This window comes from Janthinobacterium sp. BJB301, from assembly GCF_002735685.1.
Lineage (GTDB): Bacteria > Pseudomonadota > Gammaproteobacteria > Burkholderiales > Burkholderiaceae_D > Janthinobacterium > Janthinobacterium lividum.
The window spans coordinates 2850504-2963486 of record NZ_PDZJ01000001.1 but is presented as its reverse complement, the minus strand read 5'-3'; the positions used below and the strand labels follow the sequence as shown (position 1 = coordinate 2963486).

The window sequence follows — 112983 nt, the reverse complement described above, 5'->3', positions numbered from 1 at the left end:
TGCGCGTGGGGCGAACGGCACCAGCCAGCCTGAGGCGGATGCGCATGGCCAAACGTCTTTCCACGGCCTTGTAGCTTACTTTTCTTACTGTATGAGTGGTAAATGTGCGTACTTGTGAAAAGTACTCGGCATGGTTATGCTGTTTTTGCCCCTGCAGGCGCGCGGCCACATGCCGCGTGCCACGGGGCAGGGTACCGGCTTGCCTGCTTTCCTGTGCAGGCGGGCCGGTGCGTCCATCCATTTTCAGGAAAGCAGCATGATGAAAACCCTCGTTATCGTCTTCCATCCCGCCATCGACACGTCAGTCGCCAACAAGCGCTGGCTGCAGGAGCTGGCGCAGTATCCCGACCGTTACACCATCCACGACGTGCACCAGGCTTATCCGGATGGAAACATCGACGTGGCGCGCGAGCAGGCGCTGGTGGAGGCGCACGCCAATGTGGTCCTGCAATTCCCCATGTACTGGTTCAACTGCCCGCCCTTGCTGAAGCGGTGGCTCGACGAGGTGCTGGCATATGGCTGGGCTTACGGCACGGGCGGCGATGCCTTCCGGGGGAGATAGGTGGCGCTGGCCGTCACGGCCGGCATCCGCGAGGAGGATTTCACGCCGGAAGGCAGGTGGAACGTCACCCTGGCGCAGCTGCTGGCGCCGTTCGATGTCACCCTGGCGTACATCGGCGCCGACAACCGCCGCTTCTTTGCCTTCTATGGGGCGGAAGACGGGCTGAAGGAAATGGGCTATGCCGAGCGGCTGGCGCGCAGCGCGCAAGAATACGAGCGCTTCCTGGGTGCGTTGTAGGGCAGGCCTGCGTCGTGTCAGTTGAAGGCCGCTTCCAGCTGGCGCAGGGCGACGTGCCGGCCTTCCAGTTGCAGGCTGTCGCCTTCATAGGGCTGGGGCATGACGATGCGGTGCGGGGCATTGTGCTTGAGGATGCCGCCCCAGTGGGCGACCCTGGCGCTGGCCTGGCGGCGAATCGCCTCGACCGTGGCGCCGCTGGCGAGGATGCGGGCCTGCGGAAAGGCTTGTTGCAGCACGCCCAGGCCGAAATAGGCTTGCGGTTCGGCCGCGCTGATATAGATGGTGGTCAGGCGCTTGCCGCTGGCGGCGATGGTGTGCGCTAACTGCGCTGCATCGCCGCGCAGGAACTGGGTGTTGACGAGGATGGCGTCCGCCATGCCGCTCAGCAGCAGCGAAGTGGACGGTGCGCGGCCCAGCACATCCAGGCGGAAGGTCTCCAGCGTGCGGGAGGGGCGGGCGGCGCGTGCAAACATATTATTCTTTCTGCATTGGATGCTCTTGTCGCATATTATCCTTTCGACCAGGCGCGAGAAATAGGGTAGATTGCAATACTTAGTTGCATGGATCGGACGAATCAAGGGAGCACCGCATGGACCGCATCACCGCCGCACAAGTATTCGTCGCCATCGCCGAGCGTGGCAGCATGGTGGCCGCCAGCGAAGCGCTCGACATGTCGCGCGCCATGGTGACGCGCTACCTGGCCGAAATGGAACAGTGGGCGGGCGCGCGGCTGTTGCATCGCACCACGCGCCGGCTGAGCCTGACGGATGCGGGCGATGCCACCCTGGCGCGCTGCCGGCAGATGCTGGAAGTGGCTGGCGCCATGGCCGTCACTTCGCCCGAGGGCCTCGATACGCCGCACGGCTTGTTGCGTATCACCTGTTCGCAATCCCTGGCGCAGACGGCGCTGGCTGGCGCAGTAACCGCTTACCTGCGGCGCTACCCGCGCGCCGCCGTCGACCTGCAGATGGAGAACCGCGCCGTCAACCTGGTGGAGCAGCGCATCGACCTGGCGATCCGCATCACCAACGCGCTCGAACCAAACCTGATCGCGCGCCAGTTGGCCAGCTGCGCCTCGGTGGTGTGCGCCGCACCATCGTACCTGGCGGCGCACGGCACGCCGCGCCGGGCGCAAGACCTGGCCCTGCACAACTGCCTGACGTACACGTATTTCGGCAAGAGCCTGTGGCAGTTTACGCATGACGGGGAAGCACTCACTGTCCCCGTCAGCGGCCGCCTGTCGGCGAATGAATCGCTGGTCCTGCTGGTGGCCACGGTGGCGGGGGCGGGCATCGCCATGCAGCCGCGCTTTTCGGTCACGCCGCTGATTGCCAGCGGGCAGCTGGTGGAGCTCTTGCCCGCGTACCAGCCGCAGGACATGGGCATCTACGGCGTCTACACCTCGCGCCAGCACATGTCGCCCCTGCTGCGCACCATGCTCGACTTCCTGGTGGAGTGGTTTGCCGGCGATCCCGATTGGCTGGCGGCCATCGCGGCGGCGCCGTTGCTGGGCAGACCAGTTGGACGCAAGCGGCACGCCGGCAGGGCCGCCGATGTGTTGTAAGCATAACAGTGACAGGCTTGCAAGCCCGGGAAAATCAACAACACAGCTTACATTTGCTTGCCAAATAAAATTCAACTAGGCGTTGTTGCGTTACAATACCGCGTGCTATTCTAAATGACGGTATGCAGAATGCTGGTGCAATAAAAAAGCCCTTCCCCACAACTTGATGTGCAATCCGCTAACCGGTCAGGCCGTGTCGCGGAAGGTTAGATTAACCCGCTAATTCCTCGCGAAGCGCGAAGAAAGGTGAGCAATATATGCAGCAATTAACGACCAACTCCTACCTGTTCGGTGGGAATGCTCCGTACGTGGAAGACCTGTACGAGGCGTATCTGAACAATCCAGGCTCGGTACCCGATAACTGGCGTTCCTACTTCGACGCAATGCAGCACGTGCCTGCCGTCGATGGCACCAACAAGCCTGACGTGGCGCATGCCTCCGTCGTCGCCTCGTTCGCCGAGCGCGCAAAAGCAGGTCCGATCCGCACAGTGACCGCTTCCTTCGATGCTGAAATGGGCCGCAAGCGCGTCGCCGCCACGCAGCTGATCGCCGCTTACCGCTACCTCGGTTCGCACTGGGCCAACCTGGATCCGCTGCAACGCCAGGAACGTCCGATGATCCCGGAACTGGAACCGAGCTTCTACGGCTTCACCGACGCGGACATGGACACCGTGTTCAACATCAGCAATACCTATTTTGGCCCCGAGACCGCCACCCTGCGCGATCTGCTGAACTATCTGCGCGATACCTACACGCGTTCGATCGGCGCCGAATTCATGTACATCTCCGACCCGGCCGAAAAGCGCTGGCTGCAAGAGAAACTGGAAGCGATCCGCTCCACCCCGAATTTCACCCCAGAGAAAAAAATCCACATCCTCGACCGCCTGACCGCGGCTGAAGGCCTGGAACGCTATCTGCACACCCGTTACGTGGGCCAGAAGCGCTTCTCCCTGGAAGGCGGCGAAACCTTCATCGCCTCGATGGATGAAACCATCCAGCGCGCCGGCGAAAAAGGCGTGCAGGAAATCGTTATCGGCATGGCCCACCGCGGCCGCCTGAACGTGCTGGTGAACACCCTGGGCAAGGCGCCGCAGGAACTGTTCGAAGAATTCGAAGGCAAGCATGGCGACGACCTGCCTGCCGGCGACGTGAAGTACCATCAAGGCTTCTCGTCGGACATCTCCACCGCGGGCGGCCCGGTCCACCTGTCGCTGGCGTTCAACCCGTCGCACCTGGAAATCGTCAACCCTGTGGTCGAAGGTTCCGTCAAGGCCCGCATGGATCGCCGCGGCGACGCGCAGGGCGCGCAAGTGCTGCCTATCCTGGTGCACGGCGATGCCGCTTTCGCCGGCCAGGGCGTGGTCATGGAAACGCTGAATCTGGCGCAAACCCGTGGCTACCATACGGGCGGCACGGTGCATATCGTGATCAACAACCAGATCGGTTTCACCACCTCGGATCCGCGCGATGCCCGCTCGACCCTGTACTGCTCGGACGTCGTCAAGATGATCGAAGCACCGGTCCTGCACATCAACGCCGATGATCCGGAAGCCGTGGTGCTGGCGACGCAGATCGCGCTCGACTACCGCATGGAATTCAAGAAGGACATCGTCCTCGACATCATCTGCTACCGCAAGCTTGGCCACAACGAGCAAGATACGCCGGCACTGACGCAGCCACTGATGTACAAGAAGATCGGCCAGCATCCAGGCACCCGCAAGCTGTACGCGGACAAGCTGGTAGCGCAAGGCGTGATCCCTGCCGATGGCGGCGACAAGATGGTGGCCGCATTCCGCGATGCCATGGACGCCGGCAAGCATACCGTCGATCCGGTCATCTCGAACTTCAAGAACAAGTACGCCGTCGACTGGCTGCCGTTCCTGAACAAGAAATGGACCGATTCGGCCGATACCGCCGTGCCGATGACGGAACTGAAACGCCTGGCCACCCGCATCACCACCGTGCCGGAAGACTTCAAGGTCCACTCGCTGGTGGAAAAAGTACTGGGCGACCGTGGCACCATGGGCCGTGGCGAAATGAACCTGGACTGGGGCATGGGCGAACACCTGGCCTACGCATCGCTGGTATCGTCCGGCTACGCCATCCGCCTGACGGGCCAGGATGCCGGCCGCGGCACCTTCGTGCACCGCCACGCCGTCTTGCATGACCAGAACCGCGAGCGTTGGGATGCAGGTACCTACATTCCGCTGCAAAACGTGTCGGACAACCAGGCGCCGTTCACCGTCATCGACTCGGTGCTGTCCGAAGAAGCCGTACTGGCCTTCGAATACGGCTACTCGACCGCTGAACCGAACACGCTGACGATCTGGGAAGCCCAGTTCGGCGACTTCGCCAACGGCGCGCAAGTGGTGATTGACCAATTCATCAGCTCCGGCGAAGTGAAGTGGGGCCGCGCTTCTGGCCTGGTCATGATGCTGCCGCACGGTTACGAAGGCCAGGGTCCTGAGCACTCGTCCGCGCGTCCGGAACGCTTCCTGCAGCTGTGCGCAGACAACAACATGCAAGTGGTGCAGCCGACGACGGCTTCGCAGATCTTCCATTTGCTGCGCCGCCAGATGGTGCGCCAGTTCCGCAAGCCGCTGGTCATCCTGACGCCGAAGTCGCTGTTGCGCAACAAGGATGCCGGTTCGCCGCTGACCGACCTGGCCAAGGGTGGTTTCCAGACCGTCATCGGCGAAGTCGACGACAAAATCGACGCCAAGAAAGTCAAGCGCGTGGTCGCCTGCTCGGGCAAGGTCTACTATGACCTGGTCAACGCACGCAAGACACGCGGCCAGACCGACACGGCCATCGTGCGCCTGGAACAGCTGTATCCGTTCCCGCACAAGTCGTTCGCTGCCGAACTGAAGAAGTTCCCGAACCTGGTCGAAGTCGTCTGGGCGCAGGACGAGCCGCAAAACCAGGGCGCCTGGTTCCAGATCCAGCACAACATCTTCGAAGGCCTGGAATCGGGTCAGCGTCTGGCCTACGCCGGCCGTCCTGCTTCGGCGTCGCCTGCTGTCGGTTACTATGACAAGCACTACGCCCAGCAAAAAGATCTGCTGGAAACGGCATTCTCGAAGCTGAAGGGTTTTATCCTGACCAAGTAAGTGGCAGGATAGCGGGCGCCATGCGCATGCATGGCGCCTGTTCGCATACATCGTGACGGAGCGCCGCCCTTGCTACGCAGGGGCGGCGCCGCAATAACAAAATAAACGGAGTTTTACATGGCACAAATCGAAGTCAAAGTTCCCCAGTTGTCGGAATCGGTTGCAGAAGCGACCCTGCTGGCATGGCACAAGAAAGTCGGCGAACCAGTTGCGCGCGACGAAAACATGATCGATATCGAAACCGATAAAGTGGTGCTGGAACTGCCGGCGCCTGCCGCTGGCGTGATCGTGCAGATCATCAAGGATAACGGCGCTACCGTCGTCGCCGGCGAAGTCATCGCCATCATCGACACCGACGGCTCGGCCAAGGTCAGCCCGATGGAAGTGTCGGCCGTTGCCGCGCCAGCCCTGGCTGCCGCAGCGCAAGACACGGCTAACGCTACGGCGCCAGCCGCTGCGACCAAAGGCGATGTCGCCATGCCTGCCGCTGCCAAGATCCTGTCCGAAAAAGGCCTGTCCGCTGGCGACGTCGCCGGTTCCGGCAAAGACGGCCGCGTGACCAAGGGCGACGCCCTGGCCGCTTCCGCCAAGCCAGCTGTCGCGCCACTGGCGCCAGCCGCTGCCAAGCCAGCGCTGCAACAAGTTGCCACGCCGTCGGCCGCCAGCCTGGGCGACCGCCCTGAAGAGCGCGTGCCGATGAGCCGCCTGCGCGCACGTATCGCCGAGCGCCTGCTGCAATCGCAATCGACGAACGCCATCCTGACCACGTTCAATGAAGTGAACATGCAGCCGGTCATCGACCTGCGCAACAAGTACAAGGACAAGTTCGAGAAAGAGCACGGCGTCAAGCTGGGCTTCATGTCCTTCTTCGTCAAGGCCGCCGTCGCCGCCCTGAAAAAATACCCGATCATCAATGCCTCCGTTGACGGCAACGACATCGTTTACCACGGCTACTTCGACATCGGTATCGCTGTCGGTTCGCCACGCGGCCTGGTCGTGCCTATCATCCGCAACGCGGACCAGCTGTCGATCGCCGACATCGAGAAAAAAATCGGTGAATTCGGCGCGAAAGCCAAGGAAGGCAAGCTGACCCTGGACGACCTGACGGGCGGCACGTTCTCGATCTCGAACGGCGGTACCTTCGGCTCCATGCTGTCGACCCCGATCATCAACCCGCCACAATCGGCCATCCTGGGCGTGCATGCGACCAAGGACCGCGCTGTCGTGGAAAACGGCCAGATCGTGGTACGTCCGATGAACTACCTGGCCATGTCCTACGACCACCGCATCATCGACGGCCGCGAAGCCGTCCTGGGCCTGGTGGCGATGAAAGAAGCGCTGGAAGATCCTGCACGCCTGCTGCTGGACCTGTAAGCACCGTAGCCCCCCGGCGTCGCCGCCGGGGCAATGTAGCTGATACCCCTTGCCAGAAGACGCAGCTGGCTGATCTCAATGAAAGAGGATTCCCATGAACGTCTCTGAAGAAATCAAGCGTCTGCACGAGTTGCACCTGGCAGGTGCCCTGAGCGACGCGGAATTTGCGCAAGCGAAAGCCAAGCTCCTGAGCAATATCAACCTGGACAAGCCGGACAGCACGTCCGGCGCCGGCGCCGATGCGGCGGCCGGCCCGGCGAACGACCTGGTGCAGGAATTCAACCGCCTGCGCCGTTCGCGCAACGACCGCTGGCTTGGCGGCGTCTGCGGCGGCCTGGGCCGCGCTTCCGGCATGGAAGCGTGGATCTGGCGCCTCGTCTTCGTCCTGTTTACATTGACCTTCGGCTTCGGCGTGGTGATTTACCTTCTATTGTGGATTTTCGTACCAGACGAAGAGATTGGAATAACAAAACATGAGTACTAAACAATTTGACGTAGTTGTCATCGGTGCGGGCCCTGGCGGCTACATCGCCGCCATCCGCGCAGCGCAGCTGGGCTTTTCCGTCGCCTGCGTCGACGAGTGGTCGAACGCCAAGGGCGGCGCCGCTCCTGGCGGTACCTGCACCAACGTCGGCTGCATCCCGTCGAAAGCGCTGCTGCAATCGTCCGAGCATTTCGAACACGCGGGCCACAGCTTCGCCGAGCACGGCATCGATGTCGCCGGCCTGAAGCTGAACCTGGGCCAGATGCTCAAGCGCAAGGACACCGTCGTCAAGCAAAACAACGACGGCATCCTGTACCTGTTCAAGAAGAACAAGATCGCCTTCTTCCACGGCCGCGCCGCTTTCGCTGCCGCCGCCGCTGGCGCGTATGAGATCAGCGTGACGGGCGAAGCCAACGAAACCCTGACGGCCAAGCACGTGGTCATCGCCACGGGTTCGAACGCGCGCGAACTGCCGGGCGCACCATTCGACGAGAAACTGATCCTGTCGAACACGGGCGCACTGGCCATCGACGCCGTTCCAGCCAAGCTGGGCGTCATCGGCGCCGGCGTGATCGGCCTGGAAATGGGCAGCGTATGGCGCCGCCTGGGTTCCGACGTCACCGTGCTGGAAGGCCTGCCGGTCTTCCTGGGCGCCGTTGACGAGCAGATCGCCAAGGAAGCGTCGAAGCTGTTCACCAAGCAAGGCTTGAAGATCAACCTCGGTTGCAAGATCGGTGCGATTACGCCGGGCAAGAAAGACGTCACCGTGGAATTCGTGGACGCCAAGGGCGAAGCGCAAAAAGCCGTGTTCGACAAACTGATCATCTCGATCGGCCGCACGCCGAACACGAATGGCCTGGGTGCCGACAAGGTCGGCCTGCAGCTGGACGAGCGCGGCTTCATCGCCGTCGACGGCGACTGCAAGACCAACCTGCCGAACGTATGGGCGGTGGGCGACGTCGTGCGCGGCCCGATGCTGGCGCACAAGGCGGAAGAGGAAGGCGTTGCCGTGGCCGAGCGTATCGCCGGCCAGCATGGCCACACCAACTTCAACACGATTCCCTGGGTGATCTACACCTCGCCGGAAATCGCGTGGGTCGGCAAGACCGAGCAAACCCTGAAGGCCGAAGGCATTGCCTACAAGGCTGGCACCTTCCCGTTCATGGCCAACGGCCGTGCGCGCGCGCTGGGCGACACCTCGGGCATGGTGAAATTCCTGGCCGATGCGACGACCGATGAAATCCTCGGCGTGCACATCGTCGGCCCGATGGCGTCCGAACTGATTTCCGAAGCCGTCGTGGCGATGGAATTCAAGGCCTCGGCCGAAGACATCGCGCGCATCTGCCACGCTCACCCATCCCTGTCGGAAGCGACCAAGGAAGCGGCACTGGCGGTTGACAAGCGCACGTTGAACTTTTAATTGTAGTTAGTCCTACGGGGGCGCTCGCGGATTTTTTCCGCCGGCGCCCTTGTGCGTTAAAGCGAATCCCATGAACGTAGAAGAGTTTTACCAGCACGCGCTGCAGAAGCGTGATTTCAAGGCCGATGCCGCCCAACGGCGCGCGGTCGACCGCCTGCAGCTGTGCTATGACGAGTGGGTGGCCTACAAGGGCCAGCGCTCGAGCACCTTCAAGCGCCTGCTGAACCGTCCTGCCGTGCCGAAAGGCGTGTACATGTGGGGTGGGGTGGGGCGCGGCAAATCGTTCCTGATGGACAGTTTTTACTCGGTCGTGCCCCTGGTGCGCAAGACGCGCCTGCACTTCCACGAATTCATGCGCGGCGTGCACCAGCAGCTCGATGAATTGAAAGGCGTGGCCGACCCGCTCGACGAGGTGGCCAAGCGCATCGCCAAGAAGTACCGCCTCATCTGTTTCGATGAATTCCACGTCTCCGACATCGCCGACGCGATGATCCTGTACAACCTGCTGTCTGCCTTGTTCGCCAACGGCGTGTCCTTCATCATGACTTCGAATTACGACCCGGACCTGCTGTATCCGGACGGCTTGCACCGCGACCGCATGCTGCCGACCATCGCGCTGCTCAAGGACAAGCTCGACGTGATGAACGTGGACGCCGGCGTCGATTACCGCGGCCGCGCGCTGGAGCAGGTGGAAAGCTACTACACGCCGCTCGGCGCGGACACCGACAAGGCCCTGCGCGACGCTTACACGCGCATCGCCGAGACAGCCGACGAAGACGCGCGCATCCGCATCGAGAGCCGCGAAATCCATTGCCTGCGCCGCGCCGGCGGCATCATCTGGTTCGATTTCGCCACCCTGTGTGGCGGTCCCCGCTCGCAAAATGATTACCTGGAAATCGCCAGCCGCTTCCATACGGTGATATTGTCCGGCATACCGGCCATGTCGGCGGCGCAGTCGTCCGAGGCGCGCCGCTTTACGTGGCTGATCGACGTGTTTTATGACCAGAAGGTCAAGCTGATCATGTCAGCCGAAGTGCCGCCTGATGAGCTGTACACGAACGGCATGCTGGCCAATGAGTTTCACCGCACCGTTTCGCGTATCATCGAGATGCAATCGCGCGAATACATGGAAAAAGAACAGCGCGGCGCGGCCGACGCGATCGTTTGAGGCAGGGATAAGGAACATGATGGCAAATACACTATACAAGCTGGGCGCGGCGCTGGGCCTTGCCCTGGCGTTGTCCGCCTGCGCGCATCAGGGTAGCGCAGCATTGGATGAGGTCGGCGCGCCGCAGGTGCCCGCCACCTTGTCGGTGGAAGAAGCGGACGCCAAGCTGAAGCAGTCGGCCAGCGAGCGCGAGGCGGCGGAAAATGAGTTTGCCGCGCGCGAACTCGAGTGCTACAACAAGTTTTTCGTGAATAACTGCCTGGACCAGGCCAAGGAAAAGCGTCGCCTGATCCTCGTGCGCCTGCGTGCCGTCGACGCGGAAGCGAATTACTTCAAGCGGGCCGAATCCGTGCGCCTGCGCGATATCGACCTGGCCCGGACGCAGGAAAGTGCGCGCCTCGATGCCGAGCAGCGCGCCGCGGCCGTGCCCAAGCCCGTGAAAGTGGTCGCGCCCGAACCGGCGCCACCGAAGGCGCAAGGCAAGAGTGTGGCCGAGCGCGAAGCCGAGCACGCGGCGAAGATGGCGAAACAGGCTGCCGCCGATGCCGCCGAAGCGCCGCGCCGCGCGGCCCGTGAAGCGCAGTATGCGAAAAAACAGGCGGATGCCGTGGCGCGTCAGAAACGCGTGGCGCAACGCCTGGCCGAGCGTCAGGCCGAAGCGCAGGCCAAGGCTGCCAAGGCGGCTGCCGCCGCTGCCAGCACGCCGGCCGTGGCTGTGCCTGTGCCGCCTGCCAAATAAGACCTGTCGCGCAGGGGGCATGCCGGAAATGGCGTGCCCTAACGCGCGCGGCAGGTTAAACTACGCACTATGGCTGCCTGTGTACGCTGCGCGCGCCGGTTTCCCATTACTGTTACCAACACTGCCTGGAACGCAACACATGAGCGATGCACAGCAAATAGAGCGGCGCCTGATTGAACTCAACGTGGAACACCGCGACCTCGATGCCGTCATCGAGTTGCTGATACTCGATGGCCACCATGACGAGCTGCAGCTGCGCCGCCTGAAAAAGCGCAAATTGCAATTGAAGGATCACATCACCTTGCTGAAAATGCAGTTGGTGCCCGACGTTCCCGCCTGAGGGGCGCCAGTAGCGTCCAGTCCAGCCTTCACCTAAGTATATTTTGACCGATCACAATTTATTGCCCGCAAGTCCAGATGGCCAGCCTGCCGATCTGCCAGTCAGTCTGCCAGCCGAACCCCAGGCGGCGCCTGGCAAGCATGATGCCGACATCGAGCGCCTGTTTGGCGCCGGCGGCCCGCTCGGTCCGGCGGTGGGCAGCTACAAGCCGCGCCGTTCGCAAACGGAGATGGCGAAAGCCATCGCCAGCGCCATCGACAGCCAGACGACCCTGATCGCCGAGGCCGGCACGGGCACCGGCAAGACCTTTGCCTACCTGGTGCCGGCCCTGATGTGGGGCGGCAAGACCATTGTATCCACCGGTACCAAGAACTTGCAGGATCAATTGTTCCTGCGCGATATACCCACCGTGCGCGCCGCGCTGCAGGCGCCCGTTTCCGTCGCCTTGCTGAAAGGCCGCTCGAACTACGTCTGCCATTACCACCTGGAACGCACCCTGCAAAACGGCCGCATGACGTCGCGCGACGACGTGGGCCATCTGCGCGAAATCTCGCGCTTCATCAAGATGACCAGCTCGGGCGACAAGGCGGAACTGACCAAGGTGCCGGAAAACGCCATGATCTGGAACCTGGTGACGTCCACGCGCGACACCTGCATGGGCGCCGAGTGCCAGTATTACCAGGATTGTTTCGTCATGAAGGCCCGCAAGGAAGCCCAGCAGGCCGACGTGGTGGTGGTCAACCACCACCTGTTCTTTGCCGACGTGGCCCTGAAGGACACGGGCGTGGCGGAATTGCTGCCATCGGCCAACACCATCATTTTCGATGAGGCGCACCAGCTGCCCGATACGGCAACCTTGTTCTTCGGTAATACGGTATCGACCTCGCAAATCCTGGAACTGTGCCGCGACGTGCTGGCCGAAGGGTTGGCGCATGCGCGCGGCATCGACTGGGCCAAGACGGTCACGGTGGTGGAAAAGGCGGCGCGCGACCTGCGTTTGACCTTCCCGCAGGATATCGTGCGCCTGTCCCTGCCGCAGATCGCCCCGTCGAGCGACTTTTTCCCCGCGCTCGACACCCTCAAGGATGAGCTCGACGGCATGGTGGCCGTGCTGGAAACCCAGGCGGAACGGGCGGAAACCCTGGAACAGTGCAGGGTGCGCGGCGTCGAACTGGCGCAGCAGCTGAGCGGCTGGAAGTTCGATCCGAAGGCCAAGGTAGCGGCTGGCGAAGAAGCCGTGTTCTGGGTGGAAGCGTTTTCCAGTTCCTTGCAGTTGCATAAAACGCCATTGTCGATCGCGCCGATTTTCAACAACCAGCGCGAGGGCACGCCGCGCAGCTGGATTTTCACGTCCGCCACCTTGGCCGTGAAAAACGATTTCAAGCATTTTTCCGAGCAGATGGGTTTGACGGGCGAACCGTCGCACACGTGGCCGAGTCCGTTCGACTATGGCCAGCAAGGCTTGCTGTTCGTGCCACAAAACCTGCCGCAACCGAATTCGCTGGGCTACACGGATGCCGTCATCGATTGCGCCCTGCCCATCATCGAGGCGGCGGGCGGGCGCACCTTCTTCCTGTGCACCACCTTGCGCGCCGTCAAGCGGGCCGCCGAGCGCCTGGCCGACGAATTCAAGCAGCGCGGTCTGAACTTCCCCCTGTTCGTACAGGGAGAAAAGGGCCGCACGGAATTGCTGGACCAGTTCCGCGCGGCCGGCAATGGCGTGCTGATCGGTAGCCAGAGCTTCTGGGAAGGCGTCGACGTGCGCGGCGATGCCTTATCCCTGGTGATCATCGACAAGCTGCCGTTCGCGCCGCCCGACGATCCCGTGCTGGCCGCGCGCATCGAAGTGATGGAAAAACAGGGCAAGAATGGATTCATGCACCACTCGCTGCCGGAGGCCATCATCAACCTGAAGCAGGGCGCGGGCCGCCTGATCCGCGACGAGGGCGACCGTGGCGTGCTGATGATCTGCGATCCGCGCCTCATTTCCAAGCCGTACGGCAAGCGCATCTGGCAAAGCCTGCCGCCGTTCAAGCGCACGCGCGACACCGCCGAAGTGGTGGAGTTCTTCCGCAGCCTGCCCGCCAAGGGCGCTTAAGCCCGGCTTGCCGGCGCCGTCCGCGCGCCGGCGTATTTCCCTTTGTTATCAAGCGAGTAGCGTTTTATGCGCGGCGCCGGCTTGCGCGCCTGGCATGCCAGAAATCGGCGCGATCACGCCAGTTTCTGGCTTTTTTCTGCATGTCCAGGACGCCAGACACATCTTTGTGCCAGCGCAAACAGGCTTGTTGCCGAGCGGTCTACAGTGAGCTCATGCCTTGCAGGATCAAGGCGCGGCGATGGCAGGCCGCACGGGGAACAGGGGGATGCCATGGAGATCCGCTACGGCTGTTTCTTGAGCTACGCGCACGGCCAGTATGCGTTCATGAACAAGTTCAAGAATGACCTCATCGAGGCGCTGGCGTGCTATCTGGAGCCGCACCTGGACCGCGAGGAAGTCCTGTTCATCGACAGCGAGCAGCTGGGTGGCGGCGACGATATCGACCTGCGCGTGGCGCGCGCCATGTGCCAGAGCGTCTGCATGATCGTGCTGTACACGCCCAAATATGAAGCGCACGGCTATACGCGGCGCGAATTTGCCGCCATGCAGCTGATCGAACAGGAGCGGCGCGCCTGGTATGAACTGCCCAGCCACTTGATCATCCCCATCATCATGACGCGCCATCCGGACGGCTTGCCGCCGCAAATCACGGAGTCGGGCCTGTACGTCGATTTTTCCGGCTACACCCTGGCCAGCGGCGACCTGAAATCGAATCCGCAATACCTGCCCGACATCGAACGCATCGTGCAGCGCATCGCCACGCATTACCACTTGCTCAAGCGGTCAACACCGCCCGGCCACGATTGCAGCCGTTTCGTGTTGCCCGATATTCCACCGGAATGGCGCGCCATTCCACCTCCCCACTTTCCGCGTTAATCACGTAAAAGGTCCTGTCATGGAATGCCAACGCCTCTCCCTGCCGCCTTTGAGCGCCCCTGGCGAAGTCGTCACCTTCTATTCCTACAAGGGCGGTACCGGCCGCACCATGGCCCTGTCGAACATCGCCGTCCTGCTGGCGCGCCGTGAGAACGCCAGCGTGCCAGTGCTGATGCTGGACTGGGACATGGAAGCGCCGGGCCTGCACCATTATTTCGAGCAGCACGAGGAGCGGCCGGGCGTGCTCGAGTTCTTCGAAGCGTGCCGCCAGCAGCTCGAGCGCATCAGCCTGGAAACGGCGGGCGGTCGCGTCGGCGGGCAGGCCAGGGGGCGTGAAGATGGGGGGCGCGAGGACGCGGCGCTGGCCCAGCGCGTGCTCGACGCCATCGACTGGCAGCAGTACGTGGTGCGCGTCGACCAGGGCAGCCCGCTGTACCTGATGCGCGCGGGACGCTTCGACGCCAGCTACAGCGAGCGCCTGGCGCAGATGCGCTGGGATCAGCTGTTCGACACGTGCCCGGCCCTGTTCCGCTGCTTCGCCGACACCCTGGCCCAGCATTTCCGCTATGTGCTGGTCGATTCGCGCACGGGGCGCACGGATAGCGCCGGCATCTGCACCACCTTGCTGCCGAAAAAGCTGGTGGTGGTCTTCACGCCGAACCGGCAAAGCCTGGAAGGCGTCGATGCGCTCGTCACGCGGGCCATCGAGTACCGCCGCAGCCATGAAGACGAACAGCGTCCGCTGCTCGTGTACCCCTTGCCCTCGCGCATAGAAATGGGCGATGGCGCGCAGCGTGCCGAGTGGCGCCGCGGCGACGCGCACAAGGGCATCGCCGGCTTCCAGCCCATGTTCGAGCGCCTGCTGCGCGCTTCCTACGGCTTGCCGCAGATCGCCCTCGACAGCTATTTCGACGAAGTCCAGCTGCAGCAGACGAAAACCTTTGCCTACGGCGAGCAGCTGGCCGTGCGCATCGACCAGGGCGGCGACCGCTTTTCCCTCACGCGCACCTTCGAGGCTTTTTTGCACTGGCTGACGGGCGGCTACTTCCCCTGGCAATCGAGCCGTGAAATCGCCTTGCTGGGGGCCATCAGCGAAGCGCGCCAGGCCTTGCTGGCCGAACCGGGCCGCGCCGTGGCCCTGCCGCTGGCGCGCGACCTGGCCCGTCTGGGCGAGCTGTACCGCAAGGATGGACGCAGCGGGCAGGCGCTCGACGCCTTCCGCCAGAGTGTCGAGATCCGCGTGCGCCTGCTGGGCGAGGAGCATCCCGACAGCCTGTCCTGCAAGAGCGGCATGGCGCGCCTGCTGCGCCAGCTGGGCAAACTCGATGAAGCCCGCTTCCTGGAAGAAGACGTGCTCGACGTGCGCGAGCGCGTGCTGGGCAGCGAGCATCCCGACACCTTGGCTGCCCGCGCCTGCCTGGCGAAAACCCTGTTGCTGCAGGGGGAGCTGGCGGCGGCGCTGCTGCTGCAGGATGCCGTGCTGGCAAGCCATGCGCGCCAGCTGGGCGGCGAGCATCCGCTGACCCTGGAAGCGATGGATGGCCGCGCCGCCACCTTGCTGCGCATGGGCCGGCTGGCGCAGGCGCAGCAAGTGCTGTCCACGGTGGTGGCGGCGCGCGAGCGCCTGTTTGGCGCCGAGCATGGCGATACCTTGCGCAGCAAGCTGGCCCTGGCGCAGGCCTTGGGGCGCGAAGGCGACCTGGAAGGGGCGCGGCGCCTGTTCGCTGCCGTGCTGCAGGCGCAGGAGCGGCGCCTGGGCAGCGACCATGCGGCCACTCTGGCCACGCGCGACTTGCTGGCCGATATCGTGGCCGGGCAGGGTGACTGGGCCGGCGCGCGCCAGTTGCATGAAGACCAGGTGGCGGCGCGCGAGCGCACGCGCGGGCTCGACCATCCGGAAACCCTGATGAGCCAGCGCAAGCTGGCCGAGGCGCTGCTGCGGCGCGGTGAACTCGATGCGGCGCGCAGCGTGCAGGAGCAGGTGCTGGAAGTGCATGCGCGCCTGCTGGGCGAAGACCACCTCGATACCTTGCACAGCAAGACGCAATTGGCCGGCACCCTGCAGCAGCAGGGCGACAGCGCGGCCGCGCGCCTGCTGGAAGACGCCGTGCTCAGCGGCAGCGACCGGCTCTTGAACGCGCCCGTCACGGGGCATGCGGACAGCGTGCTGGACGGCGCGCGGCATTTGCAGGAAACCATCCTGGCCGGCCGCGCCAACGGGCACGAAGGGGCCGAGCCGGATACCCTGGCCAGCATGATCTCGATGTTGCAAGGCATGATAGAGCGCGAACAGTATGCGCAGGCGGGCGAACTGGCCGAACATCTGAAGTCCTGCCTGCTGCGCCCGGGCGTACCGGGCAAGCTGCGCAGGCGCGGCATGGCGCAGCTGAAAAGAATGTATAAATTGCAAGGTGACCTGAATGCCTTGCTGGCCTTGCAGGAAGATGAAGTGCAGGCGCTGGAAGGGGCGTTGTCGGAAGCGCGCATCGAGCAGCGCTGATGCGGCGCGCCATGTCCGCGCGGCAGCACAAATAATGCTGTCTATCGGCGTGCGGCATGCGCAGTGTTGGCATCGCTTCGGGTAAAATCCCGTTATGAGAATTCTTATCAGTAACGACGACGGTTACCTGGCGCCAGGACTGGCGGCCCTGGCCGACGCGCTCGCACCCATTGCCGACATCGTCGTGGTGGCGCCCGACAGCAACCGTTCGGGCGCATCCAATTCGCTGTCCCTGGACCGGCCCCTGTCCGTGCACAAGGCCGCCAACGGCTTTTACTTCGTCAACGGCACGCCCACCGATTGCGTGCACGTGGCGCTGACGGGCATGCTCATCGAGCGCCCCGACCTGGTGGTGTCCGGCATCAACAACGGCCCCAACATGGGCGACGACACCCTGTATTCGGGTACCGTGGCGGCCGCCACGGAAGGCTATCTGTTCGGCATTCCCGCCATCGCCTTTTCCCAGTCGCAGTTCGGCTGGGCCAACCTGGATGCGGCCGCCCGCGTGGCCAGGGAAATCGTCGAGCGCCAGTTTGACGCCCTGCAGAAACCGTATCTGCTGAACGTGAACATCCCGGCCATTCCTTACGAGCAAATGCAAGGCGTGGTGGCCACGCGCCTGGGCAAGCGCCATTCGGCCGAGCCCGTGATACGCGCGCTCGACCCCCGTGGCCGTGAAATCTTCTGGATCGGTCCTGCCGGCGCGGCCAAGGAGGGCGGTCCGGGCACGGACTTCCATGCCGTTGAGCATGGACAAGTATCGATCACGCCGCTGCAGATCGACCTGACCCATACCACCCAACTCGATGCACTGGCAAAAGGCCTGGCATGAGCGCTCACTATGACCGATAAGCCGCGTACCTTCCCCCTTACCCTCGATTCGCTGGCCGGCAAGCCCGCCAGGCAGGGCGGGGGACAGTCGCTGGCCCAGTCCAGGATCGCCACGCCGCAGACGGCCACGCAGAATGCGGCGCAAAACGCGGCGCGGGGCGTGGCGCAGCCGTACGGCACGCACGCGGCCATCGCGCCGTCGCGCGCCCAGGCCATCGCCAATGAGCGGGCGCAGCCTGCGGTGGTATCGCCGCCGCGACAAAACCCGCTCGTCTCGGAGGCCGTGCGCCGGGCCATGGTAGCCCGCGTGGCGAAGCAGGGCGTCAAGGACCAGGTGGTGCTCGACGCCCTGCAAGCCGTGCCGCGCCACATGTTCATGGATGAGGCGCTGGCGTCGCAGGCGTATATCGACGCCTCCTTGCCTATCGGCCACCACCAGACCATTTCACAGCCGTACATCGTGGCGCGCATGATCGAAGTGATGCGCCAGGGCGGCACCCTGCAGCGCGTGCTGGAAATCGGCACGGGCTGCGGCTACCAGGCGGCAGTGCTGTCGCTGGTGGCGAAAGAGGTGTATTCGATCGAGCGCATCCGGCCCCTGCACGAGCTGGCGAAGGCCAATCTGCGTCCGCTGCGCGTGTCAAATCTGCGCTTGCAGTACGGAGATGGTATGCTTGGCCTGCCGCAGGCGGCGCCCTTCGACGGGATCATCCTTGCCGCAGCCGGCCTGGAAGTCCCGCAAGCCCTGCTGGAACAGCTGGCGCCCGGCGGGCGTCTGGTTGCGCCGGTGGGGGCTAAATTGCAACACTTACAACTCATTACCCGGGTGGGGAAAATGGAATGGACTAGCCAAACCCTGGAAGATTGCCATTTCGTACCTTTGCGCCCGGGCACCATATGATCCCCGGATCAGCTAGCAAGCAGGACATACAATTACATGCGAATGATTAAGAAAAGTAACATACTTCTATGTAGCATCACCTTGGCCGCGCTGTTGAGCGGTTGCGGCACGACGGGCGTCCAGGCGCCCGTGGTGGAGCGCCAGCCATCGAGCAGCAGCGCCGCAGCCAGCGATCCGCGCGACCGCGACCCGGCTTATTACACGGTCAAGCGTGGCGACACCCTGTTGCGTATCGCCCTCGAGCACGGGCAGAATTACCGCGACCTGGTGGCCTGGAATGACTTGAGCAACCCGAACGACATCAAGGTCGACCAGGTGCTGCGCGTGTTGCCGCCAAATGGCGACACGGGCGGCGCGCAAACGTCGGCCATCGTCATGCCGCCGGTGACGGAAGTCAAGCCGGCCGCGCCTGTCGTGCCGAAGAAAACGGGTCCGCGCGGCGAGAAGCGCGCGTATTCCGACGCCACCCTGGCCGAATTGCGCGCCGATGGCGGCAGCAGCGACGTCAAGCCTGCGCCGGCCCCGGCAGCAGCCGTCGCCGCCGCACCGGCCGCCGCCGCGGCAGCCCCTGCGGCATCGGCGCCCGGCGACGAGAAAATCAGCTGGATGTGGCCTTCCGAAGGCAAGGTCATCGGCACTTTCGACGAAGGCAAGAACAAGGGCGTGGATATCGCCGGCAAGGCGGGCCAGCAGGTGGTGGCCGCCGGCGCGGGAAAAGTCATGTATGCCGGGAGCGGAATCCGTGGTTATGGTAATCTTGTCATCGTGAAGCACAGTAATAGTTTATTGTCGGCGTATGCGCATAACCGCAGCATCCTGGTGAAGGAAGGGCAGAACGTCAACAAAGGCCAGGCCATCGCCGAAATGGGCGATTCCGATGCCGACCGCGTGAAGCTGCACTTTGAAATCCGCCAGCAGGGCAAGCCTGTCGACCCTTCGAAATTCCTGCCTAACCGTTAGGTAAAGCAATGACACACGCGCCGCACGATCAGCTGGACGATGACCCGGAACCCCCGGAAGACGGGGCAGACGAAGTCGTGACGGACGATGCCGGCGAACTCGACGGCATTGACGCCGTCGACGCGGGCGAGGGCGGCGAGGTGGCCAGCGTCAGCGTGCTGGTCGAAAGTGTCGATGAACTGAAAAAAGTGCTGGCGGCCGAGCTGTCGACCGATACCACGCAGCACTATCTGAACCAGATCGGCACGCGGCCCCTGCTGACGGCGGCGCAAGAGGTGCATTACGCCACCCTCGCCAAGCAGGGCAATTTCGAAGCCCGGCAAACCATGATCGAGCACAACCTGCGCCTGGTCGTGTCGATCGCCAAGCATTACATCAACCGCGGCGTGGTGTTGCTCGACATGATCGAGGAGGGCAACATCGGCCTGATGCGGGCCATCGACAAGTTCGAGCCCGAGCGCGGTTTCCGTTTTTCCACCTACGCCACCTGGTGGATACGCCAGAGCATCGAGCGCGCCATCATGAACCAGGCGCGCACGGTGCGCCTGCCCGTGCACATGGTGCGCGAACTGAATCAAATTCTGCGCGGCAAGTACCACCTGGAAGCCCAGCACCACGATGGCAAGGATGCCACGGCGGAAGACATCGCCCACCTGGTGGGCCGACCCGTGGAAGAGGTGCAGGATATCCTGGCCCTGTCCGAGCACGCTACTTCGCTTGACGCGCCGCTCGACAACGACCCGCAATCGTCGCTGATGGACATGTTGCCCGGCGCCAGCGAAGACGGTCCTGACGCGCGCGCGGAGCACCATGAAATGACGGTGCTGGTGCGCGACTGGCTGACCAAGCTGCCCGACAAGCAGCGCGTGGTCATCATGCGCCGTTTCGGCCTCGACAATGACGACCCGGCCACCCTGGAAACCTTGGCCGAGGAAATGGGCGTGACGCGCGAGCGCGTGCGCCAGATCCAGCAAGAGGCCTTGATCAAGCTCAAACGGGCTATGGCCGCACGCGGCGTCGTGCGCGACTCCCTGCTCTAAGGCGTCCGGTCCCGGTATTTCCGGGGCCGCATCTGCTATCATACGCCCCGCTCGCGGCGCCTGACCTTTCCCCATTCTTTCAAGTTCCAGCGCGGCCCTGCGTCCTGGCCCACTCTTACCTATTGATCGCTATGCAAGAAAATATCATCGAAATCAAATCGCTCGACATGGACGCCCGTGGCGTTGGCCATATTGAGAACGAAGACGGCTCGCCGGGCAAGGTCGTGTTTGTCGAAGGCGCATTGCCGGGCGAGCGCGTCAGCTTTGTGACGTTCAAGAAAAAGAAGAACTGGGAAATGGCCCGGATGACGGCGCTGCACCGCGAATCGTCGATGCGCGTGACGCCCAAGTGCAAGCATTTCGACAATTGCGGCGGTTGCTCGATGCAGCATCTGGAGCCGTCGGCGCAGGTGGCGATCAAGCAGCGCGTGCTGGAAGATAATCTGTGGCATATCGGCAAGGTGCGTCCGCAAAGCATCATGCGCCCCATGTATGGCCCGACCTGGGGCTACCGCTACCGCGCGCGCCTGTCCGTGCGCCACGTCAAGAAGAAGGACGCCGTGCTGGTGGGCTTCCATGAAAAGAAATCGGCGTTCGTCGCCGACATGGATAGCTGCGAGATCTTGCCGCCACACATCTCGGCCATGCTGCTGCCGCTGCGTGGATTGATTGCTTCGCTGTCGATCTTCGACCAGATGCCGCAGATCGAACTGGCCGTGGGCGAAGACGTGACCGCCATGGTCTTGCGCATCATGGCGCCGTTGACGGCGGACGATGAAACGAAACTGAAGGCCTTTGCCGACGAGTACGGCGTGCAATGGTGGCTGCAAGTCAAGGGCCCGGAAACGGCCGTGCCGTTCTATCCACTGGACAAGCAATTGCATTACCTGCTGCCGGAATTCGGCGTCAAGATGCCGTTCAAGCCCGTCGATTTCACGCAGGTGAACCACCACATCAACCGCGTGCTGGTATCGAAAGCCCTGCGTTTGCTGGAAGTGCAGCCGACAGACCGCGTGGCCGACCTGTTCTGCGGCCTGGGCAATTTCACCTTGCCGCTGGCCACGCAGGGCAGCGAAGTGGTCGGTATCGAAGGCAGCACCACCCTGACGGAGCGGGCGCTGGAAAACGCGCTGGCCAATGGCCTGGCGGAAAAAACCTCGTTCTCGACGCGCAACCTGTTCGAAGTGACGACGGATGACCTGATCGCGCTGGGCAAGTTCGACCGCATCCTCGTCGACCCGCCGCGCGATGGTGCCATGGCCCTGTGCCAGGCGCTGGTCGGCCTGTCGCAAGTGCGTCCGGACCTGCTGCCGAAACGCATCGTGTATGTGTCGTGCAGCCCGTCCACCCTGGCGCGCGACGCCGGCATCCTGGCGCTGGAAGCCGGCTATGTGCTGAGCAAGGCGGGCGTGGTGAACATGTTCCCGCATACTTCCCACGTGGAATCGATGGCGGTCTTTGATTTGCCTCAATAAGTAATGCCGCGCGGCGGGTGGCCAGGCAGGCACCCGCCGCTGCCGCGTTCAGCGGCGCCGCGAGCTCCCCCAATACCACTTACAGCGTGTTATAAAACTGGTCTGTATTTTCCCGATCCAGCGTCTTTTTACATCCTTCCTCTGCCGTTTTTTCATTGTCCAGTAGGACAACACGCCATTTGCCTCCGCCGCTGCGCTTCTTGCGCAAAGTGGTATTGCCCACTTTGAGGCCACTTCAAAACCACTTGACCGCCTATTTTTTCAGCAGCATGCTGTTCTTGCAACTGCAAAAAACAAAATCACAGGGTAGCTCTTCATTGAAGCAAAGTGGTATTTCCGCAAACCTGAACAGGAGACAACGTGGAAAATTTAATACTCAAAAAAACGATCAGGAACATGATGGTATGTCTGGCCAGCGGTGGCGTGCTGGCTGCATGCGGCGGTGGCGGCGGTGACGCCGGCGCTCCGGCTGGGTCGCAATTGCTGGCGGCCAGTACGGTGGTCGCTTGCGTGCCGTGGCAAGAGGGCGGCACGTATAACGCGGGCACGGTGGTCACCTACCTGGGCGCCAACTATACGGCCCTGGTGACGCAGACGGATCACGTGGGCTCGGGTTGGAATCCTGTTTCCACGCCGAGTCTGTGGAGCGCCGGCGGCACATGCGACGGCGGCACCACGCCGACGCCGACTCCCACCCCAACGCCGACTCCAACTCCCACGCCAACCCCGACCCCGGCGCCTACGCCGAACCCGACGCCCACTCCGACGCCAACGCCAACCGGCGGCACCTGCGCGCTGGCGTGGGTGGCCGGCACGGCTTACAGCGCGGGCGCCACCGTCAGTTATGCGGGCACGAATTACCGCGCCAACTACTGGACGCAGGGCGACAATCCGTCGACCAGCAGCGGCGCCGCCGGCACGGGCAAGCCGTGGACCAGCCTGGAGATCTGCAGTACCACGCCGACACCTACTCCAACCCCGACGCCAACGCCAACGCCAACGCCAACGCCAACGCCTACTCCGACGCCGACTCCGACTCCAACGCCAACGCCAACGGGCCGCGAAGTCGGCTCCTATTTTGCGCAGTGGGGCGTGTATGGCCGCGACTATGAAGTGGCGAACGTGCACACGAGCGGCGTGGCCGACAAGCTGACTTTCATCAACTATGCCTTCGGCAACATCTATCCGAAAAACGGCGGCTATGAATGCGCCATGATCACCAAGACGGAGCCGGGTGCGACGAATCCGAATTCGCCGGACGCGGGCACGGGCGGCGATGCCGAGGCCGACTACATCCGCACGCCGAAGCGCACCGTCGATGGCCAGGCGATTCCTTGGGATGCACCGTTGTCGGGCAACTTCCTGCAGCTGAGAAAACTCAAGGCGGCGCACCCGAACCTGAAATTGTTCATCTCGCTGGGCGGCTGGAGCTGGTCGAAGAACTTCTCCGTCGGTTCGGCCACGGATGCGCTGCGCAAGCAGATGGTGCGTTCCTGCATCGATATCTACATCAAGGGCAACCTGCCGGTGCAGGGCGGTCGCGGTGGCGTGGGCGCGGCGGCCAACATCTTTGACGGCATCGACATCGACTGGGAATATCCGGTCGGCGGCGGCCAGCCGTACAACACGGTCAGCCCCAACGACAAGCGCAACTTCACCTTGCTGATGGCGGAATTCCGCAGCCAGCTCGATGCGCTCGGTGCAGCCAACGGCAAGCGCTACCTGTTGACGGCCGCTGTCGGTGCCGGCAAGGACAAGATCGACAACACGGAACCGGCCCTGTACTCGCAGTACATGGATTGGATCAACCTGATGACCTACGACTTCCACGGCGGCTGGGAAAACAGCACCAACTTCAACGCCCAGCTGTTTGCCGACCCTGCCGATCCGTCGACGGGCATGGCGCGTGAATACGTGGGTGACAAGGCGGTGCAGTACATGATTGCCGCCGGCGTGCCGCGCGACAAGCTGCTGCTGGGCATACCGTTCTATGGCCGCGGCTGGACGGGCGTGGCGCCGGGGCCGAATGGCGATGGCCTGTACCAGGCGGCCACGGGCACGGCGCCGGGCACGTACGAGTCGGGCATCGAGGACTATAAAATCCTCGTGGCCAAGGCTGGCACGCGCTACTACCATCCCGTGACCAAGCAGCTGTACCTGTACACAGGGGCGGGCGGCCAGTGGTGGAGCTATGATGACCCGACCGTCATCGGCACCAAGGTGAAATATGTGAAGGACCAGGGCTTGCGCGGCGCGTTCTCGTGGGAACTCGATGGCGACGCGAATGGCGTGCTGGCAACCGAGGTGTGGAAGGTGCGGTAATACTGCGCTAGAGTAGGAGGCGGCCGGGCGGCATACGCTGCCCGGCCGCTTGTTCACATAAAAAACAGGAGACGGGCGATGGCGGCGGTATCGACATTCGGAGTCAAGCAGAAAGAACAGCAGCCGGAACAGGAGCTGAGCCGCGAATGGCGCAGCTGGATCGCGGAAAACCTCATGCTGGGCAGCCACCCGTCGGCGCTGATGCCGGTGCTGCAAAAGGCGGGCATTACGGAGCCCCTGGCGCGCCGCGAAGTGGAGCTGGCGCTGCAGAGTCCCTACCTGGCCGGCGCCGTGCGCCTGTCGAACCGGCTGGCCAAGCGCGACTGGGTGATCGACATCCAGCGCAAGCTGAACCAGTTGCGTCCACCCGAGATTCCCCGCCGCGAGAAACTGACGGCGCACGAGTTCCTGACGGAGTTCTATTCCACCAACCAGCCCGTGATCATCACGGGCATGATGGACGACTGGCCCGCCATGGCCAAGTGGAGCCCGGCCTATTTCCGCGAGCATTACGCGCAGCGCGAAGTGGAAGTGCAGTTCGGCCGCGAGGCGGATGCGCAGTACGAAATGAATAGCGTGGCCCACAAGCGCAAGATGGCGTTTGGCGAGTACGCCAGCCTGGTCGAGGGCAGCGGCGCGACCAACGATTTCTACATGACGGCGAATAACAATTCGCAGAACCGGCAGGCGCTGCGCGAGCTGTGGGACGATATCGGCCAGCTGCCCGAATACCTGGAGCAGAGTGGCGGCCCCACGGGGTTTTTATGGTTTGGCCCGGCCGGCACGGTGACGCCATTCCACCACGACCTGACGAACAACTTCATGGCGCAGGTACAAGGGCGCAAGCGGCTGCGCATCATGGCCGCCTGCGAGGTGGCGCGGGTGTACAACCAGCGCCACTGTTTTACGCCCGTCGACGGGCGCGATATCGACCTGCAGCGCTATCCGCTGATGGCGGACGTGCAAGTGCGCGAATGCGTGCTGGCGCCGGGCGAGATACTGTTCCTGCCCGTCGGCTGCTGGCATTTCGTCGAAGCGCTCGACATATCGATGACGGTGGCGTTTACCAACTTCAAATGGGATAACGATTTTTACAGCAAGTATCCGCCGAATCACGACTTTTGATCGTGGGGCTAAGCTGCCGCGAACAGCCGCCGTACAGGCGGCTTTTTTCATGCTTCAGAGCGTTTCGTGCAAAAAATATTTCCATGAAAAAATTGATTCAAATCATTTCGCAGCAAATATTTTGATATGAATGGCCATGATGTTTCATTATCCAGATGGCGATGGCGGGCGGATAATTTTATGGCTGGCGCGGCGCCGGGCCGCGGAGTGGACTTGCCGGCGCGCCAGCACCGACAACCATCTGGAGGCGGCAGGGCATGAACACGCAGCACACGACACAAGCAGCAATGCAGTTGCAGCAAACACCGAAAATCACGCTGGACACGCGGCTGACGCGCGAAGCGGCCGAGCTGCTAGCGAAGGCCGACATCCATTTGAATGGCCGCGCCGCCTGGGACATGCAGCTGCGCAAACCGGGCGTACCGGAGCGCGCCTTCGCCAGCGGCAACCTGGGCCTCGGCGAAGCGTACATGGATGGCGACTGGGATGCGAACCAGCTTGACGAATTCTTTTGCCATTTGCTGCGCGCCAGGGTGGCCGACGACGTGCGCCCCATGCGCCTGGCCTTCCATGCGCTGACTGCGCGCCTGTTCAACCTGCAGACGGAGCGCCGCGCCTGGATGGTGGGCAAGGAGCACTACGACCTGGGCAATGCCTTCTATGCGGCCATGCTCGATCCGCGCATGACGTATACCTGCGGCTACTGGAAGGAGGCCGGCAACCTGGCCGAGGCGCAGGAAGCCAAGCTCGATCTGATCTGCCGCAAGCTGCGCCTGGAGCCGGGCATGCGCGTGCTCGATATCGGCTGTGGCTGGGGCAGCTTCATGCGCTATGCGGCGGAGAAATATCAGGTGCGGTGCGTGGGCGTGACGATCTCGAAGGAGCAGGCAGCGTATGCGCGCGGCATGCCGGGCGGCGAGCACCTGGACTTCCGCCTGCAGGACTACCGCGACACTGATGAAAAATTCGACCGCATCGTCAGCATCGGCATGTTCGAGCACGTGGGGCACAAGAACCACCGCACCTTCATGGAAGTGGCGCACCGCTGCCTGGAAGACGACGGCCTGTTCCTGCTGCACACGATCGGCAAGAACAAGCGCCATTCCACGTGCGATCCGTGGATCGACAAATACATCTTCCCGAATGGCGACTTGCCGTCGCTCGGCCAGATCGGCGACGCCATCGATGATCTGTTCGTGGCCGAGGACCTGCATAACTTCGGCGCCGACTACGACAAGACCCTGATGGCCTGGCATGCGAATTTCGAACAGGCGTGGCCGCGCTTTGCCGCCCAGCTGGGCGAGCGCTTCCACCGCATGTGGTCCTACTATCTGCTGTCCTGCGCCGGCGCCTTCCGCGCGCGCGACCTGCAGCTGTGGCAATGGGTGCTGGCCAAGCAGGGCGTGCTGGGCGGCTACGAGCGTGTCAGTTGAGATGTGCGGCAACTGATATGATGGATTGATGGATATCAATCAAGCGCGTACCTTCCTGGAAGTGGCGTCCTGCGGCAGTTTCATCATGGCGGCTGAACGCATGCACGTGACGCAGACGGCCGTCAGCGCCCGCATCCGCTCGCTGGAGCAGCAACTGGGGCGCCAGCTGTTCGTGCGCAACAAGGCGGGCGCGCGTCTGACGTCTGCCGGCGAGCGCTTCATGCGCCATGCGGCCACCATGGTGCAGGTGTGGGAGCGGGCGCGCCACCAGGTGGCCTTGCCGCCGGGGCGCGACGACGCCGTCAGCATCGGCTGCGAGCTGAGCCTGTGGCAGCCGCTGCTCGGCGACTGGCTGATACGCATGAGCCGCGACTGTCCCCAGATCGCCTTGCGCGCGGAAGTCGACAGCCCCGCGCGCCTGCTCGACGCCGTGCATGACGGCTCGCTGGACCTGGCCGTGCTGTACAACCCGCCGCAGCGCCCGGGCCTGGCCAGCGAATTGCTTGCCGAGGAAAAGCTGGTGATGGTGACCACGCGCGCTGATGGGCAGATGCATGCCGACACGTATGTGTATGTGGACTGGGGCCCCAGCTTCGCGGCCAATCACCAGGCGGCCTACCCGGAGCTGAGCAGCCCGCCCGTTTCGATTTCGCTGGGGCCGCTGGCCCTCGTGTATTTGCTCGACGCGGGTGGCGCCAGTTACTTTCGCATCGGCAGCGCGCAACCCTATCTCGATGCGGGTTTGCTGCACCGCGTGCGCGACGCGCCCGAATTCTCGCATTCGGCCTACGCCGTCTACGCGGCCCAGCGCGACAACCCGACCCTGGACCGCGCCCGCGCCTGCCTGCTGGAGGTGGCGGAAAAGGTGAAGTGAAGCTGCAGACGTAAAAAAGCCGACCCGAGGGTCGGCTTTTATTTTCGTGCGTCAGCGCCAAAGCGCAATGCTTAGTCGCGGCTGCCGCCAGCGAAGCCCAGCAAAGAGAGCAGGCTGGTGAAGATGTTGTACACGTCCAGGTAGATGCGCAGGGTGGCCGAGATGTAGTTGGTCTCGCCGCCGTTGATGATTTGCTGCACGTCATACAGGATGTAGGCCGAGAAGATGGCGATGGCGACCATGGAGATCACGATCGACAGTGCCGACAGGCCCAGGAAAATGTTCGCTACCGATGCCAGGATCAGCACGATCACGCCGGCGAACAGCCATTTGCCCATGGCCGAGAAGTCGCGCTTCGAGACCGTGGCGATCGTGGCCATCACGGCCAGGATGGTGGCCGTACCGCCGAATGCCGTCATGATCAGCATGCCGCCATTCGAGTAGCCGAGCGTGCGCGTCAGGATAGGCGTGAGCATCAGGCCCATGAAGAAGGTAAAGCCGAGCAGGACGGCGACGCCGAGGCCCGAGTTCTTGGTCTTCTCAATCGCGTACATGAAGCCGAAAGCGACGGCCATGAAGATGATGAAACCCATGCCGCCGGTCAGCATCGGCAAATGCATTTGCACGCCGATGAAGGCGCCCAGCACGGTCGGGATCATGGACAGCGCCAGCAGCCAGTAAGTGTTGCGCAAGACCTGATGGCGGACTTGCTGCATGCCCCCCGACAGGTCAAAGGTGCGTTGCATGTTCTGATTCATAGTGCCTCCGTGTTGTCAATTCAAATTACTGCTTTACCCAAGGATAGCATGAGGGCCGGAATTTGCCAAAAAAGCAGCTTAAGATTTCATTAAACGGGGGCAGGGTGGCAAGATGCCCCCTGCCTGTCTGGGTGATATGGGGTGGAGTATGGTAAAATCAAAGGTTGATTGAGTTATCAATTTACCGTTTTAAACCTTACTTTTTATTGGAGTTTTCACACATGGCAATCGAACGCACCCTGTCGATCATCAAACCAGACGCAGTTGCAAAAAACGTAATCGGTCAAATCTACTCCCGTTTTGAAAACGCTGGCCTGAAAATCGTTGCAGCACGCATGACCCAACTGTCGCGCGAACAAGCTGAAGGCTTCTACGCAGCGCACAAAGAACGCGGCTTCTTCAAGGATCTGGTCGACTTCATGGTTTCCGGTCCAGTCATGATCCAAGCCCTGGAAGGCGAAAACGCCGTTCTGGCCCACCGTGACCTGATGGGCGCGACCGATCCGAAGAAAGCAGAAAAAGGCACGATCCGCGCCGATTTCGCCGATTCGATCGACGCTAACGCCGTACACGGTTCCGACGCTGTCGAAGCTGCTAAAGTGGAAATCGCTTACTTCTTCCCAGAACTGAAGGCTTAATTGCCTTAGATAACGTTATTTCCTGGCGTTATCTGTGAAATAACTTATCACCCCCTGTTCCCGCTGCGCTGTGGAGTTTTCGCTCCGGATGCGCGCGGGGACGGATTTTTAGAATAGACAAGATCATGAATACGACGAACCTCACCAACTTGCTGGACCTCGATCCCGCGCAACTCATCGCCTACTGCGCCGAGTTGGGAGAGAAACCGTTTCGTGCGAAACAATTGCAACGTTGGATACATCAGTTCGGCGCTTCCGATTTCGACGCCATGACGGACCTGGCCAAGTCGCTGCGTGACAAGCTGGCCACGCGCGCCGAAGTGCGCGCCCCGGCCATCATCAGCGACCACACGTCGACGGATGGCACGCGCAAGTGGCTGGTCGACGTGGGCAATGGCAATGCCGTGGAAACCGTGTTCATTCCGGAAGAAAACCGCGGCACCCTGTGCATCTCGACCCAGGCCGGCTGCGCCGTGAACTGCCGTTTCTGCTCGACGGGCAAGCAAGGCTTCAACCGCAACCTGTCCGTGGGCGAAATCATCGGCCAGCTGTGGATGGCGGAATTCGAATTGCGCCGCACCAAGGGCATCGAGCCGGGCCCGAAAGGCGAGCGCCAGATCACCAACGTGGTGATGATGGGCATGGGCGAACCCCTGCTGAACTTTGAGCCGACCGTCACGGCCCTGAAATTGATGCTCGACGACAACGCCTACGGTCTGTCACGCCGCCGCGTGACCCTGTCGACCTCGGGCGTGGTGCCGATGATGGACAAGCTGTCGCAGGAAGTGCCGGTGGCTCTGGCCGTCTCGCTGCACGCCTCGAACGACGCCTTGCGCGACGGGCTGATTCCACTGAACAAGAAATATCCGCTGAAGGAATTGATGGCGGCCTGCAAGCGCTACCTGGAATTTGCCCCGCGCGACTTCATCACCTTCGAGTACTGCATGCTGGATGGCGTCAACGACAGCGACGAGCATGCGCGCGAACTGCTGGCGCTGGTGCAAGACCGCGAGTTCGGCGTGAACTGCAAGTTCAACCTGATCCCGTTCAATCCTTTCCCCGAGTCGGGCCTGTTCCGCTCGAAAAACCCGCGCATCAAGGCGTTTGCCCAGGTGCTCATGGATGGCGGCATCATCACCACCGTGCGCAAGACGCGCGGCGACGATATCGATGCGGCCTGCGGCCAGCTGGCAGGCGAAGTCAAGGACCGCACCCGGGTGCAGGAGCGCATGGAAAAGATGACTGAGTATCAACAAAAATTTGGCGCCAATTTCGGCAAGATCGTGGAGATCCGCTCCTGATGCGGGGAAGCATGGCTTATCCTGGCGCACTTGCCGTGGCTGTTGTCAGCCTGGGCGTGCTGCTGGCCGGCTGTGCTTCCACCGCAGACAAGGAGCAGGCTGCATCTGTCGAGCAGCGCGCCGCCTTGCGCTTGCAGTTGGCCAGCGCCTATTATATGCAAGACCAGTTTGTGGTGGCGTTGGCGGAAGCGGAGCAGGCGGTGCAGCTGGTGCCGGACAACGCCCAGGTGCGCGGCATGCGCGCCCTGATTTTTGCTGCCATGCGTCAACCTGTAGCTGCTGAAAAAGATTTTCTTTACGCATTGCGCCTTGCGCCCCACAATCCCGAGTTGAGCAATAATTATGGCCTGTTTCTGTGCCAGACCGGGCGCGCGGCGCAGTCGCTGGCGTATTTTGATGCCGCATTGCAAGATGTCGCCTATGGCACGCCTGAACTGGCGCTGCATAATGCGGCGGCGTGCAGCTTGGTCATGAAAGATTACCCGCGCGCCGCCGGCTACTGGCTCAAGGCGGAGCGCATCGCACCTGGCGCGGCAATTACCTATGCCGGCCTGGTGCGCGTGTATTACCAACAGCAAGACTACCGGCAAGCGGCTCATTACCTTGAGCGGCTCGGTAAAGTAGCGACAATGGAGGGCCAGACGGCCGATGTGCTGTGGCTCGGGATCAAGGTGCAGCATAAGCTCGGGGATGCGGGTGCGGAAGCTGGCCTGGGGGCGCTGTTGCGCAACCACCATTCCGGCTCCCCCGAATATGCTGCTTATCAAAATGGGGCGTTTGATGAGTGAGACAGGGATACCAATGAATTCAGAGTGGGCAGAAACGCCTCAGCAGCAGCCCCAGGGCAATCTTGCGTTGGCAGGCGCACAGTTGAAAGCGCAGCGCGAAGCGCTGGGCTGGCCGGTGGAGCAGGTGGCCGACCAGCTCAAGCTGGCGCCGCGCCAGGTGATCGCGCTGGAAGAGGGTGACATGGCGGCTTTGCCGAATCTGGCCGTGGTGCGCGGTTTCGTGCGCGCCTACGCCAAGGTGGTGCGTCTCGACGCGGCGCCGCTGGTGGCCATGATTGAAGTCCATCCGGCGCCGACGCAGCAGGACCCGGCCGCGCCCGTGCGGCGCGAGATTTCCGCCACGTTTTCCGAATCGCGCTTCCCGTCGATGACGCAGCGCTCGTCGAACCAGACTCCCCTCTGGATCGCCGGCGCCGTGGCTGTCGTCGTGGCGGCCGCCTTTGGCGCGTATAAACTCGGTTATGTGCCGGCCAGCCTGCTGTCCTCGCAGGCTGGGAAAGAAACGGCGCATGCGGAAGTGGGCCCGGTGGAAACGACCCTGATCAAGCCGGGCCAGGACTTGACGCCCGTGCAGTCGCCGTCCGTGCCCCTGATTTCCGTGCCGCCGCCGCCCGGCAACGATACGCAGACGGGCGCACCGGCCGCCGTCGCTTCGGCGCCGGCCGCTGCCGTCGTGCCGCCAGCCGCCGTGCCCGCGCCCGCTCCAGCGGCGACGCCTGCCGTCACGCCGCCCGCGGCTGCAGCTGCCGTGGGCGCGAATGCGCTGGTGCTGAAGGTCGAGCAGGATTCCTGGGTGGAAATCCGCCGCCCCGGCAGCACGCCGCTGATTTCGCGCATGGTCAAGGCGGGCAGCACGGAAACGTTCGATATCACGGGACCGGCCACCCTGGTGGTAGGCAAGCCTGGTGTCGTGCAGGCAACTTTGCGCGGCGCCAAGCTGGATCTGCCGACCGTTGCCGGCGGCACGATTTCCCGTGTCAGTATCAAATAATTGCAGTAACCGTTCAAGCAAACTCAGAAGATAATATTATGGCTACCTCGAAAACAGCGATCGGCTCCGGTCCATCCGGCCGTCGCGACAGCCGCAAGGTGCTGATCGCGCACGGCCAGCGCCAGATCTGGGTGGGCGGCGACGCCCCCGTGGTGGTGCAGTCGATGACGAACACGGATACGGCCGATGCCATCGGCACGGCGATCCAGATCAAGGAACTGGCGCGTGCCGGTTCGGAGCTGGTGCGCCTGACGGTGGACCGTCCTGAAGCGGCCGCGGCCGTGCCCTACATCCGCGAGCAGCTCGACAAGATGGACATCGACGTGCCGCTGGTGGGCGATTTTCACTATAACGGCCATACCCTGCTCAACGATTACCCCGATTGCGCGCGCGCGCTGTCGAAGTACCGCATCAACCCGGGCAACGTGGGCAAGGGCGCCAAGCGCGATACGCAATTCGCACAAATGATCGAAGCGGCTTGCCGCTACGACAAGCCGGTGCGCATCGGCGTGAACTGGGGCAGCCTGGACCAGGCCTTGCTGGCGCGCATCATGGATGAAAACGCGGGCCGCGCCGAACCGTGGCCGGCGCAAGCCGTCATGTATGAAGCGCTGGTGACGTCGGCGATTGAAAACGCCGTGCGCGCCGAAGAACTGGGCCTGGCGCGCGACAAGATCATTCTGTCGTGCAAGGTTTCGGGCGTGCAGGACCTGATCGCCGTGTACCGCGAACTGGCGCAGCGCTGCGACTATCCGCTGCACCTGGGCTTGACGGAGGCGGGCATGGGCAGCAAGGGCATCGTGGCGTCCACCGCGGCCCTGGCCGTGCTGCTGCAGGAAGGCATCGGCGACACCATCCGCATTTCGCTCACGCCCGAACCGGGCGGCGACCGCACGCGCGAAGTCATCGTCGGCCAGGAAATCCTGCAAACCATGGGCTTGCGCAAGTTCGCGCCCATGGTCATCGCTTGCCCAGGCTGCGGCCGCACGACGTCGACCACCTTCCAGGAGCTGGCCGACAACATCCAGACGTATCTGCGCGAGCAGATGCCGGAGTGGAAGAAATCGTATCCGGGCGTGGAAGCGATGAACGTGGCCGTCATGGGCTGCATCGTCAACGGCCCCGGCGAATCGAAGCATGCGAACATCGGCATCAGCCTGCCCGGCACGGGCGAGTCGCCGGCCGCGCCCGTGTTTGTCGACGGCGAAAAAGTCGTCACCCTGCGCGGCGAACGCATCGTCGAGGAATTCCAGGACATCGTCTTGAATTATGTTAAAAGCCATTATGGCAAGACCGCGCCGGTTGCCGCGTAATCGGTCGGGTAGGTCGGATTAGCGGGGCCGCCGAGGCGCGAAGCGCGTCATCCGACAATCAAGTTAAAGCAAAGAAGAACACTATGTCCGAAAATAAAAAAGCAGAAAAAATTACAGGCGTGAAGGGCATGAACGATGTCCTGCCAGCCGATGCCCCGCTGTGGGAATTGTTTGAAAACACGGCGCAATCCGTGCTGCAAAGCTATGGCTTCCAGCAAATCCGCACGCCGATCGTGGAAGAAACGAAATTGTTCGCGCGCGCCATCGGCGCCGTGACCGATATCGTGGAAAAGGAAATGTATTCGTTCACCGATTCGATGAACGGCGACAACCTGACCCTGCGTCCTGAAGGCACGGCCGGCGTGGTGCGCGCCGTGGTCGAGCACAACCTCGTCTACGAAGGCCCGAAACGCCTGTGGTACAAGGGCCAGATGTTCCGCCACGAGCGTCCGCAAAAGGGCCGCTACCGCCAGTTCCACCAGTTCGGCGTGGAAGCCATCGGCTTCACGGGCCCGGATATCGACGCGGAAATCATCATGCTGTCGCGCCGCCTGTGGGATGACCTGGGCCTGGAAGGCATCCGCCTGGAACTGAACTCGATCGGCGATGCGGCCGAGCGCCTGCGCCACCGCGCCGACCTGATCGCCTACCTGGAAAGCCACAGCGAGCTGCTCGACGAAGAAGCCAAGCGCCGCCTGCACAGCAATCCGCTGCGCATCCTCGACACCAAGAACCCTGCGATGCAGGACCTGGTCAATGGCGCGCCGAAGCTGCTGGACTACCTGGGCGAGGAATCGCTGGCCCACTTCCACGGCGTGCAGAAGATATTGAACCACAACAATATCCCGTTCACCATCAATCCACGCCTGGTGCGCGGCCTCGATTACTACAACCGCACGGTGTTCGAGTGGGTCAGCGACAAGCTGGGCGCGCAAGGCACGGTCTGCGCCGGTGGCCGCTATGACGGCATGGTGGAAATGTTCGGCGGCAAATCGACGCCCGCCGTCGGTTTCGGCATGGGCGTCGAACGCCTGGTATTGCTGATGAAAGACGCGGCCGAGCCCGAGCAGCCGGCCCAGTGCGACGTCTACCTGGTGCACCAGGGCGAGCAGGCAGGCTTGCAAGCTTTCGTGCTGGCCGAGCGGATTCGCGATGCGGGCCTGGACGTTGTGCTACATTGCGCAGCGAGCAACGGCGGCGGCAGCTTCAAGACGCAAATGAAAAAGGCCGACGCCAGCGGCGCGGCGTTTGCCGTGATCATGGGCGACGATGAAATCGCCAATAACGTCGCTACGGTGAAAGCCATGCGCGAAGCCGATGCCGGCGCGCAGCAGAACACGGTGCCGTTCGACGATGTCGTCGATTACGTGGTGGACCAGATCATCGGCGACCACGATTGCGGCCATGACCACGGCCCTGGCGGCCACGTGCATCACCACCATTGATTTGCAGCAAGACCGTACTACCCTCGATCAACTACTCATTAAAACTGACGACCCATGGCATACGATCACGAAGAACAAGAACAACTGGCAACCCTCAAGGCCTGGTGGCAGCGCAATGGCAATCTGACCTCCTGGGTCCTGATCGTGGCGCTGGCAGGCTACAGCGGCTGGGCTGGCTGGCAGTACTACCAGCGCACGCAGGCTGCGCAAGCGGGCCAGCTGTACGACGAACTGCAAAACGCCATCGCCGCCAAGGACACCGCCAAGGTGATGCGCGCGGCTGGCGACATGCAATCGCGTTTCAGCGGCACGGCGTATGCGCAGATGAGCGCCCTGGCCGCGGCCAAGGTGGCGTTTGACGCGAATGACCTGAAAGCGGCCAAGACCCAGCTGCAATGGGTTGCCGAGCACGGCACCGAAGAGTACAAGGCCATCGCCAAGCTGCGCCTGGCCGGCGTCCTGCTGGATGAAAAAGCCTACGATGAAGCGCTGAAAGTGCTGGCGACGGCTTCCGTGGCGCAATTTGCCGGCGCCGTGGCCGACCGCAAGGGCGACGTCCTGGTGGCGCAAAACAAGCTGGCCGAGGCACGCACGGCTTACCTGGCCGCACTGGCCGCGACGGACAAGAACAATCCAGGCCGTCAATTGATCCAGGTCAAACTGGAAGCGATCGGCGGTACGGTACCGGAAGACAAGGCCAAGGCTGACAAGGCTGCCGCCTGACAGGAACACTGACGGCGTGGCCGCGTGGCGCTTTGCACCGCCGGTCTTGCCCTTACAAGTACAAGAAAAAGGTTGGATAACACTTATGCGTGTCACTGAAAAGCTGGTAGCTGCAAGTCTGTTGGCCCTGATGGCCGGTTGCTCGTCCTGGAACCCGTTCGCCTCGAAAGATCCGAAAGTCGAACCGGCCAAGCTGGTCGAGTTAAAATCGAGCATCGCCGTGCGCGACGCCTGGAAGTATTCGATCGGCAAGGCCGGCGTGTACGCCTTCACGCCTGCGCTGGCCGGCAACAGCCTGTACGTGGTCAGCGCCGATGGCGCGCTGGCGCGCCTGGACGCGGCCAGCGGCCGTGAGACGTGGCGCGTCAAGGCCGGCAGCGACATCACGTCCAGCGCCGGCAGCGATGGCACGCTGGTGGCCGTGGGCGCCGCCAAGGGCGCCGTGCTGGCGTTCGATGCCGACGGCAAGCAGCTGTGGAAGGCGCAGGCGTCCAGCGAAGTCTTGACGGCGCCCGTCGTAGGGCAGGGCGTGGTGGTGGTGCGCAGCGTGGACAACCGCATCGTCGGCTTCGACGCCAAGACGGGCGAACGCAAGTGGACGGTGCAGCGCGCCACGCCGGCCTTGACCTTGCGCAATGCGCCGGGCATGGTGCTGGGCGGCGCGAACATCTACGTGGCCCAGCCGGGCGGCAAGCTGCTGGCTCTGACGGCGGCCACCGGTGTGGTACGCTGGGAGGTCGTCGTCAGCGAACCGCGCGGCGCCACCGAACTGGAACGCGTTTCCGATATCGCCGGCGCACCGGTGGTATTCGAAGGCGAAGTGTGCGCCGTCACGTACCAGGGCAAGGCGGGCTGCTTCGATGCCGCCACGGGCGTGCCGCGCTGGACCAAGCCGATCTCGTCCGATGTGGGCGTGGCCGTCGACCAGCGTTTCGTGTTTGTTGCCGACGCCCAGGGCGCCGTCGTGGCGTTCAGCCGCGAAGGCGGCCAGAGCGCCTGGAAGAATGAGGCGCTGGCGCGCCGCCGCCTGTCGACGCCGGCCTCCTACGGCCGCAGCGTTGCCGTCGGTGACTATCAAGGTTACATCCACTTCCTGTCACGGGAAGATGGCGCATTAATAGGTCGTGTCAGCACCGACGGTAGCCCGATTGTTTCGGCTCCCGTTGTTGCCGGTTCGAATTTGATTTTTCAAACCCAATCAGGGACAGTGACCGCTCTCGCGGTCGAGTAATACAATGAAGCCGGTAATTGCACTAGTAGGTCGACCCAATGTTGGGAAATCGACTTTATTCAATCGTCTGACCCGCTCGCGCGATGCGCTGGTGGCGGATTTGCCTGGGTTGACGCGCGATCGTCACTATGGCGAAGGCCGTGTCGGCGAACGTCCCTTCCTGGTCATCGATACGGGTGGTTTCGAACCCGTCGCCAAGGAAGGCATCATGCACCAGATGGCACTGCAGACCAAGCAGGCCGTGGCCGAGGCCGACGTGGTGGTGTTCATCGTGGACGGCCGTCAGGGCCTGACCCCGCATGACAAGACCATCGTTGACTTCCTGCGCAAGAGCGGCCGCCCGGTCTTGCTGGTGGTTAACAAAAGCGAAGGCATGCGCTACACGGCCGTCGTGTCCGAATTCTATGAATTGGGCATGGGCGATCCGTATGCGATCTCGTCGGCGCACGGCGACGGCGTCAACGACCTCGTCGAAGTGATGCTGGACCTGGCGTTCGCTCAGCGTCCGGATGAGCCTGAAGAGCTGGAAAAGACCGACCGCGGCATCAAGATCGCCCTCGTCGGCCGTCCGAACGTGGGCAAGTCGACGCTGATTAACACGCTGCTGGGCGAAGAGCGCGTGATCGCCTTCGACATGCCGGGCACGACGCGCGATTCGATCGAAATCCCGTTCGAGCGCGATGGCCAGCAATACACCTTGATCGACACGGCGGGTATCCGCCGCCGCGGCAAGGTGTTTGAAGCGATCGAGAAATTCTCGGTGGTGAAAACGCTGCAGTCGATTTCCGAAGCCAACGTGGTCGTGCTGATGCTCGACGCGCAGCAGGATATCTCGGAACAGGACGCGCATATCGCCGGCTTTATCCTGGAATCGGGCCGCGCGCTGGTGGTGGCCGTGAATAAATGGGATGGCTTGCAATCGCACGAGCGCGATGAAATCAAGATCGATATCGACCGCAAGCTCGATTTCCTGTCGTTCGCGCAGATGCATTTCATTTCGGCGCTGAAGGGCACCAATATCGGTCCGCTGATGAAGTCGCTCAACGCCGCGTATGCGGCCGCCATGTGCGACCTGTCGACACCGAAGCTGACGCGCGCCCTGATCGAGGCCGTGGAGAAGCAGGAGCCGCGCCGCAAGGGATCGATTCGTCCGAAGTTGCGCTACGCTCACCAGGGCGGCATGAACCCGCCTGTGATCGTTATTCACGGCAATGCGCTCGACGCCGTTGGTGATCCTTACAAACGCTATCTGGAAAAACATTTCCGCGATACGTTTGCGTTGGTCGGCACGCCGCTGCGCATCGAACTGCGCACGGGTAAAAACCCGTTTGCACGCACGCCAAGCAAGTAATGATTTAAATGCTGAATTAAGTGCATATTAAGGCGCCGCAGAGATAATGCGGCGCCGACAGCCAATTCAATGGCTTTTGCACGAGAATAATAAAGTGTTAATGCGCCATGCGCGACAGCGATCGCGAAAACAGGTTACAGTAGCTATGACGCATCTTTCTTTCTTTGAAAGGTGTGAGAGCACTTGAAATCAAGCGAGTCGCCTCCAATTCTTACACAACAACATAAACAACGGAGCTGTTATGAGCAACAAAGGGCAACTGTTACAAGACCCATTCCTCAATGCATTACGCAAAGAGCATGTTCCTGTCTCGATTTACCTGGTCAATGGCATTAAATTGCAGGGCCATATCGAATCGTTCGATCAATATGTCGTATTGCTGCGCAATACGGTGACACAGATGGTGTACAAGCATGCCATCTCGACAGTGGTGCCGGCCCGTGCCGTCAATCTCAATATTGAATCTGAAGCGGAGTAAAGCGTTGAGCTTGACGGCCCAGCGCCTTTCACCCTCTATCGCCCCCGTCCGCGCCAGCGGCGCTGATGCGTTTGCATCGGCGTCGGCGTCCGCCGCAACTCATCAGATGCCATCATGCGCGCGGCACTAGTCGGGGTTGACTTCGGTCACAGCGACTTCGCCGCCAGCATGGAGGAACTCATGCTGTTGTCGCGTTCGGCTGGCGCGGACCCGATTTCCACCATCACGGCCAAGCGATCCAGTCCCGATTCCGCGTATTTCGTCGGCAGCGGCAAGGCCGATGAAATTGGCGACGTCGTCGTCAACGATGGCCTGGAAATCGTCATTTTCAACCATGCCCTCTCACCTGCCCAGCAGCGCAATCTGGAAAAGCGCCTGAATGTGCGCGTGCTCGACCGTACCAGCCTGATCCTCGACATCTTCGCGCAACGCGCCAAGAGCCACGAGGGCAAGCTGCAAGTCGAGCTGGCCCAGCTGCAGCATCTGGCCACGCGCCTGATCCGCGGCTGGACCCACCTTGAGCGGCAAAAGGGCGGTATCGGCTTGCGCGGTCCCGGCGAGACGCAGCTCGAGACCGACCGCCGGCTGATCGGCGACCGCGTCAAGGCCTTGCGCGCCCGTCTGGAAAAGCTGCACAAGCAGCGCGAAACGCAGCGCCGCGCGCGCGGCCGCAATCACACATTCTCGGTGTCCCTGGTCGGCTATACCAATGCCGGCAAGTCGACCCTGTTCAATGCCGTGACCAAGGCCGGCGTGTATGTCGCCGACCAGTTGTTCGCCACCCTCGACACCACCTCGCGCCGGGTTTACCTGGGCCAGGAAGTGGGTAACGTGGTGATCTCCGACACGGTCGGCTTCGTGCGCGAACTGCCGCACCAGTTGGTGGCGGCATTCCGCGCCACGCTCGAAGAAACCATCCATGCCGATTTGCTGCTGCATGTCGTCGACGCCGCGTCGCCGGTGCGCATGGAGCAGATCGAGCAGGTCAACCTGGTCTTGAAAGAGATCGGCGCCGATCATATTCCGCAAATCCTCGTGTGGAACAAGATCGATGCGGCCGGGCTGGAGCCTTCGGTGGAGCGCGACGAATATGCTACGATCAGTCGCGTGTTCGTCAGTGCGCAGAAGGGCAGCGGGCTCGACCTGCTGCGCGATGCGATAGTCGAGATGGCCAGGAAGGCGCCCGGTTCGGCCCACCTGTACCAGAACGATGAAGCACCGCAGGAAGATCAGTTTGACGGTCAGTACGACCAGCACGATGGCGCCGCCCCGGACCAGGACGAAGAGCCTGGCGAGGACGATAGGATTTCCACCCACTCCCAAGTCGGAACACGATAGTTATGCTTGTCTCCCTACTCAAAAAAACAGGCTTGAAGTTGTCCCTGAACGATCCCCGCTGGGGCAATCGCAAGGACGACGGCAAGAAAGCCCAAGAAGGCAAAAAGCCCGGCGAAGGTCCGCCGGACCTCGATCAGTTGTGGCGCGATTTCAATCAGCGCCTGAACGCCTTTTTCGGACAGAAGAACCGTCCCGACAACGGCGGCAATAACAACGGTGGCGGCGGTGGTCCGCGTCCCGACATGAAGGGCGCCGGCATCACCGCCGGTGTGGTCGGCGTGATCGCCGTCTTCATCTGGCTCGCCAGCGGCGCCTTCATCGTGCAAGAGGGCCAGAACGGCGTCGTGCTCACGTTCGGCAAGTACAGCCACACCACGCCGGCCGGTTTCAACTGGCGCTGGCCGTACCCGTTCCAGACCGACGAAACCGTCAACGTGTCGCAGGTGCGCACGGTGGAAGTGGGTTACCGCCAGTCGCTGCGCAACAAGCAGGCCAGCGAGTCGCTGATGCTGACGGACGATGAAAACATCATCGACATCCAGTTCGCGGTGCAATACACCCTGAAGGATCCCGTGGCGTGGCTGTTCAACACGCGCGACCAGGAAGACACCCTGCGCCAAGTCGCCGAAACGGCGATCCGCGAAGTCGTCGGCCGCAGCAAGATGGACTTCGTGCTGTACGAGGGCCGCGAAAAGGTGGCGTACGATACGCAGCAGCTGATGCAGCAGATTCTCGACCGCTACAAGGTCGGCGCCGTCATCACCAACGTGACGATGCAGGCCGTGCAGCCGCCGGAGCAGGTGCAAGCCGCCTTCGACGATGCCGTCAAGGCAGGCCAGGACCGCGAGCGCCAGAAGAATGAAGGCCAGGCTTACGCCAACGACGTCATTCCAAAAGCCCGTGGCGCCGCATTCCGCCTGATGGAGGAAGCGGCCGCGTACAGCGCGATGGTGACCGAGAACGCCGCTGGTAATGCTTCGCGCTTCAAGCAGGTGCTGGTCGAGTACCAGAAGGCGCCGGTTGTCACGCGCGACCGCATGTACCTCGAAACGATGCAGCAAGTGTTCAGCAGTGCCAGCAAGGTCATGGTTGACGCGAAGACGGGCAGCAATCTGCTGTACCTGCCGCTCGACAAGCTGATCGCCCAGACGGCTGCCACCGATGCCGCTGCTGCCGCCGCCCGTGCTGCCGCGACACCCGCAGCCAACACCGTTTTGCCACAGGAAGCCATGCCGACAGTAGAAGTCAATACGCGCCGCGACAGCCGCTCTTCGCGTGAACGGGAGAGCCGCTAATGAACCGTATCGTAGCCGCCCTGATCGCGGGCTTTATCGCGATCATGCTCTTGTCCTCGACCGTGTTCGTGGTCGACCAGCGTAAGTATGCGGTCGTCTTCGCCCTCGGTGAGGTCAAGGAAGTCATCAGCACGCCGGGCCTGTATTTCAAGCTGCCGCCGCCGTTCCAGAACGTGCTGTACCTGGACAAGCGCATCCTGACCCTGGATACGCCGGAACCGGAACGCTTCATCACGGCCGAAAAGAAGAACATCCTCGTCGACGCGTACGTGAAGTGGCGCATCGCCGACCCGCGCCTGTATTTCCGCAGCTTTGGCGGCGATGAAAAGCCGGCCCGCAACCGCATGTCGCAAATCGTCAAAGCAGCGCTGAACGATGAAATCACCAAGCGCACCGTGCGCGAAGTGATCTCGGGCCAGCGTGGCAAGGTGATGGAAGCGATCCTGGCGAAGGTCTCGGCGGAAGCCAAGGCCATCGGCGTGGAAATCGTCGACGTGCGCCTGAAACGCGTCGACTACGTCGAGCAGATCAACAACTCCGTGTACGAGCGCATGAAGTCCGAGCGCGTGCGCGTGGCCAATGAGCTGCGTTCGACCGGTTCGGCCGACTCCGAGAAAATCCGCGCCGACGCCGACAAGCAGCGCACGGTGATCCTGGCCGAAGCGTATCGCGAAGCCGAGAAGATCCGCGGCGAGGGCGATGCCAAGGCATCGCAGATCTATGCGGAAGCGTTTGGCAGGAATCCGGAGTTCTACAAGTTTTACCGTAGCCTGGAAGCCTACCGCGCCACGTTCAAGGACAAGGGCGACGTGATGGTGGTCGATCCGAGTTCGGAATTCTTCAAGTACTTCAAGGGCGGCGGCGCAGCCGGTTCGGCCAAGAAGTAAGGCAGCATCCACACTGCGCCCGGCCGCAAGGACGGGTGCGGCAGCAGCGGGGCCGGCATCAATGCCGGCCCCGTTTTTTTGTGTCCGCCATGTTGTTGCGGGAAGGCGTAAAATGCGGTGTTTTTAGGGCTGTGCGGCAGCGTTTCGGACAACTTATCCCTAAAGGCCCGTGTTTTCGCGTAAAATATCAGGTTCGGCCTCTTGCCTGGCGCGCCTGCCGCTGCCTCGCATGATGCATTTTTTCAACTTTCTTCCGTATCTCGCTCCCTCATGCCGAATTGGCTTTTGCCCGAAAATATTGCCGATGTTCTGCCGTCGGAAGCGCGCAAGATCGAAGAGCTGCGCCGCCTCATGCTGGATAATTTCCGTCTGTACGGATATGAACTGGTGATGCCGCCGCTGCTCGAGTATCTGGAATCGCTGATGACTGGCGCTGGCAAGGATACCGACCTGCGCACGTTCAAACTGGTCGACCAGCTGTCGGGCCGCATGCTCGGCCTGCGCGCCGACATGACGACGCAAGTGGCGCGCATCGACGCGCACCTGCTCAACCGTGCCACCGTCACCCGCCTGTGCTACGCCGGCAGCGTGCTGCATACCCGTCCGTCGGGGCTGCACGCCACCCGCGAGCCGCTGCAGATCGGCGCCGAAATCTATGGCCACGCCGGCCTGGAAGCGGATGCCGAGATCCAGGAACTGGCGCTCGCTTCGCTGGCACTGGCCGGATTCGACGCGGTACGCCTGGATTTGTCGCACGTCGGCCTGTTGCGCGCTATCATTGCGCAAGACGCCAATGCCGAGCGCGACGAAGCTGCGCTGTACACCCTGCTGCGCGCGAAAGATGCGCCGGGCCTGCGCGCCCTCACGGCCGGCTATGACGCCGTGACGCGCGATGCGCTGCTGGCCTTGCCGAACCTGTATGGCGACATCGACGTGCTGGCGCGTGCGCGCGAAGTGCTGCCGCCGCTGCCGGGCGTGCTCAAGGCGCTGGCCGAACTGGCCGCGCTGGCAGGATCCGCGCTGGGCCGCGCCGAAGTGGCAATCGACCTGGCCGACCTGCGCGGCTACCAATATGAAAGTGGCGCGATGTTTGCGCTGTATGTACCTGGCTTGCCGAACGCGGTTGCGCGCGGCGGCCGTTATGACCACGTCGGCGAAGCGTTCGGCCGGGCTCGTCCCGCGACCGGCTTCTCGCTCGATTTGCGCGAACTGGCGCGCCTGTTGCCGACCGCGGAACGGAAGCATTCGATCCGCGCGCCGTGGGGCAGCGCGCCAGAATTGAAGGAAAAAATCGCCGAGTTGCGCAAGGCGGGCGAGGTCGTGATCCAGAGTATGCCGGGTCACAGTAATGAACAAGACGAGTTCGAGTGCGATCGCGTGCTGGTACTTGCCGATAATGGTAGTAGCTGGATTCTTAAAAACTTAGGTTGAGTGATGTCAAAGAAAATTATGGCAAAGAACGTTGTTGTCATCGGCACCCAATGGGGCGATGAAGGTAAAGGCAAGATCGTCGATTGGTTGACCGATCACGCCCAGGGTGTGGTGCGCTTCCAGGGCGGCCACAATGCAGGCCACACGCTGGTCATCGGTGGCGTGAAAACCGCGCTGCAGCTGATCCCGTCGGGCATCATGCGTCCAGGCGTCGCCTGCTACATCGGTAACGGCGTGGTCGTTTCCGTGCCGGACGTGCTGCGCGAAATCGACAAGCTGGAAGCCGTCGGCGTCGAAGTCGCCTCGCGCCTGAAAGTGTCGGACGCCGCACCGGTGATCCTGCCTTACCACTCGGCACTCGACCTGGCCCGTGAAGCTGCGCGCGGCGCGGCCAAGATCGGCACCACCGGCAAGGGCATCGGCCCGGCCTACGAAGACAAGGTGGCGCGCCGCGCCATCCGCGTCGCCGACCTGCTGAACGAGAGCCGTTTCGCTGAAAAACTGGCGGAAAACCTCGATTACCACAACTTCGTGCTGGAGCACTACCTGAAAGCTCCGCGCATCGATTACCAGAAGACCCTCGACGACGCGCTGGCCTATGTGCCGCGCCTGCGCCCGATGGTCACCGACGTGTCGAGCGCGCTGTACAAGGCGCACAAGGCCGGCGCGAACCTGCTGTTCGAAGGCGCACAGGGTTCCCTGCTCGACGTCGACCACGGCACCTATCCGTTCGTCACCTCGTCGAACTGCGTGGCTGGCAATGCCGCCGCCGGTTCGGGCGTCGGTCCTGGCATGCTGCACTACATCCTGGGCATCACCAAGGCGTACACGACGCGCGTCGGCTCCGGCCCGTTCCCGTCGGAACTGCCAACGGATGCGGGCGTCGGCCACCACCTGGCGCAAGTCGGCCATGAATTCGGCACCGTGACGGGCCGTGCCCGCCGCTGCGGCTGGTTCGACGCCGCCTTGCTGCGCCGCTCCGTGCAGATCAACGGCGTGACGGGCATGTGCCTGACCAAGCTGGACGTACTCGACGGTATCGAAACGCTGAAACTGTGCACCGGCTACACCATCGACGGCGTGGCCACGGACATCTTCCCATCGGGCGCCGAAGAAGCCGCCCGTTGCGTACCTGTGTACGAAGAGATGCCAGGCTGGACGGAAAGCACGGTCGGCGCGAAATCGCTGGCGGCCCTGCCGGCAACGGCACGCGCTTACATCAAGCGCATCGAAGAACTGGTCGGCGTGCCGGTGGACATGGTTTCGACCGGTCCGGATCGTGAAGAAACGATCGTGCTGCGCCACCCATTCGAGTAAGCTGCTGGACACAATCCGCCGCAAGGCGGATTTTTTTAATCACGCTAATAATAAGATTCCACTATCATGACTACCCCACAATCGAACGATCAACATCTCTGGGTCAACTGGGAAGAATACCACCGCCTGATCGAGCGCCTGGCGCTCAAGGTCTACGAATCGGGCTGGAAATTCGACCAGGTATTGTGCCTGGCGCGCGGCGGCGTGCGTCCTGGCGACGTCTTCTCGCGCATTTTTGATTTGCCGTTGGCCATCCTGTCGACCAGCTCCTACCGCGAAGACGCGGGCACGGTGCGCGGCGACCTCGATATCGCCAAGTACATGACCATGACCAAGGGCCCGCTGGCTGGCCGCATCCTGCTGGTCGACGACCTGGCCGATTCCGGCGTCACCCTGGACAAGGTCACGCGTCACCTGAAGGAAAACTTCCCTGACGTGACCGAAGTCAAATCGGCCGTGATCTGGCTGAAAGGCTGCTCCGTCGTGCGTCCCGACTACTTCCTGGACGAACTGCCGCACAATCCGTGGATCCACCAGCCGTTCGAAGACTACGACGGCCTGCGTCCGCACCAGCTGGCGGCGTGGATCAAGAAGGGCGAAGCAGGCAAGTAATCGCGTGTGCGCTTGCAAAAAAAAGACGATCGTGTATCGTCTTTTTTTTCGTCCAAGGAAATGCCATGACCATACTGACGACGGCGCGTCTGCGCCTGGAACCGATCACGGAGCAGCACTACGAGCGCATGCGCACCCTCAACACGGATCCCGAGGTGATGACCTATCTGAATGCGGGCCAGTCCGAGACGGAAGAAAATACGCGCGCGGCCGTCACGCGCATCACGGGCCGCTGGGCCGAGTGGGGCTATTCGTGGTGGGCGCTGATACGCCTCGATGATGGCGAGATGGTGGGCATGGCTTGCCTGCAGCATCTCGATGGCGACAAGACTAAACCGCATGAAATCGGCTGGCGCCTGGCGCGTACAGGTTGGGGCCAGGGCTATGCCAGCGAGGCGGCTGCCGCCATCGTCGCGCACGCGTTCGATGTCGTCGGCGCGCCCGCAGTGGTGGCCGTGGCTCACCCGGACAATGCCGCCTCGATCAAGGTCATGACGCGCCTGGGCATGCAATACGTGGGCATGGGGCGCCATTATGACCTCGATTGCGTCGTGTACCGCCTGGCACGCCCGTGACGGCGGCGCGCAAGCCCTTGAAGCTGGGCTGCAGCTACGGCGTGCAGTTTTCACCCGATGGCACGCGCCTGGCCGTGCTGGGGCGCGACCTGGTGCTGTGGGACGTGGCGGCACGGACCAAACTGTGGCGCGGCAAATTCATCGCGCACATGTCGGGCATGGCCTTCTCGCCCGACGGCAGCCGGCTCGCCATCAAGAGCACGACGGGCCAGCTGGCCGTGGTGGATGCCGATGCGGGACAATTGCTGTTCAATTTCCAGAACAAGAAGGATGGCGAAGGCTGCGGTCCCGCGTGGTCGCCTTGCGGGCAGTATCTTGCCGACGGCGGCTGGGATGGCCGCCTGCGGGTGCGCGATGCGCAAACGGGCGAGGCGCTCTTCACGCAGGCGCACCCGGGCGAGATGCTGCGCGGCACGTGGGCTATCGATGGCGGACGGCGTTTGCTGCTCCTGCATGGTGTCAAATCGGTGGAAGAGGGACAAGTGCAGCCGCCCGACTATTGCAGCGTGTGGGACTGGCCGCTGCAGGCGGGCGCCGGCCGCGTGGTGCTGTCGCTGCCGAAGCTGGCGTCATGCGCGCCGTCGCCCGATGGCGAGCATCTGGCAGTTCTGCATTACGCTGACGGCCAAGAGTCTCTGTCCGTGCATGCGCTGGATGATGGCCGCCGGCTGGCCACGGTGCCCGTGGAGGCGGGCGGCGGTACGGGCGACGCCTTGCGCTGGCTGCCCGACGGCAGCGCGCTGGGGCGCATCGGCAAGGGCAAGCTGCTGTTCTACGCCTGGCCGGGACTCGGCGTGCTTGCCGAACACGCCGTTGCCTATCCCTGCGCGCTGGACTTCTTGCCTGGCACGCCATTGGCCGCCATCGGCTCCTGGGAGTCCGGCATGCTGATGGATCTGAATCTTCACAAGGAAAGCGCATGATTACCTGTTACCTGCGTTACATCATCGACCCGTATAAATTGCGGGAATTTGAAGCCTACGGCAAGCTGTGGATACCGCTGGTCGAACGCTTCGGCGGCCAGCACCACGGCTATTTCCTGCCATCGGAAGGTGCCAGCAACGTGGCGCTGGCCATGTTCTCGTTTCCCAGCCTGGCTTTGTACGAGCAGTACCGCATCGACTCGATGCAGGACGCCGAATGCCAGGCCGCCTTCCGCTATGCGGAAGAGACGCGCTGCATCGTCAGCTACGAGCGCAGTTTTTTCCGCCCCGTGTTTGGCTGAACAGGTTTACTGAACAAGGTCAGTCGCGCTGCGGTGCGCCCAGGGGGAAGAGGTGGCGGTACGGACGTGCCTCTTCCACCGCGCGGGCGAACGATGGGCGGGCCAGCAGGCGCGCGCGGTAGGCGCGCAGCAGGGGCAGCGTCGCGGGAATCGGCTGGGTCCAGTCCGCATAGAACAGCGCGGGGGCGGCGGCGCAGTCGGCCAGGCTGAAGTGGTCGCCGGCTGCCCACGTCCTGCCGGCCAGGTGCTCTTCCAGCCAGGCGTAGGCGAGGTCCAGCTTTTCGCCGGCAAACTCACGGCCTTCCCTTGTCTTCACCGGGTCGCCGGTCAGGGCGGCGCCCACCGCATGCTGCACGGGTGTCATGACATGCAGGTCGAAATAGCGGTCGAGAAAACGCACGTCCAGCGCCTGCATCGGATCGTCTGGCAGCAGGCGCAGCGGACCGGGATGGGCCAGTTGCAGGTATTCGATGATGATGCTGGTCTCGGCGACGTTGCGCTCGCCGTCCACCAGCAGCGGAAACTTGCGCAGCGGCCAGCGTTCCAGCCATTGCTGCAGGTGCTGCGACATGTCCGGCGCCAGGCAGCGGAAGGAGAACGGGATGGCGTTCTCGTACAGCGCGATGAGCACCTTCTGCGTGTACGAGGAAAAGGGATGGCCGTAGAGTATCAGCGACACGGTGGGAACTCCTGTCATTGTGAAAGGTTGGCAACACGCGCGTGTGCCAACGATAGTGCAATGACAGGGTCAATGCAAGCGGTCCGCGCCGTTCCCGCTTGCCCCCGTGGCGCGCCCGCCTAGCGGAGGTTCGCCAGGTAGCGCAATCCCGTGATGCTGGGGAAGAAGCAATACACGCCGCCACGCGTGATGACGCTGCGCGAGAAATGCTGCAGTTCGGTATTGCCGCTTCCCTTCGCGCCCACGCCGGGCAAGGTGAAGGAACTGACGGCCGGGTCGTTGATGCCCAGGAACACGTCCTGGCCGCTGATGTTGAACGTGGCATCGCCCGCCTCGGGACCGGCCGGGCCGACGGCCGATTTGACGAAGGCGTCGTCATTGTTCCATTGCTTCATCAGGAATTCGAACTGATTGCGCAGGCTGGCATTGATGAAATAGCCGACCAGGCCGCGCTGCTCTGCGATGGGCGCTGCCGGATCATATTCGCTGCCGTAGGGCATGGCGCGCCGCACGATGCGGTGGTGGCGGGCGGAGGCGCCCACGACGGCTTCGTCGCGCGGATTGTTGCGCCGGATGTGCGCGCCTATCGGGCATTTCAGGCCCAGCGTGTCATCGAGTTCCGGCTGCCCATCGACATAGTGAAAGCGGTTCAGGCTGGCGTCCGGCAGCACGGGCCCGGCCTCGTCCGGCCTGAGCGCGAGCGGATTGCCGTTGCGCCAGCGCCCGCACATCTTGGCGGCCACCATTTCGGTCGTGAGTCCGGAACTGGCCGCGCCCTGGCTCAGGATGCTGTCGAACAGGGGCACGTCCTGTTCCAGGATGCGGAAGGCGGCATAACTGCCATTGGTGGATAGCTGCGGCGGCTGCACCTGGTAGGTGCCGCCGTTTTCATTCGGATAGCCGAGCAGGAATTCCCCCGTCTTCACGCTGTTGAGCGGGTCAGGGTCGTGTTCGCGCTTGCGCTGCGGGGCGCCATCGACGTCGGGCTGGGCGATGCTGTCGCGGTAGCCGAAATGCACGCGGTTGTCTGGCAGGGCCACGCCGTCGTGCGCATACAGTTCGCGCCAGCCCGCGGCAAAGGCGCGGCGTAGTGTGGCCGAGGTCGCCTTTAGCACTTCCGTCGATTCGCTGACCCACAGGCTCAGCAGCGCATGCACCTGGCCATGCTGGGTAGCCGGCCCCAGGTTGCCGAGCCAGTGTTCGGGGGCGCTGTCGCCTACGTCGCCCACGGCAGTGACGCTGGCCGGATCGGCCGCGCCCCGTTGAAATGCCTGGTCAAAGGTGGTCAGGTCGGTCGCGGCAACGCCCAGCGCCGACAGGCCTGGAGCGGTAAAGCTGAGATTCAGGAAGCAGGGCGGCTTGGGGTGGATGTGCCGCGCGGTGGTAATGGACGGCAAGCCGTCGCTGCCGTCGAGCAGGGCCGCGATGGTGCGCCGTGCCTGCGCCGCATCCGTGATGCTGAAGATGAAATGGCGCGCCAGGTTGACGCGGTAGCCGCGCAGGATCGTGCCTTGCACGTCGTCGTAATCGATGGTGGAATCGGCCATGCTGTCTCCGGGGGCTGGGGTGGTGGCTGGCAGGGTGGTGGGGCCGCTTGCGCAGCCCCGGCGTGGCTTTCGGCTCAGGTTCGGAATGCGGCGATGATTTTCTGGACGGTCTGCGGATAGGCGCTGTACAGGCCGTTATTGGGCACGTGCTGCGCGGCGTCGTTGGCCGTGATGAAGGCTTCAAATGCGGCCACATGGTTGGCAACAGGAATCAGCGCCTTGCCGCCCACGACAAATTGCAGCAGCGCGTCGAACACCTCGCCCAGTTTGCCCACGAAATCTTCGATGTAGTCGTTGAAGTTGCCGTCATACTCGGTGATCACGCCGATGATCAGACTATCGGAAGTGCCTGCTGATTGAATGTTGGGCAGCAGATTGGGCTGGGAGCGGTCCAGCAGGGTGAAGCGGGCAAAGTGTACGGTACCGATCTCGGTGAGGGCGGCATTGATCTTCGCCTGGAATTCCACCAATGTTGCGGCGATGGCGGTCGGATTGGTGCCGGGTAGCGCCGGCATCATTAAGCACAGTGGATTTGCCATGGGAGGCTCCTCATTACGTGGTTGTCGGGAGGACCGACACTACGCCGCGGCGCCCACTGCGTCAAAAGCTATATTTTCACATTTGTTGCTAATTGCGCACTATTGCAACATGATAGTCGATATGAAATCCGGTCTCATGTGGATAGTTGCCGAGGCTGGCCAGCGCATGCGGACACTCTGCTGCCAGGCTGTTCCGGCCTGTTTCTGGAAGCGCAAGTGGCGCCGCCAGCAAGCCGGATTTCATCGCCATTATTTTTGCAGGATGGGACGCTGACGCTCCCGATTGCCACGCCTCAATCCTCGGCCTGGAATTCGCTGGCCGAGACGAACAGATCCCACGAGGCGATGAACAGGGCCGCCACCACGGGGCCGATGACGAAGCCGTTCAGGCCAAACAGGGCCATGCCGCCCACGGTCGACAGCAGCACCACGTAGTCGGGCATCTTGGTGTCCTTGCCGACCAGGATGGGGCGCAGCACGTTGTCGACCAGGCCGATGACGAAGACGCCGAAAGCGGCCAGGCCTGCGCCTTGCCAGATGGCGCCCGTGGCCAGGAAGTAGACGGCCACGGGCGCCCAGACGAGGGCGGCGCCGACGGCCGGCAGCAGCGACAGGAAGGCCATCAGCACGGCCCACAGCAGGGGCGCGGGCACGTCCAGGAACCAGAACGCCAGGCCGCCGAGGGCGCCCTGGGCGATCGCCACGAGGATGTTGCCTTTCACCGTGGCGCGGATCACCGTGGTGAAATTGGTGAACAGGCGCTGCTTGTATTTTCGGCTCAGCGGCACGGCGCCCTTGATACGGGCTGACAGGGAGGAGCCATCGCGCATGAGGAAAAACAGCAGGTACAGCATGATGCACAGGCTGGTGAGGAATTCAAAGGTGTACAGGCCCACATTGATGGCTTTCACGGCCACCACCTGGCTCACCTGCGTGGCGCCCTCGGCCAGCTTGTCCTGCAGGCTGGTCAGGCTGGTCAGGTTGAAGCGGTCGAGCAAATTGATCAGCCATTGCGGCAGCACGGCCATGATTTTATTGAAGAACATGGCGACCGTGATTTCACCCGAACGTACCATTTCCACGACGCTGGCCGCCTGATTCACCAGCGACACGGAAATGAGCGACAGCGGCAGGATCACGATGACGATGATCAGCAGCAAGGTCAGCAGCGACGCCAGGCCTGCGCGGCCCTTCGTTTTCAGCAGCAGCCAGCGGTACACGGGCGCGAACAGGATCGCCAGGACGACGCCCCAGAAGATGGCGCCCGCATACGGCGCCAGTATCCAGCCGAAGCCGATGGTGACGATGCTCAGGAGGAGCAAGAACACTTTCTGGTGCAGCGTGAGTGTATGCATGGGCGGTAGCGGAATGATAATGGTTGAGTTGTGCCATCATAAGCGAGGCGTGGTGCGGCGCGCCATACAATTGTGCCTTGGTTGTCTGTACGCGAGCGCGCCTGGCGCCGGCGGGCTGGCAACACGGTAGCGGCAAATCCAGTAAGCTGTCGCTCCAGGCGTTCCATCCCGGGCGCCTTTGACTTGGACTTCAGGAACGCGCGTGGCCGACAACATTCACTTTTATGAACCTGCACAGGGCCACGGCCTGCCGCATGATCCCTTCAACGCCATCGTGGGGCCGCGGCCCATCGGCTGGATCGCTTCGCGCAGCGGCGAGGGCGTGCTCAACCTGGCGCCGTACAGCTTTTTCAACGCCTTCAATTACCACCCGCCGCTGATCGGTTTTTCCAGCATCGGCCGCAAGGATACCTTGCGCAATATCGAGCAGACGGGCGAATTCGTGTGGAACCTGGCAACCCGGCCGCTGGCCGAGGCGATGAATGCCAGCTGCGCGCCGGCGCCGCCCGAGGTCGATGAATTCGCGCTGGCCGGCCTGACGCCGGCCGCCTCGCGCATCGTGAATGTGCCGCGCGTGGCCGAAAGCCCCGTCTCCTTCGAATGCCGGCGCACGCAGATCATCGAGCTGCAGGGCGTCAATGGCGCTGGTGTCGGCAGCTGGCTGGTGCTGGGGGAAGTGGTGGGCGTACATATCGCGCGCCACCTGCTGACCGATGGCGTGTACGACACGGCGGCAGCGGCGCCGATATTGCGCGGCGGCGGTCCGGCCGATTATTTCGAGATCGGACCGGACAGCCTGTTCCACATGCGCCGGCCCAGCTATCCCTGAGCCAGGATTTATTTCTGCATGATGGGATCGCGTCCCAGGGTGCGGGCCAGCGCGCCGCCGTCGCCGCGCCAGAATTCGCGGTCGGCCAGGCGCACGCGTTCGGCCGCATGCTGCATGTGTTCCATGGCCGCCTGGCGCGCCCGCTGCGGGTCGCCGTCGGCAATCGCCTGCACGATCTTTTCATGTTCGCGCCGCACTTCGATGGAAAAGTCCGTGCGCCGCGCTTCATTCGCGCGCGTCACCTTGACGGCCGAGCGGATCGGGTCGGCGAACATGGCAACAAACTTCGGCCAGTAAGGGTTGCCCGTCGCCTCGGCGATGCACAGGTGCAGGCGTACGTCTTCTTCCACGCCATCGACGCCGGCCGCCACGGCTTCCTCGATGCGCCGCAGCGCGTGTTCGATGTCGGCCAGTTGGCCCGGCGTGCGCCGCACGGCTGCCAGCGCGGCGATTTCCGCTTCCAGTCCCTGGCGCACTTCGATCAGGTTCAGTAGCGATTGCACCGATTGCTCCGTCAGCGCGTCACCCCGCTCCCCGGCCTTCGCGCCATCCTGCGCGCACACGAACGTGCCGCTGCCCTTGCGCGTGACGAGGATGCCGTCCGCCTGCAGCAGGGCGATGGCTTCGCGCAGCACCGTGCGGCTGACGCCAAAGTGGCTGGCCATGGCTTGCTCCGACGGCAAACGCGTGCCGCCGGCCAGGCCATCGTGGTGGAGCTGCTGGCGCAGCCGTGCCGCCACGCGCGCACCCAGGGTGCCGGTGGTGAAGCTGCCCGCGGCGGGCTCCGGCGCGGGAAGGGTGAAGCTGAACGTGCGGTCCATCGGGTGCATCCTTGCGCTAACGGTTTTCAAATGGGGATTGCCTGCTTGCCATTATATGGAATATACAGCTTGACACACATAAAACACACACATAATATACATCCATACAAATTTTAGACAAGTTGCCAGCCACCACCGGTGGACCATAAAAACCCGGCACGGTCGATCCCCCAGTGATCAGGAGACAAGCATGGAAGTGTCACAGACAATGCCGGGCCAGCCGGCCGGCGCGGCCGCAAGCCAGAAAACCATCGATGACGCCGTCTACCGCAAGGTGACCTGGCGCATCATTCCCTTCCTCATGCTGTGCTACATCGTCGCTTACCTCGACCGTGTGAACGTGGGCTTCGCCAAGCTGCAAATGCTGGCCGACCTGCAGTTTTCCGAAACCGTGTATGGCCTGGGTGCGGGCGTGTTCTTCCTTGGCTACTTCCTGTTCGAGGTGCCCAGCAATGTGATGCTGCACAAGATCGGCGCGCGCGTGTGGATCGCCCGCATCATGATCACCTGGGCCATCATCTCGGGCGCCTTCATGTTCGTCACCACGCCAACCCAGTTCTACGTCATGCGCTTCCTGCTCGGCATCGCCGAAGCGGGCTTTTTCCCCGGCATCATCCTGTATCTGACCTACTGGTATCCGTCCGAGCGCCGCGCGCGCATGGTGTGCACCTTCATGGCCGCCATTCCCGTCGCGGGCCTGATCGGCGGCCCCCTGTCGGGCTGGATCATGGAAACCTTCGCCGGCTGGCACGGTTATGCGGGCTGGCAGTGGATGTTCGTGCTCGAAGCGATTCCCGCCGCGCTGATGGGCGTGGCCGTGCTGCTGTACCTCGATAACAGCATCCGCGCCGCGAAGTGGCTGACGGAAGATGAAAAAGTCATCCTCGAACAGCGCATCGCCACGGAAGCGCAGGGCAAGGTCTCGCACCCGTCGATCCGCGCCATGTTTGCCGACCCGCGCATCTGGGTCATGGCCCTGATCTATTTCTGCTGCGTGATGGGCCAGTATTCGCTGACCTTCTGGCTGCCCAGCCTGATCAAGGCGGCCGGCGTGACGGGCGTGCTCAATATCGGTCTCTTTACGGCGATCCCGTACTCGGTAGCCGTGGCGTCGATGATACTGCTGGGCCGCAGTTCGGACAAATACCGCGAACGCCGCTGGCACATGGCCATCCCGCTCGTGGTGGGCGCCGCCGCCATCGTCTGCAGCGCGCTGGCCGGCGCCCACAACACGGGCTGGGCCATTTTCTTCCTGACGATCGCCGCCGGCGGCATCCTCGCCGCCTCGCCCATGTTCTGGAGCCTGCCGACGGCTTTCCTCGGTGGCGTCTCGGCCGCCGCCGGCATCGCCGCCATCAACTCGGTGGGCAACCTGGCCGGCTTCGCGGCGCCGTACATGATCGGTTCCATCAAGGACCTGACGCAGTCGACCGACATCGCCATCTACCTGCTGGCCGGCATCCTGGTGATTGGCGCCATCATCATCATGCGCGTGCCGGCCAAGCTGGTAAACAAATAAGTGGAGCAAACAATGACTGCAACAATCGAAAAAGTGGGCGTGATCGGCCTGGGCGCCATGGGCATGGGCATCGCGCAATCGTTGCTGCGCGCGGGCTTCGACGTGCATGCCTGCGACGTGCGTCCGGAAACCGTGCAAACGCTGGCCGGCCAGGGCGCCCATGCGGCGCCGTCTCCCGCCGCGCTGGCGGCGCAGGTGCAAGCCTTGCTGATCGTTGTCGTCAATGCCCAGCAGACGGAGGCCGTGCTGTTTGGCGAACACGGCGCGGCGGCCAGCCTGGCGCCGGGCAGCGTGGTGATCGCCTGCGCCACCGTGGCGCCCGAGTTTGCCGAGGCGCTGGGCGCGCGCTTGGCGGCCATGGGGCTGCGCTTCATCGACGCGCCCATTTCCGGCGGCGCGGCCAAGGCGGCTGCCGGCGAGATGTCGGTGATGGCGGCCGGCGCGCCCGATGCGTTCGACGCTTGCGGCGGGATTTTCGACGCCATCTGTGCAAAGCTGTACCGTCTGGGCGAACAGCCGGGGCAGGGTTCGAAAGTCAAGATGATCAACCAGTTGCTGGCCGGCGTGCATATTGCCGCCGCGGCCGAAGCGATGGCGCTGGGCCTGCGCGCCGGCTGCGACCCGGACGCCCTGTACGAAGTCATATCGAACAGTGCCGGCAGTTCCTGGATGTTCCAGAACCGGGTGCCGCATATTTTGAAAGGCGATTACGCGCCGCTGTCGGCCGTGAATATCTTCGTCAAGGATTTGGGCATCGTGCTCGATTACGCAAAAAAAAGCGTGTTCCCGCTGCCCCTGTCGGCCACGGCGCACCAGATGTTCATGCAGGCGTCGGCGGCAGGCTTTGGCGGCGAGGACGACTCGGCCGTCATCAAGACTTTCCCGGGCATCGATCTGCCGGCGAAAGCGTAACTGAATAAAAAGGAACAATCATGACCGTACTACTGGGATGTATCGCCGACGATTTCACGGGTGGCACCGACCTGGCCGGCATGCTGGTCAAGGCTGGCATGCGCACGGTGCAGCTGATCGGCGTGCCGCAAGGTCCGCCGCCAGCCGATGTCGACGCCGTCGTCATCGCCCTCAAGTCGCGCACGAATGCGCCCGAGGAGGCGGTGGCTGAATCGCTGGCCGCGCTGGCCTGGCTGCAGCAGGCCGGATGCAGGCAGTTCTATTTCAAGTACTGCTCCACGTTCGACTCCACGCCGCGCGGCAATATCGGCCCCGTGGCCGAGGCGCTGATGCGGGCGCTCGACACGGATTTTACGATTGCCTGCCCGGCGTTCCCCGCCAACGGCCGCACCATCTACAAGGGCAACCTGTTCGTCGGCGACGTGCCGCTGGCCGAATCTGGCATGCGCGACCATCCCTTGACGCCGATGACGGATTCGAACCTGGTACGCGTGCTGCAGCAGCAGGTGCAAGCCAAGGTAGGCCTGGCCGATTTCTCCGTGGTGGAGAAGGGCGCCGCCGCCATCGCCCAGCGTTTTACGGACTTGCGTGGCCAGGGCTGCCATTTCGCCGTCGTCGATGCCGTCTCGAACCGCGACCTGGAAGCCATCGGCGCCGCCTGCGCGGACTTGAAACTGATCACGGGCGGCTCCGGCATCGCGCTGGGACTGCCACAGAATTTCCGCCAGCGGGGCCAGCTGGCGCCATCGCCTGCGGGCCAGGCGGGACGTTTGCCGCCACCGACGGGCTTGCGTGCCGTGATCTCGGGCAGCTGCTCCGTGGCCACGCAGCAGCAGGTGGCGCACTTGCGCGAACTGGCGCCATCGTTCCATGTCGACCCTTTGCAGCTGGCGGCCGGTGGCGAGGTGGTCGACGCCGTCGTGGAGCAAGCCCTGGCCTGGGCCGGCGCGCACCTGGCGCAAGGCCCGGTGCTGATCTACGCCACGGCCACGCCGGACGCCGTGCGCGCCGTGCAGGCGCAACTGGGCGTGGAGCGGGCCGGCGCCCTGGTCGAGGAAACCCTGGCCGCCATCGCGCAGGGGCTGGTGCGCCTCGGCGTGGGCCAGCTGATCGTCGCTGGCGGCGAAACGTCGGGCGCGGTAGTAAAAGCGCTGGGCGTGGCGGGTTTGCGCATCGGGCCCGAGATCGATCCTGGCGTGCCGTGGACGCAAGCCTTGCCGGCGCTGGGCGAAGATGGCGCGGCGCCGTTGGCGCTGGCCCTCAAGTCCGGCAATTTCGGCACGGTGGATTTCTTCAGCAAGGCCTGGCAGGTGCTGGCATGAGCACCACGGAATCGCGCCAGCGCGAGCTGATCGTCGACTTTGGCAAGTCGCTGTTCGAGCGGGGCTTGACGGCCGGCAGCAGCGGCAACCTGAGCGTGCGCCTGTCCGACGGCTGGCTGCTCACGCCAACGAATGCCAGCCTGGGGCGGCTCGATCCGGCGCAATTGTCAAAGCTGGACTGGGACGGCAACCTGATCAGCGGCGCGCCGCCGTCAAAAGAGGCGTTCCTGCACCGCGCCATGTATGCGGAGCGGGGCGGTGCCGGCGCCATCGTGCATTTGCACTCGACGCATTCGGCGGCCGTGTCGTGCATGTGCGGCTTGAACCATGACGACTGCATTCCACCCCTGACGCCATATTTCGTGATGAAGGTGGGGCGCTTGCCCCTGGTGCCGTATCACCGGCCGGGCGACCCGGCGCTGGCGGGCGCGATTGGCGCCATGGCGCGCAAGCATTCGGCCGTGCTGCTGGCCAATCACGGTCCCGTCGTCTCTGGCACGAGCCTGGAAGCGGCCGTGTATGCGGCCGAGGAACTGGAAGAGACGGCCAAGCTGTTCCTGCTGCTGCGCGACGTGCCCACGCGCCCGCTCGACGCGGCGCAGATCGCCGACCTGAAGCACACGTTCAAACTCGAACTATAAGATTCCCAAGGAGATACCGCATGCCCCGCTTTGCCGCCAACCTGACCATGATGTTCAATGAAGTGCTCTTCCCGCAGCGCTTTGCCGCCGCCGCGCAAGCGGGTTTCCAGGGCGTCGAATTTCTGTTCCCTTACGATTACGCGCCGCAGGAAGTCGCGGGATGGCTGCGCGAGCACGGCTTGCAGAACGTGCTGTTCAACCTGCCGCCGGGCGACTGGGCGGCAGGTGAGCGGGGCATCGCTTCGCTGCCGGGCCGCGAAGCGGAATTCCGCGCTGGCGTGGCGCGCGCCATCGAATACGCGCTGGCGCTGGGCACCCCGCGCGTGCACATGATGGCGGGCTTGCTGCCCGTAGGCGCCGACCTTGCCCTGCACCGCGCCACCTACCTGGCCAATCTGCAGTACGCGGCCAGGGCCGTGGGCGAGCATGGCATCGAGCTCTTGATCGAACCGATCAACGGACGCGACATGCCCGGCTACTTCCTCGTCACGCAGGCGCAGGGCCATGCGCTGCGCCTGGAGTCGGGCGCGTCCAACGTCAAGGTGCAGATGGATTTTTATCACACGCAGATCGTCGAGGGCGATATCGCCATGACGTTCAGGAACAACTTCGATGGCATCGGCCATGTGCAGATCGCCAGCGTCCCGGCCCGCAATGAACCTGACGATGGCGAAGTCAATTACCCGTATTTATTCACGCTGCTGGATGACCTGGGCTACGAGGGCTGGATCGGCTGCGAATACCGTCCGCGCGGGCGCACCGAAGATGGCCTGGGCTGGCTCGCCGCTTACAACAACAAACAAGGAGCATGAAGATGAAAGTACTCATTACCGGCGGCGCCGGTTTCCTGGGGCAGCGCCTGGCGCGCCAGTTGCTGGCGCAAGGCCAGCTGACGGACAGCCAGGGCCAGTTGCAAACGATCAGCGAGCTGGTATTGGTCGACGTGGTGGCTGCGCATGACTTCAACGATGCGCGCGTAACAGTGGTCACGGGCGACATCGCCGACGGTGCCCTGATGCGCGCCACCATCGATGCGCAGACAAGCTCGATCTTTCACCTGGCCGCCATCGTCAGCGGCCAGGCGGAAGCCGATTTCGAGCTGGGCATGCGCATCAACCTCGATGCGTCGCGTTTGCTGCTCGATATCTGCCGCGAACTGGGACACAAGCCGAAAGTGGTGTTTACCAGTTCCGTGGCCGTGTATGGCGGCAAGCTGCCGGACGTGGTGCAGGATACGACGGCGTTGAACCCGCAGTCGTCATACGGCGCGCAAAAGGCCATCGGCGAACTGCTGCTCAACGATTACAGCCGCCGCGGCTTTGTCGATGGCCGCGTGCTGCGCTTGCCCACCATCAGCGTGCGCCCGGGCAAACCGAACAAGGCGGCGTCGTCGTTCGCCAGCGGCATCATCCGCGAACCCTTGAATGGCGAGGCGGCCGTCTGCCCCGTGTCCACCGACCTGCGTCTGTGGCTGCTGTCGCCGCGCGGCGCCATCGCTTCCCTGATCGCCGGCCATGAATTGGCGGGCGAGGCGTTTGGCGCCAGCCGCACGGTGAACTTGCCGGGCTTGAGCGTGAGCGTGGGCGAAATGATCGCCGCACTCGAAGCCGTGGCCGGCAGCGAAGTGGCGGCCCGCATCAGCTATGCGCCCGATCCCGCCGTCGAGCGCATCGTCAAGAGCTGGCCCGGCGCCTGGGATACGGCACGGGCCGAAGCGCTGGGTTTGACGGCCGATGCGGATTTCGCCGCCATCATCCGTGCGTATGTCGCCGACATGAAAGCGGCTGGCTAGGCGACTGTCGCCAGCTGCGAGCGGCGATAGTCGAGCGGCGTACTGCCCACCAGTTCCGCAAAACTGCGGCTGAAATGGGCCTGGTCAAAAAAGCCCAGTTCATGCGCCAGGCTGGCCAGGTCGGGCGCATGGGGCTGCGCCAGGCGCCAGATCGCTTCCTGCAGGCGGTAGCGCTGGATCACCCATTTCGGCGGCAGGCCCACGTAGTTGGCGAACAGGCGCTGCAGCCGGCGTTCGCCGATGGCCATCTTTTCGCACAACTGCGCCACGCTCGCCGGGCCGTTGCGGGCCGCCGCCGCGGCAGTCAGCCTGGCGGCCAGCAGGGCGGCGTCATCGACTTGCGGCAGCCTTGCCTGCAGCAGCGCCTGTGCCTGCGCCACCATGGCCGTATCGCCGGCTTGCTGCAGTACCAGCGCCTCGGCTTGCGCAGCCGGCATGTCCAGCAGGGCATCGGCGGCGATGGTCGTATCGGTGAACGACGATAAGGGCTGAGTGATGAACGGGCGCAGGCCGCCCGGCGCAAAACGCACGCCCAGCACCTTGCCTGCACCAATCAAGGGCCTGTCAAAGGCGCCGCGCACCACGCCATGGATGGCGGTGCGCCCAAGCTCGAAAACCAGGTGGGCGTTCGGGTAGGGCAGCACGCGCTGCGTCTGTGGCGCGCAGCCCCGCCTGTCCCATTCCACGACCCAGAAGTACTCGACGAACGGCGCCAGCGCGCCAGCCGGCGGATAGGTCGCCAGCCGTATGCGGCGCGCCGCTGCCTGCGGGTCGACGATGCCTTTCGGCGCCTGGCCGCGCGCGGCGAGCACATTGCGCGTGCTGTCGGTTTTATCCAATATTTGTCTCCTGCGCTGCCTTAATCTGCTTCTCTCGCATCGATTGAAAGGGAATCATGAAATCACACAGCTTGCCGGGCCTGGTGCTGGCCGCATGTTGTCTATCGGTGGCGCCAGCCGGCGCCGCCTCGTTTGCAGAAGGGGATCATCGCATGCATGTGCACGCCACAGGAAGTTTTAGCATCACCATGACGCCATCCGCGGCGCCGCAGCGCTCCGGGCGCACGACCTTGGGCAAGGTACTGCTCGACAAAGTCTATGCCGGCGACCTGGTCGCCACTGCCACGGGCGAGATGCTCAATGCCGTCACCGACACCAGGGGCGCGGCCGCTTATGTCGCCATGGAAGCCATCACGGGCGTCCTGCAGGGCAGGGAAGGCAGCTTCGTGGCGCAGCATGCGGGCACGATGGCCGATGGCAAGCAGCAGCTGTCCATCGTGATCGTGCCGCATTCCGGCACGGGGCAGCTGACGGGCATCAGCGGCACGCTGGCCATCCGCATCGTCAATGGCCAGCATTTCTACGACATCGACTATTCGCTGCCGGAGCCGGAGCCGCAGCCGTAGGCCAGGCAAGGCACGGATAGCCGTTTATTTGCCCAGGATCGACGCCACATTGTCGGTGCCGGGCGCGCCGAACAGCTGCTGCTTGAGGACGTGCAGCTGGTCGCGCACTTGCGCCGCCTTTTCGAACTCCAGGTTCTTGGCGTGGTCGACCATCAGTTTTTCCAGGCGCTTGATTTCCTTGCTGACCTGTTTCTCGCTCATGGCTTCGAACTTGGCCGCTTCCTGCGCCACTTGCAGGGTTTCGCGCGCTTCCTGCGGGCTGTAGACGCCGTCGATCATTTCGCGGATCGATTTCTTGACGCCGATCGGGATGATGTTGTTGGCCGTATTGAAGGCGATCTGCTTGGCGCGGCGGCGTTCCGTCTCGTCGATGGCGCGGCGCATGGAGTCCGTGATGCGGTCGCCGTACAGGATCGCCGTGCCGTTCAGGTTGCGCGCGGCGCGGCCGATGGTCTGGATCAGGCTGCGCTCGGAGCGCAAGAAGCCTTCCTTGTCCGCGTCGAGGATGGCGACCAGCGACACTTCCGGCAAGTCCAGGCCCTCGCGCAGCAGGTTGATCCCCACCAGCACGTCGAAGGTGCCCAGGCGCAGGTCGCGCAGGATTTCCACGCGCTCCACCGTCTCGATATCGCTGTGCAGGTAGCGCACCTTGATGCCATGGTCGCCCAGGTATTCCGTCAACTGCTCCGACATGCGCTTGGTCAGGGTCGTCACCAGCACGCGCTCGTCCTTCTTGATGCGCTCGACGATTTCCGACATCAGGTCGTCCACCTGGCTGCTGGCGGGGCGCACGATGATCTGCGGGTCGACCAGGCCGGTCGGGCGCACGACCTGCTCGACCACCTGGTCGGAATGGCTCTTTTCGTATTCGGCCGGCGTGGCCGAGACGAACACGGTCTGGCGCATCTTCTGTTCGAATTCCTCGAATTTCAAGGGCCGGTTGTCGAGTGCCGACGGCAGGCGGAAGCCGTAGTCGACCAGATTCGTCTTGCGCGAACGGTCGCCGTTGTACATGGCGCTCAGCTGGCCCGTCAGCACGTGCGACTCGTCAAGGAACATCAGGGCGTCGGGCGGCAGGTAGTCGACCAGGGTCGGCGGCGGCTCGCCCGGCAGCGCGCCGGACAGGTGGCGCGAGTAGTTTTCGATGCCCTTGGTGAAACCGATTTCCGCCATCATTTCCAGGTCGAAGCGCGTGCGCTGCTCCAGCCGCTGCTCTTCGATCAGTTTATTCTCCTTGCGGAAGAACTCGAGGCGCTCGCGCAGCTCGTCCTTGATGGTCTCGACGGCGCGCAGCACGGTGGAGCGGGGCGTCACGTAGTGCGAGCCCGGGTACACGGTGAAGCGGGGGATTTTCTGGCGCACTCTGCCCGTCAGCGGGTCGAACAGCTGGATCGATTCGATCTCGTCGTCGAACATTTCCAGGCGCACGGCCAGCTCCGCATGCTCGGCGGGGAAGATGTCGATGGTATCGCCGCGCACGCGGAAGGTGCCGCGGCCGAAGTCGACCTCATTGCGCGTGTACTGCATCTGGATCAGGCGCGCGATGACGTCGCGCTGCGCGACCCTGTCCTTGACGCGCAAGGTCAGGATCATCTGGTGGTACTCGTTCGGATTGCCGATACCGTAGATGGCCGAGACGGTGGCGACGATGATGACGTCGCGCCGCTCCATCAGCGACTTGGTGCACGACAGGCGCATCTGCTCGATATGTTCGTTGATCGACGAGTCCTTTTCGATGAACAGGTCGCGCTGCGGCACGTAGGCTTCCGGCTGGTAGTAGTCGTAGTAGCTGACGAAGTACTCGACCGCGTTCTGCGGGAAAAAGTCGCGGAACTCGCTGTACAGCTGCGCCGCCAGGGTCTTGTTCGGCGCGAAGACGATGGCTGGCCGGCCCATGCGCGCGATGACGTTGGCCATGGTGTAGGTCTTGCCCGAACCGGTCACGCCCAGCAGGGTCTGGAAGGCCAGTCCGTCGGCAATCCCCTCTGACAGCTGGTCGATTGCCGTGGGCTGGTCACCGGCCGGAGGGAAGGGCTGGTGCAGCTTGAAGGGGGAGTCCGGGAAAGAGATAATTGCGCTTTCCGCCTCGCTGGCGGTAGATAATTCGGGCATGTGAATCAGACCTTTGTTAGAATAGTGCTCTGCTGGCGGCCCTGGCGTTGTATTTTGGGGCGCTGTCTACAACTCCGCTGTGAACCTGCTTCCAATCGAATCCAATCTTATCATGACGAACCCAACTGTTTCTGCCAGTCTGTTTAGCGCCATCGAGATGGCCCCACGCGACCCGATCCTGGGCATCACCGAAGCATTTAACGCGGACCAGAATCCCGCCAAAATCAATCTGGGCGTTGGCGTCTATTATGACGACAACGGCAAGGTGCCTCTGTTAGCTTGCGTACGCAAGGCAGAAGCCATCCTGATCGAACAGGCGGCGCCACGCACCTATCTGCCGATCGAAGGCCTCGCTGCCTACGACAAGGCGGTGCAAGAACTCGTATTTGGCGCCGATAGCGCCGTAATTCAAGAGCGCCGCGCCGTGACCGTGCAAGCCATCGGCGGCACGGGCGCATTGAAGATCGGTGCCGACTTCCTGCAGCGCTTCGCGCCGGGTGCCCAGGTCTACATCAGCGACCCAAGCTGGGAAAACCACCGCGCGCTGTTTGAAAACGCCGGTTTCGTCGTGAATAACTACACCTATTACGATGCCGCCACCCATGGCGTGAACTTCGACGGCATGCTGGCCAGCCTGAACGCCATGCCAGCCGGCTCCATCGTCGTGCTGCACGCCTGCTGCCACAACCCGACCGGCGCCGACCTGAGCGTGGCCCAGTGGGATCAGATCATCAGCGTGGTGACCTCGCGCGGCCTGGTGCCGTTCCTGGACATGGCGTATCAAGGCTTCGCCAACGGCATCGCCGAAGATGGCGCCGTGGTGCGCCGCTTCGCCGACGCGGGCGGCCCGCTGCTGGTATCGAACTCGTTCTCGAAATCGTTCTCGCTGTACGGCGAGCGCGTGGGCGCCCTGAGCGTCGTCGCCGCCAGCGCCGACGAAGCGGCCCGCCTGCTGTCGCAGCTGAAGCGCGTCGTGCGCACCAACTACTCGAACCCGCCAGTACACGGCGGCAAGGTGGTCGCCACCGTCCTGGCCACGCCGGAACTGCGCCAGCTGTGGGAAGAGGAACTGGCCGGCATGCGCGTGCGCATCCGCGAAATGCGCAATGCCTTCGTGGAAAAGCTGAAAGCCAAGGCGCCAGCCCATGACTTCGAATTCGTGCGCCAGCAAATCGGCATGTTCTCGTACTCGGGCCTCACCAAGGAGCAGGTGGCATCGCTGCGCGAGCAGTCGATCTACGCCGTCGACACGGGCCGTATTTGCGTGGCAGCATTGAATTCGCGCAATATCGACATCGTTATTGACGCGATCGCCAAAGTGCTTTAAGATCTTGCTTCTTCGGCGCTGCATGCAAGTGCGGCGCTGATGGCAGTAGAAAGTCGGCGATGGCCGTGTTTGTGTAGATGCAGTATCAGTCTTGCAAATATGGAACAAGCGACATATAATATTGTCTCTTTTCCCTGATAGCTCAGTTGGTAGAGCGACGGACTGTTAATCCGCAGGTCCCTGGTTCGAGTCCAGGTCGGGGAGCCAGAATTCGAAAGGCCACGTTGAAAACGTGGCCTTTTTTGTTATTGCGCCGCCGGCATGGGCGCCAGGGCAAGATAAGATTTTCCCTATGGAAATCTGGACAGCGCCAAGTTTGGCCTATATAATACGGCCTCTTTTCCCTGATAGCTCAGTTGGTAGAGCGACGGACTGTTAATCCGCAGGTCCCTGGTTCGAGTCCAGGTCGGGGAGCCAGAATTCGGAAGGCCATGTTGAAAAACATGGCCTTTTTTGTTTTCTGCCGCAGCCCGCAGGGCCGGCCGGTGCGTTATCGCGTTTTGCGCTATCCTGAATGCATCACTTCAGGAGCGCCTTCCCATGACTTGTCCCTCCGCCTTGCGCCATATCGTCCTGTGCGACTTCCTCGATGGCATCACGTCTGCCAAGCACGCCGAGCTCGTCTACGAGTTTTCCCAGCTGAAACACCGCATTCCCGGCGTGCGGCAATTTGAATGGGGGCCGAACGTCAGCCCGGAAGGCCTCGACGATGGCTTTACCGATTGCTTTACCCTGACCTTCGATGACGCCGGCGCGCGCGACGTGTATCTGAGCCATGCGGCCCACCTGGCCTTTGTCGAGCAGCTCAAGCCATGGCTGGGTCGCGTGCTGGTCTTTGACTACTATCCGCAAGAGCATCCCGGTTGACCGCTGCCAGGCAGGGTAGCGCCGGGAAAATACACATTTTTCTGGGGGAAATCTGGACATCGTAAAATTTACCCTATAGAATGCGGCCTCTTTTCCCTGATAGCTCAGTTGGTAGAGCGACGGACTGTTAATCCGCAGGTCCCTGGTTCGAGTCCAGGTCGGGGAGCCAGACACTCTTATTATGAACCACAGAAATGCCGTGGTTCATAATCTTGGCAGGGTCATATTCTATTGTGACCCGCTCTGCCTCTATCGTAATTTTCTCCACAAAAGTCCCAAAAAACGTACGAACCGTCACCGGGTCGTCTGCGTCAAGCACCATGCCGCGAATTGCTTCTGTGGCCTGGGCGATATCGGCCTGATTGATATCTAGTTCCGGGTCGGTTTGCGCTTCCAGGGCAACGATGCTCTGCTCGAGCGCTTCTACCTGGGCCTTGATTTCCCGGAGGCGCACAGTGATATCCGCCAAGTTGGGCGCATCCTGACCATGCAGCTCCAAAATGCTGAAAAGGTTGCGACGTCGCTTTTCCGCATCACGAATTTGGGCCACGATGGCCTCGCGCTTTGCTTCGCGGTCCTTCCACCAATCTCCAGTTGCCTTTTCAATTTCGGAAATGATGGCTGAGACTCGAGTAGGCGTCAGGATCTTGTTCAGGATCGTTTCAGCCAGGAAGCCGTCAACCTCTGGCGCGCTCAGCCTCCGGCCAGCGCAGCTGCTGCCGCGCTTGGCCTCACCGCAGCGGTAATAGAAATACTGCTTGCTGCGCCCCGTGGCGCTTTCGATGTGCATCGCTGCGCCGCACTCACCGCATTTCAGCAGTCCGGTGAAAAGATGGCTGCTTTTTGGGCTACCGGCGCCCAGCACCGGCGCGCGGGAGCTGATCTGTTGCTGAATTCTCATGAAAATATCCTCTTCGATGATCGGTGGATGGCTTTTTGTCTTGATCCAATTACTCTCAGGCTCCAGGCTTCTTTCGTTACGCTTCCTGCGGCCAAAAATCGTGTAGCCGGCATAAATCTCGTTCTTGAGCATGCTGATCACCGATGACTTGACCCAGCGCTGGCCACGGTGAGACTGCCCGCTGTTGTTCAAGGTAACTGCAATTGCCAGTGCTCCCATGCCGGTAGCGCACATGGCGAACATTTCGCGCACCACCGCTGCCTCGACTTCCAGGACGACAATGCGCTTGCGCTGGCCTTCCGCTTGCGTCTGGTACCCAAACGGCACCCGGCCGCCGTTGAAGTAACCCTGCTCCGCGTTCTGAATCATGGAGCGCTTTGTATCCTTGCTGATGCGCCTGCTGGTGCTCTCGTCCATGACCTCAAGCAGTGCCTCGACGAACCATCCCTCGTCCGTCTTGCTATCGATCGACATGGATGCATACACCACGTCCGTGCCATGCTTGCGCAGTTCGCGTTTGTACAGCGCCGCATCGATCCGATTGCGGGCAAAACGGGCGGTATCCCAGGCGATGAAGTAGTCCGGCCTATGTTTTTCGCAATAAGCGATCGCCTCCTGGAAGTCGGCCCGCTTGTCCGAGCGGCCAGACAGCCCAGCATCGGTGAATATGGCTACCACAACGGCGCCCAATGCCTTCGCCTTGCCTTGGGCATGCTGCAGCTGGCTTTCCACTGGAAGTTCTTTACGTGCCTGCTGGACCGAGCTGACGCGCAGATAAATGATGGCGGTCTTTTGGGTCATCGCGTGATCTTAGCCTTTTGTGTGAGGCGCCGGATGTGAACTAGCGAGATCGTTTCACATAGCTGACTGGCAACCCGTTTTTGAATTTCCTTCGGCTCGACTCCCTGCGCAGCAAGCGTCTCGACAAAGCGATTTTTTTGAAATCGCAGGTAGTTCGAATATGTGCGCAGCGTTGGCGCCATGCTGTTGCCGCCGCTTCTGTTGGATGCCGGTATGCTGTTTCGGTTCGCGTCAAGGATCCGCCACATGCCCAGGAATGCATCGAACCCCAAGTAGTCGGCAACCTGCAGCCAGTAATCCGCCAGGCCCATCTGCGCCAGCTCGGCCAGGCGCGGATCGGCGCAGGCGGATTTTTTTACCCCTACGTCAATTTCAAAAACATTGCATACATCTAGGTACCGTCCCCTTACAGCTGGGGTGCGGTCGGATCGACGCCGACCCCCCACCCCCAGGGGGGCAGGGATGAAACCTGGGAGGGCCATCTGCACCATCGTTGCAATATCACCCCTTGAGCTTCGCATTTCGCTGTCTATGGTGGCCTCTGGTACCCCTTGCGCTGGTATCTGACCTTCGCTTTCTGACAGAGCACGAAGGTCAGGAGGGGGGAGGGAGGGGGAAACTGTTGTATGGCTCATATGTGTTTTAGGTCGATATTTGTTGCAGTTGTACAACATTCGGGATCCGCTCCCTCGCGCCGCTGGAAGCCGCATGTGGCCTAGTGGTGGTTTAAAAGCCCCCTGTCTGCATGCCGTCTCTTCCTTGCGTTGTATCCGGCGTCCGTTTGTCGAGGTCCGTCTGCCGCACGTGTCGAAAAAAAATAGGATTCGGGTTATCTGGGTTTCTTCAGCTTGGAAATCAGGTCACCAACTGGAGTCCTGATCTTTGCCAGCGGGTTGCCACGGTCGTTTTCGGCCATCTTCTTTCTCATTGCTAGGTGGGTGTAGATCGATGTGGACTTTGGATCTGCATGCCCCATTAGCTCCTGCCGCACCAGTAGGTCGACATCGGACTCCAGCAGCTCGGTACCGTACAAGTGGCGCAGCGCATGCGGATGCAGCTGCTTGGCAGGAACGCCGGCCGACTTGCCATGCTTGCGCACGATCTCCCAAATGGCCTTTGGTGCCAGGCGGCGGCGTTCACCGGTGTACTCATGCGCCGGCACCATCATGTTGTTGGTGCTGATGAACAGCACCTGGTCACCGTCTGGCAGCGTGCGGTCCACGGTGGCAAGATATTCGTGTTCCAGGTAGAGCCGCAGCACCATGTCGACCTCGCGCGGCACGGGCATGGTGCGCTCCTTGTTGCCCTTTTCTATGACGTGGAGAATAAAGCGCGTATCGCCCTTGTGCTCCTGCTGCACCAGGCTCGACGTATTCAGCGCGGCCACGCCATCACGGCGCAAGCCGCAGCCAAGAAGCAGGGACAGGATTGCCGAGTCGCGCACTCCTTTGAAGGTGCTGAAGTCTGGCGCCCACATGATCGCCTCGGCGCTGGCCAGCGTCATCATCGCCGGCAGCTTGCGGCCGGTTTGTGGGTACACCATGCCGGCAGCTGGATCGGTGCTGATCTGTTTCGTTGCTCGCAGCCATTTGTAGAATTCGCGCACAGCAGCAATGTAGGGCTTGCGGCTGACGTTGTTGACCCCCTGCTTGTGCAGCCACAAGCCTCCGAAAAGATTCGTGTCGTCGACTGTCGCCAGTAAGAGATCGCGGCCGCCCAGGAAGCCGGAAAATCGCGTTAGCGCGGCCGTGTACGCCTCGGCTGTCCTTTTCGAGCGCCCCGCATTGTGGACTTTCCAGGCCACGAACTTGAGGATCAACGGATGAACTTCACTGGTAATTTTTGATAACTCTTGCTCTATTTGCATTGTATTTCCGTGTGGCTAGGTGGGTATGCACAAAACAATCTGTGGAACTGTGGATGGTTGTAAATACCGTCTAAGTCATTGATTTTAATAATTTTATTGTCCATCAATTTCCATAATTTATGCTGCTTTCCAGCAATAAACTCATGGACTGTTTTTTGTGCACATCATTTTTTTCTGGAATTTCGTGTGCAACCTGTGGACGCTGCCAAGTGCCGTCTTCTTGCGCCGTCCCTTCTCTTTCTTCTTTCTAATCAATTATTTAGAGAGAGATATATAAGTAGAAGGAGAGATTTCTATCAAAAGTCAATAATCTGGATTAATGCACATGTTTTCTGGATATTCGATAGCAACTTGTGGAAGGTGGTTCCTCTAAAATCAATGACTTAGCTACTTATCCACTGCGATCCACAGGTTTATTGCGCTGCCTGCACTGACCTTTATAGATTTTGCCTATGAAGCCCCCGCTTCCTCATCGTTTGGCCGTTCCCCCGGGCCGGGCTTCTTTGCCGGGGGGAAGGGGGGGGGGAAGCGAAGGGGTAAGGTGCTCGGGCGCTGTCTTGTTTAATTGGTGCGCCTGCGGCGCAGGGGGAATCCAAGCTGGGGAAAGCAAGGGCCACGGCAGTCACGCGCTGCTTAGCCACTCACGAGACATCGCCCTGCCTGTACGTGTTCTTGTCCTGCGACGGCGTGGCGTGCAGGCCAAAGGTGCGCAGCCTTTCCAGCGGGATCACCTGCAGGTTGCTCACCCTCTTGTACCCGATGGTCCGCTCGCAGTCGCCCGTGATGACGCCTGCGTTCAGCATCTGCTTTTTGAACACGCGGTCGCTCTTGACCGGCAGCCCGTTCCACTTCTCGCGCAGATGATTGCTTGATGAGATGTGATCCATGATGTGGCTGGTGCGCACCAGCAGCGCCGGCGTAGCGGTGTCGTCCCAGGTGTAGGGAAAAGTGAAGCGGCCGGCCGCGATTTCGGACAGGGCGATCTCCATGATCCAGACCCACGGCTCGCGGTCGGCGCTGGTTTCGCCGATATGGCCATTCATCTCGGCGAACAAGTCAGCCGTGAATCCGCCCTGGTCGGGATCGATGCCGGCATACTCGCACAAGTAGAGCCAGGCAAGGTAGACGGCCGCATAGTTACCGCTCATGCGCAGCGCGCCGTCGTCTTCGCCGCTGGCCCTGGATGCTCGTAGGCACATCGCGCGTACCTCGCGGTACCGGGCCAGCACATCGTTGCGCGACAGCCGTGTTAGGAATTCAAGCCAGCCGCGCACGGGGAAGCGGGGCAGATCGTCAGGCATCAGCGGCCCCTTCTTGCCCGTGAGGTCGGTGCGGATGATCTTTCCCAGTAGCGATCGTACCGGCACGTCCTCGCCGGCCAGCAGCACCGGCGCACACAGCAGGTATTCCGTCATTTCGGTGCCGCGGCGGGTGACCGTGTACTGGTAATTCTCCTGCAGCATGCCCACGGCCTTGTCGATCACCTCTTGGCGGCGCGCCGACAGCTCTTCCCAGCCGACAGGATGCGACGTGTGGCTGATCGATGTCAGCAGGCGGAACTCGGTCTGCAAGGACTGGCCAGAGAACATGGTCATGCCGATCGCGCGCTCAAGGCGCTTGACGAAGGTCGATTTGCCACTACCTTTGTCCGACTGGATCATCATGTGCGGCCAGAAGCCCAGGAGCGCTTTCAGGTGGCCGCCAAGCGACCAGGCCAGGGGCAGCATGCCGGCATTGCTTTTGAACGTGCTCTGGAAGGCGCTAATGACCGCGCGCGCATCTCTGGTGGTGCCGGTTGGAAAACTCATGTTCCAGTACGGGCATTGTTTTTCCGGTTCCGTGAAATAGCAGTCGGCCCCTTCGTTGACGACCAGCTGGCCCTCGCGGTAGGCCAGGCCGACGAAATTGGCAGCGTGGCGGGCGCCAAGGTCGGCCGTGCGTTCCAGGATGTTGATCATGCGCGAGAACGCGCCAGGGATCCAAACGGGCCCGAACTTCTTCCAGCCGTCCAGGTTGTGCAGCTGCTCGTCCATCATCACCTTGCGCTGCAGCGCGGCGCCGTGCCGCGGCGTCTGGACCGTCACCGCAAAATACACTGCCGGCATGTTGTCAGGGTCGCCCGTCATGGTGGCCGTGGCGCTGGCCACCGACACGCGCGACAGCGAAGCCACGCGGAAGCCGGCCAGGTCGGAAAACACCGGCATTTCGATTTTGCCGCCTTCGCCGTGGCCGTCGTCCTGTTCTTCCATCTTACCGATGTAGTTGGTGAAGTCAGGGCGCACGCGGAATTTCCAGTACTGCTGGAAGTCATGAGCTGGCAGATAGATGCGTTTCTTGCCCTTGGTGCCGGAATCGCCTGGCAGGCCCGGTATCAGCCAGTTTTCGAACACGTCGACGGCCTTGCGCAGTTTGGGGCCTCCCCAAGCCTGCAGGTAATCGTTGCAATCGTTGATGGTTTTCGTATCGATGTCTTCCCACTTCGACTGGTCGACCAGCATCGTGCCGATATTCAGGGACGTCAGGCGCTCGACCAGTTTCCATGCCGCCTCCGGACCTTGGCGGTGGCCGGCCAGCTTATGTTCATCGGGAAACGGCATGTCGTTGTCCAGGCACAGCACGACGTGCTTGCCGCGCAGGAACGACCAGTCGACCAGGTCGACGTTACCCAGGCCGCGGAGGACCAGCACGCAGGCAAAGGCGTCGGCCGTCAGGATGGACAGGGCATTAATTGCCGACTCCACCACGATCACCTTGGTGGCGGTCTTGAGGCGGCGCCAGTCCATGCACCACAGCACGCCATCCTTCTCTCCTTGCGACTGCGTTTTCACGCCGCCGTTCAGTGCCGGATCCAGGTAGCGCAGGTCGACGCCGCGCACGGCCGAGGTGAGGCGATCGCGCACGATGAAGGCCACGGCCGGGCCGCCGTGGCCGACCTCGCCCTCGTCGATCTTGTTCGACGTGTAACTATTGAAGCCGATCGTCTTGGCGCGGATGCCGGCATCGATCACCGTATCGCTGATGCCTCGGCTGGTCAGGTATTCCCGGGCGCGCTGCGCTTCTGCCATGCACTTGTCGGCGATGTATTCAGCACGCGACTTCTCCGGTCGGGGCTCGTCCAGCGCCGCCGGCTTGTCGAACGGGATGCCATATTCCTCGTGCAGCCAGCGCATGGAGTCTGCCAGCTCGGCGAAGCCCTTCACATACATGACCAGGTCGACGCAGCTCCCCTTTGCGAACTGCGTACCCTCGGCGCTGTAGTCGCGGAAAAACTTGCCGGCGGCATCGATGCCGATCGACGGTGATTTGTCCTCATGGAACGGCGAGTGATAGTTTGCGTTGTTGCCGCCCTTGCCGCGCTTCATGCCCAGGCGCTCGGCCAGGTCGTGCAAGTCGATACGATTCTTCAGTTCTGCAATGTCAGCCATTTATTTCTCTTCTTTGATACTGGTTTCTTCTGGGAGTGATGACGCGCCCCTGATATTGGCGACCCGTCCGCCTAATTCCGCGTCGTACAGGTACTTATTTTCATTCGCATAGCCCGTAAGCAGAGCTGCACGCTGTTGGTTCTTCCAACGCTGTGAGCAGTGAGAATTGCTTGCCGCCGCGGCTGGTCTTCGACCACTCAACCACCGACTCGATGGTTGACGCCTGGCCCGAGTGCGCCTTGGTGCCCATGTGAAAAAACGACACGGGCGAGCGCGGCCGGCATACTTCAGATACCAGGGTTTCCCATGCTGCGATTCGAAAGATGTGCTCAGGGAACCGGCGCGACACCTCGTGCAGCTCCGCCTTGCTGCAGTTGATGCATGGCATACAGCCGACGCGCGACATGCCTTGCTTGTAGAGCGGATTTGGATCAATGCCGGCTAAACGATGGGCCTCGAACACGTCACCGACGTTCCAACGCAAGATTGGCCGGTAAGTGAACAGGCCACCACCCACCACCTCAAAGTGCTTGACGCACGTACCAGTGCCTTGCAGCCGCTCGCGGCGCGACTGGCTTTCATCGATCCGCACGCCCTGCCAGGACCAGATCGCATCGCACTCACGATCGATCAATTCCATAGCGAACTCCGTCAAGGGCTTGGTCTTGAGGTATTCCGTGCAAAACTGCCGTTTGCGCGATGGGAAGCCGCCGCGCACCATGCAGAGGTCCAGGTATGGGTTCCCGGTCGGATGTAGCAGCTCAAGCGCCCGCTGTGCCGCCTCGGGCGTCCAGTGATATTTGAAAGCGCGCTTGCCATACACAGCCGATTCGGGCTCTCCGGCTGCGATACGTGCCAGGTTGGCGCGTTTGATAGCGAACTCGTCAGCGAAGTCGGCTCGCACCACGTCGACCTTGATGCCCAAGGCCGCCGGCAAGTAGTCCAGCGCATATTCCAGCGTGGCCTCGTGCTCGTTACCCGTATCGGCCATAACGAAACGGCACGCGGACTTACCGTACTGTTCCAGTGCGAGAATAGCGGTGGCCGTGCTGTCCTTACCTCCGGAAAGTGATATCAGGTGTATTAGGCTCATGGCGTCACCTTGGCACATTTGACGCAACGGCCATGCTGGCTCAATTGACGTGCCGTGGTGGCTTTTCCGCAAGCGCAGCGCTTGCGTATAAGCGAATAGACAGGACCTTTGTTGTTGGCCAGGTGCTGGCGTTCAGTTCGGGCGAGGTCGTACATCATGCCGACCTCACAATTTCTTGCTCGGTCGGCGCAGCGTCGATCAGCTGTGACGCATCAATGCTCTTCAGTAGTTTCTTCGCGCGTCGGGCGATAGCGCTTACGTTGAGCGTGCAGCTTTCGATTTCGGCGCAGGCTTCGACGAACTGCCTCCAGTCCGCCGGAATACCCAATTGGAGGGGGAGTGGCTCGGCGTTCATGCTTGCGCTCCTGCAGGGCGCCGCACGACCGTCACCGGCCTTGGCTCCGGCAGCGGCCGAGGCTGCGCAACCTGGCCGACATAGGCCTCTTTGGCATCGAGTGCGAACTGTGCGCGGGCGCGCTCGGTGATGGTGTATGTGATGCGGTTGACCGTAGCGTGGCCGCCAAGCAGCTCTTCAAATAGGTTGCGTACGCGGTGCGCCACATCGGTGTCGTCCAAATCGATGCCAGCTCGTTCGCACAGCTGGTACATCGTGCCGGGTCCATTCAGCAGTTCCTTGAGCAGGGTATAGGCACGCGATGGGTTGCGGGGGAGGGAAGTGCGCATCATAAAACGCCCTCCAGGAAGTCAGGTGTGAAAGCTAGGCGCACGCCTGCGGCGCCGATGAACACGCGGCTCGATGCGCCGCCCTGGGCCATTTGAATTCGCGCGTGGCGCCAATCGGTATCTGTCAGCGCAACGGCCGCCTCGGTGTCCGAGCCCACGAACGTTTCCACTACCACCTGGGCGAAGAGGGCATGCGGCGATGTCCGATGAATGGTGCCGGCGCCGGTGACCAGGGTGACCAGTGACAGCGGCGTGGCCGTGGCGTAGTCGGCAGCAAGGATCTCGGTGGCTTCGAGCCACGGAACCGGGCACAGGTCGCAGATCGGGGCCAGCCGGCCGGCGGTGGAGTTGACGGGTACCATCAGGGTCATGCCATGGCGTGCTGCCACCAAATGGTCGTAGGCACGGTACAGGAACTCTTGAGCTGGCCGGTTAAAACGCAGCACTACGTCGGCGGTACGCCGCTGATTGAGGTTAATGGTATCCATCAATTTCCTACCTTCGCTTTTGTGCGGAGCCCGTAGAAAAGCTCAAAAACGATGTTTTTTCCACGCATTTTTTGCTGTGTCTTCGTACCGCTGGCATCGGAGAATTCAGATTTCCCGTCGATCCAGAATCCGTCCTGAGCCAGCTTCTGGATAAGGTGCTTATAGGCCTGCTCGTCAATCATCTGATCAGCGCCGGTGCCGTAGAAGCTTGCGAGCAGAGATATCGATTTCGGGGAGTGAACGCAAACGCTCAGTGATAAGATTTCTTGGTACGGCAGCATGACTTGGCCGAAAAGGTTGATGGTTGCCTCATGCTGCGCAGCATTTGCAATATCAGATGCGTATCTGCTTGCCAGCGAGGTGAGATGTGACGAATAGGTGATGACCGGCCACTTTGGAACAGATGGTGTATTTTTCACGTTTAACTCCGATTTTCAAAATTGGTACGTAATGCCGTCAGCGTGACGCGGCGGCCCTTCGGTGCATCGGTGGTGCTCAATGCCAGCTCGACGTCCTCGCGGACCACGCCGGTGTAAACGCCGGTGCTGGAAATGTTGCGGTGGCCAAGAGCTGCCTTGGCCACGCCGCGCGGATCCTGGGCTGCGCTCTGGCGCATGATGTTCATGGCACGGGTATGGCGCAGCCAATGCGGTGAGGCGTCGGACGGCAGGCCTGCCAGCGCCGCCCAGTGCTTGAACCGCAGCTGGAAGGAGCGCACGGACATCGGGGCGCAGGTCTTGTGCTGGCGACTGACGACCAGGGCGCCGTCGACGTCGGCGTCTTTCTCTCCTGTGATCTCGAAACGGATCTGGATCAGGCTGGCCAGCGCGGCGCGCAGCTGGACGGTGAGAAATACGCTGTGGTCGTGCTGGCGGCCCTTGCGGTGTTCCTTGGGCACGAACAGGTATTTTCTTTGCAGGGCGGCTGCGGCGCAGCCCAGGGTGATGCGGCTGAATTCTTCAATGCGCAACCCGGACAGCATCAGTGCATTGATCCAGGCAGCATCGCGGCGGGCCAGCAAATTTGCTGGTTCCGAGACTGTTTTCAGCAGCAATTGCTGCTCTCCAGGCGTGAGGTATCGGCGGAGCATATTTTTCCTGTCGGTATAAATTTATGGATATGGTTTGGCGCCGGCGGCGCCAGGATCAGTCGAACTGCGGTGGGTCTATGCTGGCCAGCAAGATCAGGAAGGCGAACACGACGACGACGGCGATGATCCAGTCGATAAGACGTTTATTCAGCATCAGCGGCCTCCTCGTTTAAGGATTGCGGCGCGGGCCGCGTTTTTCAGGGTCAATGCGATCGATGGCACTGCCATCGCCCGGTCGAATGGCATCGCAGCTTTGTTCTGAACGCATCGCTCGTAGGCGGCGGCGAGATCCTGCAGGCTCGGTTCCGGCCGCATGCTGGCCAGAGCCAGTGTCGACTGCCGCGAGTTGTTTCTGTCCCAGGCCATTGCGCTCTCCCGATGTGAACAGCTTTTTTTGAATAATTTTGGCGAACAGGCGCACAAACTCGGCTTCAAAATTCCCGATGGATGATCCTGCAGGTACGTTGTCGACCACGCGAAGGATGCCGGCACGGCGCAAAGCTGGCGGAATGACGGGCGCGAGGATTGAGTTAGGCCTTGTCATCGACCATCCCCTGAATACGGCCGACCGCTTCGAGGATGGTGCTGATGTACTCCAGGCCACGCTGGTGAATCTTCAAGTGCTCAGTCTTGCTGAACTTGCCGTCCTCCAGTGCTGCCTTTAACTCGCCATGGAAAACGCCATTTGCAATCGAGATATCGGCCACCATTTCAAGCAGGGCAGCGTCTGATATGAGCTCGACTGGGGGGAGAGGAACGAACACGCCGCCAAGGATGTAGGCCATCGCTTCGACCAATCGGGTATCTTTTGCGATGATCTGCACCAGCACAGCGTCGGCCAGCGTCGGCTTGTGCGCGCTGCTCTCGTTCAAGTTGGCTTTGTTGTACAGCGAACCGGTGGGCATGCCCAAGGCGGCTGCCATTTTGTTGACGTCGAAGTCGTGAACGACAGCGCGAAATGCTTCGTGAACGTCACGGAGGGGTTTTTTGGTCTGCATAGTGTGAAATTCCGCTCAAAATTATCAAAACAAAATCTTGCCGGAATGATTACACTGTGCTTGTCACGTAGTGTGCTGTCCGGCAGGACAGTAGAGGTAGGGCCTGTCGACCGTTGGCGCGGTCGGCGGGCCTTTTTTAGTTCTGCTTTTTTGCGGCCTCGGCGGCCATGTGTCGCTCGACGCCCTCACGGATCAGATCGAGCGCCAGGCCAGCCCTAGTGTGGTTCTTCTTCTCGACAAGCTTGTCGAAATTTTCCAGGAGTTCGGCACATCCCCGGCCGAACGTCACCATGACTTGATGGGATTTTTTGGTTTGAGAGAGCATTTTTACGCCTGCTATACTGGAGGATTAATTACTAAGAAAATGCTTAGTTCTTGCCATGTAAGTGCTAGTTACTGGCTATCCATTTCTATATGGATAACTTAGCGTTTTCTTAGCCCGTGACGCAATTATCATCCATGTATTTATGGATTGCAACTCATTTATCCATATTTTTATGCACAAATTCGCCTCTATCACTGCGAGACTCCATTTTATTATGGATGGTCGTGACAAATATCCCTGGGGGCAGGCCATTGGGCTGGGGAAGGGAACAATCGACGGAATGACCCGCGGGGGATCCACACCAGGTGGGGAAACGCTGAGTGCCATCTCACGCTATGAGAATGCACGGGTCGACTGGATACTGGATGGCCGCGGCACGCCGTATAACATCACCTGCGTCACGAGTGATGAGGATGGCGCCGAGCTGCTCGACGACTACTTTAACGAGAACCCGAACTGGAATCCCACCGTCTTGACTGATGGGAAGCGTATCGCCGTGGTACTTGATGTACCTGCCGTCTACTATGTGAAAGATGGAAAAGATGACGACGGGGCGCCACTCTTCCGGGAGATACGGTATTTTGCGATGGAGATCATAGTTGGCGCCATTGGCGCTCTTGCCGTCGCGATGACCAAGGCGCACTCACTTCCCGACAGAATGGCACTTGTCCGCACCAGCCCGGAAATCATGAAGTTGGTTACGCGTGGGGGTGTCGGTACTTGGCGCATGCTCCAGGCCCCTGATGCAATCATCCGTGAGGAAGAATATATCGGCTCCAACGACCCCTTTCTTGCACAGTTCAACCAGCAAGAGGCGTTTCCTACGTCACCGGATGAAGCGATCCTGCTGGACCACTATCGCGCGATGGCGCCAAACGACCGGAGCGCGGTCAATCAAATCGTTACTACGATGGCGCAATACGGGGATTCTGCAGCTTTGAAAAGTGATGAGGCTCCACCATTGACCCGAGCGAGATCTTCCTAATGTATTTTCTCTTAACATGTATGCATGAATAATTTATCGCCACCGAAGCAATTTATAATCCCTGGAAATTTAAGACAAGTAGCGTTTTACGATTTGCTTGCCGACGCTGTTTTTCAACATAGATATGCAATCTCGGCGAAAGATAACTACACGCAAAGCCGATTCGCTAGAGCTTCAATATTGGCTTCCTCGTTATGTGTTGAATGCGTGGCTAACTGTCTATTTGATTCCTTGAATGCATCAAAAAATAAGCAGGCGGAGTTCGGTAAACTTCCTATTATTTTTAAATATTCAACATACTTTCATGTTAAAAATGTAAAAGGTTTTGACAAAAACCGGGTTGAGGTGCTTCGGATTGATGACCTGGCAAGAGCAAGGAACGATCACGTTCACCCGAAAACGCAGTCTTTGCCAGTCAGGATGGCGACCCCTGAAGATGGCGGTGCTGACTGGATTTTTCCGATGACACTAGATTGTGATTTATGGGAAAACATTCTCATACCGAAGCGTTCAATGCTCTGGTCGGGGGAGAATTCTTTGACTGTGTTGAAGGCTATTTCGGAATTTTTCAAATATATTTTTGTCTCACTTCATGATTTTACAGAGGAGGAGCTGCATGCCATTTTTATGCCACGTGTAGAGACGGCAAATATAATGATGCCAGTATTATTTGATGAAATTCGTTCCGAATTAGAACGTATTGACATTGAAGGAGTCGATTTTTCTTATTTTTGGTTTTTTCCTGAGTCAGATAAAGCTTAAAAAACTTTAGGAACTTCATCCCATTTTGTCGTATATCGTGGTGTGCGATTTTCTGACTTCATGGCCCAGCGCGGCGCGATTCCCGCAGACGCAATGTGAAGCACATCGCGGCCGAATCGCTCGTTGACGGCATCGAGCGCCGCCATGGCCGCCTGGCTATGACGTGGCCCGGTTGCCTCATCGAACAGGCTACCCTGCAGGAACGTCTCGGGTAGCAGGTCCATCAAGATCACGCCGGCCTTCTTGTACCTGAAACAGGGCAGGAATATCTTGGCCAAGCCTTGCAGCGCCGCAGCCGCCAGCACGCGATTGTCGGCGCTCGGAGCATGCAAGGGGATCGTAATGCCGTTGCTGTATTGCTCGTCTTCTTTACGGAACGGATTGGTCTGGATGAAAACGTGTACCGCGCCGCAGATCGATTTCTGGCTGCGCAGCTTTTCCGCAGCACGGGCAATATAGGTCGATATCGATTCTGCCAGCTCGAAGTCGTTCAGCACCATGGTGCCGAAGGAGCGCGACGATATGATCTCCTTGCGCGGGGGGGCAACCTCTTCCAGAGCCAGGCAGGAATTGCCCCTCAGCTCTTCGCATGTCCGTTCCATCACCACGCCGAAGCGGCGGCGCATGGCCTTGGGCGGTGCATTCAACAGATCCTGCACGGTATTGATGTCCATGGCGCGCAGTTCCGCGCTGATGCGCCGGCCGACTCCCCAAATTTCGCCGACGTCGATGCGATTGAATAGCCAGGCCCGGCGCTCGGCCGACATTGCTGTAATGTCGGCGACGCCGTCGAACAGCGGGAATTTTTTCGCTATATGGTTTCCCAGTTTGGCCAAGGTCTTGGAGTGACCCACGCCAACGCACACGGGCAGAGCCGTCCATTGCAGTATCCTGGCGCGAATATCCCGGCCCATCGCCGTGTGAGACTCCCACAGCCCCACCATGCCGGTCAGATTGAGGAAGCTTTCATCGATCGAGTAAACCTCCACGTTTGGGCTGTATTCGCGCAGGATGCTCACCAGGCGATTGCTCATGTCAGCGTAGAGGGTGTAATTCGAACTGAGGCCGATGATGCCGTGCTGACGCGCGAGGTCGCGCATCTGGAACCAGGGTTGGCCCATTTTCACGCCCAAGGCCTTTACCTCGTTCGACCGGGCTACCGCGCAGCCGTCATTGTTCGACAGCACGACCACCGGGCGGTCACGCAGACGCGGATTAAATGCGCGCTCGCAGCTGACGTACATATTGTTGACGTCGACCAGGGCGAATACCGGGCGGCCCATGTCATGCCCGCAGCTTGCGCACCACGCCGACGACAACGCCCCATATCGCCAACTCGCTGCCCTCGACCATGCATATTGGCTTGAAACACGGATTTTCGGCGTGCAGCTCGACCCTGCCAGCCTGACGGAATAGGGTCTTTATCGTGTACTCGCCGTTCAGCACGGCGACAACGATGTGGCCGTGCTGCGGGGTGACCGATCTGTCGACGGCCACCTTGTCTCCATCCAAGATGCCGACACCGATCATGCTGTCGCCGGATACCTCAAAGAAAAAACTCGCTGCCTTGTGCTGGATCAGATAGGCGTTCAGGTCGAGGCCGTCCTCGGTGTAATCCGCTGCCGGCGACGGGAATCCGGCGGCTATGCGATGGGATATCTCCGGCCTGGTGCACGGCAGCGGGTACTCGGCCGCTGGAAGCGGCTCCTGGAGCAGGGTAGTGGGGCTGGGCCGAGAAAGGAACGCAAGGGAATTCATGATGATCCAAAACAACTGTATAAAAACACAGTATATCAAATCAATTTCGAGGTGCAATGAAAACCGCATCCCGCCGGCCGCTTGTGCGCCCGCGTCTTGCGGCAGTACCTATGGCGCCATTCCGTTTTCTCTCACGAAGGCCTGACACGCGCGGCCTGTTGCCAGGTCCTGCTCGACCGCCTCCGTCAGCGTTCGCGTATCTCGCTCGACGTCATCGCGTACCAGCCGGCCGGGTGGATTGGGGCCATTGCTGCCGCCGGCGCCTTGGGTGTCGGCCGAGCTGGCAGGTCCACAGGTTCCGGTACCGACGCGCACGCGGTCAACATAAATACGCTGAACAACAGGGGCAACTTCTTCATTTTTTACCTTCGTGATAATTCTGTTGATGGAATCATGCTTGAGCGATAGCGCAGCGTTGTCGCGCGCCCGGGTAACTATGGCGACAGCATCCCGCGCGGCCCGCTCCGATGTGGCGCGATCAAACCCTTCCTGTGTGCCTTTCCTGAAAGCGACGACAATGGCTATGCCGGCCACAAGCAGCAGTACGGCCAGCATCATGGCAATTCCCCTCCACAACGCCGCACTCACGCCAACGCCTTACGGGCCGCCTGGAACAGCGCCAGACGCTCTGCCAAGCCATTCACGCCGCCGTTGATGCGACGCGTCACCCGTTCCTGGTCGCCAGCATCGGCCAGGGCATTCAGGCCGCGCGTCTGCCAAAACCAGCCGGCCGAGCGGCAGGCGTTGACGGTCTTCTCCAGCAGATCTGGCTGGGCCAACAGGTCTAGGCCCAGTGCCCTGGCGCAGGCGGCGTAGTTGGCGCGGCCAGTCACCTGCAGCAGGCCGCGACCACGGAAGCGCACGCCGTCGCCGCGCTGCGTGTTGCCCAAATCGGCGCGCCCTTCGTAGGCCTGGCCGCTGGCCAGCTCACGCACATAGCGCAGCTGCCCGGACTCGTGCCCGACCTGGGACAGGAACGATGCCTGGCGCGCCGGCGTCGTGATCCCGAATTCCACCATGGCTGCGTTCAGCGGCGCCAGGAAGGCTTCCGCGCGCGGGCGCGCCAGCGGCATGATGGCCAGCAGCTGGACCAGCGTGATGGCGCTCACAGGCCACCCCGCACATCCTTGACGACGGCGACCGCGTCGCGCGCCAGCTCGCCGATATCCTTGTCGCGGCGCTTGTCGAACCAGCGCACCGTGGCGCCCAGCACCCACCAGGCGGGCAGGCCTGCGGCCACCATCAGCGGCGCGGCAATGAACAGGAAGCCCAGCGCCGGGTCGCTGCCGTACAGCACGGCGACGGCGCGCGCGCTGTCGAACAGGCCCGGCATCCAGTTGCGCACGACCACCACCAGGGCCGGGCCCATCAGGGCGGAAAAGAGAATGGTAACGAAGAAGCGCACGCCCGCTTCCTTGGCAGTTTTTGGCCACATAAACATGAATCCCAGTGAGGTTGCGGCAGCGCCGGCAAGAACCGGGATGCCAAAAATTTTGATCAATGCGCCGCCGGCGGCGGTTGTTTCGATAGCCATAATTACCTTTCCAGGCGAGTGAGGAGTGAGTGAAGTTGAGCGAGAGGCGTACTACAATGTTTTGAACGTCAAACTGCCCAACATCAGCACGCGAGTGCCTATTGGTGCGAATCGGATGACGAGGCGCCGCGTGGCAGAATTGAAGTACAAATAACAAACGCCCAAACTTGTAGCGCCGTTGGCCGAAAATGCCTGAGCATCGAAATTGGTGTCATAGGTCGGGCAGCACCATCGTGGCATTTCGATTATTTCCGTGTTATCTGCTGCACTAGTCAACCCGACTGTCCCCAGCAAACAACCCATCCCATTTTTTTCCGACACATATCGAACATCGCCTATCGAAGTAGCACCGTTCAGAAATTTGTCTGGAGCAGCCAGTGCTTCCACCGAACCGGACATGGTGCAGTAATCGTTCACAATCGCCTGTGCGATAGCACGGGCGTACAGTTGATAACCCAAAACGTCTTGATGAATGTTGTCCCGCAGAAGTGCTGTTGCCGGGTTGCTGATCAAGTAGCGCGGGTCAGGATTGGGAAGCTCTTCGTTGATTTTGACGACGACACATTTTTTCTCAAATCCGATCCGTTCCATCACCATGCGGTAGGGAGCCGCTTTATCGTAATTTCCGGACGCCTGCCCCTTTCCGCCTGCCTGCGCTTGCGTGTACCACATGCCTGGAATAACAATTACTGGCTTGCGGCCGCTTGCCAAAATATAGTCAACCATGGTGGCCACCAACGTCTTAAACCCAGTCAGCTCCGATTGCCCTTGACCGTTATTTGTGCCAGTGCAGACGAGGACGTAATAGGAGGAGCCAAACCCATTCGCTTGCATGGACGCATAGGCTTGCTCAAGGGTCGTACCTGCAACCGAAAAATTCCGCACCAGACCGAGCCTTAGCCCGGCAACGCCGTCGATCTGCTGCCGAAGGTATTGGTCCCAAGACCCTGGAAAAGTTTCAGCGGTAGAGTCACCGAAAATACGCAATTCCTCCAACTGCTGGGCGCCAATAATCGCATCGGTACGGCGTTCGACAGTCAGTCCAGATACTGAAAACGCCTGTTTGCCGAACGTCACGAAGCCAATCTCGACAACGTCACCTATGGCGTCCAAATATGGAGCTGTCAGGGCTTTTCCATTTAGCTTGACAATGACGCGGCTGCGCGAGATGCGCGTAATGCTCCAGACCGAGTTTTCGGCGTGATATGACTGGTAGAGGCCTTGGCCAAGGGTCGACCACGGCAAACTGGCATTGTTGCCTGTCATGGGAGCACCAATCACTTTTTGCGCAGTAAAGTAATTCACGGCACCGCCGGCGGTGTAAATCGTTGAATACCCGCCGCGTCCACGCAAGATGATCCCGATTGAACCCCGCGATACACCGTTATCAAAAAATGCTGAAACGGTCTCATAAGGCCCCAAATCGACAAATGCCCCCCGGAAACTCTCGCTGGCGCGCGCTGCGAATGCCAATGTGTCGCCGGTACGAGTTACAGGCTCGTCACTAAATACATCTCCAGTTGGCCAAACCACGGAGCGGGCCGACACTTGCCGATCATCGCTGCAATTAAGTGCAGTCCGTATGCACGCTGTACCGGGCGTGACCATTGGCATGGAGTCTTTTTTGAACTCACTTGGCGTTTTTGGGAAGTAGTATCGGACACCGATATCCCGGAAAAAGACCTCAATGTCGCTATCAAATACTAAGTCTTTGAATAGGTTGTATTGATTTGACGCGAACGACAAAACTACACCACGGTCGGTGGAGATTGTCGCCCCGCGCAGCGCATCGGAGGAAAACCATCCTAGAAAGTAAGTCGTGTCCTTGTTGGCCCGGCGAGGGAAATGGATGAATCTCGACTTAGAGCGGGCGCGTAGTACTGCCTCAATATCATCGTTTACCCCATTGCCCAGCGCTCCTTGGTCACGCACGTTGGCGAAATCCGTCAGCTTGTCGCCAATGTTGCGAACAATCGCAGGGTCGCCATCCGGCATGAATACCCCGAACAGTTGCTGAAGTGCGGACGTAAACTGATCAAGACTCGCGTCAGGAACCATGCCTGCAGCCTCAATCGTCCGCGCAAGCGACTCTTGAACGCCATTGCACCATTCCGCTGATAGGTAGGTAGGCTCGCTAACGCCAGGCTGAGCCGAACGAAAGCCATCCTTTCCAGGACCAAATTTATCGATCTCACGATTTACTGTCTCAATGCGATTCATTATTTACCGTCCTGGTTGAGCGTGATGGGCTTCAATGCATCTTGCATGCCCGCGATAGCGACATGCATCCGCAAGGCTTTTTCCGAGGCATGCACCATTTGATTGCGAAAGTCTTCCGTTGCGGCAGCACCTTGGCGGACCTCTTGCGCCGTGTTGATCAACAACATCGGCATCCATACGATTGCGCAAGCCCAGTTGTCGACCTCCGTGCCGCTCTGAGGGTTGGTGCCGCGCACCTGCGTAAACCAGCTGCACTGCAGGCCCATGCAGTCTTTCTTGATGAGTGGGCAGAATTTTCCAGGTTCAAGTTTCATGTTCAGTTCTTGGTTGCGATGATGATGTCGACATACTTGATGGCGAGATTGATGGAATGGCTATGGGGGAGCCCGCCGCCAGTCGAGCCGGTTTTAACCCCAGGAAAGGTGGTAGCCGTACCACCGTCGCCGAGGTGAGCGCTCGAACCATCCCGCGCATACGCTGGGGTTCCATGGTCATGCGCCGGGATCTGTTCAATGGTCAGCGTCGTGGAGCCAACGTTGCCGCTTACAAACGCAGCGCTAAAATCAAGGGCGCCGCCAGACCCCGCCGCGCCGCTGACGACACGCAAGGCCTTATCGTTGTGGGTAACGTCCTTGGTCCATCCTGCTGGGGCGCTCGATTGCTGAAACAGCATCCGGGTACCACTGGGGATCACAGCATTGGCCTTGGAGGTCGCATCGAGCGCTGCAGCGTTGGTAGCGGCCTCGATGGCGGCAATGCGTGCTGCATTGGCCTTGTTCGTGGCGTCAATATCCGCTGCAGCGATGGCGGTAGCGCGTGCCCCTGCGGCCTTGTTAGTGGCGTCAACTGCGGCCGCCATAATGGCGGCATCACGCGCGGCAGCATCGAGTAGGCCAAGTGCCGCCACAAACTGCCCCATGTCCGCCTCGGACAATTGCAGCCCAGCAGCCTCGATCGTCCGTACGATGGATTCCTGGACCGCGTTAAACCATCGCGCGGTCAATGCGGTGGCCAGCGACACGCCTGGCACCTGTTCCTTGAAACCTGGCTTGCCGGGACCGAACAAATCCATGGCAGCGTCAAGCCCATCAATTCGCTTCATCAGCGAGCTCCTTGTAGGTGAAAATTATTTGCGTGTGAGCCGGCTTAAGGCGCATCAGCTGGCACTCCAGGGAGCCGAAGGCATAGCGATCGAGCCGCTCATCGCAGCGTGCGCCTACCCTGAAAACTGTGTAGTTGTTGCCCTGCCGCGGTAGGTTCACCTGCCAGAGAAAGCGAAAGCGCTCGTCCATCACGGGTACCTCACAGGTCATTTCACAGTGCGTGGGGCGGAATTCTGTAATAGCGACATCCTGGTAGCCGAGATCCGTGGCCATCTGTAAAAAATAGGCTCGTGACAGACTACCGACATCGGTAAGCCTGGAAACGACCAAACGCTGACGCTCATCCAGCGGTGCGCTCGTTAAAGTGCAGCATTCGTCAGGCAGAGCCACGAAGGCTTCCCATTCTGGCAAGAGAGCGGATGCCGTCGACGGATTAATTTCAGCCAGCAGTTCCTGCAGGCGCAAATCCATCTGTGCCATGCCATGGGCAAACGACTCCAGGAGACTCGACAGCACTGTCCCAAGCGCACGGGGCCAGGCCGCTCCGCTTGGCAGGAACTTTTGCAGCAGGGAGAGAATTTCGGGCTTGGTCAGTGGGCGCATGTCAGATCCACGTGATCGTGCCGCGTACGGCCATTTCATTCGCGGCGCATACCACGTTCGTAACTGGTGCGTACAGCGTATGGTCGGTCTCGCCTGGCGACAGCGAAATGTCACGGGTGATATGCGACAAGAGCAGGGTGGCGCCCACGTCTGCCTCGCGCAGGAACAAGTCGTCCAGACTGGACTGCACTGCTGTACGGACTGCCAAAGTGTTCGGTGTCACCGCAATTGAAAAATTCACTGGCTTGACCTGCGGCCCAGCTGCTGTGACATCGGCGGTGACCGGGCGTACCAGGTCAATGTGCGCCTGGACAGCGGCAATGGCCGCAGGGTCCGGCAACGCCGGGGTATCGCCGTCACGAACGAATAGGACAAGAACGGATCCGATGCCCGACCAGTTCGGTACAGTCCATGCTCGCGTGACACCCGGCACTTCCAGTGCCCAGCTGATGTAGTCATCAGCGCTGCCGCCATTGGCGCGTGTGCGCACGCGCGCCAGGTAGCGGTCATACAGCGCATCGACGGTCTCCATATCGCTACCGTTGCTGATGCCGGCCGCGTCGACAATGGCGGTGCCGGCAACGCCTGCCACGGCGTTGATCAGGGCCAGCTGCACGCCGGCAGCCAGGTTTCCGCTTTTGCCTGGCTCTGCCGCTAGCACGCGAACGCGGGCCACGCCGCTGGCGATCACCGCGCCATCGGCCGTTTCATATGCCTGGCCCGTGGCCGTTTGCAGCGCTGTTCCTGCATCGATCGGAGCACCGTTGGCACCGGTGAACGTAGCGTAGCCTTCCGCTGATACAGCCGGCTTTCGGTAGACTTTCCAGATTCCTGCCCACATTTCCAACAGGAATCCTTTGTTCCAAGGCAGGCACTCTTCCAGGAAACGGCGAAGGTAGCCATACAGCCCATGGGTGAAGCCAGCCATCACGCGCGCCAGCACACCAAGATTGCTGCGGCGAAGGCGCGCGTCGCTGCCTGGCAGTTCGGCTTCGATGCTCGATGCCGCCTGGTCGTTCAGCGTGGAGAGGTCAGGGGTTTCAAATGGCATCAGTCGTTCCAGAATCGTGAGAATTGATAGCGGGCCACTGCCCGGTCAGGACGGGAAATCGCAATATCCAGTGCCCGGACGCCCGCGCGCGGATTGCTGGCCACCACGTCAACCGCGCTGGCCACGCCGTCATCGATGAGCCATTGCAGCGCCTCGATAGCGTAGGCGCGATCCTGCACCAGCACGTTGGCCAGCTGCTTGGCGTTGTCATTCAGCCAAAGGCGGCTGCCGATCTTGTCACCCAAGGTGCTGCTCAGCTCATCCCCCCACCAGCCGCGCCGGTCAGAGCCGGCTGGGAGGGCATCGTCGGCGTTGGCTTGGCGATCAGTCCACAGCGAGATGATCACAGCAGTGACGAGCCCGTCGTCGTCGGCCAGCAGCAAACCGTTCATGGCGTAGTCGATCACAGGAAAGGAGTCGGCGCCGATGATGATCACAGTGCGAATATCTGCCATCACATCTCCTGCAGCGGTTTGTCAGTGTTGCCACCGTGGCTATCCGGATGGCTATGCTCGTTGAAGATGGAGCGCATCTGCGCCATCGTGATGCCGGTACCATCGCAATGGTCGCGGATATCGCCATTCGACTCGAGCAGTGGCGCGTCGAAGCGTACCTTGGTGGCAGCGATGACTTCGATCGAGCCGTCCAGCTTGAAGTGGACAGCCTTGCCCAGATGGTCTTCCATCACGCACTCGCCGCTGGCCAGCACTGTGGCGTGATAGCGTCGGTCATCGACGCACAGCACGACCGTGTGGTCGCGGCTGCCGCCCAGGGACAGCATGACGCCTTCGGCGCCAGGCAGGGGCAGGGAGCGGAAACCGTATTGCTGGAAAACTTCAGCTCCATCGCGCACTTCATCCGCCAGGCCTTCTACCTGGGCGGTTACAGCGTCCGACATCAGGCGGATCACGGCGCGGCCGGCCAACATGCGCAATTTGCGCTGCAGCGGCTCGACCATACGGCGCAGGCTATCGCTCATGGTGTGGTTTCCTTCAATTCACGCCCTGTGGCGGGGTCGATGATGACGCCAGGCCCTTTTTTTGCCTTGGCCTTGGCGGCCTTGCGATTCGATGCCAGTCCATCCTTGCCGCTAATGCGGCGGGCCAGCGCCGTGCCTCGCACGCCTTTCAACTGCTGAACTGCGCTTGGGTCAACCAGTTGGAGCTCGGTGACACTGCCGGCGCGCTCGTCCATGGTGTAGAGGCATTTGACAATAAGCATGTCCTGTTGCAGCCCAAGATAGGGGAGGTTGACGCCAACAAGAGTGTTTGGCCGCCAGATGGCGCCGGCGGCGTAGGTCCAGCCGGGAACTTTGACCACGGCGCGGGTACCGCGGCCGCGCCGTACATTTCGCTCCCATTCGGCGCGCGCTGTGAAGCTTGGACCCTGGCCGTGCTGTTCGGCAATCACGATCAGCGGCCGGTACCGCGCGATGGCGGTGTCGGTGGTACTGGCCTGGCCGTGAGCCACTTTGGCGCCATAGCTGTCGGCGGTGCCTTTTCCCTGGCCCTTTACGGTGATCATGCTGTAGCGTTCCTTCCAGCTCAGCACCAGTTCAGCGTGCAGCACGTTCACGCCCTGGGTCAGCTCGGCATCGGTTTTTTCCGTCGACGCGGTGGAAAGAAGCAGCATGCCAGCGCCATCCGTCATCACCAACACGCCGCGCATGCGGGCGGCGCGCTCGATCGCTTCGAATGCGCGCTCGCCGTCTTCGATGTTGAAACTGTCGAAAGCGGCGCCGATATCGACGTCGGCAGACACACTCACATTAATACCGAACGGCTTGGCGATGTCAGTGGCGATTTTGTCCAGCCTGGCGCCTTTCCACTGGCCAGTTTTGTAAATGGCGGAGCAATCGATCAGATCCTGCGTTTTGTCGCGGCCGCTGATGTAAATGCCGTGGTTGCTCCTGTCGAACGATGGACGCGCCTCGTCGATAAAGCCATTGATGACAGTTTTTCCATTGAGCACTACCTCACAGGCATCACCAGGGCGGATAGGCCAGGATTCGGATTGTTCCGACCAGCGATCGCTGACGCTGACGTCGAAAGCACCTGCCGCTTGTTCGATACCCACCTCGATCCTCACGGCCTTCCAGCCGGCGTACAGCCGGCCGCCCACCTTAAGCTGCACCAGGTCAGACACTGCGCACCTCCAGCGGAACGCCGCCCGGCATGATCAAAGGGTTCAAAATATTGTTGCGCTCCACCAGCTCGGAGGCGTATGCAGTGCTGCCGTACAGGCGATACGCCAGCACCGTAGCCGGTACCGACTCCTGCAGCGTTACGGTAGCCAGGCGCGTCAGGTCCAGGCCCCGCACGGCGATATCCGCCACCACCGCCACGCGCACGTCGACCAGCGCCTGGTACACAGGGTCGGGCGCATCGTGTAGCTGGACGTCGATCGCGTCATAGATGGCATCGCGCACCGCCGCAGCATCGTTAAAACTGGGAAAGGGCTGGAACACGACGGCGCGAGCGGCCTCGATCACGGCCGCCTGCCGCACCAGCGCAAACACGGCCTCCTGGTTCGAGGCCTGCTGCGCGCGCGCCGCCGTGCCGTTCTGCGGAACCGCCGGACGCGCGGTCGCAGTGCCAGCCAGGCCGTAGGTGGCCAGGCCCAGCATCGCCGTGAGCGGGCCTTTGGTATAGCGCGATGCCGAAAACGCGGAAATGCCGCGCGGCGCATTGAAGTCGAACAGGTCCGTCAGGCTGCGCACCTGGCTGATCAGCGCATTGGCCAGGTCGGCCGGCTTGTTCAGCAAGGTGGTCAGGTTGAATTTGAATTGGGCCGCCGAGCGGGTGATGGACGACAGGGCCGTCAGGTTCAGGCCCATGCCGTCGCGCACTTGGGCAATCTTGTCGGATACCCGGTTGATTTCAGACACCAGCGAGCCGACCGACCAGTCCGGCGCGCCGGCAACCGTCATTTTCTTGACGAAGGCGCCACCGCACGGGTCATATGCGGCATCGGCTTTGTCCTCGACAACCTGCTGGGTATCGGTGGCGGCGGCAAAGGAAAGCTGCTCGGCCTTGCCGACGTCCAGGAACACCAGGCTGAAGGCGACCATGCCGCGTTTTTCGATGAAACCCTCACGCAGGCGGCTGGGGTAGGGCAGCACTACTTGCATGCTGCCACGCGATGGATGCACCAGAGTGCCTGGACCGGGAGCGGTCAGGGCACCAATCAGGCGCTTCATCTGGTCAATGTAATCGTCGCCGATCAGGAAGCCGTCCAAGGTGAATTCGTTCGGCCGGCGCCCCAGGTCCTCTGCCTGCGGTGTATCTGACAGCGGAAATTCGTGCACCGCCATGCGGCGGCCTACCGACGTCTCCGAACTGGAAACGTGGAACGGGACGCCGCGGAAGCTGGCTGGTTGTAGTGTGTCGCGGAAATTCACGGCAAGGCTCGGTCACAAGATGAAGTGAGACCGAGTTTGCCGTGTGTTGCAACACAAAAGGAGGGGGGAGGTTGTTAGGTAGAATGCTGCTGAAACAGCAAGAAAAGGCTATCTATGACGAGGAACGAAGGGCACGCTGGCACTTCGGCAGTGCCTCAGAATACTGTGTCCGCCGTTCATCCAGGAACTGCTGCCCAAAGCTTTTGGAATGAACCATCTGGCCGAGGCTTGCAAGCGCCTGGCCTGCCTCGCGGCAATAGCCAAGGTTGCCGAAAGGATCGATTTGACTGCTATCTGCCATTTTCTGCCAGCGAACCAGTGGAGCATCAAGCGCGCTGTAAAAATATCGGCCATAGCGAGTCGTATCGTCCATGATGGTGCTGTCGTCAACGACGCCTTCCAGACTTTGCATCACCTTTAACAGATCTAAGGCCAGCGCACGCGCCGCCAGCTTTTCCGCTGGCGATGCTGATATTTCACCTGGATTGGCCGGAACAAGGATATCCGTGGCGGCAGTCGGTGTGGTGGCAGGCGCTAGCGGCGCAGCGGCAGCCGTGGATGTACTGGCGTGTACCGGCCGTGCTGTATCGCTGCCACTGCAAGCGGTCAAAAGAATGAGCATCAGCCCAGACGCAATTCGCAGCATTTTTCCTCCATTCACCTCAATACGTCATCATAGGCCCTGTATCCAGCCGTATCCCTGTACCGCCCAGGCTCTTTTGCTTTACATACGGGCTGCCTGCGTCATCAAATGCAATATCCAGTTTCAGCCTGGCGTCGATCGGTGGCGCATTATAGCCGGTGCTCAGCGCGCGCTGCATTGACGGGTTTGGCATGGTCTCGGCCAGCAGTTTGTCGACAGCTGGCCGCTCGCCAAACATCGCCTCGCCGGCCAGGGTTCCGGCGCTACTGCCGCCCCAGTATCCCAAGCCGCCCCCGATCACGCCGCCAATCGCGGTACCGACAACTGGGAAGAAGCTGCCAAGAGCAGCGCCTGCAGCAGCGCCGCCGATCACGCCGCCAGCTGCACCGCCGGCCACGCCCGTATAAGCAATTTTTTTCTGACGCTGGGTCATTTCTTCGTCTGAATAAACGCTGTAGGCCTCATAGCCTGCGCCCAGCAATGCCAATGGCGCGGCGACCTTGAGGCTTCCTGCCAGAAGGCTGCGAAATGGTACGCCGGTTGCCGCGCGGCCGCCGGCACCGCCGACTCCTCCCATGGCGCCAGCCGCGGCCACGGCATTTTTTCGTAGAAGAAGAAGCGCAAGCGAGGCGCCAGCGGCAGCAGCTGTCAGCGTGTTGACGGCGATCTTGCCGCCCTCGATTGCTGCCGTCAGCTCGGGATGCGCCTTGGCGCTCTTGACGACGTGATCATAGTATTTCTCAAGCGCCGGGTTGAGCTTGTCCAGAGCCGTCGTCTGCGCATTCTGTTCCTCATTCAGGGCCAGTTGCCGCTTGAAACCAGTTTGAGCGGAGACCACGTCGTAGTTTTTATCGGTCATGCCATCGGAATGGTTCAAGACCTTTTCAGTCATTTCTGTAAATGCCGCGCCGCGCTGGCGGAATGCCAGATAAGCGCCACGGGCCTGGCGATCCTGCAATACCTTGCCGATGGCGGTTCCTTCCTGGAGCTGCATCTGCCGCTCGATGATGTCGCGCCGCTCGGCGCCGCTGGCCCCTTTCAGTTTGGCCTCTAGTTCCTGGTAGGCCTTGTCCTTTTTCATGATCCCGTCGATCAGCTTGGAGAACGAAGTCAGCGGATCAATGCCTTGGGCCACGCCAGCGCGCAGGCTTCCTGTCAGATTGATGCCCAGTTTCTTGAAATCGTTCTGGGTGTCGACGCCATTGATTTTTGCCAGCAGGTTGACCACGTTATTACCGGCCATGTCAGGCGTTGCAGCCGTTGTAATCGCGGCCTGGTTCAGCGACAGCAGCTGCGCAAAACCCTGTTTACCCTTGTAACCCAGGGCCGCGGCCTCTGCCATCTGCTGCGGCAGCCAGCGGGCCATGTCCTTGACCTCGAAGCCGCCCAGGTTGGCCGAGTTCAGCGCCATGTCAATCACGGAAGGCAGATCTTCTTTTTTGAATCCGAAGTTTTGCAGGCCACGGATGGCAATACCGGCGATCTGCTCAGGAACAGCATTTGCGGCACTGGAGCCGCGCACGATGCCTGGCAGCATGTATTTAGCCTCGTCCGTACTGACCGCACCCGAGGCGATCATGGAATTCAGGGCGGCAAGAGCGGTATCGCGTGTCCCGCCTCCGGACCGCATGGAATTGACAATCGTGGCGTCCAGCTCTTTTTTCCCGGCAATACGTCCCTCGGTCGAGCGATCGCTGTAACTCACGTTAGCAAGGTGAGCCAAGGCGACGCCATAGTCCAGTGCTGGCTCCAGGTAGGGCATCAGCACGGCCTTGCCTGCGGCGAGCCCAGCAGCTGCCGAGCCAATGCCGGCGCCGATGGAGGCACCGGCTGATTTCAAGCGGTCGAAGGTGGTGACAAGTTTTGTCGCCTCGTCATTGGCTTGCCGCATATTGCGGCGCAGCTGCTCAGGACCATCATTTCGGCCCATGCGCTCGATGCGCTGCGTCAGGCGGTCCACCGAGTCGCTGACGTTCTGCACGGATTGGGGAAGGGCGTTCATGCCGTTGCTGACCGTGGTGGTCATGCGCGCGATATCGACCTGGGCCTTGGTACTGCGCTCGCTCAGGACATTGACCGCGCTGGCCACCATCAGTACGGACTTCGGCAGCGCTTCGAATGATTTTCCTGCGGCGGACACAAATGCGTTGATGTCCGCCAAGGCCTTGGCGTAATCGACGGCGATGCGGACCGCGATATCTTCTTTCCGATCGGCCATCACCCATCCTCATTGTTTGTTGTTAATTGTTCAATGTAAAAGTTGAAGCGGGAACGGGGCATGGCCAGAATTTCTTCCTCGGCCCAGCCTGTTACCTTGCCGAGAAAGAGGACCGACAATAGCCGTTCCCCTCTCACGGCAATTAATCTTCCCCCAACTTGGCCACCTCGTTCAGGCCATCGACGATGGCGTCATAGTCTTTCGGATGCAGGGCGCGGATCATGTTCAGCGTGAAGGGACCGGTATAGTCGCCTACGCGCACCAGCTGCAGGCTGGCCATTGCCGCATTGAAATTCATCGGCTTGTTACTTGGCGAAATCAGCTCGGCATCGAGCATGTCGGCCGTGGTCAGCTCGCGCAGTTCGAAATCCTTATAGGTCGAGCCGCCGATTTTCATGCCTTTTTTGAAATCTCCAGTAAAAGTGGCCATTACATTTCCTCCACATCGCCGTAGAACGTGGCCGCGATCTTGCCGCCTGCGCCGAAGACACGCGCGCTGCCACACTTGGCGTTGCGCATGACATAGCTCAAGCCGTTGTTGCCTTCGGCGATGATGGTGCCCTTGTCCATCTCCTGCACCGGGCGCAGTTTGAAGCCCTCGATGGCCAGCAGGGTGCAGCGGAACATACCCGGATTCAGCTTTTCAGCAGTGTGGGTATTTTTTGCCGCATCAACGACGGGTTCGTTATCGGCTCCGCCGATATCGATTTCGGTGCTGCGTTCTTCGGTGGCGTAGGTTTGACCGTTAAAGGTCATTTTCAGCCGGGCAAGCAATGCTGCCATGTGGTGCTCCTTGTGTTATGGCTTGCAGCTGGTGGCGCCTACGCGCCGACCAGCCGCTGCCTGGGTTAATTGATGAACTGGATGGCGGCCGCGAATACATCGAACTGGTTGACCAGGTTCGGTGAGGCTACCGCGTTAACCTGGTTCGGATTGGCGTTTGAACGCAGCATCACCAGCGTCTGCTTGAACTGGTCGACGTTTTCGATGATGCCGGCATATTCCAGATCACGCGCCAGGGCAATCGTCTCGATGCGCAGCACGCTTGGCGTGACGATAGGCTGGCCAGGTGCAAAATTCGTACCGTCGTTTGCCAGTTTGAAATCTGGATACCGGGTGGCGATCAGCCGTTTCCAGGCGTAGCGGAAGTAATCGGCCGTCCATTTGCTCTGCAGCTTGAAATAGGCACGGCTGGGCACGCCGAACGCGTTGGTTTTGTAGGTGGTGGCCACGATCTCGATGAACGCTGCGCCGCTTGCGTCGTAGCGCAGGGTGGAAATGCCGGCCTTGAGCAGATTGTTGCGGGTGGGCGTGTCGAAGCGGGCATTTTCCGCTGGCGCCGGGATGCCGGGCAACACCATGCCGTAGTAGGGCCGTGCAGGGTCGCTTGTGCCGCGCAGACTGCACAGGCCGGCAACCGACGCCGCTAGGCGCCAGGGGGCGACCATATTGCCCTCGCGCGGAATGATGGACACGTGCGGACTGTTGCGGCCGGCGCCATAGGTCACCAGCGTGGCGTAGCTGCCTGCCAGGCCGGCGAAACAGTGGCTTTCCTGCTGCTTCATCGGGCCGTAGCGTTCGGCAAAGTCAGCCTCGATCTTGACCATGTTGCTGCTGTCGGTCCATGGACAGATCAGCACCACGCGGTCGTCACCGGCGATTGCCGCCAGAAGCGGGCCGATATCGGGATTGCCAGTGCCGCCAGCCATCGGCGTGACGGTCAGCGCCACGCCGGCGGGCAGGTTTTGGCCCAGGTAGAACGAATGGCGCACGTCGATGTCGACGCCGCACTCGCCTTTATGCTTGGCCACCAGGGCGACGGTGGCCGACGTGGGTGCCACTGGCACGGACAGCGGCAGATCCGGGTTTGCGTTGATGCGCGCGGCGATTGCCGTTGCAATCTGGGCTGCCGTATCGCCGGCGCTCACGCCGATTTGCACAAGGGTGCCGTCCAGGTAGAGTGCGATGGTGCCAGCAGCGCTGGCGGGCCCGGCGACGAGGATGGAGCCGGTGGCAGCGGTGCCGCCAACAAGATCATCGACGGCAATAGCAGTGAATTTGCCGTAGGGATTGGCCTTGAACGCCTCGACAGCCATTTGTGCCAGCAGCGAGCCGCGGCCACCCAGCTGGATCACCTGGTCGGCGCTGGCCACCTGGGTTTCAGTTGGCGGCGTGGTAATTGCGGTACCACCCGGCAGTTTCTGGCCGATGATGATGATTTTGCGCGGGATCGGTGGCGTGCCCTGATCGGCACGCGAGCTGTCGATCTCGATGTATTGGCCCGGCACCAGAACGTCGGCCGGGATATCGCGGAAGCTGACGTTGTCGGCCATGGCGTAGTCCTTTTAAAAATGCAGCAGTGAGGAAGAAGAGCCTTATTTGGCCCGGGTTTTGGTGGTTGCGTTCTTTTTTTCCAGCGTTATGGCGCCGACTTCGTCAGCTGGATCGGACAGCGGATGAATGGTCAGGTCTCCGTCGCGTTCGCGCTGGTACCAGTACGACGAAAGGACAACCGGTCGACCATCTGGCGGTAGATTTCCGTTTCCGTCCGGCAGCGGCACCAGGATGCCGGCGCGGGGTACTACAAGGTGTTGCGTCATCATGCTTAACTCCGTGGGAGATCGACGCGCATCTGCGCGTCGGGTTTGCTGTTGCTGTAGTCGGGTGGATCCTGCGCCCAGCCCGCGTGCTCGGCTGCCGATTGGTGGGGCTGGGCCACATCGATATCGGCCCGAAAGGTGAGGAAGTCGGCCAGGTTGCCCAGCTCTTCGTCTTCAGTCAGGGGCTCGGATCCATCGTAAGGGCCAGCGTCGATCGATACCGCGATCCAGCCGTACGGGCATTCGAGCTGGGCGGAATGGTCGATGCCCTTGATCGCAAGCAGAGGTCCGCGCAGTTGGCGCTGTACCAGGGTCTTGATCTCTCGCGCCATGCGCAGCTCGGCTTCTTCGATATCGACGCCTTCGGCCTTTTCGATCAGTTCAACCTGGCCGACCACGACGAATTTCAGCATTTGCTGAAAAATATCGTCGCCGGGCTGTTCCTTGACGACGATGGTATAGACGCCGGCCTTTAGTTCGGCTGGCTTGCGATCAGCGAAATCCTTCAGGCTACGCGTGACGGTGCGCAGCGGGTAGGCGGTGGCAAGTGCCTCCTTGAATGATCCGAGGATTTTCGATTCCGGGGTTTGCGGATTCATTGGTAGTCCTGGCCAAAGGCCGTTTCAGCACCCGTGCGCAGCAGCTCGATAACGCGGTTATCCATTTTTGTCCTCGTGCGCGATACAAACGGGTTCGCCCTCGTGCCGTGGGCGGCGATGAAGCGCTGCAGGCCTTTGGCTCGGTCGTGCAGTTCATGCTGGTCGGTCACGCGCTTGGTCACCCGCAGCCAGTCCTTCAGCGGCTGCAGGGGCGCCCAGTGCGGCCGGCCGCCGTTATTCACGGCCGCAGCATATTTCACACGTGGACCGACGCTGTAGTACGCGGTATCCAGCTTTGTGGCCTGGATGCTGTTGGTCAGCAGGCTGAGTGCCTTGGGTGCCTGGATCTTTTCGGCCCGCGTGAATTCGTTCGCGGCACGCTGGACAAAGCGGTCCAGGGTGGCGGGAGCCATTTTCTCGCCGCGTAAGACGCGCTGCTGCAGGCGGCGCAGATCAACGTTAAAGGAGATGGCTGTCATACACCCATCCGTTTTACTTTGCAGGACCACTCTTCCATCAACTTTTCATACATCGCCGCCGGCGTGGAATTGCGGGGCGATGAATTGAGGCCATCACGCATCGCCACCGGTTTTTTGATATTGCGGATCATCAGCTCGCGCATGGCCTCGGCCTGCGCGCGCAGCAGCAGCAGAAAGCGGTCGTCCTGCGATAAGGTGGTCTCGGCGGCTGTTTCGCCGATAGTGTGAGTGCCGAAATAGTAGTATCGGAATTCGGAGCCCAGCGTCATCAACTGCAGCGCCGTCGGAGCCGGTATCAGGTGCAGCTCGCGTCCAGTGGCACCGTCGACCGTGCGCACGTCCGGCATGGGCCCCGGCCAGCTGCGCTCCCAGGGCTTGGCGCGCGGCACAGGTGCATGGCCCCACAGCGAGCTTTTGAACTGGTACATATCGTCTTGCGCAGGGTAGTCGATGCGGCCAATCTCCACAGTAAGCTTGCCAAGCAGCGTGCGCGGGCGGTGCGTGCTGAAGTCCGCAGCTGCCGTCTTGAGCAAGCGTTGCAGGTCGCTTGGCGCGTCGAAGACTTCGATTGCGTCATGCAGCGACGCGGTCAGGTCGGCAACCAGGTCGGAGAGGGACATCGTTCCAGGCATGAGGTCAGTCCTGTTTTGCCGCGGCGCGGGCCAAGTTTTCTGCCGACAGCGCGGCCAGCATGGACTTGCGGGCCACGCCAGCCTCTTCCATCACGGTCACGTGCGCCAGATCGGCGTCCGACAGGGTTGGCAAGGCTGCTGTGATGACCGCCACGCTGCCGGCCATCAGCTGCGCCAGCGGATCGGGAGGAACGTCGTTCGGCAAGACTTCTTCCTGCTCATGCCCTGGTAGCAGCGTAGCGTCGACCTCGCGTGTTTCACCTGGCGGGATGGTGACGCCGCCAATGTGCATGAAATTTATCGTTTCGTTGGTGAAGTGTTCAGTTTTCATTGGATTTTCTCAGTTCGTTGACCCGGCGCCGCGCCTGCGCGCCGGGTGCTAGTGCGGATTAGCGGCCAGTGAAGCTGAACGCCAGCACGGAGGTCATACGGTTGGCGATCGGCGTTGGCACCTTGATAGCCGAATACTCTTCACCGTATGCCTGCTTCTTGCCGATGGGGCGGCCCTGGGCATCTACCGCCTCGAAAGGCTGGCCGGTGATGAAGGGCTTGCTGACTACGTAGCCGAGCAGGCCGCGCTGGCCGATCAAGATCCGCTCGTCGCCCATGTCCACACCTGGTGCATTGGTGGCGTACGCCGGCAGGCCTTTTACAGTTTCGAGGTCGCCCGTGCTCGAGGTGTCGCTGCCGTCGCGCTTGCGCGATACGGCGAACTGCTCGGCATTGGTCAGGTTGTCGTTCATGGCCGGCGACATCAGCGTGAAGTCCGGTTGAACGAAACGCTGGCTCAGCAGCATCGCCTTGCGGCTGCCAATGCTTTGCAGCGGCTTGTTCATCTGCTGTTCGAACGTCAAGCCGCTTGCAACGTCCAGGTCGACCTTGGCCACGTTGGTGGCGCGGCTATAGGTGATGGTGTTGTTACCCGTGTTGGCCGGCGTGACTGCCGCACCCAGCTGGTTGACGAACTGGACATAGCCAAGGTTGTAGCTGTTGATACGGTAATAGGTACCAGCTGCCTGGTTATTGGTCCCGTCGTATGGCAGGCAGGGCGCCGAGTTCAGTACCACGGTGATCGGGTTCACGGCCGCGCCGATGTTGTTGCCCTGCAGGTCGCGTTGCTGGAATGCGCGTACGACAGGGAAGGCCGCGGTCTTCACCTGGGATGCTGCGCCGGTCAGCTGGGAGGTGAACGATTCAGCGGCCACGGCGACCGAGCCATACGAATCGGACGCGCGCTGCAGTTCGTTCAGAATGCGACGGCAGATCAATTCGCGCATGATGCGCGCGTTGCTTTCGACGTTGCGGGCCATGGCATCCCAGTTGATGGCGGCGGACTGCGTGAAGTGGATGGCTTCATTGCTGATCATCATCGCCAACTTCATCGGCAGAATATAGGCGGTGTCCATAAATTGACCGATACCAGCGCGTGGGATGGGCTGGCCTTCGAAGACGATACCGTCGTTGACGATCTGCGAAACGTCGCGCACTTCGTAAGGAATCTGCGTAATGACGGTAGCGGTGAAGTCGGTCAGCGTCTGCACCAGCTCCAGTACGCGCAGGTCCGACAACGCTTCACGAATTACCTCGCGGCGGAAGCCCACCGGCAGGCTGGTGTCGGCCATACCGACCTGGCCGCCGGACAGCATCTTGACCTCGTTGGATATCTGTGGCGCATGGAGTCGGTCAAACTCGGCCAGCACCTTGCTGATGAAAGCATTGTCTTTTTCGGACAGGCGCAATTTGCCGTTGGCAAACGACTCAGTCAGCTTCAGATGATCGCGGTAGATGCCCTGGAGCTTCTTCGGCTCGTCGCCGACGATCACCAGGCCTGGGATGCGGACGCTGCCCAGCGGAGCATGGTAGCCCAGCGCCGACAGCTGGCGCGCCACGGCCAGGTCATTACCTTGCTTGATCTGCACCTGCGCCAGCGTCACCACCTGGTCAGCCGTCATATCCGCAGTGACCAGCGGCTCGACGGCTTCGGCCAGAAGCTTCTTGGTCGGTTCGTCGAAGGTGGCCACGGCGCCGATGGTTTCGCTCAGCAGCTTGATATTGGTGGTGCGCTTGTCGGCAATAGTTTGTGCGGCGGCGACGGCGCGCGCGTTCTCCGATGCCATCAAGGCGATCACCTGGTCTTGGTTCATGCCGGTACCGGCACCCGTGTCGATCGAAAGGGTGATGGATTGGCCGCCGATTTGTTCGGCCAGCTGGGTACCGGCTTCATCGAACGACGCCAGCAGCGTGGTAGCCGCTGCCTCGTCGGTCACCAGTGCGACCGCATTTTCGGCGGCGGCCATCAGCGAGGTAACAACGGCGGCGGCCAGTTTTTTGGCTACCAGCTTGGCTTTCAGTAATTCAAGTGCTTTTTTATGCATGATGTGCAGCTCCTGCAGTAATTTGGTTTGGAGTTCGGGATGGATCAGGACGGGAATGCCCTGGTCGGTTACTTCGGACAGCTGGATAGGGTCAAGATGCTTGATGGCGGGACGCACGACCAAGGCTGCACCCATCATGACCGGCCCGAAATCGGTACCGTTCTCGTTATCCTTGTAGTGCTCGTGGTATTCGATCGACAGGTAGCGGTAGCCGCGATTCCGGATAGCTTCCAGGCCAAACGTGGTCCACTCGCACAGGGCGCGCAGTCGGTCACCCTCGATCTTCAGCTGAATGACCTTGGCCGCGGCGCCGTCGTTCGGCTTGTGCGCCACGTCGATGAACACGTCCTGGCCGAAAACCCGCTTTTCGAAGTTGCTGACCATGGCTGATAGCAACGTGCGCGAGATCTCGAATTCGCCGTAGCGCGGATCCGTGAATTTCCCCGTGCGGGTGATCGTGACCCAGGTGGATGCGCCGCCGTTTCCCAGGGTCTCACTGAGGCCGGACAGGAAGCGCACTGTGCCGGTATGGCTGGCATCCAAACGGATGTGACGAGAGGTTTTGTTCATCGGTTGCCTAGTTACTCTGCTGATTGAGCCCCTATTTTCGATGGCTTGGCTATACAAAAGGAGGGGGGGGATTGTTAGGGTTTCAGCTCGTTTTGCCGGTCTATGCGGCGCTTCACGTCGCGCCAGCGGCTGCGAATTTGCGTCGCGCGCAGCTTGCCTGCTTCAAAGGCCTCGTTCTTGTTCGCGCCCAGGATGCCCGCGCGATCCTTGCTGGCCACGGTCGCAAGGAACTCTGTCGGGGTCTGCTTGCCTTTGCGATCCGTTGCAGTCACCTCATCCGCGTAGACGATCACCTCGAAACTGAGAGTGTTCGGGTGCGCCGGCAGTGGGCTACGACCATGCGGATAGACTCCCGGCCCCAAGCCATGCAGATTGGCCCGGGCATGGAAATCGCAGATGTCGACGCGCGGATGGCGTGGCGAGAGCATGAACTTGGTACCGATTGAGTCCGTATCGGCTGCAGCGCTGCTCTGGTAGGCGAACGCGTGCGCGCGGTTCAACTCGGTGCGCATGACGCGCGTGGCGTTGTCGACGGGAGCTCCCTTGCCAGTCAGCAGCCCTTGGGATACTGATTTTTTAATACTGTCGACCTTGCCCGCTTCCTGTGCCAATGCAAGTTCAGGCGGCGGTTTCACGCCTTGAGCAAGGAAATCGCGCGCAGCCTGGGCCGCCCCATCGCCGCGCACTATCGCGTTTTGCACGGCGCCGCGAACGATTTCATTCGCATGCCGGTCTATGCGCCAAATCCGGTCCGATAGTTTGAGCTTGTCAGGGCCTACGTGAGACCAGACAGACTGTACTGCCTCGACACGCATTGCGGCCAGCTGGGCGTTGCTGACCCTGCCAATGAACGGGCGCACGCCGATTTCCGCCGCCTTGTCGACGCCACTGGCCAGCGCCGCGTTGCGGGCCGCCGCCAGGTTATTGAGCCTGGACTGAATCTGCTGCATCAGTTGTGGCATTGCGCTGGTCCTGATCGCGCCTGCAGCAGCAACGGCTGCGCTGCTGGTTCCAGGTAAGGCGGCCGCACCGGTCCATGCACCAGCACTGGCAGTGCCGGGGGCGATCACAGCAGCAGCCTCGGCACTACCTGCCCATACGCCGGCGCCAGCAGCGCTGGCTGCTCCACTTCCTGCGCCGGCAGCGGCCGCGCCTGTCGTCCCTACCCAGGCGCCGCTACTGGCGCTGTCGGCGCCCAGCGCAGCGCCTGTCGCTGGTGTCATTCCGGCGGCGCTGCTCAGCATCTGCCCGATATCGTCCACTGCCTCGCGGTACAGCCGCATGACGGCGACCAGGGCAGCGGTGAAGACAGCCAGCATTTCCTTGCGTCCTTCGGCTGATTTGTCTTTCACGGCCTGCTGCTCAGGCGTCAGGTTCATGGCCGGCTCCTGATCGCCGTACCTGATTCATCCTTGCGGCCATTGCCGGGCGTGATGCTGACACGTGGCGCCGCCGGCGGCTGCGGCATGTCGTCTTCTTCGTCGGGATACGGATCGACCTCATTTGCCTGGTGCTTTTTCATTGCGGCGATATAAGCAGGGTCATATCCCAGCTCCTGCCAGATCATGTTCTCGGGTAAGCCCAGCGCCTGCAGCTTCAGCGCCCGGTCGGAGGCCTGGCTCGGCGTTTCGGTTCGGCGTTCCGCATAGCAGATACTGAAATCGGCCTCGGCCGGATTGATGCCCTGCAAAAGCAGATCCATGGCGAACGCCTGCTGATAGCCGTAGGCGAGCGTGTCCTGCATGACGTCGATCTCATCGAAATAATCGCGTTTCAGATCCTCCAGAATGTCCCGGTTCAGGCCATCGGTATAGCCGGCAAGGCCTTTTGGCATCGGGCTGCCAGAGAAAAAGCAGTCCAGCAGCAGGGCGATATCGGCCACCTGGTCCAGATTGCTGTCGCCCTGGATTGGCGTGACGGTGCCTTTTTTGTTCTGGAAATAGTCCGTGGTGATCTCGCTTTGATTATTCACCACTTTCGCCTCGTAGGCTTCGAGATCCGGGCCTGATGCGCCTTCCAGCACATGCGATAGCCGGAGCGGCGCGCGCACGCGCCGGCGAATTACAAGATCCTCCTCGGTCATGCGCAATTTCTTCCAGGTCTCGCGGTTCGCGTCCAGAAATGGCCGGCCTATCGACCCCATATCGTCAAAATTGTCCGGATCGAACCGCACCAGGTGTAGCTGCCAGAGGGCAAACTCGGCTTTTACTTCGCCGGTGACCAGATCATGCTGGAAATATGCCTTGGTGACATCCTTGAACACGCCCTGGTCGTCGACGTTTGGCACGATGGTCTCGGTAGGCATGCGCACCAGCGACTGCACTCGATTTTGATCGTCGAGCACGATTTGCATGGGCAAATTGCCCTCCATCACCAGCCCGCGTGCATCCGATTTCAGTTTTTCCATGCGGTTGAGCTGCGTTCGCTGGCGGAACTTCGTCCATGCCTCGGATACGGCAGCGTTTGGCGTCGCCAGCTGCATCACCAAGCCGCCCTTGATGACGTCGCGTGCGACGCGGCTATGGATCATTTTCACGCGCCCATCGCGCTTGTCCATCTCGCGTACTTCCAGGATTGCCTCGCGCACCTCCGGATCCGTATAAAACTGGCGATACAAGCTGCGATAGCGGTCGCCTTCGCGTAGCCGTGTGCCCCGCTCAGTGCTGGTTTTTGACCAAGTAGCGGGGAGAATGGCGCGCAACATGCCGCCGATTTTATTCAGGGATAACATCGTTTTCCTTCGTGAGGGTGACAGCGCGCCAGCCGTCGATCAGGCCGTGCTCGTACATGCCTTGGATAAACGCCAGCAATTCGGGGGATTTTTCCTTGATGGTGGCGATCGTCTGCACGATCCGTTCGCGCTCGGCGGCGCTGACAGGCGGCAGGACCTTGCGCGCAACTGGTGGCGCGCCGGCGGCAGGCCGCACGGATGCCGTGGAATTAGCCTGGTATGGTCGATCATCAGCCACGGCTGGCTCCCATCAGCTGCGCACGCGTCTGGGTCCGGCCGCTGATAATTGTTGGAATGGCGTCGGCGCCGCGCGTGACCAGGCACCACACGCCGGCGCACGCGGCATCGAAATAATCGTCGCCGATTTTGATGTCGACCTGCTTGTAGCTGGGATAGCTTCCTGTTTTATTTGCTACCTGCTTGATGTTGCCCAGCTGGCGCGTGAAGTTTTGCCACTCCACGTTGTCGGCGGCCGTACTGTCCTCGTCGAAGGAAGGAATGGCCGCCTGGCGGTTGTGCAGCGCCGCGCGCAATGCCGATGCCATACTGTGTTTGATCATGCCCTCGAACCTGATAGGGGCAAACGGCCATTCCACCCAAGTGCTGGCGTTGCTGTCGCCGTCGCCGATGGTGCGCCGGTCGATATCGGTCAGGCCTTCGGCATACAGGTCGTCATTTACTGAAGTCAGCATGCCGACCCCGTACGCATCGCCCATGGCGGAATCTGGCATGAAGTAACGCCAAAACCCTACCAGCGCGCGCCGGATCACGTTGTCGTCGGTACCTGGCGGCCAGCTGATGACGAACGGGAAGAAAACGAAATTGCCGATCTGCTCGCATACCACCAGGGCGGACTTGGAGGCAGCCAGGCTTTCACCGTGGCCGGTGTGGTCATACCCGAATGACAGGATACCGCGCTTCTTGTAGCGCTGGCCGGGCAGGGGCCCCGCAGCGGCCAGGCCGGCCTGCAGGCCGACCGTGATCGCCAGCCGGATATATTTTAACCAGATGTGGTTTTGTGCCAGGACATTCTTGCACAGGTACTGGCGTATGTATTCGCCGCTGGGCATTTCGGTGCGCTTTTGCTCAATGTAGCCCTGGTCCAAGATGCCCAGCTCCAGCGCCAGGTACACATTGACGATCGGCAGGACATGGTAGGCGCCGGATTCGATCAGGTTCGACAGCGTGTCGGCGCCCTTGAACACGCCGGTGATGCGGATCTGCGGCTTGAAAATGGTGCCTTCCGGCGCGCCCAGGCGCTGCGTGCCGGCCAGCATAGGGAAAAGGCGCGAGTACAGGCGCTCTGCCGGCATGTCGTCGATCTCCTCCAGCGAGGCGTATGACAGGCCATCACCGTCGATCTGCGACATGATGCCGTAGGCTTGGGCGCGGCTTTTGTTGAAAAACTGGTATTTGGTATCCGACTTTTGCACGCGGCCGTTCTTGTACTCCAGGTAGGCCGTGAGGATGGGCGAGCGGTCGACGGCTTCGATGTGATATTTCAGGTTGGCCTGGCTCTGCTGCTGGCGCGGCGAAAAAATGCCCAACTCCTGGTGCGGGTTGCAGGCAAGGTTCTTTAACGCGTGCATTTCCTTGGCCGACGTCTTGCGGCCGCGCCGGCAGGAATAGTCGACCGTGTTCGGGTAAAGGTCCATTTCGATGCACTTCAGGACCTGCATCGGGTCCAGGGTTACGCCATGGACGTGCTTGTGCCACAGGGCGTGGTCGTCCTTGTAGCGCAGGATTTCTTCCTCGGCCCGGCTGGCGACCTTGATACGCTGTGCAGATGAGATGCGCGCGCCGCTCATTTTTCAGTCACGTCCACGTCGATCACATCGCCATCCACGCCATTTTCGCGGCCATACTCGACCAGCACCGGATCGGCCGAGGTCAGTTTGTTCGAACGCTGCACCTTGTTCGACAGGTCGCGCAACGCGGCGACTTGTTGCTGGCGGTATTCGTCAGCTGTGATCAGTGGCGAGGTATTGCGCGCAACCTGGCCGGGCATCAAGTCCTGGGCTTCGATTACCTTGTTCGTCATTCCCATGTCCGCCAGCGACATATTGTTTTTGACCAGCAAGTCGGCCATTACCTTCAGCAGCGGATGCGCGGACACTTCCATGATGGTGCTGCGCTCGCCGGAATCATCGTCCGTATAAGTGGCAATACTGACGTCGCCATGCTCATCAAAGTGGAACTCTGGCCGCGTCAACTTCACGCCGTCAGCAATGATGGTCATGATCACCTGCTGCAGAATGGAAAACACGGCCGCCTGCATTTCGCTGTACATGCTGGTGAGCAGGCCTGGCTTGCGCTGTTCGAACGCGGCATGGTGGGTCATGAAGTTCTGCGTCTGCTTGACGCAGCACGGCTGCGCTGCGCAAAAGCCGCGGTCGACATCGCAGCTCTTGCACAGGGCGTAGCCGTCTGGCTTGGCCGGGAAATACGTTGCCACCTTCGCCGACGCGCCATGCTTCATCGCGTTGAACCGCGTGCGCAGGCTTTCTTCTTTCGTCGGGTGCCCGACAAGGTTTTCTGCCGATGCGGCCTTGCCCTCGGGCGTCGTTGGCCCGGTGGCCGAGCGCCAGGCCTTCATCAGCGAGCGCTCCCAGTGGGCCTGCGCACATTCGTTGCCGCATTCCGGGCACAGGGCGAAATAGCGCCATGGGTGCACCTGGTCGCTGGGGTCTGCATCCACGCGCGCCGGCGCCGTCTTGAACGAACCATCCTTTGCGCACCGGAAGGTAACTTCAGACAATTTTATGCTGGGGTCTTTTTTTGGGGTGGCCACGAGGGGAAAGCGCAAGAATTGAGATTGCCCAATCTTGAACGGTCGTGCACTACAAAAGGAGGGGGGGAGATGTCGGGAAAGAAGAGGAAATACAGGGACTTAGGCCGCGCGAATCCGGCGGGTTACGGGCGGCGTCGCCGCCAGGCGGTTCGGCAGCCGCACGTGAAGCGTCACAGTTTGTAGCGAGGACTGTACGGGGGCATATAGTACAAGCGGCCAAACGAGCAATCGCGCAGCCGATTTCGTTAGATCGTTGCCTATATATTACCGGCCTTCGGGATTCCCCTTGTCATAGGCTAGTATTATTTCTGCTAGCCCGCTGACTTGGCACCTCCGTCCTTCGCGATTTTTGTCAAGAGAAATAGGAAATCCCTGTAACAGGCCATGGCGACGCGGGGGGCGCTTTCGTTCGGTTCGATGGCGAACGTCCCATTCGATTCTGTAATGTCGAAAGCTTCACCAGCTTCACGATTGATTTTTTTTGCGGCTCGCAAGCGAGGGCTTTTTTTTCCGACGCCCAATATGTTTTCGCTACCACCGTGTGCCAAGTGGTTTCGCACTTGCCTCAGCGCCTCAACAGTCTTCCATTCAGGGGATTTAAAGGGCTTTCCGTGCGCGAGAACGCATTCTAGGTACTCTTTTGATGTCATATAGTCCCGAAGCGACATGATCTTGTCGCCGCGATCTTTGCTAATCGAGAGCCAGCAAGCGGTCAAGCAGAACAGACGCTCAAAGCTGGAATGCATGAAAATAAGCAAGGCGTTGCTATGGATAGCAGGGAAGGAAACATGGGAGTTGTATCGTGCGATGTTTTGGAACATCTCGTCGTCGTACTTTTTAGCCGCCTTTGCTTCCCTTTGCTTTTCCGTTTCAATGTTTTTTTCGAAAAAATCGAGGTACTTTCCGATATCCTTGAACTGCATTTTTAAGTGGCTTTCGACAACTTTCGCTGACAAAATCATACTTTTATCATTCATACCTAAATTACCTATCGCGCTCGAATATGTGGTGATTCTGGACGTCCTTTCCAAATCCCATATTGCGTAGGAATGTGGTCTTTGCATTGGATGCCGAATCTCTTTTGCTGGGAACAATCAATTGTACCCGCTTGAAACTGCATCAAGTCGGCCCCGTCTTTGCGGACGCACCAATTTTTGGTTTGCTGCGGATACCTGAGCTCACGAGCGCTAGCGCCGTCTTGAATGAACCATCCTTTGCGCACGGGAAAGTGACTGAAGTAAATTCTATGCTGGAATCTTTTTTGCGGTGGCCACGAGGGAAAGGCGCATGAATTGAGATTGCCCAATTTTGACCAGTCGCGCACTACAAAAGGAGGGGGAGATGTCGGGGAAGAGAGATCGTGCAGGGAATTATGCCGCGCGGACCCGGCGCGCTATCGGCGCCGATGCCGCCAGGCGGTTCGGCAGTCGCACATGGAGCTTTACGGTTCGCAGTAAGGACTGCTCGGGGAGCCAGAACACGCAGTAGCAAAAAGCCCAGCCTTCACCGGTTGGGCTTTTTGCGTTGCAGGGCCCGCGTGCGACGCCCGTGTCGCTCGGCGGTGGTCGAAGTTGCCGGCAGCCATGCCATTTATATTTCGCAAGCCCGCGCGGTGGCGTCGCTGATCCGCAAGGCTGCGGCGAGCATTGCCGGCGACTAGGCCGGCAGTACGCCGGCCAGTGCGCCGGCCCTCGGAAAGGGCCCCATGTCATGGGGCGTCGTATCAGAACTTGGCAGTCGCATCCAATGTCTTGATGATGGCTTCTTGAAATTGCACCGGTTCATCCTGGTGTATCTGATGCCCGGAATGCTCGAAGAAAAACAAGCCCTTCCTTGGCGCCTTCAAGGTCTCGAAATACGCCTGCGTGATCCTGGTCGAGGTCTGGATATCGTTTTTGCCGACGAAGAAATACACGGGGCAGTCAACGCTCTTCAAGGTCTTGGGCAAATCAATGTTCATGACCTCGTTCCAGACGGGCGACCAGGTTTTTGACCATTGCAGAAAACCCGTCTTGAAACCTTCGCTCGTCGCAAATGCCTTGCCATCCTTGTAAAAAAGCCATTTCCTTAAATAAAACATGCTTTCGTCACTTGAAAAAGGAAAATTGATGCTGTTCAGCTCCTGGCTGGCGACGGCATTGTCCTTGAAATGCACTTTCAAGGCTTGCAGCAATTCCTTCTCGCTTTCCAGCTGGCTCACGACAGGATTCGACGCGAAATAGGCATGCAGCAGTTCCGGGTGACGCTTGACGATATCAAAGCCCAGGACGTTGCCCCAGGAACTGCCCAGCAAGTATATTTTGTCCTGCTTTAACTCTTTGCGCAGAAACTGGATGACTTGATACGTGTCCTGCTCCATCTGCCCCACGGATGGCTGCGAGGGGGAGGGATTCAGTTTCAAGGTTTTTCCGGCATCCCGCTGGTCCCATTGCACAATCGTAAATCTGCCTTTCAGGAGATTCGTAAAGGTATCCGCCCCCTTGATCATGGAGCTTCCCGGGCCGCCGGATAAAAACAGCAGCACGGGCTTGTTCGCGTCGTCCGTCCTGATTTCCACCACTTGCTTGATGCCGCCAATATCGGGTGTCAGGGTGGTGGTGACTTCCGCGGAAGCCGGTTTCGCTTCCGCCGTGGTTTGCGCCTGGCATGCGTAGAAGGGAATCAGGGTGGTCAAGAGCACTGCCAATGTCATTTTTTTTATCATGGTGTGAGGGTCAGTTTCAGGTTGCTTGTAAGGGCGGCGCATTGCACGCGGGGATTGCGCCGTAGTTGAACAGCTATCTATCGCATGGTCTTCAGCGGGTACGTCGACATGCCTCCTTGTCAGAGTTGGGTTTCATGGAAGTCATTGGCTTGCCCGGCATGCAGCCGCAACGCTTCCAGCGCCAGATAGCCCGGTTGCAATTGCGCGGCGATGGCGGCCAGGCCGTCTGCTGCTGGCACTGGCGGATCGCCGTGGTAGACGGTGCCGTATTTCGCATGCACGCCGCCGCGCGCGCGCATCGCTTGCAACTGCGTCGCTGTAGTGGCGATGCCGAAGCGGGCCAATAAATCGCTGAAGAGGATGCCTGGCAATTGCTTGTAGTCAATTAACTGCAACTGGCCGGCGGCCGCATGGGACAGGGCGGCGTTGAGCAGGCTGGCCAGCACCAGGCCCGTATAACCGTCGATATCGCCCGGCGCCAGCTGGTGCGCGGGCAGCGGCAGCTGTGCCGGGTGCAGCATGCCGGGCACCATTTGCGGCCCGCGCTGGCGCTGGTGCGAGGCGAGCACGGCCAGCGGTTCGCGGTAGACGAACAGGCAGGGCGTGCCGGGAAATGCTTGCCGCAGCAAGTCCACGCTGTGGATGTGCCAGCAGTCGAACTTGATGATGAAGTGTGATTCTTCGCCGGAGCGGCGCTGGCCCAGTGCCAGGATGGCCTGGCGCAGCAGGGTGATGCTGGCCGCCGGGTCGCCGCTGTCATGATGCAGACGCAGCAGCGAGTCGATAACGGGCGGCTCGGACATGACTATGCATTGCGGCAACGACGCCAGCAGCTGGCTCAGCAGGGTTGAGCCGCAGCGCGAGACGTGGAAGATGAAGGCGTCGGGCGCCAGGCAATCGCCGGGCGTCGCCAGCGCGGCCAGCGGCGTGCGGCAGACGCGGCGCTCCTCGTGCGGCTGGCGCGTCAGCGTATTGACAAAGAAGGCGTCGCTGAAAGCCGTTTCTCCCAGGTCGCGCCAGCACATGGCAGCGTCCGCCAGCGCATCGCCGCGCTCCACGTACAGCGGATACCAGCCGCGCAGATCCATGCCCTCGTGCCATGCTACCGTCTCGCCCCTGGCCAGCATGCGTTCTTGCTGGGCCAGGCCCGGCGCGGCGCTCACGGCGCGCTCCCGTCGGCCTGGGCGGCCAATTCCCTGGCCAGTGCCAGGCTGGCAGGCGAGGGCGACAATCGCAGCTGGGCGATGACGGCCCGCACATTGCCATCATGGATGCCGGGGTCGCCATACTTATGGGCCGCTTTCGGCACGAATCCCGCCGAGGCGAACAGCGCCTCGAGCCAGGCATTGGTGACGCAGTCGAGCACGAGGTGGATGCGCGGCGTCGTGCCCCGGTTGTGCACCGCGTGCAGGCAGCTGGCGTCCATGTACCAGGCGTGGCCAGCCGTGAAGTGGACAGTTTCGCCATCGATGGTAAACAGCACCTGCGGCGAAGTGTGGATGGGGATGTGGATGCGGATCAGGCCATCGGCCAGCGACGTACCGGCGTCGCGGTGCGCGCGGATGATGGCGCCCGGCGCCAGCGCCATCAGGCGCGCGGCGCGGATCTCGCATGCGAAGCTGGCGAGCACTTCGTGCAGGCAGGGGCAGCGCGCCAGTTGCGGCGTGCCTGCGTAGGCGGCGCCGTCGACGGGCATGATGTTGTCGGCTGCGCCGCCGGGCGAGCGCAGCGGCACGCAGCTCCAGCCCTGGTCGTAGGCGCCCGTATTGAAATGGCTGATCCACTCGTCCGCGGCGAACTGGTCGCTGTCGTCCTGCATGCGCGCCACGTCGAAGTGCAGCGGCAGCTGCAGCCAGCTGCTGGGGATATGCTGCGCCGGCACTATGGCGCGCTCCATTCCAATTGCTCCTGCACCTCGTTTTCCCCGCGCCCGCGAAAGCCCAGCCGCTGGTACAGGGCGCGCGCGGCGGCGTTGCTTTTGTTGACCGCAAGGTGGATCTGCCATTGCTCCGCGCCCGCTTGCGCCTGCAGGCCGCGCAGCACGGCGCTGCCGGCGCCCTGGCCTTGCGCGGCGGGCAGGATGGCGATGTCGACCAGGTGCAGCACCTGATCCTGGCGGTCCAGGATCAGGCGGCCGATGGGGGTATCGCCGTGCTGCAGCACCAGGTACACGGCGTGCGGATAGGCCTGGCGGTAGCCGTGGCTTTGCATGCGCTGCTGCATGGCGATCAGCTGTTCGATGACGGCGGGCTCGGCCGGCATCTGGCGCAAGTCGCCGCGTGTGGAACTGTACAGCGCGGCGGCAAAGCCATCGTCGCCGTCGCGCTGGGCGCGCAACTGGTAGGGGGTGGGCAGGCTGGCGAGGACGAGGGTGAGGTCGGAAAGCGGCAAGGCGTGCATCGATGCTCCGGTAGGTGTTTGCGGCTGGAGATAAATTAACAGGCGTACAGTTATTTGCTATGCTGCCAATTTTTCCGCGTACTTGCAATCATTTCAAGGAAGCCGCCATGCATTCTGTCTTTATCCCGTCTTGCCAGTGGAGTCTTGCATGAATCCGGCACGCGCGGAACTGGCCGCCATCGCGGCTGCGCTGTGTGATCCGCAGCGTTCGCTGGCAAGCCTGGTCGGCGAAACGGTGCAACTGCGCCAGCTCGTCGAACGCCATTCGCGCCTGCCCATGGACCGGCAGGACGGTTTGCGCGACGGCGAAAGCTTTCTTCCCAGCGGCTGGGCCATCTCGCCCGTGCAGGCGGGCCTGTGTGCGCGCGAGCCGTACCGCAGCGCCGCCTTCATCCAGGGCCTGGCGCTGGCCGTGCGCGAGCGGCTGGAGGTGAGCGGTGGCCGGCCCGTGCGCGTGCTGTATGCGGGCTGCGGCCCGTTCGCCTTGCTTGCCCTGCCTGTGATGGCCGTGCTGGATGCGGATTTGGTGCAGTTTGTCATCCTTGACGTGCATGCCGAGACCCTGGCCTATGCGCGCGAACTGATTGCAAGCCTGGGCCTGGATCGCCATGTCACGGCATACATTTGCGCCGACGCGGCCGCCTACCGCATTGCTGGCGGCGCCATGCCGGACGTGATCGTCAGCGAAACCATGAATACGGCGCTGGGCAAGGAGCCGCAGGTGGCCATCCTGCGCAATCTGCACGCGCAAGCGCCTGCTGCGGCGCTGCTGCCGGCATCCGTCACCGTGCACCTGGGTCTGGACCGGCGCGCGCCGGATGCGCCGTGCACCGACTGGGGCCGCGTGTTTGCCCTCGATGGTGACGCCTTGCGCGCCTGGCAGGGCAGGCAGGACGAGCAGGGCGACAGCTTGCCGGCCGCCAGCATCCGCCTGCCTGACGTGCTGGAGCAGGCGCCGCGCCTGCTGACGCGCATCCGCGTGCATGGCGACATCATCCTGGGCGACCATGACTGCAGCCTGAACCTGCCCCTGGCCCTGCCGGGCAAGCCGGCCCTGGCTGGCGGCAGCGTGCTCGACTTCCATTACCGCCTGGGCGGCCAGCCGGGACTGACGTTCAGCGTGCGCGACACGCCTGAATCCATCCAGGAATTGCACCAGCCAGTATCTCAGTCGTAATACTTCATTGGCAGACAATTTACTTCTGTAGGATAATATGGAACCGGTTCCATCTATGCGCAAATGCAATGTAGCGCAATCATCGAAGTCAATAAAACAACAAGTCTTGCGGGAGTCTCATGAACCATCCAGGCAGCGAACCATCTGCAACATCCGTTTCATCCCTTCCCCGCATCAGCCGCCGCCACGCCCTGATCGGCCTGGCCGCCTTGCTGGCGCAGGCAGGTTTCTGGAGCAATCCCCTGTCCGCCGCCATGCAGGCGCCTGCCAGCGCTCCGGCACCCGGCCTGGCGCCCGCCACCATGCTGTTCTATACCTTGTCGCAAACGATCACGGGCCACCGCGATTTGTCCGCCGACACGGCGGCGCGCATCGAGCAAGCCATGCGCACGAACGTGCCCGGCTTTGCCGAGCGCTTGCCGCAGCTGGGCGCGCTGCTCGTCACGGGCCAGGAAGCGAAAGCCCTGCTGGCGGCCGCCAGCGCCGCGGACACCGGCCTGCGCGAGCTGGCGCTGGCCATCGTTGCCGCCTGGTACACGGGCACTGTCGCCGGCAACGCGGCGCAGGGCACGAAGTCCATCGTTGTCGCGTATGCGGAAGCGTTGATGTACCGCACGGTGGCCGATGGCCAGGTCGTGCCGACCTATTGCAATTACGGCCCCCTGTGGTGGCTGAAGGCGCCGCCGGCCGTGCGCGTCTCCGCGCCCGTGGCGCCAAAACCCGTACCGGCCCCGGCCACCACCGGCACTCCCGAACCGAAAGGCAAGCAAGCAAAATGAAATCACCCCAATTCAAGAGTAATGGCGACGTCGTCGCCGATGTCGTCATCGTCGGTACTGGCGTCGTCGGCGCCATGATGGCCGACCAGCTGGCCGCGCAGGGCCATTCCGTGATCATGCTGGAAGCGGGCCTGCGCATCGAGCGTGGCCAGGCCGTGGAAAACTGGCGCAACATGCCGTTCGAGAACCGCGTCGGTTCCGACTTCCAGGGGCTGTATCCGCAGGCGGACAACGCGCCCGCGCCGCTGTATTTCCCGAAGAATAACTACGTGGAATTGTCCGGCCCCAGCGGCAGCAGTTTCCAGCAGGGCTATCTGCGCACGGTGGGCGGCACCACCTGGCACTGGGCCGCGTCGTGCTGGCGCCACTTGCCGTCCGACATGCGCATGAAAAGCGATTA

Annotated in this window: 113 protein-coding genes, 3 tRNA genes and 1 pseudogene (2 of these 117 running past the window's edge); 59 read left to right on the top strand and 58 right to left on the bottom strand. The window is 61.5% G+C overall.

What is annotated here, in order from left to right; all coding sequences use genetic code 11:
• Window positions 1-33, top strand: the final stretch of a protein-coding gene (locus CSQ91_RS13235; protein WP_099388489.1) for a winged helix-turn-helix transcriptional regulator. The gene continues 309 nt to the left of window position 1, outside the view; the window shows 33 of its 342 coding nt (coding positions 310-342); its start codon lies off the left edge, out of view; the stop codon is at window positions 31-33.
• Window positions 34-130: 97 nt separating this feature from the next.
• Window positions 131-799, top strand: a pseudogene (locus CSQ91_RS13230) (NAD(P)H-dependent oxidoreductase).
• A 17-nt stretch (window positions 800-816) separates the two neighbouring features.
• On the opposite strand, the gene CSQ91_RS13225 reads toward CSQ91_RS13230, so the two are convergent.
• Entirely contained in the window at window positions 817-1272 is a 456-nt protein-coding gene (locus CSQ91_RS13225) for a hypothetical protein (protein WP_099388488.1), read from the bottom strand.
• A gap of 116 nt (window positions 1273-1388) precedes the next feature.
• Between CSQ91_RS13225 and CSQ91_RS13220 the strand changes: the two genes are divergently transcribed.
• The 20 genes from CSQ91_RS13220 to CSQ91_RS13125 all read left to right on the top strand — a co-directional run bounded on the left by CSQ91_RS13220 (window position 1389) and on the right by CSQ91_RS13125 (window position 27433).
• Complete coding sequence (locus tag CSQ91_RS13220; protein ID WP_099388487.1) at window positions 1389-2363, top strand: LysR family transcriptional regulator; 975 nt, start codon at window positions 1389-1391, stop codon at window positions 2361-2363.
• Between the two features lie 257 nt (window positions 2364-2620).
• On the top strand, window positions 2621-5473 hold the full coding sequence (locus tag CSQ91_RS13215) for a 2-oxoglutarate dehydrogenase E1 component (protein WP_034789088.1): 2853 nt from the start codon (window positions 2621-2623) through the stop codon (window positions 5471-5473).
• A 117-nt stretch (window positions 5474-5590) separates the two neighbouring features.
• Window positions 5591-6847: a 2-oxoglutarate dehydrogenase complex dihydrolipoyllysine-residue succinyltransferase gene (gene odhB, locus CSQ91_RS13210; RefSeq protein WP_034789085.1), complete on the top strand. Its 1257-nt coding sequence runs from the start codon at window positions 5591-5593 to the stop codon at window positions 6845-6847.
• Between the two features lie 94 nt (window positions 6848-6941).
• Window positions 6942-7331 (top strand): PspC domain-containing protein, encoded by a 390-nt coding sequence (locus CSQ91_RS13205; protein ID WP_070282087.1) that lies wholly within the window; start codon window positions 6942-6944, stop codon window positions 7329-7331.
• Window positions 7321-8751, top strand: coding sequence for a dihydrolipoyl dehydrogenase (gene lpdA / locus CSQ91_RS13200; RefSeq protein ID WP_070282088.1), 1431 nt, complete (start codon window positions 7321-7323; stop codon window positions 8749-8751). Before CSQ91_RS13205 ends, lpdA begins: the two co-directional genes overlap by 11 nt.
• Before the next feature lie 70 nt (window positions 8752-8821).
• Window positions 8822-9919 (top strand): cell division protein ZapE, encoded by a 1098-nt coding sequence (zapE, locus tag CSQ91_RS13195; protein ID WP_034789077.1) that lies wholly within the window; start codon window positions 8822-8824, stop codon window positions 9917-9919.
• A gap of 19 nt (window positions 9920-9938) precedes the next feature.
• Entirely contained in the window at window positions 9939-10658 is a 720-nt protein-coding gene (locus tag CSQ91_RS13190) for a hypothetical protein (protein WP_225317386.1), read from the top strand.
• Window positions 10659-10797: 139 nt separating this feature from the next.
• Window positions 10798-10998, top strand: coding sequence for a YdcH family protein (locus CSQ91_RS13185; protein WP_034752051.1), 201 nt, complete (start codon window positions 10798-10800; stop codon window positions 10996-10998).
• Between the two features lie 43 nt (window positions 10999-11041).
• A complete protein-coding gene (locus CSQ91_RS13180) occupies window positions 11042-13096 on the top strand; it encodes an ATP-dependent DNA helicase (protein WP_070254078.1) in 2055 nt (684 codons plus the stop codon).
• A gap of 270 nt (window positions 13097-13366) precedes the next feature.
• The gene (locus CSQ91_RS13175) at window positions 13367-13972 is read left to right on the top strand and encodes a toll/interleukin-1 receptor domain-containing protein (RefSeq protein WP_034752049.1); all 606 of its coding nucleotides are present in this window, start codon (window positions 13367-13369) and stop codon (window positions 13970-13972) included.
• A 19-nt stretch (window positions 13973-13991) separates the two neighbouring features.
• Window positions 13992-16472, top strand: a complete 2481-nt coding sequence (locus tag CSQ91_RS13170; protein WP_099388486.1) for a tetratricopeptide repeat protein — start codon at window positions 13992-13994, stop codon at window positions 16470-16472.
• Window positions 16473-16566: 94 nt separating this feature from the next.
• Window positions 16567-17304, top strand: a complete 738-nt coding sequence (gene surE / locus CSQ91_RS13165; protein ID WP_034789072.1) for a 5'/3'-nucleotidase SurE — start codon at window positions 16567-16569, stop codon at window positions 17302-17304.
• Between the two features lie 9 nt (window positions 17305-17313).
• Complete coding sequence (locus CSQ91_RS13160; protein WP_099388485.1) at window positions 17314-18204, top strand: protein-L-isoaspartate(D-aspartate) O-methyltransferase; 891 nt, start codon at window positions 17314-17316, stop codon at window positions 18202-18204.
• 42 nt (window positions 18205-18246) lie between these two features.
• Window positions 18247-19164, top strand: a complete 918-nt coding sequence (locus CSQ91_RS13155) for a peptidoglycan DD-metalloendopeptidase family protein (protein ID WP_099388484.1) — start codon at window positions 18247-18249, stop codon at window positions 19162-19164.
• A gap of 8 nt (window positions 19165-19172) precedes the next feature.
• Window positions 19173-20204, top strand: coding sequence for an RNA polymerase sigma factor RpoS (gene rpoS, locus CSQ91_RS13150; protein WP_034789065.1), 1032 nt, complete (start codon window positions 19173-19175; stop codon window positions 20202-20204).
• Window positions 20205-20335: 131 nt separating this feature from the next.
• Window positions 20336-21679, top strand: coding sequence for a 23S rRNA (uracil(1939)-C(5))-methyltransferase RlmD (rlmD, locus tag CSQ91_RS13145; protein WP_070282092.1), 1344 nt, complete (start codon window positions 20336-20338; stop codon window positions 21677-21679).
• 396 nt (window positions 21680-22075) lie between these two features.
• Complete coding sequence (locus tag CSQ91_RS13140) at window positions 22076-24001, top strand: glycosyl hydrolase family 18 protein (RefSeq protein ID WP_306508702.1); 1926 nt, start codon at window positions 22076-22078, stop codon at window positions 23999-24001.
• A 78-nt stretch (window positions 24002-24079) separates the two neighbouring features.
• Window positions 24080-25126 (top strand): cupin-like domain-containing protein, encoded by a 1047-nt coding sequence (locus CSQ91_RS13135; protein WP_099388483.1) that lies wholly within the window; start codon window positions 24080-24082, stop codon window positions 25124-25126.
• Between the two features lie 287 nt (window positions 25127-25413).
• Window positions 25414-26559 carry a cyclopropane fatty acyl phospholipid synthase gene (gene cfa, locus CSQ91_RS13130; protein WP_099388482.1) on the top strand — a complete coding sequence of 382 codons (1146 nt, stop codon included), beginning with the start codon at window positions 25414-25416 and terminating at the stop codon, window positions 26557-26559.
• 28 nt (window positions 26560-26587) lie between these two features.
• The gene (locus tag CSQ91_RS13125; RefSeq protein ID WP_099388481.1) at window positions 26588-27433 is read left to right on the top strand and encodes a LysR family transcriptional regulator; all 846 of its coding nucleotides are present in this window, start codon (window positions 26588-26590) and stop codon (window positions 27431-27433) included.
• A gap of 71 nt (window positions 27434-27504) precedes the next feature.
• Here CSQ91_RS13125 and CSQ91_RS13120 read toward each other — a convergent pair whose 3' ends face one another.
• Window positions 27505-28191: a Bax inhibitor-1/YccA family protein gene (locus CSQ91_RS13120; RefSeq protein ID WP_034752039.1), complete on the bottom strand. Its 687-nt coding sequence runs from the start codon at window positions 28189-28191 to the stop codon at window positions 27505-27507.
• Between the two features lie 221 nt (window positions 28192-28412).
• On the opposite strand from CSQ91_RS13120, the gene ndk reads away from it, so the two are divergent.
• The 19 genes from ndk to CSQ91_RS13025 all read left to right on the top strand — a co-directional run bounded on the left by ndk (window position 28413) and on the right by CSQ91_RS13025 (window position 47130).
• Window positions 28413-28829, top strand: a complete 417-nt coding sequence (gene ndk, locus CSQ91_RS13115; protein ID WP_034752036.1) for a nucleoside-diphosphate kinase — start codon at window positions 28413-28415, stop codon at window positions 28827-28829.
• 125 nt (window positions 28830-28954) lie between these two features.
• Window positions 28955-30130: a 23S rRNA (adenine(2503)-C(2))-methyltransferase RlmN gene (gene rlmN, locus CSQ91_RS13110; RefSeq protein ID WP_099388480.1), complete on the top strand. Its 1176-nt coding sequence runs from the start codon at window positions 28955-28957 to the stop codon at window positions 30128-30130.
• 11 nt (window positions 30131-30141) lie between these two features.
• Window positions 30142-30918, top strand: coding sequence for a type IV pilus biogenesis/stability protein PilW (gene pilW, locus CSQ91_RS13105; RefSeq protein WP_257217310.1), 777 nt, complete (start codon window positions 30142-30144; stop codon window positions 30916-30918).
• An 82-nt stretch (window positions 30919-31000) separates the two neighbouring features.
• Window positions 31001-31909, top strand: coding sequence for a helix-turn-helix domain-containing protein (locus CSQ91_RS13100; RefSeq protein ID WP_306508701.1), 909 nt, complete (start codon window positions 31001-31003; stop codon window positions 31907-31909).
• A 38-nt stretch (window positions 31910-31947) separates the two neighbouring features.
• Window positions 31948-33222: a flavodoxin-dependent (E)-4-hydroxy-3-methylbut-2-enyl-diphosphate synthase gene (gene ispG / locus CSQ91_RS13095; protein WP_034789045.1), complete on the top strand. Its 1275-nt coding sequence runs from the start codon at window positions 31948-31950 to the stop codon at window positions 33220-33222.
• A gap of 83 nt (window positions 33223-33305) precedes the next feature.
• Window positions 33306-34667 carry a histidine--tRNA ligase gene (gene hisS, locus CSQ91_RS13090; RefSeq protein WP_034789042.1) on the top strand — a complete coding sequence of 454 codons (1362 nt, stop codon included), beginning with the start codon at window positions 33306-33308 and terminating at the stop codon, window positions 34665-34667.
• Between the two features lie 54 nt (window positions 34668-34721).
• Complete coding sequence (locus CSQ91_RS13085) at window positions 34722-35390, top strand: YfgM family protein (protein WP_099388477.1); 669 nt, start codon at window positions 34722-34724, stop codon at window positions 35388-35390.
• Window positions 35391-35475: 85 nt separating this feature from the next.
• Window positions 35476-36621, top strand: a complete 1146-nt coding sequence (gene bamB / locus CSQ91_RS13080; RefSeq protein ID WP_099388476.1) for an outer membrane protein assembly factor BamB — start codon at window positions 35476-35478, stop codon at window positions 36619-36621.
• A gap of 4 nt (window positions 36622-36625) precedes the next feature.
• Window positions 36626-37972, top strand: a complete 1347-nt coding sequence (gene der / locus CSQ91_RS13075; RefSeq protein WP_034752028.1) for a ribosome biogenesis GTPase Der — start codon at window positions 36626-36628, stop codon at window positions 37970-37972.
• A gap of 241 nt (window positions 37973-38213) precedes the next feature.
• Window positions 38214-38450, top strand: a complete 237-nt coding sequence (gene hfq / locus CSQ91_RS13070; protein ID WP_008450615.1) for an RNA chaperone Hfq — start codon at window positions 38214-38216, stop codon at window positions 38448-38450.
• A 114-nt stretch (window positions 38451-38564) separates the two neighbouring features.
• The gene (gene hflX / locus CSQ91_RS13065; RefSeq protein ID WP_034752026.1) at window positions 38565-39788 is read left to right on the top strand and encodes a GTPase HflX; all 1224 of its coding nucleotides are present in this window, start codon (window positions 38565-38567) and stop codon (window positions 39786-39788) included.
• Window positions 39789-39790: 2 nt separating this feature from the next.
• A complete protein-coding gene (gene hflK, locus CSQ91_RS13060) occupies window positions 39791-41083 on the top strand; it encodes an FtsH protease activity modulator HflK (protein WP_070254060.1) in 1293 nt (430 codons plus the stop codon).
• Window positions 41083-41970: a protease modulator HflC gene (gene hflC, locus CSQ91_RS13055; protein ID WP_034789029.1), complete on the top strand. Its 888-nt coding sequence runs from the start codon at window positions 41083-41085 to the stop codon at window positions 41968-41970. The genes hflK and hflC overlap by 1 nt, the downstream gene beginning before the upstream one ends.
• 270 nt (window positions 41971-42240) lie before the next feature.
• Window positions 42241-43401 carry an ATP phosphoribosyltransferase regulatory subunit gene (locus CSQ91_RS13050; RefSeq protein WP_070254058.1) on the top strand — a complete coding sequence of 387 codons (1161 nt, stop codon included), beginning with the start codon at window positions 42241-42243 and terminating at the stop codon, window positions 43399-43401.
• A 3-nt stretch (window positions 43402-43404) separates the two neighbouring features.
• Window positions 43405-44718, top strand: a complete 1314-nt coding sequence (locus CSQ91_RS13045) for an adenylosuccinate synthase (RefSeq protein ID WP_034789024.1) — start codon at window positions 43405-43407, stop codon at window positions 44716-44718.
• Window positions 44719-44784: 66 nt separating this feature from the next.
• A complete protein-coding gene (locus CSQ91_RS13040; protein ID WP_034752020.1) occupies window positions 44785-45330 on the top strand; it encodes a phosphoribosyltransferase in 546 nt (181 codons plus the stop codon).
• A 65-nt stretch (window positions 45331-45395) separates the two neighbouring features.
• Window positions 45396-45905 carry a GNAT family N-acetyltransferase gene (locus CSQ91_RS13035; RefSeq protein WP_099388475.1) on the top strand — a complete coding sequence of 170 codons (510 nt, stop codon included), beginning with the start codon at window positions 45396-45398 and terminating at the stop codon, window positions 45903-45905.
• Window positions 45875-46828, top strand: coding sequence for a WD40 repeat domain-containing protein (locus CSQ91_RS13030; protein ID WP_143451027.1), 954 nt, complete (start codon window positions 45875-45877; stop codon window positions 46826-46828). The genes CSQ91_RS13035 and CSQ91_RS13030 overlap by 31 nt, the downstream gene beginning before the upstream one ends.
• Complete coding sequence (locus CSQ91_RS13025; RefSeq protein ID WP_099388473.1) at window positions 46825-47130, top strand: NIPSNAP family protein; 306 nt, start codon at window positions 46825-46827, stop codon at window positions 47128-47130. Before CSQ91_RS13030 ends, CSQ91_RS13025 begins: the two co-directional genes overlap by 4 nt.
• 19 nt (window positions 47131-47149) lie before the next feature.
• Here CSQ91_RS13025 and CSQ91_RS13020 read toward each other — a convergent pair whose 3' ends face one another.
• From CSQ91_RS13020 to CSQ91_RS13005, 5 genes are all read right to left on the bottom strand, one after another.
• Entirely contained in the window at window positions 47150-47809 is a 660-nt protein-coding gene (locus CSQ91_RS13020) for a glutathione S-transferase family protein (protein ID WP_099388472.1), read from the bottom strand.
• Window positions 47810-47928: 119 nt separating this feature from the next.
• A complete protein-coding gene (locus CSQ91_RS13015; protein ID WP_099388471.1) occupies window positions 47929-49356 on the bottom strand; it encodes a Dyp-type peroxidase in 1428 nt (475 codons plus the stop codon).
• A 74-nt stretch (window positions 49357-49430) separates the two neighbouring features.
• Entirely contained in the window at window positions 49431-49895 is a 465-nt protein-coding gene (locus tag CSQ91_RS13010) for a hypothetical protein (RefSeq protein ID WP_139179151.1), read from the bottom strand.
• Between the two features lie 88 nt (window positions 49896-49983).
• Entirely contained in the window at window positions 49984-50145 is a 162-nt protein-coding gene (locus tag CSQ91_RS28935) for a hypothetical protein (RefSeq protein WP_180278415.1), read from the bottom strand.
• Window positions 50146-50188: 43 nt separating this feature from the next.
• A complete protein-coding gene (locus tag CSQ91_RS13005) occupies window positions 50189-51250 on the bottom strand; it encodes an AI-2E family transporter (protein ID WP_099388470.1) in 1062 nt (353 codons plus the stop codon).
• 202 nt (window positions 51251-51452) lie between these two features.
• Between CSQ91_RS13005 and CSQ91_RS13000 the strand changes: the two genes are divergently transcribed.
• A complete protein-coding gene (locus tag CSQ91_RS13000; RefSeq protein ID WP_070282101.1) occupies window positions 51453-52079 on the top strand; it encodes a flavin reductase family protein in 627 nt (208 codons plus the stop codon).
• 8 nt (window positions 52080-52087) lie between these two features.
• On the opposite strand, the gene CSQ91_RS12995 is transcribed toward CSQ91_RS13000, so the two are convergent.
• Window positions 52088-52900, bottom strand: coding sequence for a FadR/GntR family transcriptional regulator (locus tag CSQ91_RS12995; protein ID WP_034789005.1), 813 nt, complete (start codon window positions 52898-52900; stop codon window positions 52088-52090).
• Between the two features lie 190 nt (window positions 52901-53090).
• Here CSQ91_RS12995 and CSQ91_RS12990 point away from each other — a divergent pair, with 190 nt between their 5' ends.
• The 6 genes from CSQ91_RS12990 to denD are packed head-to-tail and all read left to right on the top strand — an operon-like array spanning window position 53091 to window position 59086.
• A complete protein-coding gene (locus tag CSQ91_RS12990) occupies window positions 53091-54419 on the top strand; it encodes an MFS transporter (protein WP_052140695.1) in 1329 nt (442 codons plus the stop codon).
• 12 nt (window positions 54420-54431) lie between these two features.
• Entirely contained in the window at window positions 54432-55331 is a 900-nt protein-coding gene (gene ltnD, locus CSQ91_RS12985) for an L-threonate dehydrogenase (protein WP_099388469.1), read from the top strand.
• 20 nt (window positions 55332-55351) lie between these two features.
• On the top strand, window positions 55352-56653 hold the full coding sequence (gene otnK, locus CSQ91_RS12980; RefSeq protein WP_083299943.1) for a 3-oxo-tetronate kinase: 1302 nt from the start codon (window positions 55352-55354) through the stop codon (window positions 56651-56653).
• Complete coding sequence (gene otnC / locus CSQ91_RS12975) at window positions 56650-57294, top strand: 3-oxo-tetronate 4-phosphate decarboxylase (RefSeq protein WP_034788996.1); 645 nt, start codon at window positions 56650-56652, stop codon at window positions 57292-57294. The genes otnK and otnC overlap by 4 nt, the downstream gene beginning before the upstream one ends.
• Before the next feature lie 20 nt (window positions 57295-57314).
• Window positions 57315-58106: a 2-oxo-tetronate isomerase gene (otnI, locus tag CSQ91_RS12970; RefSeq protein ID WP_099388468.1), complete on the top strand. Its 792-nt coding sequence runs from the start codon at window positions 57315-57317 to the stop codon at window positions 58104-58106.
• A gap of 2 nt (window positions 58107-58108) precedes the next feature.
• Window positions 58109-59086 (top strand): D-erythronate dehydrogenase, encoded by a 978-nt coding sequence (denD, locus tag CSQ91_RS12965; RefSeq protein ID WP_099388467.1) that lies wholly within the window; start codon window positions 58109-58111, stop codon window positions 59084-59086.
• Here the strand turns inward: denD and CSQ91_RS12960 are convergent.
• Complete coding sequence (locus tag CSQ91_RS12960; RefSeq protein ID WP_257217307.1) at window positions 59083-59925, bottom strand: AraC family transcriptional regulator; 843 nt, start codon at window positions 59923-59925, stop codon at window positions 59083-59085. The two genes, denD and CSQ91_RS12960, sit on opposite strands and share 4 nt — an antisense overlap.
• A 56-nt stretch (window positions 59926-59981) precedes the next feature.
• Between CSQ91_RS12960 and CSQ91_RS12955 the strand changes: the two genes are divergently transcribed.
• Window positions 59982-60491 (top strand): DUF3224 domain-containing protein, encoded by a 510-nt coding sequence (locus tag CSQ91_RS12955; RefSeq protein WP_257217306.1) that lies wholly within the window; start codon window positions 59982-59984, stop codon window positions 60489-60491.
• A 24-nt stretch (window positions 60492-60515) separates the two neighbouring features.
• On the opposite strand, the gene uvrB is transcribed toward CSQ91_RS12955, so the two are convergent.
• A complete protein-coding gene (uvrB, locus tag CSQ91_RS12950) occupies window positions 60516-62603 on the bottom strand; it encodes an excinuclease ABC subunit UvrB (protein WP_034788988.1) in 2088 nt (695 codons plus the stop codon).
• A 112-nt stretch (window positions 62604-62715) separates the two neighbouring features.
• Here uvrB and CSQ91_RS12945 point away from each other — a divergent pair, with 112 nt between their 5' ends.
• From CSQ91_RS12945 to CSQ91_RS12925, 5 genes are all read left to right on the top strand, one after another.
• Complete coding sequence (locus CSQ91_RS12945) at window positions 62716-63930, top strand: amino acid aminotransferase (RefSeq protein WP_170846314.1); 1215 nt, start codon at window positions 62716-62718, stop codon at window positions 63928-63930.
• Between the two features lie 131 nt (window positions 63931-64061).
• Window positions 64062-64137: transfer RNA gene (locus CSQ91_RS12940), tRNA-Asn, on the top strand.
• A gap of 134 nt (window positions 64138-64271) precedes the next feature.
• Window positions 64272-64347, top strand: a tRNA-Asn gene (locus CSQ91_RS12935).
• Window positions 64348-64470: 123 nt separating this feature from the next.
• Window positions 64471-64797, top strand: a complete 327-nt coding sequence (locus CSQ91_RS12930) for a Dabb family protein (protein ID WP_081345588.1) — start codon at window positions 64471-64473, stop codon at window positions 64795-64797.
• Between the two features lie 93 nt (window positions 64798-64890).
• Window positions 64891-64966 (top strand) — tRNA-Asn (locus CSQ91_RS12925).
• On the opposite strand, the gene CSQ91_RS29405 is transcribed toward CSQ91_RS12925, so the two are convergent.
• The 13 genes from CSQ91_RS29405 to CSQ91_RS12855 all read right to left on the bottom strand — a co-directional run bounded on the left by CSQ91_RS29405 (window position 64925) and on the right by CSQ91_RS12855 (window position 76469).
• Complete coding sequence (locus CSQ91_RS29405; protein WP_373630476.1) at window positions 64925-66499, bottom strand: recombinase family protein; 1575 nt, start codon at window positions 66497-66499, stop codon at window positions 64925-64927. The two genes, CSQ91_RS12925 and CSQ91_RS29405, sit on opposite strands and share 42 nt — an antisense overlap.
• Window positions 66496-66981, bottom strand: coding sequence for a hypothetical protein (locus CSQ91_RS12910; protein WP_180278414.1), 486 nt, complete (start codon window positions 66979-66981; stop codon window positions 66496-66498). The genes CSQ91_RS29405 and CSQ91_RS12910 overlap by 4 nt, the downstream gene beginning before the upstream one ends.
• A 347-nt stretch (window positions 66982-67328) precedes the next feature.
• Window positions 67329-68366, bottom strand: coding sequence for a tyrosine-type recombinase/integrase (locus CSQ91_RS12905; RefSeq protein ID WP_099388465.1), 1038 nt, complete (start codon window positions 68364-68366; stop codon window positions 67329-67331).
• A 641-nt stretch (window positions 68367-69007) separates the two neighbouring features.
• Entirely contained in the window at window positions 69008-71791 is a 2784-nt protein-coding gene (locus CSQ91_RS12900; protein ID WP_099388464.1) for a toprim domain-containing protein, read from the bottom strand.
• A gap of 100 nt (window positions 71792-71891) precedes the next feature.
• Window positions 71892-72884: a phosphoadenosine phosphosulfate reductase domain-containing protein gene (locus CSQ91_RS12895; RefSeq protein WP_099388691.1), complete on the bottom strand. Its 993-nt coding sequence runs from the start codon at window positions 72882-72884 to the stop codon at window positions 71892-71894.
• A 154-nt stretch (window positions 72885-73038) separates the two neighbouring features.
• Window positions 73039-73239: a hypothetical protein gene (locus tag CSQ91_RS12890; RefSeq protein WP_099388463.1), complete on the bottom strand. Its 201-nt coding sequence runs from the start codon at window positions 73237-73239 to the stop codon at window positions 73039-73041.
• Entirely contained in the window at window positions 73236-73571 is a 336-nt protein-coding gene (locus tag CSQ91_RS12885; RefSeq protein WP_099388462.1) for a hypothetical protein, read from the bottom strand. The genes CSQ91_RS12890 and CSQ91_RS12885 overlap by 4 nt, the downstream gene beginning before the upstream one ends.
• Window positions 73568-74056 carry a hypothetical protein gene (locus CSQ91_RS12880; protein ID WP_099388461.1) on the bottom strand — a complete coding sequence of 163 codons (489 nt, stop codon included), beginning with the start codon at window positions 74054-74056 and terminating at the stop codon, window positions 73568-73570. The genes CSQ91_RS12885 and CSQ91_RS12880 overlap by 4 nt, the downstream gene beginning before the upstream one ends.
• Window positions 74056-74475, bottom strand: coding sequence for a hypothetical protein (locus tag CSQ91_RS12875; RefSeq protein WP_143451025.1), 420 nt, complete (start codon window positions 74473-74475; stop codon window positions 74056-74058). Before CSQ91_RS12875 ends, CSQ91_RS12880 begins: the two co-directional genes overlap by 1 nt.
• Before the next feature lie 2 nt (window positions 74476-74477).
• Window positions 74478-75146, bottom strand: a complete 669-nt coding sequence (locus tag CSQ91_RS12870; RefSeq protein WP_099388459.1) for a tyrosine-type recombinase/integrase — start codon at window positions 75144-75146, stop codon at window positions 74478-74480.
• Window positions 75147-75315: 169 nt separating this feature from the next.
• The gene (locus CSQ91_RS28685; RefSeq protein WP_143451024.1) at window positions 75316-75690 is read right to left on the bottom strand and encodes a hypothetical protein; all 375 of its coding nucleotides are present in this window, start codon (window positions 75688-75690) and stop codon (window positions 75316-75318) included.
• The gene (locus tag CSQ91_RS12860; protein WP_099388457.1) at window positions 75677-76144 is read right to left on the bottom strand and encodes a phage regulatory CII family protein; all 468 of its coding nucleotides are present in this window, start codon (window positions 76142-76144) and stop codon (window positions 75677-75679) included. The genes CSQ91_RS28685 and CSQ91_RS12860 overlap by 14 nt, the downstream gene beginning before the upstream one ends.
• A gap of 136 nt (window positions 76145-76280) precedes the next feature.
• Window positions 76281-76469 (bottom strand): hypothetical protein, encoded by a 189-nt coding sequence (locus CSQ91_RS12855; RefSeq protein ID WP_099388456.1) that lies wholly within the window; start codon window positions 76467-76469, stop codon window positions 76281-76283.
• Between the two features lie 172 nt (window positions 76470-76641).
• On the opposite strand from CSQ91_RS12855, the gene CSQ91_RS12850 reads away from it, so the two are divergent.
• Window positions 76642-77454: a hypothetical protein gene (locus tag CSQ91_RS12850; protein WP_099388455.1), complete on the top strand. Its 813-nt coding sequence runs from the start codon at window positions 76642-76644 to the stop codon at window positions 77452-77454.
• A gap of 24 nt (window positions 77455-77478) precedes the next feature.
• On the top strand, window positions 77479-78216 hold the full coding sequence (locus CSQ91_RS28680; protein WP_143451023.1) for a hypothetical protein: 738 nt from the start codon (window positions 77479-77481) through the stop codon (window positions 78214-78216).
• Here CSQ91_RS28680 and CSQ91_RS12845 read toward each other — a convergent pair.
• From CSQ91_RS12845 to CSQ91_RS12675, 35 genes are all read right to left on the bottom strand, one after another.
• On the bottom strand, window positions 78213-79499 hold the full coding sequence (locus tag CSQ91_RS12845) for a Y-family DNA polymerase (protein ID WP_099388454.1): 1287 nt from the start codon (window positions 79497-79499) through the stop codon (window positions 78213-78215). The two genes, CSQ91_RS28680 and CSQ91_RS12845, sit on opposite strands and share 4 nt — an antisense overlap.
• Window position 79500: 1 nt before the next feature.
• On the bottom strand, window positions 79501-79974 hold the full coding sequence (locus CSQ91_RS12840) for a LexA family protein (protein ID WP_099388690.1): 474 nt from the start codon (window positions 79972-79974) through the stop codon (window positions 79501-79503).
• Window positions 79975-80082: 108 nt separating this feature from the next.
• Window positions 80083-80532 (bottom strand): hypothetical protein, encoded by a 450-nt coding sequence (locus CSQ91_RS12835; protein ID WP_099388453.1) that lies wholly within the window; start codon window positions 80530-80532, stop codon window positions 80083-80085.
• A gap of 26 nt (window positions 80533-80558) precedes the next feature.
• On the bottom strand, window positions 80559-81083 hold the full coding sequence (locus CSQ91_RS12830; RefSeq protein ID WP_257217305.1) for a glycoside hydrolase family 19 protein: 525 nt from the start codon (window positions 81081-81083) through the stop codon (window positions 80559-80561).
• Window positions 81080-81409, bottom strand: a complete 330-nt coding sequence (locus tag CSQ91_RS12825) for a hypothetical protein (RefSeq protein WP_240317545.1) — start codon at window positions 81407-81409, stop codon at window positions 81080-81082. The genes CSQ91_RS12830 and CSQ91_RS12825 overlap by 4 nt, the downstream gene beginning before the upstream one ends.
• Window positions 81410-81559: 150 nt before the next feature.
• Complete coding sequence (locus CSQ91_RS12820; protein ID WP_099388452.1) at window positions 81560-83728, bottom strand: SGNH/GDSL hydrolase family protein; 2169 nt, start codon at window positions 83726-83728, stop codon at window positions 81560-81562.
• Entirely contained in the window at window positions 83728-84042 is a 315-nt protein-coding gene (locus CSQ91_RS12815; RefSeq protein WP_099388451.1) for a hypothetical protein, read from the bottom strand. The genes CSQ91_RS12820 and CSQ91_RS12815 overlap by 1 nt, the downstream gene beginning before the upstream one ends.
• A 2-nt stretch (window positions 84043-84044) precedes the next feature.
• Window positions 84045-84830, bottom strand: a complete 786-nt coding sequence (locus CSQ91_RS12810) for a hypothetical protein (protein WP_099388450.1) — start codon at window positions 84828-84830, stop codon at window positions 84045-84047.
• Complete coding sequence (locus tag CSQ91_RS12805) at window positions 84817-85434, bottom strand: YmfQ family protein (RefSeq protein ID WP_180278412.1); 618 nt, start codon at window positions 85432-85434, stop codon at window positions 84817-84819. The genes CSQ91_RS12810 and CSQ91_RS12805 overlap by 14 nt, the downstream gene beginning before the upstream one ends.
• 1 nt (window position 85435) lies before the next feature.
• The gene (locus CSQ91_RS12800; protein WP_099388448.1) at window positions 85436-86485 is read right to left on the bottom strand and encodes a baseplate J/gp47 family protein; all 1050 of its coding nucleotides are present in this window, start codon (window positions 86483-86485) and stop codon (window positions 85436-85438) included.
• A complete protein-coding gene (locus CSQ91_RS12795) occupies window positions 86485-86940 on the bottom strand; it encodes a phage GP46 family protein (RefSeq protein WP_099388447.1) in 456 nt (151 codons plus the stop codon). The genes CSQ91_RS12800 and CSQ91_RS12795 overlap by 1 nt, the downstream gene beginning before the upstream one ends.
• Window positions 86940-87464 (bottom strand): phage baseplate assembly protein V, encoded by a 525-nt coding sequence (locus CSQ91_RS12790; RefSeq protein WP_099388446.1) that lies wholly within the window; start codon window positions 87462-87464, stop codon window positions 86940-86942. The genes CSQ91_RS12795 and CSQ91_RS12790 overlap by 1 nt, the downstream gene beginning before the upstream one ends.
• Window positions 87461-88630, bottom strand: coding sequence for a phage baseplate assembly protein (locus tag CSQ91_RS12785; RefSeq protein ID WP_099388445.1), 1170 nt, complete (start codon window positions 88628-88630; stop codon window positions 87461-87463). The genes CSQ91_RS12790 and CSQ91_RS12785 overlap by 4 nt, the downstream gene beginning before the upstream one ends.
• Window positions 88623-89885: a DNA circularization protein gene (locus CSQ91_RS12780; protein WP_099388444.1), complete on the bottom strand. Its 1263-nt coding sequence runs from the start codon at window positions 89883-89885 to the stop codon at window positions 88623-88625. The genes CSQ91_RS12785 and CSQ91_RS12780 overlap by 8 nt, the downstream gene beginning before the upstream one ends.
• Window positions 89886-89997: 112 nt before the next feature.
• Window positions 89998-90531, bottom strand: a complete 534-nt coding sequence (locus CSQ91_RS28675; RefSeq protein ID WP_143451022.1) for a hypothetical protein — start codon at window positions 90529-90531, stop codon at window positions 89998-90000.
• A 16-nt stretch (window positions 90532-90547) separates the two neighbouring features.
• A complete protein-coding gene (locus CSQ91_RS12770) occupies window positions 90548-92746 on the bottom strand; it encodes a phage tail tape measure protein (RefSeq protein ID WP_099388442.1) in 2199 nt (732 codons plus the stop codon).
• A 142-nt stretch (window positions 92747-92888) separates the two neighbouring features.
• Window positions 92889-93176 (bottom strand): phage tail assembly protein, encoded by a 288-nt coding sequence (locus CSQ91_RS12765; RefSeq protein WP_099388441.1) that lies wholly within the window; start codon window positions 93174-93176, stop codon window positions 92889-92891.
• On the bottom strand, window positions 93176-93529 hold the full coding sequence (locus tag CSQ91_RS12760; RefSeq protein ID WP_099388440.1) for a phage tail tube protein: 354 nt from the start codon (window positions 93527-93529) through the stop codon (window positions 93176-93178). Before CSQ91_RS12760 ends, CSQ91_RS12765 begins: the two co-directional genes overlap by 1 nt.
• Before the next feature lie 65 nt (window positions 93530-93594).
• Window positions 93595-95079, bottom strand: a complete 1485-nt coding sequence (locus CSQ91_RS12755; protein WP_099388439.1) for a phage tail sheath C-terminal domain-containing protein — start codon at window positions 95077-95079, stop codon at window positions 93595-93597.
• A 42-nt stretch (window positions 95080-95121) separates the two neighbouring features.
• The gene (locus CSQ91_RS12750; protein ID WP_099388438.1) at window positions 95122-95349 is read right to left on the bottom strand and encodes a DUF2635 domain-containing protein; all 228 of its coding nucleotides are present in this window, start codon (window positions 95347-95349) and stop codon (window positions 95122-95124) included.
• A gap of 2 nt (window positions 95350-95351) precedes the next feature.
• Window positions 95352-95945 carry a hypothetical protein gene (locus tag CSQ91_RS12745; protein WP_099388437.1) on the bottom strand — a complete coding sequence of 198 codons (594 nt, stop codon included), beginning with the start codon at window positions 95943-95945 and terminating at the stop codon, window positions 95352-95354.
• Entirely contained in the window at window positions 95942-96424 is a 483-nt protein-coding gene (locus CSQ91_RS12740) for a hypothetical protein (protein ID WP_099388436.1), read from the bottom strand. The genes CSQ91_RS12745 and CSQ91_RS12740 overlap by 4 nt, the downstream gene beginning before the upstream one ends.
• Window positions 96421-97044, bottom strand: a complete 624-nt coding sequence (locus CSQ91_RS12735) for a hypothetical protein (RefSeq protein WP_099388435.1) — start codon at window positions 97042-97044, stop codon at window positions 96421-96423. The genes CSQ91_RS12740 and CSQ91_RS12735 overlap by 4 nt, the downstream gene beginning before the upstream one ends.
• A gap of 16 nt (window positions 97045-97060) precedes the next feature.
• The gene (locus tag CSQ91_RS12730) at window positions 97061-97387 is read right to left on the bottom strand and encodes a hypothetical protein (RefSeq protein WP_099388434.1); all 327 of its coding nucleotides are present in this window, start codon (window positions 97385-97387) and stop codon (window positions 97061-97063) included.
• Between the two features lie 58 nt (window positions 97388-97445).
• Entirely contained in the window at window positions 97446-100001 is a 2556-nt protein-coding gene (locus CSQ91_RS12725; RefSeq protein WP_099388433.1) for a phage protease, read from the bottom strand.
• 74 nt (window positions 100002-100075) lie between these two features.
• On the bottom strand, window positions 100076-101380 hold the full coding sequence (locus CSQ91_RS12720) for a hypothetical protein (RefSeq protein ID WP_099388432.1): 1305 nt from the start codon (window positions 101378-101380) through the stop codon (window positions 100076-100078).
• Window positions 101377-102732, bottom strand: a complete 1356-nt coding sequence (locus tag CSQ91_RS12715) for a hypothetical protein (protein WP_099388431.1) — start codon at window positions 102730-102732, stop codon at window positions 101377-101379. Before CSQ91_RS12715 ends, CSQ91_RS12720 begins: the two co-directional genes overlap by 4 nt.
• Window positions 102716-102970 (bottom strand): hypothetical protein, encoded by a 255-nt coding sequence (locus CSQ91_RS12710; protein ID WP_143451021.1) that lies wholly within the window; start codon window positions 102968-102970, stop codon window positions 102716-102718. Before CSQ91_RS12710 ends, CSQ91_RS12715 begins: the two co-directional genes overlap by 17 nt.
• The gene (locus CSQ91_RS12705; protein ID WP_099388429.1) at window positions 102963-104540 is read right to left on the bottom strand and encodes a hypothetical protein; all 1578 of its coding nucleotides are present in this window, start codon (window positions 104538-104540) and stop codon (window positions 102963-102965) included. Before CSQ91_RS12705 ends, CSQ91_RS12710 begins: the two co-directional genes overlap by 8 nt.
• Window positions 104537-105490 (bottom strand): hypothetical protein, encoded by a 954-nt coding sequence (locus tag CSQ91_RS12700; protein WP_099388428.1) that lies wholly within the window; start codon window positions 105488-105490, stop codon window positions 104537-104539. The genes CSQ91_RS12705 and CSQ91_RS12700 overlap by 4 nt, the downstream gene beginning before the upstream one ends.
• A gap of 344 nt (window positions 105491-105834) precedes the next feature.
• On the bottom strand, window positions 105835-106500 hold the full coding sequence (locus tag CSQ91_RS12695; RefSeq protein ID WP_143451020.1) for a hypothetical protein: 666 nt from the start codon (window positions 106498-106500) through the stop codon (window positions 105835-105837).
• 746 nt (window positions 106501-107246) lie between these two features.
• Entirely contained in the window at window positions 107247-108269 is a 1023-nt protein-coding gene (locus CSQ91_RS12690) for an alpha/beta fold hydrolase (protein WP_257217304.1), read from the bottom strand.
• Between the two features lie 77 nt (window positions 108270-108346).
• A complete protein-coding gene (locus tag CSQ91_RS12685; RefSeq protein WP_099388425.1) occupies window positions 108347-109390 on the bottom strand; it encodes a sulfotransferase in 1044 nt (347 codons plus the stop codon).
• Window positions 109387-110124 (bottom strand): aspartyl/asparaginyl beta-hydroxylase domain-containing protein, encoded by a 738-nt coding sequence (locus tag CSQ91_RS12680; RefSeq protein ID WP_099388424.1) that lies wholly within the window; start codon window positions 110122-110124, stop codon window positions 109387-109389. The genes CSQ91_RS12685 and CSQ91_RS12680 overlap by 4 nt, the downstream gene beginning before the upstream one ends.
• Window positions 110109-110627, bottom strand: coding sequence for a GNAT family N-acetyltransferase (locus CSQ91_RS12675; protein WP_099388423.1), 519 nt, complete (start codon window positions 110625-110627; stop codon window positions 110109-110111). The genes CSQ91_RS12680 and CSQ91_RS12675 overlap by 16 nt, the downstream gene beginning before the upstream one ends.
• Window positions 110628-110775: 148 nt before the next feature.
• Here CSQ91_RS12675 and CSQ91_RS12670 point away from each other — a divergent pair, with 148 nt between their 5' ends.
• The 3 genes from CSQ91_RS12670 to CSQ91_RS12660 form a co-directional block, all read left to right on the top strand.
• Window positions 110776-111804: a hypothetical protein gene (locus CSQ91_RS12670; RefSeq protein WP_099388422.1), complete on the top strand. Its 1029-nt coding sequence runs from the start codon at window positions 110776-110778 to the stop codon at window positions 111802-111804.
• Window positions 111805-111923: 119 nt separating this feature from the next.
• The gene (locus CSQ91_RS12665; protein ID WP_099388421.1) at window positions 111924-112583 is read left to right on the top strand and encodes a sugar dehydrogenase complex small subunit; all 660 of its coding nucleotides are present in this window, start codon (window positions 111924-111926) and stop codon (window positions 112581-112583) included.
• Window positions 112580-112983, top strand: partial view of a GMC family oxidoreductase gene (locus CSQ91_RS12660; protein ID WP_099388420.1) — the 5' end (the start) only. It continues 1255 nt past the right edge of the window; 404 of the gene's 1659 nt are visible here — the first part of the coding sequence; it begins with the start codon at window positions 112580-112582; its stop codon lies beyond the right edge, outside the window. Before CSQ91_RS12665 ends, CSQ91_RS12660 begins: the two co-directional genes overlap by 4 nt.

Bases quoted from the DNA above. Each gene is read 5' to 3' on its own strand.
- uvrB (WP_034788988.1), bottom strand. From the start codon at position 62,603: ATGCCCGAATTATCTACCGCCAGCGAGGCGGAAAGCGCAATTATCTCT.
- CSQ91_RS13170 (WP_099388486.1), top strand. From the start codon at position 13,992: ATGGAATGCCAACGCCTCTCCCTGCCGCCTTTGAGCGCCCCTGGCGAA.
- CSQ91_RS13040 (WP_034752020.1), top strand. From the start codon at position 44,785: ATGACTACCCCACAATCGAACGATCAACATCTCTGGGTCAACTGGGAA.
- CSQ91_RS13035 (WP_099388475.1), top strand. From the start codon at position 45,396: ATGACCATACTGACGACGGCGCGTCTGCGCCTGGAACCGATCACGGAG.
- CSQ91_RS12755 (WP_099388439.1), bottom strand. From the start codon at position 95,079: ATGGCCGACAACGTCAGCTTCCGCGATATCCCGGCCGACGTTCTGGTG.
- rpoS (WP_034789065.1), top strand. From the start codon at position 19,173: ATGACACACGCGCCGCACGATCAGCTGGACGATGACCCGGAACCCCCG.
- CSQ91_RS12730 (WP_099388434.1), bottom strand. From the start codon at position 97,387: ATGAAAACTGAACACTTCACCAACGAAACGATAAATTTCATGCACATT.
- CSQ91_RS13205 (WP_070282087.1), top strand. From the start codon at position 6,942: ATGAACGTCTCTGAAGAAATCAAGCGTCTGCACGAGTTGCACCTGGCA.
- CSQ91_RS12955 (WP_257217306.1), top strand. From the start codon at position 59,982: ATGAAATCACACAGCTTGCCGGGCCTGGTGCTGGCCGCATGTTGTCTA.
- CSQ91_RS12930 (WP_081345588.1), top strand. From the start codon at position 64,471: ATGACTTGTCCCTCCGCCTTGCGCCATATCGTCCTGTGCGACTTCCTC.
- CSQ91_RS12670 (WP_099388422.1), top strand. From the start codon at position 110,776: ATGAATCCGGCACGCGCGGAACTGGCCGCCATCGCGGCTGCGCTGTGT.
- CSQ91_RS12845 (WP_099388454.1), bottom strand. From the start codon at position 79,499: ATGGGCCGCCCGGTATTCGCCCTGGTCGACGTCAACAATATGTACGTC.
- CSQ91_RS12990 (WP_052140695.1), top strand. From the start codon at position 53,091: ATGGAAGTGTCACAGACAATGCCGGGCCAGCCGGCCGGCGCGGCCGCA.
- CSQ91_RS13085 (WP_099388477.1), top strand. From the start codon at position 34,722: ATGGCATACGATCACGAAGAACAAGAACAACTGGCAACCCTCAAGGCC.
- CSQ91_RS13120 (WP_034752039.1), bottom strand. From the start codon at position 28,191: ATGAATCAGAACATGCAACGCACCTTTGACCTGTCGGGGGGCATGCAG.
- CSQ91_RS12815 (WP_099388451.1), bottom strand. From the start codon at position 84,042: ATGAAACTTGAACCTGGAAAATTCTGCCCACTCATCAAGAAAGACTGC.
- CSQ91_RS12840 (WP_099388690.1), bottom strand. From the start codon at position 79,974: ATGAATTCCCTTGCGTTCCTTTCTCGGCCCAGCCCCACTACCCTGCTC.
- hfq (WP_008450615.1), top strand. From the start codon at position 38,214: ATGAGCAACAAAGGGCAACTGTTACAAGACCCATTCCTCAATGCATTA.
- CSQ91_RS12760 (WP_099388440.1), bottom strand. From the start codon at position 93,529: ATGGCAGCATTGCTTGCCCGGCTGAAAATGACCTTTAACGGTCAAACC.
- CSQ91_RS12690 (WP_257217304.1), bottom strand. From the start codon at position 108,269: ATGCGCCGCCCTTACAAGCAACCTGAAACTGACCCTCACACCATGATA.
- CSQ91_RS13050 (WP_070254058.1), top strand. From the start codon at position 42,241: ATGCCGAATTGGCTTTTGCCCGAAAATATTGCCGATGTTCTGCCGTCG.
- CSQ91_RS12765 (WP_099388441.1), bottom strand. From the start codon at position 93,176: ATGGCCACTTTTACTGGAGATTTCAAAAAAGGCATGAAAATCGGCGGC.
- CSQ91_RS12885 (WP_099388462.1), bottom strand. From the start codon at position 73,571: ATGATGCGCACTTCCCTCCCCCGCAACCCATCGCGTGCCTATACCCTG.
- hisS (WP_034789042.1), top strand. From the start codon at position 33,306: ATGTCCGAAAATAAAAAAGCAGAAAAAATTACAGGCGTGAAGGGCATG.
- ltnD (WP_099388469.1), top strand. From the start codon at position 54,432: ATGACTGCAACAATCGAAAAAGTGGGCGTGATCGGCCTGGGCGCCATG.
- CSQ91_RS12855 (WP_099388456.1), bottom strand. From the start codon at position 76,469: ATGCTCTCTCAAACCAAAAAATCCCATCAAGTCATGGTGACGTTCGGC.
- CSQ91_RS13215 (WP_034789088.1), top strand. From the start codon at position 2,621: ATGCAGCAATTAACGACCAACTCCTACCTGTTCGGTGGGAATGCTCCG.
- CSQ91_RS12945 (WP_170846314.1), top strand. From the start codon at position 62,716: ATGACGAACCCAACTGTTTCTGCCAGTCTGTTTAGCGCCATCGAGATG.
- CSQ91_RS12705 (WP_099388429.1), bottom strand. From the start codon at position 104,540: ATGAGCGGCGCGCGCATCTCATCTGCACAGCGTATCAAGGTCGCCAGC.
- CSQ91_RS12725 (WP_099388433.1), bottom strand. From the start codon at position 100,001: ATGAACAAAACCTCTCGTCACATCCGTTTGGATGCCAGCCATACCGGC.
- CSQ91_RS12770 (WP_099388442.1), bottom strand. From the start codon at position 92,746: ATGGCCGATCGGAAAGAAGATATCGCGGTCCGCATCGCCGTCGATTAC.
- CSQ91_RS13025 (WP_099388473.1), top strand. From the start codon at position 46,825: ATGATTACCTGTTACCTGCGTTACATCATCGACCCGTATAAATTGCGG.
- CSQ91_RS13140 (WP_306508702.1), top strand. From the start codon at position 22,076: ATGATGGTATGTCTGGCCAGCGGTGGCGTGCTGGCTGCATGCGGCGGT.
- CSQ91_RS28675 (WP_143451022.1), bottom strand. From the start codon at position 90,531: ATGCTGCGAATTGCGTCTGGGCTGATGCTCATTCTTTTGACCGCTTGC.
- ispG (WP_034789045.1), top strand. From the start codon at position 31,948: ATGGCTACCTCGAAAACAGCGATCGGCTCCGGTCCATCCGGCCGTCGC.
- CSQ91_RS12860 (WP_099388457.1), bottom strand. From the start codon at position 76,144: ATGCAGACCAAAAAACCCCTCCGTGACGTTCACGAAGCATTTCGCGCT.
- CSQ91_RS13125 (WP_099388481.1), top strand. From the start codon at position 26,588: ATGGATATCAATCAAGCGCGTACCTTCCTGGAAGTGGCGTCCTGCGGC.
- CSQ91_RS12795 (WP_099388447.1), bottom strand. From the start codon at position 86,940: ATGGCAGATATTCGCACTGTGATCATCATCGGCGCCGACTCCTTTCCT.
- CSQ91_RS13225 (WP_099388488.1), bottom strand. From the start codon at position 1,272: ATGTTTGCACGCGCCGCCCGCCCCTCCCGCACGCTGGAGACCTTCCGC.
- CSQ91_RS12750 (WP_099388438.1), bottom strand. From the start codon at position 95,349: ATGATGACGCAACACCTTGTAGTACCCCGCGCCGGCATCCTGGTGCCG.
- CSQ91_RS13010 (WP_139179151.1), bottom strand. From the start codon at position 49,895: ATGGCAAATCCACTGTGCTTAATGATGCCGGCGCTACCCGGCACCAAT.
- CSQ91_RS12870 (WP_099388459.1), bottom strand. From the start codon at position 75,146: ATGCTCCGCCGATACCTCACGCCTGGAGAGCAGCAATTGCTGCTGAAA.
- CSQ91_RS12735 (WP_099388435.1), bottom strand. From the start codon at position 97,044: ATGTCCCTCTCCGACCTGGTTGCCGACCTGACCGCGTCGCTGCATGAC.
- CSQ91_RS29405 (WP_373630476.1), bottom strand. From the start codon at position 66,499: ATGACCCAAAAGACCGCCATCATTTATCTGCGCGTCAGCTCGGTCCAG.
- otnI (WP_099388468.1), top strand. From the start codon at position 57,315: ATGCCCCGCTTTGCCGCCAACCTGACCATGATGTTCAATGAAGTGCTC.
- CSQ91_RS13175 (WP_034752049.1), top strand. From the start codon at position 13,367: ATGGAGATCCGCTACGGCTGTTTCTTGAGCTACGCGCACGGCCAGTAT.
- odhB (WP_034789085.1), top strand. From the start codon at position 5,591: ATGGCACAAATCGAAGTCAAAGTTCCCCAGTTGTCGGAATCGGTTGCA.
- CSQ91_RS12905 (WP_099388465.1), bottom strand. From the start codon at position 68,366: ATGCAAATAGAGCAAGAGTTATCAAAAATTACCAGTGAAGTTCATCCG.
- CSQ91_RS12835 (WP_099388453.1), bottom strand. From the start codon at position 80,532: ATGATGCTGGCCGTACTGCTGCTTGTGGCCGGCATAGCCATTGTCGTC.
- pilW (WP_257217310.1), top strand. From the start codon at position 30,142: ATGGCTTATCCTGGCGCACTTGCCGTGGCTGTTGTCAGCCTGGGCGTG.
- otnK (WP_083299943.1), top strand. From the start codon at position 55,352: ATGACCGTACTACTGGGATGTATCGCCGACGATTTCACGGGTGGCACC.
- CSQ91_RS12810 (WP_099388450.1), bottom strand. From the start codon at position 84,830: ATGAAGCGAATTGATGGGCTTGACGCTGCCATGGATTTGTTCGGTCCC.
- CSQ91_RS28685 (WP_143451024.1), bottom strand. From the start codon at position 75,690: ATGACAAGGCCTAACTCAATCCTCGCGCCCGTCATTCCGCCAGCTTTG.
- der (WP_034752028.1), top strand. From the start codon at position 36,626: ATGAAGCCGGTAATTGCACTAGTAGGTCGACCCAATGTTGGGAAATCG.
- zapE (WP_034789077.1), top strand. From the start codon at position 8,822: ATGAACGTAGAAGAGTTTTACCAGCACGCGCTGCAGAAGCGTGATTTC.
- CSQ91_RS13045 (WP_034789024.1), top strand. From the start codon at position 43,405: ATGTCAAAGAAAATTATGGCAAAGAACGTTGTTGTCATCGGCACCCAA.
- CSQ91_RS13190 (WP_225317386.1), top strand. From the start codon at position 9,939: ATGGCAAATACACTATACAAGCTGGGCGCGGCGCTGGGCCTTGCCCTG.
- CSQ91_RS12825 (WP_240317545.1), bottom strand. From the start codon at position 81,409: ATGTGGCCAAAAACTGCCAAGGAAGCGGGCGTGCGCTTCTTCGTTACC.
- CSQ91_RS12800 (WP_099388448.1), bottom strand. From the start codon at position 86,485: ATGCCATTTGAAACCCCTGACCTCTCCACGCTGAACGACCAGGCGGCA.
- CSQ91_RS12715 (WP_099388431.1), bottom strand. From the start codon at position 102,732: ATGTTATCCCTGAATAAAATCGGCGGCATGTTGCGCGCCATTCTCCCC.
- otnC (WP_034788996.1), top strand. From the start codon at position 56,650: ATGAGCACCACGGAATCGCGCCAGCGCGAGCTGATCGTCGACTTTGGC.
- CSQ91_RS13135 (WP_099388483.1), top strand. From the start codon at position 24,080: ATGGCGGCGGTATCGACATTCGGAGTCAAGCAGAAAGAACAGCAGCCG.
- CSQ91_RS12880 (WP_099388461.1), bottom strand. From the start codon at position 74,056: ATGGATACCATTAACCTCAATCAGCGGCGTACCGCCGACGTAGTGCTG.
- cfa (WP_099388482.1), top strand. From the start codon at position 25,414: ATGCAGTTGCAGCAAACACCGAAAATCACGCTGGACACGCGGCTGACG.
- CSQ91_RS12790 (WP_099388446.1), bottom strand. From the start codon at position 87,464: ATGAGCGATAGCCTGCGCCGTATGGTCGAGCCGCTGCAGCGCAAATTG.
- CSQ91_RS12680 (WP_099388424.1), bottom strand. From the start codon at position 110,124: ATGGAGCGCGCCATAGTGCCGGCGCAGCATATCCCCAGCAGCTGGCTG.
- CSQ91_RS28680 (WP_143451023.1), top strand. From the start codon at position 77,479: ATGAATAATTTATCGCCACCGAAGCAATTTATAATCCCTGGAAATTTA.
- CSQ91_RS12805 (WP_180278412.1), bottom strand. From the start codon at position 85,434: ATGCGCCCACTGACCAAGCCCGAAATTCTCTCCCTGCTGCAAAAGTTC.
- rlmN (WP_099388480.1), top strand. From the start codon at position 28,955: ATGAATACGACGAACCTCACCAACTTGCTGGACCTCGATCCCGCGCAA.
- CSQ91_RS12850 (WP_099388455.1), top strand. From the start codon at position 76,642: ATGCACAAATTCGCCTCTATCACTGCGAGACTCCATTTTATTATGGAT.
- CSQ91_RS28935 (WP_180278415.1), bottom strand. From the start codon at position 50,145: ATGGCGATGAAATCCGGCTTGCTGGCGGCGCCACTTGCGCTTCCAGAA.
- CSQ91_RS12910 (WP_180278414.1), bottom strand. From the start codon at position 66,981: ATGGCCCTCCCAGGTTTCATCCCTGCCCCCCTGGGGGTGGGGGGTCGG.
- CSQ91_RS12900 (WP_099388464.1), bottom strand. From the start codon at position 71,791: ATGGCTGACATTGCAGAACTGAAGAATCGTATCGACTTGCACGACCTG.
- hflK (WP_070254060.1), top strand. From the start codon at position 39,791: ATGCTTGTCTCCCTACTCAAAAAAACAGGCTTGAAGTTGTCCCTGAAC.
- CSQ91_RS12820 (WP_099388452.1), bottom strand. From the start codon at position 83,728: ATGAATCGCATTGAGACAGTAAATCGTGAGATCGATAAATTTGGTCCT.
- CSQ91_RS12895 (WP_099388691.1), bottom strand. From the start codon at position 72,884: ATGAGCCTAATACACCTGATATCACTTTCCGGAGGTAAGGACAGCACG.
- ndk (WP_034752036.1), top strand. From the start codon at position 28,413: ATGGCAATCGAACGCACCCTGTCGATCATCAAACCAGACGCAGTTGCA.
- CSQ91_RS12720 (WP_099388432.1), bottom strand. From the start codon at position 101,380: ATGAACCTGACGCCTGAGCAGCAGGCCGTGAAAGACAAATCAGCCGAA.
- CSQ91_RS12665 (WP_099388421.1), top strand. From the start codon at position 111,924: ATGAACCATCCAGGCAGCGAACCATCTGCAACATCCGTTTCATCCCTT.
- rlmD (WP_070282092.1), top strand. From the start codon at position 20,336: ATGCAAGAAAATATCATCGAAATCAAATCGCTCGACATGGACGCCCGT.
- CSQ91_RS12675 (WP_099388423.1), bottom strand. From the start codon at position 110,627: ATGCACGCCTTGCCGCTTTCCGACCTCACCCTCGTCCTCGCCAGCCTG.
- CSQ91_RS12995 (WP_034789005.1), bottom strand. From the start codon at position 52,900: ATGGACCGCACGTTCAGCTTCACCCTTCCCGCGCCGGAGCCCGCCGCG.
- CSQ91_RS12890 (WP_099388463.1), bottom strand. From the start codon at position 73,239: ATGAACGCCGAGCCACTCCCCCTCCAATTGGGTATTCCGGCGGACTGG.
- CSQ91_RS13220 (WP_099388487.1), top strand. From the start codon at position 1,389: ATGGACCGCATCACCGCCGCACAAGTATTCGTCGCCATCGCCGAGCGT.
- hflX (WP_034752026.1), top strand. From the start codon at position 38,565: ATGCGCGCGGCACTAGTCGGGGTTGACTTCGGTCACAGCGACTTCGCC.
- lpdA (WP_070282088.1), top strand. From the start codon at position 7,321: ATGAGTACTAAACAATTTGACGTAGTTGTCATCGGTGCGGGCCCTGGC.
- hflC (WP_034789029.1), top strand. From the start codon at position 41,083: ATGAACCGTATCGTAGCCGCCCTGATCGCGGGCTTTATCGCGATCATG.
- denD (WP_099388467.1), top strand. From the start codon at position 58,109: ATGAAAGTACTCATTACCGGCGGCGCCGGTTTCCTGGGGCAGCGCCTG.
- CSQ91_RS12745 (WP_099388437.1), bottom strand. From the start codon at position 95,945: ATGAATCCGCAAACCCCGGAATCGAAAATCCTCGGATCATTCAAGGAG.
- bamB (WP_099388476.1), top strand. From the start codon at position 35,476: ATGCGTGTCACTGAAAAGCTGGTAGCTGCAAGTCTGTTGGCCCTGATG.
- CSQ91_RS12695 (WP_143451020.1), bottom strand. From the start codon at position 106,500: ATGAATGATAAAAGTATGATTTTGTCAGCGAAAGTTGTCGAAAGCCAC.
- surE (WP_034789072.1), top strand. From the start codon at position 16,567: ATGAGAATTCTTATCAGTAACGACGACGGTTACCTGGCGCCAGGACTG.
- CSQ91_RS13155 (WP_099388484.1), top strand. From the start codon at position 18,247: ATGATTAAGAAAAGTAACATACTTCTATGTAGCATCACCTTGGCCGCG.
- CSQ91_RS13015 (WP_099388471.1), bottom strand. From the start codon at position 49,356: ATGGCCGATTCCACCATCGATTACGACGACGTGCAAGGCACGATCCTG.
- CSQ91_RS13005 (WP_099388470.1), bottom strand. From the start codon at position 51,250: ATGCATACACTCACGCTGCACCAGAAAGTGTTCTTGCTCCTCCTGAGC.
- CSQ91_RS12740 (WP_099388436.1), bottom strand. From the start codon at position 96,424: ATGACAGCCATCTCCTTTAACGTTGATCTGCGCCGCCTGCAGCAGCGC.
- CSQ91_RS13160 (WP_099388485.1), top strand. From the start codon at position 17,314: ATGACCGATAAGCCGCGTACCTTCCCCCTTACCCTCGATTCGCTGGCC.
- CSQ91_RS13185 (WP_034752051.1), top strand. From the start codon at position 10,798: ATGAGCGATGCACAGCAAATAGAGCGGCGCCTGATTGAACTCAACGTG.